This window comes from Mucilaginibacter psychrotolerans (assembly GCF_004519315.1).
GTDB lineage: Bacteria > Bacteroidota > Bacteroidia > Sphingobacteriales > Sphingobacteriaceae > Mucilaginibacter > Mucilaginibacter psychrotolerans.
This window is the reverse complement of sequence record NZ_SOZE01000019.1, coordinates 1-113,296: the sequence shown is the minus strand read 5'-3', so window position 1 is coordinate 113,296 and position 113,296 is coordinate 1. Positions and strand designations below refer to the sequence as shown.

At 45.3% G+C, this 113,296-nt stretch carries 98 protein-coding genes, 1 tRNA gene, 2 pseudogenes and 1 CRISPR repeat array; of the genes and pseudogenes, 54 read left to right on the top strand and 47 right to left on the bottom strand.

What is annotated here, in order from left to right; all coding sequences use genetic code 11:
• Positions 1 to 385 precede the first annotated feature (385 nt).
• Together recF and E2R66_RS18000 are read left to right on the top strand one after the other, a co-directional pair.
• Positions 386 to 1,486: a DNA replication/repair protein RecF gene (recF, locus tag E2R66_RS18005; RefSeq protein ID WP_133233105.1), complete on the top strand. Its 1,101-nt coding sequence runs from the start codon at positions 386 to 388 to the stop codon at positions 1,484 to 1,486.
• On the top strand, positions 1,479 to 1,769 hold the full coding sequence (locus E2R66_RS18000) for a DUF721 domain-containing protein (RefSeq protein WP_133233103.1): 291 nt from the start codon (positions 1,479 to 1,481) through the stop codon (positions 1,767 to 1,769). The genes recF and E2R66_RS18000 overlap by 8 nt, the downstream gene beginning before the upstream one ends.
• On the opposite strand, the gene E2R66_RS17995 is transcribed toward E2R66_RS18000, so the two are convergent.
• Both E2R66_RS17995 and E2R66_RS17990 read right to left on the bottom strand, forming a co-directional pair.
• Entirely contained in the window at positions 1,770 to 1,967 is a 198-nt protein-coding gene (locus tag E2R66_RS17995) for a hypothetical protein (RefSeq protein ID WP_133233101.1), read from the bottom strand.
• Between the two features lie 128 nt (positions 1,968 to 2,095).
• Positions 2,096 to 2,515 (bottom strand): nucleoside-diphosphate kinase, encoded by a 420-nt coding sequence (locus E2R66_RS17990; protein ID WP_133233099.1) that lies wholly within the window; start codon positions 2,513 to 2,515, stop codon positions 2,096 to 2,098.
• A gap of 145 nt (positions 2,516 to 2,660) precedes the next feature.
• On the opposite strand from E2R66_RS17990, the gene E2R66_RS17985 reads away from it, so the two are divergent.
• The 5 genes from E2R66_RS17985 (at position 2,661) to E2R66_RS17965 (ending at position 7,687) form a co-directional block, all read left to right on the top strand.
• On the top strand, positions 2,661 to 3,671 hold the full coding sequence (locus E2R66_RS17985; RefSeq protein ID WP_133233097.1) for a DHH family phosphoesterase: 1,011 nt from the start codon (positions 2,661 to 2,663) through the stop codon (positions 3,669 to 3,671).
• Between the two features lie 8 nt (positions 3,672 to 3,679).
• Entirely contained in the window at positions 3,680 to 4,654 is a 975-nt protein-coding gene (locus E2R66_RS17980) for an FKBP-type peptidyl-prolyl cis-trans isomerase (RefSeq protein ID WP_133233095.1), read from the top strand.
• 107 nt (positions 4,655 to 4,761) lie between these two features.
• Positions 4,762 to 5,757 (top strand): FKBP-type peptidyl-prolyl cis-trans isomerase, encoded by a 996-nt coding sequence (locus E2R66_RS17975; RefSeq protein WP_133233093.1) that lies wholly within the window; start codon positions 4,762 to 4,764, stop codon positions 5,755 to 5,757.
• 114 nt (positions 5,758 to 5,871) lie between these two features.
• A complete protein-coding gene (locus E2R66_RS17970; RefSeq protein ID WP_133233091.1) occupies positions 5,872 to 6,639 on the top strand; it encodes a TatD family hydrolase in 768 nt (255 codons plus the stop codon).
• A 28-nt stretch (positions 6,640 to 6,667) separates the two neighbouring features.
• Positions 6,668 to 7,687, top strand: a complete 1,020-nt coding sequence (locus tag E2R66_RS17965) for an asparaginase (protein WP_133233089.1) — start codon at positions 6,668 to 6,670, stop codon at positions 7,685 to 7,687.
• Positions 7,688 to 7,806: 119 nt separating this feature from the next.
• Here E2R66_RS17965 and E2R66_RS17960 read toward each other — a convergent pair whose 3' ends face one another.
• Together E2R66_RS17960 and E2R66_RS17955 are read right to left on the bottom strand one after the other, a co-directional pair.
• The gene (locus tag E2R66_RS17960) at positions 7,807 to 8,523 is read right to left on the bottom strand and encodes a LytR/AlgR family response regulator transcription factor (RefSeq protein ID WP_133233087.1); all 717 of its coding nucleotides are present in this window, start codon (positions 8,521 to 8,523) and stop codon (positions 7,807 to 7,809) included.
• The gene (locus E2R66_RS17955) at positions 8,520 to 9,539 is read right to left on the bottom strand and encodes a sensor histidine kinase (protein ID WP_133233085.1); all 1,020 of its coding nucleotides are present in this window, start codon (positions 9,537 to 9,539) and stop codon (positions 8,520 to 8,522) included. Before E2R66_RS17955 ends, E2R66_RS17960 begins: the two co-directional genes overlap by 4 nt.
• A gap of 253 nt (positions 9,540 to 9,792) precedes the next feature.
• On the opposite strand from E2R66_RS17955, the gene E2R66_RS17950 reads away from it, so the two are divergent.
• From E2R66_RS17950 to E2R66_RS17935, 4 genes are all read left to right on the top strand, one after another.
• A complete protein-coding gene (locus E2R66_RS17950; RefSeq protein ID WP_133233083.1) occupies positions 9,793 to 10,605 on the top strand; it encodes a DUF3108 domain-containing protein in 813 nt (270 codons plus the stop codon).
• A gap of 377 nt (positions 10,606 to 10,982) precedes the next feature.
• A complete protein-coding gene (locus E2R66_RS17945) occupies positions 10,983 to 11,555 on the top strand; it encodes an RNA polymerase sigma-70 factor (RefSeq protein ID WP_133233081.1) in 573 nt (190 codons plus the stop codon).
• Positions 11,556 to 11,558: 3 nt separating this feature from the next.
• On the top strand, positions 11,559 to 12,545 hold the full coding sequence (locus E2R66_RS17940) for a FecR family protein (RefSeq protein ID WP_133233079.1): 987 nt from the start codon (positions 11,559 to 11,561) through the stop codon (positions 12,543 to 12,545).
• Between the two features lie 21 nt (positions 12,546 to 12,566).
• Complete coding sequence (locus E2R66_RS17935; protein ID WP_133233077.1) at positions 12,567 to 14,300, top strand: peptidase associated/transthyretin-like domain-containing protein; 1,734 nt, start codon at positions 12,567 to 12,569, stop codon at positions 14,298 to 14,300.
• 84 nt (positions 14,301 to 14,384) lie between these two features.
• On the opposite strand, the gene E2R66_RS17930 is transcribed toward E2R66_RS17935, so the two are convergent.
• The 3 genes from E2R66_RS17930 to E2R66_RS17920 are packed head-to-tail and all read right to left on the bottom strand — an operon-like array spanning position 14,385 to position 16,438.
• Entirely contained in the window at positions 14,385 to 14,600 is a 216-nt protein-coding gene (locus E2R66_RS17930) for a hypothetical protein (protein WP_133233075.1), read from the bottom strand.
• Positions 14,601 to 14,659: 59 nt separating this feature from the next.
• On the bottom strand, positions 14,660 to 15,451 hold the full coding sequence (locus E2R66_RS17925; protein ID WP_133233073.1) for an SDR family NAD(P)-dependent oxidoreductase: 792 nt from the start codon (positions 15,449 to 15,451) through the stop codon (positions 14,660 to 14,662).
• A gap of 3 nt (positions 15,452 to 15,454) precedes the next feature.
• Positions 15,455 to 16,438 (bottom strand): NAD-dependent epimerase/dehydratase family protein, encoded by a 984-nt coding sequence (locus E2R66_RS17920; protein WP_158288441.1) that lies wholly within the window; start codon positions 16,436 to 16,438, stop codon positions 15,455 to 15,457.
• Between the two features lie 87 nt (positions 16,439 to 16,525).
• Between E2R66_RS17920 and E2R66_RS17915 the strand changes: the two genes are divergently transcribed.
• From E2R66_RS17915 to E2R66_RS17900, 4 genes are all read left to right on the top strand, one after another.
• Positions 16,526 to 18,046 (top strand): cryptochrome/photolyase family protein, encoded by a 1,521-nt coding sequence (locus E2R66_RS17915; RefSeq protein ID WP_133233069.1) that lies wholly within the window; start codon positions 16,526 to 16,528, stop codon positions 18,044 to 18,046.
• Between the two features lie 622 nt (positions 18,047 to 18,668).
• Positions 18,669 to 20,921: a CRTAC1 family protein gene (locus E2R66_RS17910; RefSeq protein ID WP_133233066.1), complete on the top strand. Its 2,253-nt coding sequence runs from the start codon at positions 18,669 to 18,671 to the stop codon at positions 20,919 to 20,921.
• Between the two features lie 99 nt (positions 20,922 to 21,020).
• A complete protein-coding gene (locus E2R66_RS17905) occupies positions 21,021 to 21,401 on the top strand; it encodes a hypothetical protein (protein WP_133233063.1) in 381 nt (126 codons plus the stop codon).
• A gap of 126 nt (positions 21,402 to 21,527) precedes the next feature.
• Positions 21,528 to 22,034, top strand: coding sequence for a GbsR/MarR family transcriptional regulator (locus E2R66_RS17900; RefSeq protein WP_133233061.1), 507 nt, complete (start codon positions 21,528 to 21,530; stop codon positions 22,032 to 22,034).
• A 567-nt stretch (positions 22,035 to 22,601) separates the two neighbouring features.
• Here the strand turns inward: E2R66_RS17900 and E2R66_RS17895 are convergent.
• On the bottom strand, positions 22,602 to 23,555 hold the full coding sequence (locus tag E2R66_RS17895) for an ATP-binding response regulator (RefSeq protein WP_133233058.1): 954 nt from the start codon (positions 23,553 to 23,555) through the stop codon (positions 22,602 to 22,604).
• A 117-nt stretch (positions 23,556 to 23,672) separates the two neighbouring features.
• Between E2R66_RS17895 and E2R66_RS17890 the strand changes: the two genes are divergently transcribed.
• Complete coding sequence (locus E2R66_RS17890; protein ID WP_133233055.1) at positions 23,673 to 24,458, top strand: helix-turn-helix domain-containing protein; 786 nt, start codon at positions 23,673 to 23,675, stop codon at positions 24,456 to 24,458.
• 132 nt (positions 24,459 to 24,590) lie between these two features.
• Here the strand turns inward: E2R66_RS17890 and E2R66_RS28820 are convergent, their stop codons facing one another.
• Positions 24,591 to 25,274: a diguanylate cyclase gene (locus tag E2R66_RS28820; protein ID WP_204985947.1), complete on the bottom strand. Its 684-nt coding sequence runs from the start codon at positions 25,272 to 25,274 to the stop codon at positions 24,591 to 24,593.
• Positions 25,275 to 25,541: 267 nt separating this feature from the next.
• Here E2R66_RS28820 and E2R66_RS28410 point away from each other — a divergent pair, with 267 nt between their 5' ends.
• The 3 genes from E2R66_RS28410 to E2R66_RS17875 all read left to right on the top strand — a co-directional run bounded on the left by E2R66_RS28410 (position 25,542) and on the right by E2R66_RS17875 (position 26,423).
• Complete coding sequence (locus E2R66_RS28410) at positions 25,542 to 25,706, top strand: hypothetical protein (protein ID WP_158288440.1); 165 nt, start codon at positions 25,542 to 25,544, stop codon at positions 25,704 to 25,706.
• An 86-nt stretch (positions 25,707 to 25,792) separates the two neighbouring features.
• Complete coding sequence (locus E2R66_RS17880) at positions 25,793 to 26,068, top strand: hypothetical protein (RefSeq protein ID WP_133233052.1); 276 nt, start codon at positions 25,793 to 25,795, stop codon at positions 26,066 to 26,068.
• Positions 26,025 to 26,423: a DUF6029 family protein gene (locus tag E2R66_RS17875; protein ID WP_158288439.1), complete on the top strand. Its 399-nt coding sequence runs from the start codon at positions 26,025 to 26,027 to the stop codon at positions 26,421 to 26,423. The genes E2R66_RS17880 and E2R66_RS17875 overlap by 44 nt, the downstream gene beginning before the upstream one ends.
• A 17-nt stretch (positions 26,424 to 26,440) precedes the next feature.
• On the opposite strand, the gene E2R66_RS17870 is transcribed toward E2R66_RS17875, so the two are convergent.
• Positions 26,441 to 27,250, bottom strand: coding sequence for a lysophospholipid acyltransferase family protein (locus tag E2R66_RS17870; RefSeq protein ID WP_133233047.1), 810 nt, complete (start codon positions 27,248 to 27,250; stop codon positions 26,441 to 26,443).
• A 177-nt stretch (positions 27,251 to 27,427) separates the two neighbouring features.
• Between E2R66_RS17870 and E2R66_RS17865 the strand changes: the two genes are divergently transcribed.
• The 7 genes from E2R66_RS17865 (at position 27,428) to E2R66_RS17835 (ending at position 35,478) form a co-directional block, all read left to right on the top strand.
• Positions 27,428 to 28,648 (top strand): hypothetical protein, encoded by a 1,221-nt coding sequence (locus E2R66_RS17865; protein WP_240049344.1) that lies wholly within the window; start codon positions 27,428 to 27,430, stop codon positions 28,646 to 28,648.
• A gap of 99 nt (positions 28,649 to 28,747) precedes the next feature.
• The gene (locus E2R66_RS17860) at positions 28,748 to 29,308 is read left to right on the top strand and encodes a hypothetical protein (protein WP_133233045.1); all 561 of its coding nucleotides are present in this window, start codon (positions 28,748 to 28,750) and stop codon (positions 29,306 to 29,308) included.
• Between the two features lie 134 nt (positions 29,309 to 29,442).
• On the top strand, positions 29,443 to 30,009 hold the full coding sequence (locus E2R66_RS17855; RefSeq protein WP_133233042.1) for a carboxymuconolactone decarboxylase family protein: 567 nt from the start codon (positions 29,443 to 29,445) through the stop codon (positions 30,007 to 30,009).
• A gap of 114 nt (positions 30,010 to 30,123) precedes the next feature.
• Positions 30,124 to 32,892, top strand: a complete 2,769-nt coding sequence (locus tag E2R66_RS17850; protein WP_133233040.1) for a TonB-dependent receptor — start codon at positions 30,124 to 30,126, stop codon at positions 32,890 to 32,892.
• A gap of 7 nt (positions 32,893 to 32,899) precedes the next feature.
• Positions 32,900 to 34,171: an MFS transporter gene (locus E2R66_RS17845; RefSeq protein ID WP_204985946.1), complete on the top strand. Its 1,272-nt coding sequence runs from the start codon at positions 32,900 to 32,902 to the stop codon at positions 34,169 to 34,171.
• Positions 34,172 to 34,188: 17 nt separating this feature from the next.
• Positions 34,189 to 34,740 (top strand): carboxymuconolactone decarboxylase family protein, encoded by a 552-nt coding sequence (locus E2R66_RS17840; RefSeq protein WP_133233037.1) that lies wholly within the window; start codon positions 34,189 to 34,191, stop codon positions 34,738 to 34,740.
• 189 nt (positions 34,741 to 34,929) lie between these two features.
• Complete coding sequence (locus E2R66_RS17835; RefSeq protein WP_133233034.1) at positions 34,930 to 35,478, top strand: carboxymuconolactone decarboxylase family protein; 549 nt, start codon at positions 34,930 to 34,932, stop codon at positions 35,476 to 35,478.
• A gap of 62 nt (positions 35,479 to 35,540) precedes the next feature.
• Here E2R66_RS17835 and E2R66_RS17830 read toward each other — a convergent pair whose 3' ends face one another.
• The 4 genes from E2R66_RS17830 to E2R66_RS17815 all read right to left on the bottom strand — a co-directional run bounded on the left by E2R66_RS17830 (position 35,541) and on the right by E2R66_RS17815 (position 40,824).
• Entirely contained in the window at positions 35,541 to 38,933 is a 3,393-nt protein-coding gene (locus E2R66_RS17830; protein ID WP_133233031.1) for a PAS domain S-box protein, read from the bottom strand.
• Positions 38,934 to 39,116: 183 nt separating this feature from the next.
• Positions 39,117 to 40,001, bottom strand: coding sequence for an alpha/beta fold hydrolase (locus tag E2R66_RS17825; protein WP_133233029.1), 885 nt, complete (start codon positions 39,999 to 40,001; stop codon positions 39,117 to 39,119).
• A gap of 9 nt (positions 40,002 to 40,010) precedes the next feature.
• Positions 40,011 to 40,496, bottom strand: a complete 486-nt coding sequence (locus E2R66_RS17820) for an SRPBCC family protein (protein ID WP_133233026.1) — start codon at positions 40,494 to 40,496, stop codon at positions 40,011 to 40,013.
• Positions 40,483 to 40,824 carry an ArsR/SmtB family transcription factor gene (locus E2R66_RS17815; protein WP_133233024.1) on the bottom strand — a complete coding sequence of 114 codons (342 nt, stop codon included), beginning with the start codon at positions 40,822 to 40,824 and terminating at the stop codon, positions 40,483 to 40,485. Before E2R66_RS17815 ends, E2R66_RS17820 begins: the two co-directional genes overlap by 14 nt.
• Before the next feature lie 134 nt (positions 40,825 to 40,958).
• Between E2R66_RS17815 and E2R66_RS17810 the strand changes: the two genes are divergently transcribed.
• From E2R66_RS17810 to E2R66_RS17800, 3 genes are all read left to right on the top strand, one after another.
• Complete coding sequence (locus E2R66_RS17810) at positions 40,959 to 41,522, top strand: Crp/Fnr family transcriptional regulator (protein ID WP_133233021.1); 564 nt, start codon at positions 40,959 to 40,961, stop codon at positions 41,520 to 41,522.
• 76 nt (positions 41,523 to 41,598) lie between these two features.
• Positions 41,599 to 42,051: a hypothetical protein gene (locus E2R66_RS17805; RefSeq protein ID WP_133233018.1), complete on the top strand. Its 453-nt coding sequence runs from the start codon at positions 41,599 to 41,601 to the stop codon at positions 42,049 to 42,051.
• An 11-nt stretch (positions 42,052 to 42,062) separates the two neighbouring features.
• A complete protein-coding gene (locus tag E2R66_RS17800) occupies positions 42,063 to 42,800 on the top strand; it encodes a DUF4386 domain-containing protein (RefSeq protein WP_133233016.1) in 738 nt (245 codons plus the stop codon).
• A gap of 92 nt (positions 42,801 to 42,892) precedes the next feature.
• On the opposite strand, the gene E2R66_RS17795 is transcribed toward E2R66_RS17800, so the two are convergent.
• Positions 42,893 to 43,669 (bottom strand): hypothetical protein, encoded by a 777-nt coding sequence (locus E2R66_RS17795; protein WP_133233013.1) that lies wholly within the window; start codon positions 43,667 to 43,669, stop codon positions 42,893 to 42,895.
• A 200-nt stretch (positions 43,670 to 43,869) separates the two neighbouring features.
• On the opposite strand from E2R66_RS17795, the gene E2R66_RS17790 reads away from it, so the two are divergent.
• Together E2R66_RS17790 and E2R66_RS17785 are read left to right on the top strand one after the other, a co-directional pair.
• Positions 43,870 to 45,102 (top strand): cytochrome-c peroxidase, encoded by a 1,233-nt coding sequence (locus tag E2R66_RS17790; protein ID WP_133233010.1) that lies wholly within the window; start codon positions 43,870 to 43,872, stop codon positions 45,100 to 45,102.
• Between the two features lie 122 nt (positions 45,103 to 45,224).
• Positions 45,225 to 45,611 carry a DoxX family protein gene (locus E2R66_RS17785; RefSeq protein WP_133233007.1) on the top strand — a complete coding sequence of 129 codons (387 nt, stop codon included), beginning with the start codon at positions 45,225 to 45,227 and terminating at the stop codon, positions 45,609 to 45,611.
• Between the two features lie 61 nt (positions 45,612 to 45,672).
• Here E2R66_RS17785 and E2R66_RS17780 read toward each other — a convergent pair whose 3' ends face one another.
• Complete coding sequence (locus E2R66_RS17780) at positions 45,673 to 47,289, bottom strand: AGE family epimerase/isomerase (protein ID WP_204985945.1); 1,617 nt, start codon at positions 47,287 to 47,289, stop codon at positions 45,673 to 45,675.
• A 4-nt stretch (positions 47,290 to 47,293) separates the two neighbouring features.
• Positions 47,294 to 49,789: a glycoside hydrolase family 9 protein gene (locus tag E2R66_RS17775; RefSeq protein ID WP_133233004.1), complete on the bottom strand. Its 2,496-nt coding sequence runs from the start codon at positions 49,787 to 49,789 to the stop codon at positions 47,294 to 47,296.
• A 221-nt stretch (positions 49,790 to 50,010) separates the two neighbouring features.
• On the opposite strand from E2R66_RS17775, the gene E2R66_RS17770 reads away from it, so the two are divergent.
• Positions 50,011 to 50,098, top strand: a tRNA-Ser gene (locus E2R66_RS17770).
• Positions 50,099 to 50,335: 237 nt separating this feature from the next.
• Here E2R66_RS17770 and E2R66_RS17765 read toward each other — a convergent pair.
• The 17 genes from E2R66_RS17765 to E2R66_RS17685 all read right to left on the bottom strand — a co-directional run bounded on the left by E2R66_RS17765 (position 50,336) and on the right by E2R66_RS17685 (position 74,182).
• A complete protein-coding gene (locus E2R66_RS17765) occupies positions 50,336 to 52,246 on the bottom strand; it encodes an alpha-amylase family glycosyl hydrolase (RefSeq protein WP_133233001.1) in 1,911 nt (636 codons plus the stop codon).
• Between the two features lie 45 nt (positions 52,247 to 52,291).
• Positions 52,292 to 54,271, bottom strand: a complete 1,980-nt coding sequence (gene pulA / locus E2R66_RS17760; RefSeq protein ID WP_133232999.1) for a type I pullulanase — start codon at positions 54,269 to 54,271, stop codon at positions 52,292 to 52,294.
• Between the two features lie 6 nt (positions 54,272 to 54,277).
• The gene (locus E2R66_RS17755) at positions 54,278 to 55,672 is read right to left on the bottom strand and encodes an MFS transporter (RefSeq protein WP_240049343.1); all 1,395 of its coding nucleotides are present in this window, start codon (positions 55,670 to 55,672) and stop codon (positions 54,278 to 54,280) included.
• Entirely contained in the window at positions 55,669 to 57,522 is a 1,854-nt protein-coding gene (locus E2R66_RS17750; RefSeq protein WP_133232993.1) for a glycoside hydrolase family 13 protein, read from the bottom strand. The genes E2R66_RS17755 and E2R66_RS17750 overlap by 4 nt, the downstream gene beginning before the upstream one ends.
• 90 nt (positions 57,523 to 57,612) lie before the next feature.
• Positions 57,613 to 58,674: a SusE domain-containing protein gene (locus E2R66_RS17745; protein WP_133232990.1), complete on the bottom strand. Its 1,062-nt coding sequence runs from the start codon at positions 58,672 to 58,674 to the stop codon at positions 57,613 to 57,615.
• A gap of 74 nt (positions 58,675 to 58,748) precedes the next feature.
• A complete protein-coding gene (locus E2R66_RS17740; RefSeq protein WP_133232988.1) occupies positions 58,749 to 60,329 on the bottom strand; it encodes a RagB/SusD family nutrient uptake outer membrane protein in 1,581 nt (526 codons plus the stop codon).
• 39 nt (positions 60,330 to 60,368) lie between these two features.
• A complete protein-coding gene (locus E2R66_RS17735) occupies positions 60,369 to 63,380 on the bottom strand; it encodes a SusC/RagA family TonB-linked outer membrane protein (RefSeq protein ID WP_133232986.1) in 3,012 nt (1,003 codons plus the stop codon).
• 681 nt (positions 63,381 to 64,061) lie between these two features.
• Positions 64,062 to 65,660 carry a DUF6377 domain-containing protein gene (locus E2R66_RS17730; protein ID WP_133232983.1) on the bottom strand — a complete coding sequence of 533 codons (1,599 nt, stop codon included), beginning with the start codon at positions 65,658 to 65,660 and terminating at the stop codon, positions 64,062 to 64,064.
• A gap of 210 nt (positions 65,661 to 65,870) precedes the next feature.
• Entirely contained in the window at positions 65,871 to 66,554 is a 684-nt protein-coding gene (locus E2R66_RS17725; protein WP_133232981.1) for a MarR family winged helix-turn-helix transcriptional regulator, read from the bottom strand.
• Positions 66,555 to 66,592: 38 nt separating this feature from the next.
• Positions 66,593 to 67,660, bottom strand: coding sequence for an oxygenase MpaB family protein (locus E2R66_RS17720; protein ID WP_133232978.1), 1,068 nt, complete (start codon positions 67,658 to 67,660; stop codon positions 66,593 to 66,595).
• Positions 67,660 to 68,907 (bottom strand): NAD(P)/FAD-dependent oxidoreductase, encoded by a 1,248-nt coding sequence (locus tag E2R66_RS17715; protein WP_133232975.1) that lies wholly within the window; start codon positions 68,905 to 68,907, stop codon positions 67,660 to 67,662. Before E2R66_RS17715 ends, E2R66_RS17720 begins: the two co-directional genes overlap by 1 nt.
• A gap of 9 nt (positions 68,908 to 68,916) precedes the next feature.
• Positions 68,917 to 69,567, bottom strand: coding sequence for a flavin reductase family protein (locus tag E2R66_RS17710; protein WP_133232972.1), 651 nt, complete (start codon positions 69,565 to 69,567; stop codon positions 68,917 to 68,919).
• A gap of 1 nt (position 69,568) precedes the next feature.
• Positions 69,569 to 70,285 carry an SDR family NAD(P)-dependent oxidoreductase gene (locus E2R66_RS17705; protein WP_133232969.1) on the bottom strand — a complete coding sequence of 239 codons (717 nt, stop codon included), beginning with the start codon at positions 70,283 to 70,285 and terminating at the stop codon, positions 69,569 to 69,571.
• Positions 70,285 to 70,965, bottom strand: coding sequence for a GTP cyclohydrolase I FolE (gene folE / locus E2R66_RS17700; protein ID WP_133232966.1), 681 nt, complete (start codon positions 70,963 to 70,965; stop codon positions 70,285 to 70,287). Before folE ends, E2R66_RS17705 begins: the two co-directional genes overlap by 1 nt.
• Before the next feature lie 214 nt (positions 70,966 to 71,179).
• The gene (idi, locus tag E2R66_RS17695) at positions 71,180 to 71,707 is read right to left on the bottom strand and encodes an isopentenyl-diphosphate Delta-isomerase (RefSeq protein WP_158288438.1); all 528 of its coding nucleotides are present in this window, start codon (positions 71,705 to 71,707) and stop codon (positions 71,180 to 71,182) included.
• A 124-nt stretch (positions 71,708 to 71,831) separates the two neighbouring features.
• Positions 71,832 to 72,668: a phytoene/squalene synthase family protein gene (locus E2R66_RS17690; RefSeq protein WP_133232964.1), complete on the bottom strand. Its 837-nt coding sequence runs from the start codon at positions 72,666 to 72,668 to the stop codon at positions 71,832 to 71,834.
• Positions 72,665 to 74,182: a phytoene desaturase family protein gene (locus tag E2R66_RS17685; protein ID WP_133232961.1), complete on the bottom strand. Its 1,518-nt coding sequence runs from the start codon at positions 74,180 to 74,182 to the stop codon at positions 72,665 to 72,667. The genes E2R66_RS17690 and E2R66_RS17685 overlap by 4 nt, the downstream gene beginning before the upstream one ends.
• 413 nt (positions 74,183 to 74,595) lie before the next feature.
• On the opposite strand from E2R66_RS17685, the gene E2R66_RS17680 reads away from it, so the two are divergent.
• On the top strand, positions 74,596 to 77,076 hold the full coding sequence (locus tag E2R66_RS17680; RefSeq protein WP_133232959.1) for a M1 family aminopeptidase: 2,481 nt from the start codon (positions 74,596 to 74,598) through the stop codon (positions 77,074 to 77,076).
• Positions 77,077 to 77,210: 134 nt separating this feature from the next.
• Positions 77,211 to 77,588, top strand: coding sequence for a hypothetical protein (locus E2R66_RS17675; protein ID WP_133232956.1), 378 nt, complete (start codon positions 77,211 to 77,213; stop codon positions 77,586 to 77,588).
• A 110-nt stretch (positions 77,589 to 77,698) separates the two neighbouring features.
• Here E2R66_RS17675 and E2R66_RS17670 read toward each other — a convergent pair whose 3' ends face one another.
• Positions 77,699 to 78,871: an amidohydrolase family protein gene (locus E2R66_RS17670; protein WP_133232954.1), complete on the bottom strand. Its 1,173-nt coding sequence runs from the start codon at positions 78,869 to 78,871 to the stop codon at positions 77,699 to 77,701.
• 144 nt (positions 78,872 to 79,015) lie between these two features.
• Here E2R66_RS17670 and rlmN point away from each other — a divergent pair, with 144 nt between their 5' ends.
• The 8 genes from rlmN (at position 79,016) to E2R66_RS17630 (ending at position 84,502) form a co-directional block, all read left to right on the top strand.
• Positions 79,016 to 80,089 (top strand): 23S rRNA (adenine(2503)-C(2))-methyltransferase RlmN, encoded by a 1,074-nt coding sequence (gene rlmN, locus E2R66_RS17665; RefSeq protein ID WP_133232951.1) that lies wholly within the window; start codon positions 79,016 to 79,018, stop codon positions 80,087 to 80,089.
• A 160-nt stretch (positions 80,090 to 80,249) separates the two neighbouring features.
• A complete protein-coding gene (locus tag E2R66_RS17660; protein ID WP_133232949.1) occupies positions 80,250 to 80,816 on the top strand; it encodes an RNA polymerase sigma factor in 567 nt (188 codons plus the stop codon).
• A complete protein-coding gene (locus E2R66_RS17655; RefSeq protein ID WP_133232947.1) occupies positions 80,813 to 81,124 on the top strand; it encodes a hypothetical protein in 312 nt (103 codons plus the stop codon). Before E2R66_RS17660 ends, E2R66_RS17655 begins: the two co-directional genes overlap by 4 nt.
• A 9-nt stretch (positions 81,125 to 81,133) precedes the next feature.
• Positions 81,134 to 81,670: a Spy/CpxP family protein refolding chaperone gene (locus tag E2R66_RS17650; RefSeq protein ID WP_133232945.1), complete on the top strand. Its 537-nt coding sequence runs from the start codon at positions 81,134 to 81,136 to the stop codon at positions 81,668 to 81,670.
• A gap of 79 nt (positions 81,671 to 81,749) precedes the next feature.
• The gene (locus E2R66_RS17645; protein ID WP_133232943.1) at positions 81,750 to 82,511 is read left to right on the top strand and encodes a YHYH protein; all 762 of its coding nucleotides are present in this window, start codon (positions 81,750 to 81,752) and stop codon (positions 82,509 to 82,511) included.
• Between the two features lie 12 nt (positions 82,512 to 82,523).
• On the top strand, positions 82,524 to 83,120 hold the full coding sequence (locus E2R66_RS17640; protein ID WP_133232941.1) for a toxin-antitoxin system YwqK family antitoxin: 597 nt from the start codon (positions 82,524 to 82,526) through the stop codon (positions 83,118 to 83,120).
• On the top strand, positions 83,110 to 83,766 hold the full coding sequence (locus tag E2R66_RS17635) for an SCO family protein (protein ID WP_240049342.1): 657 nt from the start codon (positions 83,110 to 83,112) through the stop codon (positions 83,764 to 83,766). Before E2R66_RS17640 ends, E2R66_RS17635 begins: the two co-directional genes overlap by 11 nt.
• 37 nt (positions 83,767 to 83,803) lie before the next feature.
• Positions 83,804 to 84,502 carry a ComF family protein gene (locus E2R66_RS17630; protein ID WP_133232940.1) on the top strand — a complete coding sequence of 233 codons (699 nt, stop codon included), beginning with the start codon at positions 83,804 to 83,806 and terminating at the stop codon, positions 84,500 to 84,502.
• Between the two features lie 235 nt (positions 84,503 to 84,737).
• Here the strand turns inward: E2R66_RS17630 and E2R66_RS17625 are convergent, their stop codons facing one another.
• From E2R66_RS17625 to E2R66_RS17610, 4 genes are all read right to left on the bottom strand, one after another.
• On the bottom strand, positions 84,738 to 87,866 hold the full coding sequence (locus E2R66_RS17625) for a PAS domain S-box protein (RefSeq protein ID WP_133232939.1): 3,129 nt from the start codon (positions 87,864 to 87,866) through the stop codon (positions 84,738 to 84,740).
• 3 nt (positions 87,867 to 87,869) lie between these two features.
• Complete coding sequence (locus tag E2R66_RS17620) at positions 87,870 to 89,156, bottom strand: serine hydroxymethyltransferase (protein WP_133232938.1); 1,287 nt, start codon at positions 89,154 to 89,156, stop codon at positions 87,870 to 87,872.
• 224 nt (positions 89,157 to 89,380) lie between these two features.
• Positions 89,381 to 90,031 carry a PepSY-associated TM helix domain-containing protein gene (locus E2R66_RS17615; protein ID WP_133232936.1) on the bottom strand — a complete coding sequence of 217 codons (651 nt, stop codon included), beginning with the start codon at positions 90,029 to 90,031 and terminating at the stop codon, positions 89,381 to 89,383.
• Positions 90,021 to 91,541, bottom strand: a complete 1,521-nt coding sequence (locus E2R66_RS17610; RefSeq protein WP_133232934.1) for a DUF2271 domain-containing protein — start codon at positions 91,539 to 91,541, stop codon at positions 90,021 to 90,023. Before E2R66_RS17610 ends, E2R66_RS17615 begins: the two co-directional genes overlap by 11 nt.
• A gap of 297 nt (positions 91,542 to 91,838) precedes the next feature.
• Between E2R66_RS17610 and E2R66_RS17605 the strand changes: the two genes are divergently transcribed.
• Entirely contained in the window at positions 91,839 to 92,261 is a 423-nt protein-coding gene (locus E2R66_RS17605; RefSeq protein WP_133232932.1) for a DoxX family protein, read from the top strand.
• A 404-nt stretch (positions 92,262 to 92,665) separates the two neighbouring features.
• Positions 92,666 to 92,971 carry a GIY-YIG nuclease family protein gene (locus E2R66_RS17600; RefSeq protein ID WP_133232930.1) on the top strand — a complete coding sequence of 102 codons (306 nt, stop codon included), beginning with the start codon at positions 92,666 to 92,668 and terminating at the stop codon, positions 92,969 to 92,971.
• A 1,079-nt stretch (positions 92,972 to 94,050) separates the two neighbouring features.
• Here the strand turns inward: E2R66_RS17600 and cas9 are convergent.
• The gene (gene cas9 / locus E2R66_RS17595) at positions 94,051 to 98,544 is read right to left on the bottom strand and encodes a type II CRISPR RNA-guided endonuclease Cas9 (RefSeq protein WP_133232928.1); all 4,494 of its coding nucleotides are present in this window, start codon (positions 98,542 to 98,544) and stop codon (positions 94,051 to 94,053) included.
• Between the two features lie 330 nt (positions 98,545 to 98,874).
• On the opposite strand from cas9, the gene cas1 reads away from it, so the two are divergent.
• The 4 genes from cas1 to E2R66_RS17575 all read left to right on the top strand — a co-directional run bounded on the left by cas1 (position 98,875) and on the right by E2R66_RS17575 (position 103,482).
• Complete coding sequence (gene cas1, locus E2R66_RS17590; protein WP_240049341.1) at positions 98,875 to 99,915, top strand: type II CRISPR-associated endonuclease Cas1; 1,041 nt, start codon at positions 98,875 to 98,877, stop codon at positions 99,913 to 99,915.
• A 3-nt stretch (positions 99,916 to 99,918) separates the two neighbouring features.
• Positions 99,919 to 100,248 carry a CRISPR-associated endonuclease Cas2 gene (gene cas2, locus E2R66_RS17585; RefSeq protein WP_133232926.1) on the top strand — a complete coding sequence of 110 codons (330 nt, stop codon included), beginning with the start codon at positions 99,919 to 99,921 and terminating at the stop codon, positions 100,246 to 100,248.
• Between the two features lie 90 nt (positions 100,249 to 100,338).
• Positions 100,339 to 102,206: direct repeats of the CRISPR family, unit length 46 nt; unit sequence GTTGTTCCAAATATCAGTTGTTCAAAGAATGAAAGCAAATCACAAC.
• 299 nt (positions 102,207 to 102,505) lie between these two features.
• On the top strand, positions 102,506 to 102,904 hold the full coding sequence (locus tag E2R66_RS17580) for a CRISPR-associated endonuclease Cas1 (RefSeq protein ID WP_192901993.1): 399 nt from the start codon (positions 102,506 to 102,508) through the stop codon (positions 102,902 to 102,904).
• Positions 102,905 to 103,242: 338 nt separating this feature from the next.
• Positions 103,243 to 103,482 carry a hypothetical protein gene (locus E2R66_RS17575; RefSeq protein WP_133232922.1) on the top strand — a complete coding sequence of 80 codons (240 nt, stop codon included), beginning with the start codon at positions 103,243 to 103,245 and terminating at the stop codon, positions 103,480 to 103,482.
• Between the two features lie 152 nt (positions 103,483 to 103,634).
• Here the strand turns inward: E2R66_RS17575 and E2R66_RS17570 are convergent, their stop codons facing one another.
• Positions 103,635 to 104,804, bottom strand: a complete 1,170-nt coding sequence (locus E2R66_RS17570) for an ATP-binding protein (RefSeq protein WP_133232920.1) — start codon at positions 104,802 to 104,804, stop codon at positions 103,635 to 103,637.
• 154 nt (positions 104,805 to 104,958) lie between these two features.
• Between E2R66_RS17570 and E2R66_RS17565 the strand changes: the two genes are divergently transcribed.
• The 3 genes from E2R66_RS17565 (at position 104,959) to E2R66_RS17555 (ending at position 106,606) form a co-directional block, all read left to right on the top strand.
• Positions 104,959 to 105,240 carry an SNARE-associated domain-containing protein gene (locus E2R66_RS17565; protein ID WP_133232918.1) on the top strand — a complete coding sequence of 94 codons (282 nt, stop codon included), beginning with the start codon at positions 104,959 to 104,961 and terminating at the stop codon, positions 105,238 to 105,240.
• Positions 105,237 to 105,731, top strand: coding sequence for a helix-hairpin-helix domain-containing protein (locus tag E2R66_RS17560; RefSeq protein ID WP_133232916.1), 495 nt, complete (start codon positions 105,237 to 105,239; stop codon positions 105,729 to 105,731). Before E2R66_RS17565 ends, E2R66_RS17560 begins: the two co-directional genes overlap by 4 nt.
• A 296-nt stretch (positions 105,732 to 106,027) precedes the next feature.
• A complete protein-coding gene (locus tag E2R66_RS17555) occupies positions 106,028 to 106,606 on the top strand; it encodes a YdeI/OmpD-associated family protein (protein ID WP_133232914.1) in 579 nt (192 codons plus the stop codon).
• A gap of 88 nt (positions 106,607 to 106,694) precedes the next feature.
• On the opposite strand, the gene E2R66_RS17550 is transcribed toward E2R66_RS17555, so the two are convergent.
• The gene (locus tag E2R66_RS17550; RefSeq protein ID WP_133232912.1) at positions 106,695 to 107,825 is read right to left on the bottom strand and encodes a zinc finger domain-containing protein; all 1,131 of its coding nucleotides are present in this window, start codon (positions 107,823 to 107,825) and stop codon (positions 106,695 to 106,697) included.
• A 24-nt stretch (positions 107,826 to 107,849) separates the two neighbouring features.
• Positions 107,850 to 108,962, bottom strand: a complete 1,113-nt coding sequence (locus E2R66_RS17545; protein ID WP_133232910.1) for an SPFH domain-containing protein — start codon at positions 108,960 to 108,962, stop codon at positions 107,850 to 107,852.
• A gap of 175 nt (positions 108,963 to 109,137) precedes the next feature.
• Here E2R66_RS17545 and E2R66_RS28700 point away from each other — a divergent pair, with 175 nt between their 5' ends.
• Complete coding sequence (locus E2R66_RS28700; protein ID WP_192901992.1) at positions 109,138 to 109,311, top strand: hypothetical protein; 174 nt, start codon at positions 109,138 to 109,140, stop codon at positions 109,309 to 109,311.
• Between the two features lie 108 nt (positions 109,312 to 109,419).
• Positions 109,420 to 109,653, top strand: coding sequence for a hypothetical protein (locus E2R66_RS17540; protein WP_133232908.1), 234 nt, complete (start codon positions 109,420 to 109,422; stop codon positions 109,651 to 109,653).
• Here the strand turns inward: E2R66_RS17540 and E2R66_RS17535 are convergent.
• On the bottom strand, positions 109,650 to 110,417 hold the full coding sequence (locus tag E2R66_RS17535) for a segregation and condensation protein A (RefSeq protein WP_133232906.1): 768 nt from the start codon (positions 110,415 to 110,417) through the stop codon (positions 109,650 to 109,652). The two genes, E2R66_RS17540 and E2R66_RS17535, sit on opposite strands and share 4 nt — an antisense overlap.
• A gap of 135 nt (positions 110,418 to 110,552) precedes the next feature.
• Between E2R66_RS17535 and dxs the strand changes: the two genes are divergently transcribed.
• Positions 110,553 to 112,484, top strand: coding sequence for a 1-deoxy-D-xylulose-5-phosphate synthase (gene dxs / locus E2R66_RS17530; RefSeq protein WP_133233107.1), 1,932 nt, complete (start codon positions 110,553 to 110,555; stop codon positions 112,482 to 112,484).
• Between the two features lie 75 nt (positions 112,485 to 112,559).
• Here dxs and E2R66_RS28695 read toward each other — a convergent pair whose 3' ends face one another.
• The 3 genes and pseudogenes from E2R66_RS28695 to E2R66_RS29390 form a co-directional block, all read right to left on the bottom strand.
• Positions 112,560 to 112,733 (bottom strand): hypothetical protein, encoded by a 174-nt coding sequence (locus E2R66_RS28695; RefSeq protein WP_192901991.1) that lies wholly within the window; start codon positions 112,731 to 112,733, stop codon positions 112,560 to 112,562.
• Positions 112,734 to 112,752: 19 nt separating this feature from the next.
• Positions 112,753 to 113,160: pseudogene (locus tag E2R66_RS29305) on the bottom strand (DUF6934 family protein); the annotation flags it as partial.
• Positions 113,161 to 113,191: 31 nt separating this feature from the next.
• Positions 113,192 to 113,296, bottom strand: a pseudogene (locus tag E2R66_RS29390) (IS982 family transposase); the annotation flags it as partial.

Genomic DNA, 113,296 nt, shown 5'->3' with positions numbered 1-113,296 from the left:
GCGGTTTAAAAGGGTTAGGGCAGCCATTAAATGATGAACTGCCCTAAACAGGCTGACTTAAGCCGCCTTTAATAAATCAAAATTAAAAAATATTTGATTATTAACACAGAATCTCTTGAGCACCTTTAATATCAACAACAGCGAAAAATTCTGATTCAGACAATTATTATGGCGTTGCCTTCGGCCCGCGCTTTCCGTTACAACTCCTCATTCCACAGCGCTGATAGAAGTGCTGCTCCATTCCGGGGTTTCCACTGCAATCGCTAACGCTTTTTTCTATTAACCCTTATTTTCTTTGATTAAAAACATTTAACGAAGAGGCGGATTAACTTAATCAACCATTCACCACTCACCAATCAACCTAAATCCCTAAATTTGCCATCCCATGTACCTGCAGCAGCTCTCCTTTTTAAATTTTAAGAATTATACCGAAGCCGAGCTCACCCTCAGCCCGGGCGTAAATGCTTTTGTAGGAAATAATGGCGCAGGCAAAACCAACCTGCTGGATGCGGTGCACTACCTCAGCCTCTGTAAAAGTTATTTTAACCCCATAGATAGCCAGCAGATAAAGCAAGGAGCCGACTTTTTTATGGTGAACGGCGTGTTCGAGAAAAACGGCAATAAAGAAGTGGTGGCCTGCGGCGTAAAGCGCAATCAAAAAAAACAATTCAAACGCAATAAGAAAGATTACCAGCGCCTGGCCGACCATATAGGGCTGCTGCCGCTGGTAATGGTATCACCGTACGACATCAGTATCATCATTGAGGGCAGCGAAGAACGCCGCAAATTCATAGATAATGTAATATCGCAAACAGATAACCAGTATCTGGATGAACTGATTGCCTACAACAAATTCCTGGCCAACCGCAACGCGATGCTGAAACAGATTGCCGACACCGGCCGGTACGACCCGGAGCTACTGGCCGTAATGGATGAACAGCTCACGGCATCGGGCACCCGTCTGTTTCAAAAGCGCAGGGCATTTATGGAAGCGTTCACCCCCATCTTCAACCAGCACTACAGCTTTATTAGCAACGGTGCCGAGCAGGTAGAATTGGTTTACGAATCGCAATTACTTGCCGATAGCCTGGCAACCCTGCTAAAAAAGAACATCGAGCGAGATCGCATACTGGAGCGTACCACCAGCGGCATTCATAAGGACGACCTGCAATTCAACATACATGGCATGCCCATGAAAAAGTTCGGCTCGCAGGGGCAGCAGAAATCGTTTCTGATTGCTTTGAAGCTGGCGCAGTACACCTTCCTCACGCAAAAAAATGGCTTTAAGCCTTTGTTGTTGCTGGATGATATTTTTGATAAGCTAGATGATGGCCGCGTAACCAAGCTGATGCAGATGGTAAGCAACAACGATTTTGGGCAGGTGTTCATTACCGATACCAGCATAAGCAGGGTACAACAGGTATTTGAGGCAATAAAAGTCGACGTAAAATTATTTAAGGTAACGGAGGGCAATATAGATGCGTAAAGCAAACGATAAATCCATTAAGGAAGCCATTGAGCAGATGCTTAATGTGTACAAAATAAAACGCCGTTTCGATGAAACCCACGTGGTAGCCAATTGGTCTGATATTGTGGGCAAGCCCATGGCCAACCGTACCAAAGAATTATTCATACGGGATAGGAAGCTGTTTTTGCGCATAGAATCGTCGGTAGTGAAAAACGAGCTCGTAAACATGCGCAGCCAAATTATCGCCAAAATAAACGACGAGGCACACACCGTATTGGTAGAAGAAATAGTGTTTTTGTAATTACCGGCGACCTAAGCGTATGCGGGCCGTAATACCTCGAAGGGCATCATCCATAATGTGCGAAAACGCCAACAAAAATATGCCGGGGAAGATAAAAGCAAACTGGGCCTCGGGGTGATAGCGGAAGATATCTAAAGACACCAATAAAATAGTGACGATTATAACAGAATAAACGACGTATTTAAACAGGGCTTTCATGATTCTTATCTGGACTTATTGCAAAGTAATTATAACGTAAAGCTAACAAGCAATATTATAAAATGCAAGAGGAATTTAATAACAAAGGGCCCGCAATTTATTGCAGGCCCTTTGTTGTGTATTGGTTATTAGAACCTTTCGAAAGCAGAGAAAAAGAAGTTGCCTTCTATGTCGGCGTTCTCGTCAGAGTCTGAACCGTGTACCGCGTTTGCTTCTATAGATTTAGCAAAAAGCTGGCGGATAGTGCCCGCTTCGGCTTTAGATGGATCGGTTGCGCCAATCAAAGCACGGAAATCTGCAATGGCATTATCTTTTTCCAAAATAGCAGCTACAATAGGGCCTGATGACATAAAGGCTACCAGGTCGGCATAGAAACCGCGCTCTGCATGCACAGCATAAAATTCGCCTGCTTTTTGTGCACTTAGTGCGGTGTATTTAAGGGCTACTATTTTAAAGCCCGCTTTGGTAATATGGTCTAAAATAGCGCCGATATGGCCGTTTGCTACTGCATCGGGCTTTATCATGGTAAATGTGCGGTTAGTTTTCATTTCTTAGGGTTAATCTTTTTATTATAGATTATTAAAATTGCCGCAAAAGTAGGCTTTTACATCTGAAACATAAAGCTTTTACTATTAAATAACCTATTTGTATTTGATTAATTTATTTAGCTTTGCAACTTCTTTTTAAAAATTGATGTTGGATTTAGCCTCGCTTGCAGAACTTTTAGGTCAGCCCCAAAAAATAGTGATCACCACGCATCATAAACCCGATGGAGATGCTATGGGTTCGTCGTTAGGTTTGTATAATTATTTGATACAGCTTGGCCACCATGCAAAGGTTATAGCCCCTACAGACTACCCCGATTTTTTAGCCTGGCTTCCCGGCAACGAAGAAGTAATTATCTACACCGAACATACCGAAGAAGCCGCCGCACTGATAGCCGATGCTGCTATCATCTTTTGCCTGGATTTTAACCACCTCAGCCGCATCAACCAAATGGGTGAACTGGTGGGTGCCAGCAATGCCGTTAAGGTAATGATAGACCATCACCTGGAGCCGCAGGATTTTGACGACTACCGTTATTGGGATATCAAGGCCTGCGCAACGGCACAATTGGTTTATACCTTCATCGTAAACGAGCTTGGCCGCAAGGATTTAATAGATAAAGACGTGGCCACCTGCCTTTACGCCGGTATCCTTACCGATTCTGCATCCTTCCGCCTACCCAATACCACATCAGATGTGCACCGCATAGCGGCCGAACTGATAGATTGCGGCGCTGTAAACTGGCGCATACACGAACTGATATACAACAGCGCATCTGAAAACCGTTTGCGGTTTTTGGGACACTGCCTGGCCAACCGGCTGGAGATACTGCCCGAATACAATACGGCTCTGATTTCCGTTAGTAAAGCAGATCTGGATAAGTTTGGCGTAAATACCGGCGATACCGAAGGCATCGTAAATTATGCCTTATCAATGGCCAGCATTAAATTAGCCGCCTTTATTGTGGAGCGTACCGATATGGTAAAACTATCGTTGAGGAGCAAAGACGAGTTTCCGGCCAACGAAATATGCAAAAAGTATTTCAATGGTGGCGGGCACCGCAACGCTGCGGGCGGGCAATCTAACGAAAGCTTGGATGCAACGGTGGCAAAATTCAAAACAATATTACCTGAATATAAAAAACTATTAATACAGTAAAAACTAAAATGAGGAAAAATGTAATGTTAATTGCACTTGCAGCTATAGGGTTGGCAAGCTGTAAAGGTGGGTTTAAACAGGCTGAAGGCGGCTTGCTTTATGATATAAACGTAGATAAACCTGGTGAAACCATTAAAACAGGCGATTTCATGAGCCTGAACCTAGTGCTTAAAACCGATGGCGACTCGGTAATTTACAGTACTTATGAACAGGGCCGTCCGGTAATAAATGCTATGCCCAAAGCGCAGCAAAAAGGCGATATCATCAGCGGATTTGCCCTCCTTAGCGAAGGCGATAGCGCTACCTTTAAAATGAATATCGATTCGGTTTTCAAAAAAGGCCAGCCAAAGCCGCCGGGCATTAAAGGCAAATACCTGATTTACAATGTTAAGGTTGAAAAAGTTATACCAAGAGGCAACTTAAGCGAAGTAGTTTTTCAGGGCCGTATATCTGAGTATATGAAAGCCCAGGCCGATGCAGTTGCTAAAGCCGAGCCAGCTAAGCTTAAGAAATACGCAGACGACAATAAACTAAAAACCACCACCACCGCATCGGGACTGGTTTATGAAATTAGCGCACCGGGTAGTGGCGCTAACATCGCCATTGGCGATACGGCAGTAGTAAACTACACAGGTAAATTGATTAATGGCAAAATCTTCGATAGCAGCATCAAAGAAGATGCTGAAAAAGCCGCAAAGGCCAACAAACAACCGATTGATCCACGCCGCCCATTTTCCCCGTTACGCATAGCCGTAGGCCAGGGCAAAGTGATAAAAGGCTGGGACGAAGGCTTATTGCTGTTAAAGAAAGGTTCAAAAGCAACCTTTGTAATCCCCTCAACATTAGGCTGGGGCGAGCAAGGTGCGCCACCGATGATCCCACCATTTGCCATTACCATATTCACGGTTGAGGTAATGGATATTGTTCATCCAAACCCTAATGCACCCAAAGTTGAAGCACCACAGCCACCAACAAGCAGATAATATTTAACCACAATAAAAGCCTTCCGTGTGTAACCGGAGGGCTTTTTTATGACAATTTTTTTCGGATAAAGCCGCTCCCGGTACTAACTGATAATACCTATATACCCATGAAGAAACTCCTCTCCATCATTTTAATCCTAAGCGTTTTTACCGGCTACGCCCAGGTGAAAAAAAAGCCCGCTGCTAAAGGCAAGGCTACAACAGCAAAAAGTCAAACGGCCAAAAAAGGCCCGGCAGTAAAAGGCCCGGTATTGGTTGCCGGCGGTTTTACCAAACTGCCCAATGGCGTACTTTATAAGGTCATCCAGAAAAATACCGGACCGAAAATCAAACTGACTGATGTGGTTACCTTCCACGTCACCCAACGTACCGATAAAGATTCGGTGCTGTTCAGCAGTTATAAAATGGGGCAGCCCGTAAAAGTGCAGGCACAGCCATCGCGCAACATAGGCGATTTGATGGACATTTTGCCCCTGCTGGCCGCAAACGATAGCGCCTTCGTAAAAGTGCCTGTCGATTCTGTTTTTAAAGGAATGGAAGCCCAACGCCCTGCATTTTTGGCCAAAGGCGGCAATATTTTGTGCACCATTAAAATCGTTAAGATACAATCTATCGCTGATGCTATGGCCGAACGTAATGCCGGCCTCCTCAAAATAAAAGCCGCCGAAGCAGCCGATGCCGACGCTTACGTAGCTAAACATGGCCTGGTATTGCAAAGCACCGCCTCGGGCCTGCGTTATGTAATCACCAAACCGGGCACAGGGCCAAACGCCATGCCCGGCGATTCTCTCGTAATACATTATGCCGGCCGCCTCACTAACGAGAGCGTGTTCGATACCAGCATCGAATCTGTAGCCAGGGCAGCAGGCACCTATCAGGAGGGCAATCCTTACCAGCCGCTCATGTTCCGCCTGGGCGTACAGCCACTTATACAGGGCTGGGTAGAAGGCTTGCAATTGCTCAACAAAGGCGCTAAGGCTACCTTTGTAATACCATCTTCACTTGGTTACCGGGAGCAGGGCAATGGCAGCATAGCGCCTTACAGTACCCTAATATTTGATGTAGAGGTGTTAGATGTAGTGCCGGGCAAAGACAAGAAGTAGCTTCCCGGGCTGTTTAATATGGCCAAAACGCCGCCAAAAAGCAGCTAAGGGTAAAAATTGAATTTAATACGCACAAAAGGCCTCCCGCAACGGAGGCTTTTTTATTTTTGCAGCATGGTATTAACAGATACGCACACCCATTTATACTACGAGACCGACGATGCAAAGCGGCAGGCCCTAATGCAGCGTTGCCTGGATAACGGCGTGCAGCGGCTGTTCCTACCCAATGTAGATGCAGCTTCGATGCCCCTGATAGATGCCTTGCTGGATGCTTACCCCGATAATTGCTTTGCCATGCTGGGGCTGCACCCCTGCTCGGTAAAGACTGATTGGGAACACGAACTGATGCTGATGCAGCCAGAATTGCACAAGCACCCCATATACGCTATCGGCGAGATAGGCATAGACCTCTATTGGGACAAAACCTTCCTCACAGAACAAATACAGGCTTTTAAACTCCAGATAAAATGGGCCAAGCAATTAAAGCTGCCCATTGTAATACACTGCCGCGACGCTTTCAACGAGGTTTTTGAGGTATTACAGCAGGAGCATGACGAGCTGCTGCGCGGGATATTCCACTGCTTTAGCGGCACGCTGGAGCAAGCACAAAAAGTAATTGAGCTGGGTTTTTATCTGGGGATAGGCGGCGTGATAACCTACAAAAATTCTGGGTTAGACAAAATCGTACCCCAAATTCCTTTGCAGCATATCGTTTTAGAAACCGATTCTCCGTATCTTACGCCTGTTCCCTACCGTGGTAAACCTAACGAAAGCGCTTATTTAACATACATAGCCCAAAAGGTTGCGGAACTACATCAAATTAGCGTAGAAGAAGTGGCAATCACCACCACCGAAAACTCAAGGAAAGTTTTTGGGGTGTAATTATTTTATTAAAGCATAAATCAAACGCATGAGCCAAATACTGATCATCTATACCGGCGGCACCATAGGTATGATGACTGACCCGGTTACCAAAACACTTGTACCCATCAATTTCGAGCAGATTATGGATAATGTGCCCGAGTTGGAGAAACTGAATTGTAAGATAAAAGTACACTCGTTTGAGCAGATCATCGATTCATCAAACATGAACCCAGCAGTTTGGAGCGAACTTGCTGCGCTGATAGAAGCCAATTACGACGAGGTAGATGGTTACGTGATATTGCACGGCTCTGATACCATGGCCTACACAGCATCGGCACTGAGCTTTATGCTGCAAAATTTAGATAAGCCGGTGATATTCACGGGGTCGCAGTTGCCTATAAGCGCCGTACGTACGGATGCCAAGGAAAATCTGATGACCGCCATAGAAATTGCCAAAGCCAAAAAGAACGATAAAAGTCGCGTGCCGGAGGTTTGTATCTACTTTGACTATAAACTATTCCGCGGTAACCGCGCTTTCAAATACAACTCCTCAAAATTCGAGGCCTTCCGCTCGCCCAATTACCCAATCCTGGCCGAATCGGGCGTGCACCTGCGTTTCAGCGCCAACGACATACGCCAGCCGGGCGAAGGGCCTTTAAAAGTACACAACAACCTCGTCAGCGATGTGGCTGTGCTTAAACTTTACCCCGGCATTGGGCCAAAGGTGGTAGAAACCATCCTGAACGCGGATGTGCGCGGTATCGTAATGGAAACCTTTGGCGCGGGCAATACCACTACCGACCAGTGGTTCACCGATTTACTGAAAAAGGCTATAGAGGCGGGTAAGGTGATTCTGGATATCTCGCAATGTAAGGTGGGTACTGTGGAGCTTGGCCGTTACGAAACCAGCAAAGAGTTAAAAGATATGGGCGTAGCCTGCGGTTATGATATGACCTTTGAGGCCGCTGTTACAAAAATGATGTACCTCCTCGGCGAAATAGACGATCCACTGGAGGTGAAGCGCTGTTTGGAAAAAGATTTAAGGGGTGAATTGACAGAGTCGTAATATTGCCAAAAACACCGCAAAAAACCTTTAAAAATCTTCGAAAAATCGGTGTTTTTCCGCGAAAAATCATTGCGCCGCTACGAAATATCCGGCGCTAATCTTGCGGCAGCATTTCTGGGTCAAAAAATCCTCTGCTTTATCACCTCCATAAACCCATCCCGGAATTTATCGCTCACGGGGATTTGCTTACCGCCGATGTAGATGTGGTTATCCTGAATTTTGTTGAGCTGTTTGGTATTTACGATGTAGGAGTTATGTACCCGCACAAAGGGCGGCGGCAACTGCTCCTCGATATCTTTTAGGCGGCGATATATCAGCAATTCTTCGGCACCTGTTAACAGGCGCACGTACTCTTTTTCACCTTCAAAGTATAGTATATCATCCAACAATATCTTTCGCAGGGTTTTGCCGCTTTTAAAAAAGAAGTAGTCGGGCTCCGGCTTTATCGCCGCTATTTCTGCAGGCTGCGCTGCCGTTTTTCCAAAACTAGCCTCTATTTTCTGGGTGGCAGCCAAAAAGCGTTTCAGGGTAATAGGTTTCAGCAGGTAATCTATCGTTTGGTAAGCGTAGCTTTCGGCGGCATGCTCGGCGTAGGCCGTTGTGAATACGATTTTGGTATCCTTGGGCAGCAGCCCGGCCAGCTCCATACCGGTAAGGTGCGGCATGTTGATATCCAGGAAGATAAAATCTACCTTATGGCCTTTCAGAAATGCTATCGCTTCCAGCGCATTATAGCACTTGCCCACTAGCTGCCATTGCGTGGTTTGGCCAATAAGCACCTCCAGCAAGTTTACGGCGTTAGGTTCATCGTCTATAATCAAGCAGCGTAAATTCATATCAGCGGTATATTTAAGCGGGCAAGGTAAATATCGCCATTATTTTGAGTCGATAATTCAAAATCATCCTTGTACAACAATTCCAGCCGTTTGCGCAGGTTGGCAAGGCCAAAGCCTGTAGAAGCAGCATGTTGCGGCACCTGGGGAACGGTGTTTTCGGTAGCGAATACCAGCCGACCATCGTCCTGCAATAGCGAGATATTAATTTTGTTGTCGGTGCTGCTTTTATCGATGCCGTGCTTAAATATATTCTCCACGAAAGTCATCAACAACATCGGCGGGATGCTTAGGCTGATATCACATCGCTTGTCGAACATAATACCTATATCGTAGCGGATACGGATCTTTTCCAGTTCGATATAGTTTTCTATGAATTGTATCTCGGTACCTATTGCTACCACCTGCTTTGGACTCTCATCTACAAAATAGCGCATGATGTTGGATAATTGTTCGATGAGTCCGGCCGTTCTTGGGGCTTCCAGGTAGGCCTCGTAATAAATATTGTTGAGCGTATTGAAGAGGAAGTGCGGCTGCACCTGCGATTTGAGCAGGTTGAGCTCGGCCTGTGTTTTTTTGGCGATGATTTCATCCGACTGCCTTTTCAGCTCGAAATAAGCAATAGCAATGCGGAAGATAAAGCTGAGCAGGAAAATAACCAGGCTACTTACCACAAAACTACTCATGGCCTTCATGCTCATCGTTTCGGGCTTTTGGGCAAATAAGGCATTGTATATGCTCATGGTAATGTAACCGCGTACCACGCCAATCCCGCCTAAAAAAACGATTACCGCCAATACGTATAATACCACCTTGCCTCGTTGGTAAAGGCGTGGAAACAACCAAAGTATATTACCATAAATAATTACTGCGTAAAAACTGCTGTTTAGAAAAGCATAGGTAAGCGCCTGTAAAAAGCCGTCGTTCTGCATCAGCGATAGTATAATGATGATAAAGAAGAACACCCATACCAACCATTGGAGCTGCACAATACTGAGCTTGCCGCTAAATAATTTCATCCTTAAAAATACGAAGCTTTTTAAGGATGCGCCACGCTATTCAACAGATGCCTGCATTTTTTCAATCAATCGTATATAAAATTCAATAATTGAAGGCACCGGGTATTATAAGCGTCTTTGGGCTTGTTATTGAAGCATCGGCGCTAGTTGCTAAATATTTATGGGTAGTAGTTGAACCGATTTTGGAAGCGTTGCCCTGGGGTTCAATTTTACGCCAGTTAATAAAAGCAAAATCCAAACAATTTCTAAAAACATGAAAGTAAATATCCCAGTCACAACAATTATTGCGGCATTTGCCGCGTTGGTACTCTCGGTACAGCCCAAGGCTGCTTCAGCGCAAAAAATCGATACTATCCGGCTTAGCGATAAACGCCTTAATACTTCGGCACTAAAACCCGGCATGCGCCAATACCTGGTGTATTTTCAGATGCCAAAATCGCCAAAACAATTGCGCCTATCGCTTTGGATGCGCAACACGGAAATTATTGACCGTAACGGCCAGCAGGTTTTTGCTACCAGCCAGCATTGGTACACCGGCGATACTACCGGGTACAGAACGGCTTACTCGCTTAACCGTGTAAGCGATTTTGCGCCCGTTTACCATTCAGAAACCGTCAACGGAAAAAACAAATCGTTCAACTGGTCGGCCCAGGAGGTAGTAAGTGCCGATACTGTTGCCGCAAACACTTTAAAAGGCTTTAAAGCAAGCCCTGCCGAACCGTATTTTAACTGGAACCTGGATATAGAAACCTTTGAAATGCTCCCTTTAGCAGCAGGCAAACAGTTTGCTATTAACTTTTACGATGCCGTAAGCAATACGCCCGAGTATGCGCTTTACAAGGTTACAGGCAGCGAGATAGTTGGCACCCTTAACCAGGAAAAGATTGATTGCTGGAAATTGGTTAACGAAAGTGACCACAAAGGAACACATGCTACGCAGATTTTTTGGATAAGTAAAAAGGGCCACGAGTTTATTAAAGAAGAGGATAGCTTTAATGGGATGCACCGATATAAAGTAAAACTACCTGCAGCCGCGCCCGATATTTTGCTTGCGCTGAAACAATAAGCACCACACCTGCCGATACCTATCTGAAAAATAATCACAGGCTGCCCTTGGGTGGCCTTTTTTGTTATCCGTGCCACCTTTTATGCAACCGCTCTTGTAGGGAAAAAATTGCTCTTACACCTTGCCAATGCCTAAAAATATACACCATATAGCTATGCCAAATACAGAAATTACTTTTACGCAGAATGTGTCCAACAACAAAATCTAAGTATCAAGAGAATTTGCTGCGTCCCTTAAACTTTTTGCTCTGCGCCTGAATTTACAGAAGTCAGCGTGTTCGCGAAAGTAATTCTGTAAAATTCGTTAATTCCTTAAAATTCGAGTTCAGACAATCCGCACAACTCCTATCTTTAGCGCAAAATAATAAGCCGCTAAGGGTGGAATACAGCGACAGCACGGTTATAGCTTTATTAAAGGAAGGCAGCGAAAAGGTGTTTGAATGGGTGTTTAAAACCCATTTTAAAAGCCTGCACGCTTATGCTTATACTTTTTTGAAGGATGACGAACTGGCCGAGGAGGTGGTGCAGAACATATTTTGCCGCGTATGGGAAAAACGGGATCAGCTGAAAACTGATGGCTCTATAAAGGCATACCTATATAGGGCCGTACATAACGAAAGCCTCAACTACCTCAAACACCAAAAGGTTAAGGTGAATTTCGAGACCTATTATAGCGGGCAGATGGACGAGCAAAACGATTATGCATCAGACAAAGTTATGGCCGGCGAACTGGAAACCCGTATAAGGCAGGCCATGCTGGAGCTACCGCAGCAATGCCGCATTATTTTCCAGATGAGCAGGTTCGAGGCTTTGAAATACCAGCAGATAGCCGATCAGATGGGCCTCTCGGTAAAAACCATCGAAAACCAAATGGGCAAAGCCCTTAAACTGATGCGCCTTAAGCTGGCCGAATTTTTAACGCTGCTATTTTTTATATGGATAAACCGATAGCAAATGAGTGAGCAAAAAAGCCCTATAAACGACGATTTGCTGGTGAAATACCTGGTTGGCGAAGCCACGCCCGGTGAAACGGCTGAAGTAGACGCCTGGCTGGCGGCCGATGCTGCAAACGCCCTGTACTACGCTCAACTAAAACGCGTGTGGGACGAGAGCCTTAACCTTGCAGCCAACAGCAGCGTAGATGAAGATGCCGCTTACAACCGCCTGCAAAAGCGCATCAAAAATATGACTGTAGACGGCGAGGCGCAGGTTGTTACCCTTCAGCCAAAAAAAACCAACTGGCTGGCCATTGCAGCATCCATAATAGTGCTTTGTTCCATTGGTTACATTGCGCTTAATTATCTTAACGATGGTTCGAAACTGGTAACGGTTGCCAGCAACAACCAGGTGCTGGCAGATACCCTGTCTGAAGGAACGGTGGTTACCCTGAACAAGTCGTCGCAGCTATCGTATCCAAAAAAATTCAGCGGCGGGCAGCGTACCGTAAGCTTGCAGGGCGAGGCCTTTTTTAACGTTACGCCCGATAAAACCAAGCCATTTATAATTAAGGTAAACGATGTAACGATTAGGGTTGTTGGTACGTCTTTCAATATAAAAAGCAGGGATGGCAAAACCGAAGTAATCGTAGCTACGGGTATAGTCAATGTGGCCAGGAGCCGCGACAGCATTAACCTTAATCCCGGAGAGAAAACGGAAGTTGCGGGCAGCAGGGGCATTTTGAGCAAGCAAAGCATCAAAGGGAATCTATACAGCTATTATGTGAACCATGAGCTGGTATGCGACCAAACGCCGCTTGCCGAGTTGGTGCCTGTGCTTAATACTGTCTACAACGTCCATATCATCATCGGGAATAAGGCACTGGCGCAATTGCCTATCACTACGGTGTTCAGGGATCAATCGCTGGAGCAGGTACTGATGGTGGTGCAGGAAACATTCAAGATAAAGGTAGAGCGTACAAACGGGCAGATCATCCTCAAATAAATATCATCTATCACCTTATACATGCTGCTACAAAAGCGTTTGCTGTTGTTTATTTCCTTTGCATTATCCATGGCCCTGAGCCAGCGGCTCTGCGCACAATCATTGCTGGGGCGTAGCATCTCCATCCATATCAAAAACAGGCCCGTTGGTTTGATGCTGAAAACCATCGAAGAAAAGGGAAAATTCTACTTTTCTTACAATAGCAACCTGCTCAAAGCCGATAGCCTGGTGAGCCTGGATGCGGATAACTGGACGATAAAGGAAGTGCTGGACAAGTTGTTGATGCGCCGATTCGAATACAAAGAAGCAACGGACTTCATTATATTGCGCTATGCGCCATTACAGCTTAACCTGCTCACGGAAAAAACTGCAACCGAGGGTGAAGAATTTGTGATCAATGGTTTTATAGTCGACGAGCATAGCGGCAAAAAGCTACCTAACGCCAGCGTGTACGAGCGCAACCTATTACAGAGTACCCTTACCGATGCCAATGGTTTTTTTGAATTGAAGTTACGGGATGCAGGAAGCCAGGTGCAGGTCACTATAAGCAAGGAACTGTATAAAGATACCACCATTACTTTCCTGCGCGATGTAGACATACACCGCGTTACCGGCAAAAGCGTATTGTATTATGCTTTGAATGATGACCCCGATGGGATAGAGACCACCTCACTTGGTAAGCTGTTCCTATCTACCAAACAAAAGATACAGGCTGCCAATTTAAAAGGGCTCATCGCCAATGCACCGTTCCAGGCATCGGCCATACCCAACGTAAGTACGCACGGTGCCATGAATGGCCAGATAGTGAACACGGTATCTCTAAATGCCGTAGGCGGTTACAACGCCGGCGTAAACGGTGCCGAGATAGGCATCATATTTAATTTGGATCAGGGTAATGTACGCAGCTTTCAGTTTGCAGGCGCATTTAATGTAGTTGGCGGCAACGTGGGCGGCGTACAAATAGCGGGACTATACAATAACGTATTGGGCAGCGTAAACGCGGTGCAGTTAGCCATAATTCGCAACCGTGTAAAGCAAAATTTAAATGGCGTGCAGGTAAGTTTGTTAAACAGCGTACGCGGCAGGGTATCGGGCGTGCAGGTGGCGCCGTTAGGCAATATCGCCATTAAAAACGTAAATGGCATACAGGTGGCTGCTATAGGCAATGTGGCGGGTAGCAAATTCGAGGGCATACAATTGGGCGGTTTGTTCAATTACGCCAAAAACCTGCGCGGCTTACAGTTGGGGCTAATCAACATTGCCGATACCTCCCGCGGTTTCAGTGTAGGCCTCCTCAACATTGTGCGTAACGGGTACCACAAAGTTACCCTTAGCACCAACGAAACGCTGGATGCCAACCTCACTTTAAAATCGGGCAGCGAGAAATTCTATACCCTTTACACAGGTGGCGCAAGGCTGCGACAAAATGCTAAGATATACGGCATGGGAATGGGCTTCGGAACGGTGCTAGGCCTAAGCAAATGGCTTAATTTTAACCCAGAGCTTAGCAGCCGCTACCTTTACCAGGGCACCTGGCATTATACCAACCTGCTTAACCGTTTTGATGCTAACCTCAATATCAGGCTGGGCAAAGGCATCACGCTCATAGGCGGGCCTTCGGCAAACTTATACTACACGGGTCAGCATAATGCTATCCCGGGCTATGCCCTGCTACAAGATCTGCACCCAAAATTCAATCCCGGTAAAAATGCCAATTGGTTTATGGGATGGAATGTGGGGTTGAATATCTTTTAAATTGACCGTAGAGGCGCAATATTTTGCGTCTCCCTATTAATGAGCATCCGCGCTTGTGGAGAAGCAAATATTGCATCTAAACCGTTAAATATCCCAATACACATCCTTCATAATCCGTTGATTTACCAGCGCACTAATCAATGCTTCTGCGGTGAAATCTCCTGCAATATCGAAACAGGTGCTGCAATAACCATAGCTAACGCTGCAACAGCCCGGTTCAAAATCGAACCTTAACCCACCGAAGCGGCCCGATGTTACCACAATGGTGTCACCATCCAACACCTCGAAAGTTGTGCGCATGATACGCAAAAAACTACACAGGCCTTTGATATGCCGGTGAGCGTGCATTGATCTTATCATCAGCTTTTTAGTATTAACTTTAAGCGACTACGGATGATGGCTTCTTTTGCAAATGCGGGGAGCAGGCCGTTCAATACCACCAAAAAGCGGTTCATCAGGCCGGGGATGATTTCTTTTTTTCCTTTCAGTAACCCATCAATAGCAATCCGGGCCACATCTTCGGCCTCCATAATGGTAGCTTTCGATAGACCTTTGAGGCGGTTGTTCATCACCAGCAATTCGGGTTTGGTGTTGATGCCGCCCGGGCTCAATAAGCTGATGCGCACCTTGCTTCCCGAAAGTTCCAGCTGCAGGCATTTGGTGAAATAACGTATAAACGATTTGGTGGCCCCGTAAACCTGTTTTTTAGGCACCACAAATAAGCCACCAAGGCTGCCTACGTTGAGGATATAAGATGTTGTATCGGTATTGGCCTGCTCTAAAAATAAACGGGTAAGCAGCACAGGTGTAATCACGTTAAGTTCTATCTGCTTTTTATAAAATGCAGTACCCTTATCCTCAAACCACGACCAATTGCCCAGCCCTGCATTGTTGATAAGCATATGCGCCGTAATGCTCTTCAACCCCAGGTGATTGAATATCCCGGGGTAACTTTCGGCGTTGGTAAGATCAGTTTCTATCTCATCAACCCGGATATTGAAATTCTTACGGAGGTAGCTTGCCAACTGCGGCAGTCCCGACCCGGGCAACGAAATCAATACTAAGTTATAATTGCGGCGTGCCAGTTCAATAGCAAATGATTTACCCAGCCCCTCGCTGGCACCGGTTACAATGGCGGTTAATTGTGGCATATATCAGGCTTGTTTTAGGTAGTCTACAGTTTTTTGCATGGCTTGGTCAAATGGGGTAATGCGGTAACCCAACTGGTCGGCCGCTTTTTGGCTACTGTATTTCTGGTTGAAATTGAGGCGGTCGGCAAATTCGGGTAAAAAGAATGGCGGCAGGCCGGTGAGTCTGGTTTTCAGCCATTCTACGCGGCTGTAAAACTTAATCGCTTTTTGCGGCACCCGCAGCATACCATGCTTTATGCCCGATGCCTTGCCAAGGGTGTCGAAGAACTGGTTGAAGCTGATATCTTCGCCGCCGAGGATGTACCGGTTGCCACTTATGCCTTTATCCATGGCGGCAAGGTGCCCGGCCACAACATCGTGCAGGTAGGCATAATTGGAAATTTGCCCGCCATCACCGGGGATGATACGCCATTTACCCCTCAGGTAACCACTCACCATTTTGCCTACCGTATTGCTATCGGTTACCGGCCCCTCGCCAAATACACGCGAGGGGTTCACGGTAACAACATCCAGCCCGCAGGCCACAAATTGTTGCACCTCCAGCTCGGCCAGGTACTTGGTGCGTTCGTAGGCTATGGGGAAACCTACTATACGCGGCTCATCCTCGGTTAGGGGGAAGTTTAAAGTGGGGCCCCAAACCCCGCAGGTACTGGTATAAACAATCTTTTGCACGCCGGCATCCGCCGCTGCTGCAAGCACATTACGGGTGCCGGTAACATTGGCATCATAAAAAGCATCGGGGTTGCGGCTCCACATTTTGGCCAGGGCAGCGGTATGGTACACCTGTGTACAACCCTTTATAGCCTGTTTAAGGGTATCAGGGTACAAAATATCGCCCGTAACGGGTTCTATATTTTTATGCTTTATCAAATAAGGGTGGGCGGTGTTGCGGCAAAGTGCCATTACCCGGTAACCTTTATTGGCCAGGGCCAGGCTAAGCTCGCGCCCTATAAAACCCGTAGCGCCGGTAATTAATATCTTCGTCATACAGCTAATACAATAACCGTAGTGGGTACCCCTATGCCCATACCACAAATTTTTATACGACATTAGCAACCTATCTTTTTTTAAGGCATGCAGGTTACGCTCATATTTCCGCACCAGCTATTCAAACAACACCCCGCTGTTAAGCAGCAGCAGACCGTTTACCTTGTAGAAGAATGGCTGTTTTTTAATCAGTACAGCTTCCATAAAAAAAAGCTGGTACTGCACAGGGCATCTATGCAACAGTATGCTAATTACCTGGACGGCGAGGGTATTACGGTGAATTATATCGAAGCAACCAATCCACTGTGCGACATCCGCAAGCTTATCCCTCACCTGGCGCAGCAGGGCGTAGAAACTGTCCATTACGCCCATGTGGCCGACGACTGGCTGGAAAAACGGCTCAATAGCAGTTGTGGAGAGCATGGCATTCAACCGGTAATATACCGCAGCCCTAACTGGCTCAACCAGGCAGAGGATGTTGCCGATTATTTTGATGGCCGGAAAACGTACTTCCAAACCGATTTTTATGTGGCCCAGCGAAAGCAACGCAACATATTGCTGGAAGGTAACGGCAAACCTATAGGTGGTAAGTGGACCTACGATAGCGACAACCGCCAAAAGTTTCCGAAAGGCGAAACGGCACCCTTGCTAAAGGTACCCGCGGAAAATAAATACGTTACTGATGCTGCCGCGTGGGTAAATAAACATTACCCTGATAATTATGGCAACACAGCATCGCCCTTTGGTAACCTGGGCGGCTTTTACCCGATTGATTTTAACGAGGCAGAAGAGTGGTTGGATAACTTTTTGATGCAGCGGTTCGCCGGCTTTGGCATTTACGAGGATGCCATGGTATCGGGCGAATGCTTCCTGTACCATTCGGTACTTACGCCCATGCTCAATATCGGTTTACTGAACCCGCAGCAAGTAATAGATAAGGCCTTGCAGGCCGCAGTGGAATACGATGTTCCGCTGAATTCGCTCGAAGGTTTCATCAGGCAAATAATGGGCTGGCGCGAATTTATCCATATCGTTTACCAACGCGAGCATGTAAAGCAGCGCACGCGCAATTATTGGGGTTTTACGCGCAAAATACCCGAGGCTTTCTGGAAAGGCGAAACGGGTATTGCCCCGGTTGATACTGTTATCAAACGCGTGCTCCATACGGGGTATTCACATCATATCGAAAGGTTGATGGTGATGGGCAATTTTATGCTGCTTTGCGAGTTCGACCCAAACCACGTTTACCGCTGGTTTATGGAAATGTATATAGATGCCTACGATTGGGTAATGGTACCCAATACCTACGGCATGACCCAATTTGCCGACGGCGGACTGATGACCACCAAGCCCTATATTAGCGGGAGCAACTACCTGCTAAAAATGGGCAATTGGCCTAAAGGGCCATGGCAAGATACCTGGGACGGCCTTTTCTGGCGTTTTATGCACAAGCACCGCAACTTTTTCCTGGCCAACCCCAGGCTGGGCATGCTGGTGAAAATGTTTGATAAGATGCCGGAAGAGAAAAAACAAACTCACCTTGACAATGCCGAAGCTTTTCTGACTAAACTGGATAAAATGAATGGATTAAAAACAGACGATATTTAACAGTCCTTTTATCGCACATTCAGTTCCTCAAAGGCAACGCGGCAAGCCCTACGGATATCATTGGCACACGCATCAATATTTAACCCTTGCTAAACTTTTCGGCGGTTTTTAATTGCGAGTTAGGTATTTTTTGCTTTTTATTTTGAAATGCCGTAAATAAGTCCCACTTTTATAATTACTAACTGTAAACCAAAGCTTTGGCAAACTCTTTTACTATATTCCTTTTGCTTACCGCTGCCTTATTGATGGGCGAGCGGTTGTTTGCCGCTGTGGGTAGTGGGCCTTTTGTTGCCTGCTCAATTGTTCCGCAAAAATTTGTACATGTTGATGTACAGTCAAATATATTAACCCACCCAATTAAAGGCCTTATGCATCCATCGGTTGCATTTACCAGCCTTACCCAATCCAATTTTCTTGCCCGGGGGGCGCCTGTAAGGGGCTATTTCCTATTATGCTGAATAAATAAAGCATTTGATGTATCCCTTTTTTCATGGTAGTCCTGCGTGGCGGTAACTTAAACATACCTCCGTGCTTTGCTTTGGCATATCCGTAATATGTTACAGATAAACCTTAAGCTGTTTGCTGCTATCTATCAGCCGGCAGCTTAGCAACATTACCCAACATGAAAAACATTATAAAATGTGCCGTAGCGGCTGTGCTTTTAATAGGCGTAGCCATAGGCATGATATCCTTTAGCCGAAAATCGGGCTCGCACCAGGAGATGGTGAATTTACTGAGCCAACTATCTAAAGAGAACTATAACCAAAAAAATTCGTTTTGCCCCGAGGTGAAATACGCCGCGCTTGATTCCATACTGAAAGCCGGAGGACTTGACAGGAACCTTGACGTACTGTACTCCAAAGCCGAGCTGGCTTTAGAAGTAGGCAAGGAACAGGAATCCGTAGATGCCTACAATTATTTGGTAAACCACGTAGATTACATGGCGCTTAACCAGATTATGCCCGATGTGGGCATCGCTTTTATGCGCCTGGGAGAGCGGACCAACTGCATGCTCAACCACACGGGCTCATCGTGCATATTTCCCATTAAGGGCGATGGTGTGCACATACAGCAAACCGGGTCCAAAAAAGCCATCGATACCTACCAGGCCGTGCTGAAAGCCAACCCAAGCGACCTGCAATCGCGCTGGCTGCTCAACATCGCTTACATGACGCTGGGGCAATACCCACAAGCAGTGCCCAAACAGTTCCTGATATCTGGGCTTGATGCTGACGAGGGCCAACGCCTGAAACCTTTTGTCGACGTGGCAAGTGGGCTCGATCTTAATATCAATGGCCGGGCCGGCGGTGTTATTGCCGACGACTTCAACAACGATGGCTATATCGATATCGTAACCTCTGGTTGGGATTTGCAGGACCCGATGCATTATTTCCAAAATAATAAAGACGGGACTTTTAGCAACCTTACCGAGAGCAGCGGGCTCACCGGCATTACCGGCGGCCTCAACATTCAGCAAACCGATTACAATAACGACGGCAAGCTGGATATTTTCGTACTACGCGGGGCCTGGCTTACCAACGGTTTCGGCAATCAACCATCATCGCTGCTGCGCAATAATGGCGATGGCACCTTTACCGATGTTACCACCGAAGCCGGGCTGCTTTACTTCCACCCTACCCAAACCGCAACCTGGGCCGATTTCAACAACGATGGCTGGGTAGATGTGTTCATCGGTGCAGAAAACCTGCCCACGGCTATCGAAGGCGGCCAGCATCGGTGCATGCTATACATCAACAACCAAAACGGCACGTTTACCAATATTGCCGCCAAAGCACATTGCGATGTCGCCGAGTTTGTAAAAGGCGTTACGTCTGCCGATTATGACCATGACGGGCTGCCGGACGTGTTCCTGTCTACCATGAACGGCAACAAGCACCTGTTAAAAAATATAACTAAGCCCGGAGGCATGGTAGATTTTAAGGATGTTAGCGCCGAAGCAGGCCTCGCCGATAACCACGAACGCAGCTTTACCACCTGGTTTTTCGATTACGATAACGATGGCTGGCAGGATATTGTGGTAAGCGATTATAATTTCACCACCAGCCTGGGCTATTATTCCGCAGCTGCTGCTATGGGTAAACCTGTGCCGCATGCGGGTAACGTGTTCCTATACCATAACAACCACAATGGTAAGTTTACTGATGTTACAGTTGAGGCTGGTTTAGATAAGGTAGTGTTTAGCATGGGCGGCAATTTTGGCGACATTGATAACGATGGCTACCCGGATATGTACTTCGGCACCGGTAACCCCGATTTTAAATCGCTCGTACCCAATAAGCTGTTCAGGAATGTAGGCGGCAAGCGTTTTGCCGACGTAACTACCTCCTCGCGCCTGGGCAACCTGCAAAAAGGGCATGGCATCGCCTTTGCCGATTTCCGCAACACCGGCATACAGGATATTTATGCCGAAATGGGCGGGGCCTACAAAGGCGACTCGTACACCAGTTCGTTATACATGAACCCCGGCCAGAGCGACAATAACTGGATAAGTCTGAAGTTGGAGGGCGTAAAAGCCAACAAAGCGGCTATCGGCAGCCACATTAAACTAACCTTTACCGAAAACGGCATCAAACGCCGTGTTTACCGCGATGTAAACTCGGGAGGCAGCTTCGGATCATCGCCCCTACAACAGGAAATCGGCATAGGCCAGGCCACCGTTATAGACGAATTGGAGATAACCTGGGCAGGCAGCAAAACCGTGCAGCGTTTTAAGAACATTAACCCTAACCAGTTTTTGGATATAACCGAGGGGATAGACCTGTTAAAGCCTAAACAACTTACAAAACTCACTTATAAAAACAAGAAAGGAGTGGCCGTATGCATGCCTGCCATGGCGGGCTCAAAACAAGACTAACACATTAATAGCAAGATTGTTAAAGTAACAGTCTGCTATTTTTTTTCAAAAAACAATCTTAATTTTATAAAATTATAAACCTGCAAAATCCATAATATCATGAAAAAAATTATGTTAATCTGCTGCCTGTTTTTAGGCGTAAGCATCGCGGCAAGCGCACAGAGCCGCCCGGGAACATCCGACCCTGTTGAAAAAGCGAAAGAATTGCAACAGCAGTTGAAGCTTACCGATAAGCAAACCGCTCAGATTGCCGCTATCTACACCGATTCGGCAGAGAAATTCGATAAGATAAAAACCGAGCAAAAAGGCAACAATGATAAAATGCTGGTGGCTATACGCCCGCTGCGCGCTGCTACTGTTAAAAAAATAAAAGCAGTATTAACAACCGCCCAGGCTGCCAAATACGAAAAAATGGTAAGCGGCAAGGATAAAGCCAGCACCGGCTGGAGCGACGGCTGGAGCTCTACCGCTTCTAACTAAGCTTTACCTAAAGCATAAGCAACAAGCCGCCATCGTTCCAAACGGGGCGGCTTTTCTATTGTTACCCGGCGGCGAAATAAACTTTCATGAAATTTTGAAAGTTAAAAAACATGTTTATATTTGTATATGCAATTACCTGAGGCAAAAGGCAAATTTATTGAAGCATGGGGCAAGTTAGGTTCTGAATGGGGCATTAACCGTACCATGGCGCAAGTACATGCCTTGCTGCTGGTTAGCCCCGCCGCGCTCACTACGGAAGAGATTATGGAGGAGTTGAAGATATCGCGCGGCAACGCCAACATGACCCTACGCGATCTGATCAATTGGGGCCTGGTAGAGAAACAGCACAAAGCAGGCGAACGCAAAGAATACTTTTTTGCTGACAAAGACACCTGGAACATAGCCCGCCAGGTAGCCAAAGAACGCCGCAAACGCGAGCTGGATCCCATTATTAAAATACTGGATGAACTGAGCAAAGTAGAAGGCGACAGCAAAGATGAGGCCTTTAAAACCTTCAATAAATCGGTTACGGATATCAATAAGCTAGCCAAAAACGTAGATAAAACTTTGGAAACGATGCTAAAGGCCGAAGAGAACTGGTTTTGGAAATCTATCTTTAAAATGTTTAAGTAGGTTTTAATAAAAATTTGAAATCTACTTAAACCTGGGCTCATATCCTTTTTAGCGACTTATGGCTCTTCAATCATTGCCAGCCCCCCAGGAAACTGGGAACTATGATCATTTTATCGCTCAATGAGTAGCTTGTAATAGCTCATTAGGTTTTACAGATCCATCGCCTCACCGCAGTTATAATCCCCAATACTTTAATATCCTTCTAACAAGCTCGAAAATAATAGCAGCAAGCATAATAGCGCCAAAAAAAAATTGGAGCGCATTTTCGTATTTTCTGTTTCTAACGGGCATTGAAGGAAAGGAATTCTATGTTAAAATGCGAACACTTCTATCGCTGTAGCGTCCTTGTAAATCAATCAGCACTTCATTTTTCAAGTCGGTAAAATCGCTTATTGCATTTATAACAAATAAAACGCTTTAAAGGCAGCCAAAACAAAACAGACCTGACAATACCGCCTCGCGGAGTACGGTCTACATCTGCTGATTGACAATAAGTACATTTTCCGGTTAATTCTCTGATTCTACGAGTTTTTATATTCGATTGTTGTACAATTTCCATTATGTAGATCAAAACAGGGATTTAAGTTTATCCCAAGTAAGGGGTTTAGTAACAAATTCTTTTACGAATGGATGCGCCCGCGCTTTATTCTTTTCATTTGTATCTATGGAGGAAGAAACAATAATAACACTTGAATCAAATGGATATGTTTCCAACTCCCTGAGAAACGACCAGGCATCAATTTCGGGCATATTAATATCAAGAAATATTAAATCAGGCTTATTTAAATAGATATAATCCAAAGCCTTTTGCGGATCATGAAAATCATAAATAGCCGCATTTTTTTTATACCTTGACAGCATCATTTTATGTAACTTATTGACAATTAAATCATCATCAACTATTACGATATGCTCTGCGGTAACTTTTTTATAAATAAAAGCTTCATCCAAATCTATTTTTGGACTAATCATGCCATTAAGTAACAGGATAATATTATTTAATTTCTCTGCTTCTGAATAAATATTACCTAATAACTCTTTTATGTTAAGTTCAGATTTAGAATTTAAGCCCGCGTGATTCTCAAAATTTGCTAAACTGAGAATGTTGCTGATAGGGGCCCTTAATTCGTGCGATGTGAATTTGGAATAGCTTTTGAGGTATTCATTTTGAGGTGAAATTAAATCTGATGAGATCATGAAAACCACGTAGCAAATTTCTTCGTTTGTATAAATCGGAGAAAGCAGTACACTGATTTTTGACGAGTTTACGAGATTTTTGTTAACAACAATTGTGTCAGTATTATCTATATTGCTGATTAACCATTTATCTATTACTTCCGAAACATATAAGGCTAACACAGGTGAAAATATTTCTACGATATTTTGCCCAATTTGTGGAATGTCCTTCATAAAGTACGAAAAGCGACTTGGGGTGTTGAAGTGAAAAGAAACAATATTTTTAAGCTTATTAACTACAAAATATGATACATTATCACTATTACCTTTAACGTAATCCTGCATAAACGCTGGTTTCGGTATTCTTATTGAATAATTAATTTAATTAACACTTTAGTGGTATCAGCTTACGAAATCAGCTTTCGTTTTAACACACGTAAAATAAGTAATAGTTTATTGCAAATGCAAGAAATACTGTCAAAAAAAGAAATTGGGTTGCGCATTAAATCACTAAGGGAAAAAGAATCTCATTCTCAGGAATTTATGGCAGAAAAGCTCGGCATATCACGAAGTAACTACTCCCAGATTGAGATTGGAAATCAGTATCCCACGTTTCAATCACTAAGTATAATTGCCAGTTTTTATAGCAAAAGTTTCGATTGGTTTATTCACGGAATAGATAGCAACCAATCTGCGACCACTTCTTTCGCCCCAAAAGAAGCATATACTATTTCTCAGCCGCTATCAACTAAAACCGTGTTGGTAGATGAAAATACTATTTATATAAAGAATTGCCGGTCGTTGCAGTATTTGGAAAATCTATCACCTTTTGAAAGGCCATCAACTATGGCCGGGAATGACGGACTTTATAGGGCATTCTCTTTTAAAAAGCAAATGCTTAACTATGTTTTTCCTGATGATATTATAGTTGGGCGGGCAGTTGAAAATTATGATGAGATAGCACCCGATCAGATCTATATCATTGTAACACATGTTGATATATTACTCTGCTATATCAACGATATATCCGCAGAAGCTTCGATGCTCAATTGCAGAACTGACCAACTATTGCGCCCTAAATTTCAATTACACACAAGTGATATACAAGAAATTTGGGTTGCTGTAGAAAAATATTCAACTAAAATTCAGCCAATTAGTACTAATTGGGCAGGTGCACATAATTCCATAGAGGCATTAATTCAGAGTCTCAAAAAAGAGGTGGCAATGCTCAAAAAATTAAAAAAGTAGTAATTAGGTACGCACCAGTTAAAAGTATGTTAACGTTACAGAAGACTGAAAGGATAGCCCCTAATTTTCATTGTCCTTGATTGTTGATTAGTTCTTCAGCTTTTTATATTGATACATGTCTGTTAACACAGATCAGGGGGCTTTCCTTTTTTCTTCCTTGTCGTTTATAAATTCGGTTAGTTCATGTATAAATTCGTCCAGTGAGGTTGCCGACCGCTTAAGATAAATAATCATCTCGCGCAGCTGCACAGGCGAATTAAGAAATCCGCCGATAATACTGGTTATACCCAATATATTGGCCACCGGCAAGCGCACCTTATGCGAAGTGATGAACATCATCTCCTCCATGCTTTTTACATACTGCTGTAAGTATTCTTCGGTATTCTTTAACTCCCGGTAAGCGGCCACCAGTTCACCTGCCCGTTTTTCCTTTTCCTTGTTTTGAAAGGCCAACTCCTTATTGGCAACAATTAATTCTGCTGCCCTTGCTTCTTTCTCATCATTCTGAAAAATAAGTTCTTTGTTTGCAAGAATGAGTTCTTCAGCCCGTTTGCTTTTTTCATCACGCTGATAGGCGAGTTCTTTATTAGCTATAACGAGCTCGGCGGCGCGGGCTTCTTTTTCATCGTTTTGGTAAGCAAGTTCTTTGTTGGCTATGGCCAACTCTGCCGCGCGTGCGTCCTTCTCGTTGTTCTGAAAAGCCAACTCTTTATTTGCGGCAAGCAATTCTGCTGCGCGCTTTTTTTTCTCTTTGTTTTGAAAGGCCAGTTCTTTGGTTGCTATCAATAATTCATAAGTCGCTTTTTTGATATCCATTTTTGTATCGGCTGAAAATTAAGATGAACAAATGCACAGGGGGACGGGCATTTCAATAAAATGTAAAGGCAATATTGCTGCGGGGGCTACGGCGTATATAGTTACCTTTTATTTAGGAGTAAAGTAAATAACTAATGCGTATAGCAATACCACACATTCTTCGTTCCCGTGAGCACTCTTCGGCTCAAAATTCATATTGTAAAAATTAAAACCCAACAACTTGTAAGGTTTTGGTGCAATGCCGACAAACAGCTCAAACACCAATTAATGATGAAAGAGATAATAGTAGGCTGCCTGGTTTTGTGCGCCATCATTGTTTTGGCTTCCTGCGGAAAATACAACAGTTCTAACGACGCGGTAAGCACGTCAGGTTCAGTACCTCAATCGCTCACCATTTCGGTAGATAAAACCGCATTACCGCCGACGGCGTAGACCATGTAACATTTACCGTAAAGGATGCCAATAACGTTGATGTTACCTCGTTCACCAGCTTCCTTATCAACGGAGAAGAAATACTGGTGAATGTTTTTGCAACCAACTTACCTGGCAGCTACCAGGTTAAAGCCCAAAACGGCAATTTTGTTTCGGCAACCATTAACATTATTGCCGAAAATGGCGCAAAATCGGTATTCACGCAAAAAACAATAGCCGAGTTTTTTACGGGAACCTGGTGCGGCATCTGCCCGGGCACACTCATCCCGCTGGATAACTACACAGCGGCCAACACATCAACTATAATGGTTGGTATCCATGGTCCGGTACAAAAGTGTTGTGGAAGGAGGCCTGCACGATAATGTGAAAGCAAATATTGTGGTGCTGAGCGCGCAATATAAATATTCTAAAAGGAACTCCATCCGGTACGAAATACAAAACCTATTCACCAAACAAGATGATGGCAATTGGTTTGCATCGGTGGTAGAATTTGGCTTTGCGCCTAAATATGCTTTTTACCTAAGCGACCTTTACAACTACGGCGTAACTAAAATACATTACCCAAATTTTGGCGGCAGCTACCGCAAAGGTGGTAGCAGGTTTTCGCTTAGCTACGGGCGGCAGCGGGCGGGGCTATTTTGCGTAGGGGGTATTTGCCGTTTTGTACCGGCAGCAACGGGTATTACCGCTACGCTCACGACAACGCTGGGCAAATAAAATACTGGGCTGCCGGTTTATCTTAAGCCGGCAGCCATTTCATAGGTTTTCTCGCGCAGGTAGGGTAGCATATTGCATTTATCGCCTTGCTGCGGCACATCGCCGGGCATTATCGGCTGGCCTATCTTTACATATAATTTGTGCCCGCGTTTATTGAACAATTGCGAGAAAAGCATAATAGTTTGCAACGACGGGTGTATATACCTGGCAAGGCTAAAAAGCAGGCCATTGTTACCGTGAAAATAAACCGGCACTATGGGTTGATTAGCTTTGGCGATGATCTTACCCACCACCGGGTGCCATTCCTTATCTGTTATCTGCCGCCTTTTAAGGCAAAATGAAGACACCTCCCCAGCCGGGAAAATAGCCACGGGCACCCCATCCTTCAAAACTTTGAGCGTCGTCTTTAAGCCGCTGATGCTGGATGCGTCCTTTATATTTTCGAAGGGGTTTACGGCGATGATATGATCTGCCAGGTTAGGCACTTTCTTCAACAGAAAGTTGCCCATAAACATGGTCTCGGGCCGCTTTTTCACAAGGATACTCAACAAAGCCAATGATTCTATGGCCCCATAGGGATGGTTGGCCACGGTAATAAATGCACCATTGGCCGGTATGTTGCCCAGGCTTTCCTGGTCTATAACCAGCGTTACACCTAATGTTTTAAACAAATGGTCGGCAAAGGCTACACCCTTTAAAGCTTCTGCGTTTTCCATCATTGTGTTAAAGGCATCTATCTTCAACACGTTCATTAAAAATGACACGAGTAACGGCTGGCCATTGATGCCTGCTGCTTTAGAAAAATCTGCTTTGGAAATAGCCGGCATTTGATTTGAGATAAAACGTAAAGGTATGTAACGGGTATTAACCGAAGGTATCGGTACTATTAAGTCGGCCTACAACTATTGCAGAAATCTTGATAAGCCGCATAATTATTTGGTTAATTAATTGTTACCATTAAGTTAATTATTTGTAAATTTATCCCACCAATTATAAATCTATAAGTGTTCCGTTTTGTTAAAACATATTCAATTTGCTTGCTGGGGCTATTGCTATCGTTTACGTGGGCAAAGGCACAGGAGAAGAGGATATGTATCGATTTTTATAACGGCACCTTCAACAGCCAGATAAATCAGTCTTTGGTACTCGATGTGCCCATTCAGCTTTCGCAGGCATCGGTACAAGGCTTTTATGATAAAATAAATGCAGGCAATTACCAGCCGGTTATAGACTCACTTACGGCTTACAAAAACCGCTATCAACTTAACGACTGGCTATATTACCAGCTCGTTCGCAAAACGGCGCAGCAGATAAGCCCCAAGGCTGATAACTATGGCCGCTATACCCTATACAAATGGTTCCTGATGGCCAAAAGCGGCTACGATGTACGCCTGGCCCTTACACGAAGCAAGGTGATATTTTACGTGTTGAATGATGAGGATATATCAGACATCCCGGCTTTTACGGTGAATTCAAAAAAATACATGTGCCTAAACTATCACGATTATGCCAGGGCCGACCTCAATCTCGATCCGCCCATACCCGTAGTTGTCGCTATCCCCGAAGCCAAAAAGGCGTTCTCCTACAAGGTTACGCGCATGCCTGATTTTAAAGCTGCCGACTACCAGGAAAAGGACCTACAGTTCACCTACCATCATAAAGCGTATTACTTTAACATTAAACTTAACCCCAACGTAGAAACCATCTTCATGAACTACCCTGGGGTAGATTTCGAAACCTATTTCAATATCCCGCTCAGCAAAGAAACCTACGGTTCGCTCATCCCGCTGCTTAAACAAAATATAAAAGGCATGAGCCAAAAAAAGGGCGTAGACTACCTGATGCACTTTACCCGCTATGCCTTTTTATATGAGGACGACGAAGAGAATTATGGCCGCGAAAAACGCCTATCGCCAGAAGAAACACTTTTTGCCCGTTACAGCGATTGCGACGACCGCGCCGCGCTGTTCTTTTACCTGGTAAAAGAAATTTACAACCTGCCCATGATAGCGCTGCTGTACCCAACGCATATTACCATGGCGGTGCAGTTTAGCAAGCCGGGAGGTAGCCCCATTTTGTACAAAGGCAACGCCTATACTGTTTGCGAGCCCACGCCTCAGCTGGATGATCTGCGTATGGGGCAGCTACCCAAAAAGCTTAAGAGCCAACCCTACGAGGTGGTTTATCAATATGTACCTGCGGCAAACGGGCAAAAAGGCTTATAATTTTGCCGTTTAGCAAAAAATACCTGCCAAAACGGAAATAATATTTGCAATTGTATTTTTTTTGATACTTTTATCCAAACCTCATTATAAACCTGCTTCTTGAAAAAGGTATTTGCAATAGTAATGCTTGCCGTGCTTATGTTCAACATGGGCGGTTACATGCTATTGTTCCAATATTTCATCAAACACTCCGACGATTTTGCCAACGAGCAGATAAGCAAAGGCCTTTATAAACCCGATGAACTGGTAGAAATAAAGATACCTGTGCACGTGCCTACAGCACAGGTTCAAGAAGATTTCCAGGCCATATCAGGCCAGGTAAAGCTAGCCGAGAATGACTACAACTACGTAGCCATGAAGATGACCCGCGATACCATGTATCTGATGTGCATTCCCAACTACGAAAAAACCAGGCTCATCGGCCAAAATATCATCACCGCCAAGAACATAAGTGATTTGCCGCTGGCCAAAAAAAATCACCTGCCGGTAGAGAAGAAATCAGGCACTGATGGTAACTACAATTATCCGCTTGCCTTGTACAACCTTGCAGTAGATACATCTACCCAAATGCCTGCTTTTACTGATCTTGTCCAAATTATTCCAAGTACCAGCCTGCCTACCCCTGCCCAACCACCCGAGCTTCAAGGCCTATTAGCATAAACAGATTTTTAATTGGGGATTGATATGCCTGCGGCTTACTGCACCTGCATGTTTCCCGGCGTAACCATACTTATGCTATTGCTGCGGTATGGTGCCCATTCCCTGTTCAGTTTATTTTTAATACGGATATTTTTATGCCTTACATAGCACTCGAAGACCACCTGCCCGGTATTACCGGCCTGCTGGAATACAGCAAGGGTACAGCACAACCTATACGCGAGCTTACCCAATTTTTACTGCGCGGCCCATCAACCCTTACCGAGGCCGAACGCGAACTAATAGCCACCGTAGTATCCTACGGCAACCAATGCGCCTTTTGCACCACAGCCCACACCGCCGCTGCCGACTTGCTGGCCGGAGAAACTGAAACTGCCGCAAGCGTAAAACAAAACATTGAAACCGCCCCCGTGAGCGAGAAGATGAAAGCGCTTTTAACCATTGCATCGCAAACGCGCGAAAGCGGCAGGGCCGTAACTACCGAAGCCGTAGAACGCGCCAAAGCTGCCGGAGCAAGCGATGTAGAGATACACGATACCGTGCTAATCGCAGCCCTGTTTTGCTTGTACAACCGCTATGTGGATGGCCTCGCAACATCATTACCAGCCGAAGCCGGTTATTACGATGTGCTGGCCGGGCGATTGGTAAACCATGGCTACACCCGGCTTCCGCAAGGTTATGACCACTTAAAAAAGGCAGTTTAATTATCCAACAAACCAAAATCAAATGGAACGTTATGGGCTAGCCATCTTCGGGAGAGGGTGTGCTATGCTCATGGTTTGTCCATAAAAACCTAACCCCTTAAACTATTACCATCAATGAAAAAGTTTTTACTCATCATATTCCTGTTATCGTCTGTTCGCGTGTTTGCGCAGGATGTAAAAATATCGGGCACCGTAACGGCCGCCGGAAGCAACGAACCGCTTAGCGGCGCCACCATCAACGTAAAAGAAAAGATTTTGGGTACCACCACCAATTCAAAAGGACAGTTCACACTATCGGCAGGCAAAATAAAATTGCCTTTCACCATCGTAATTACGGCAATAGGGTACGATCAGCAGGAAATTTCGATCACCTCGGCCAACCAAACGGTAAGTACCCAACTAGCTGTACGTACCACCCAGCTTAACGAGGTGGTAACATCGGCTACGCGCGTGAACCAAAGCATATTGCAATCGCCGGTGAGTATAGAGAAGCTTACCACCAAAGCTATCAAAGAGAACCCATCGTTCACTTTTTATGATGCTTTGGTAAACCTGAAAGGCGTAGAAGCCGTTACCAGCAGCATCACCTACAAGCAGGTAAATACCCGCGGTTTCAACACCACCGGCAACTCGCGTTTTTTGCAATTGGTAGATGGTGTAGATAACCAAACGCCGGGCCTTAACTTCTCGGTAGGTAACCAATTCGGTGCTTCGGATCTGGATGTAGAATCGGTGGAGATCATCCCCGGCGCGGCTTCGGCATTATACGGCCCGGTGGCGTTCAACGGCTTGTTGTCTATCAAAACCAAAGACCCCTTTAGATACCAGGGACTTGCAGTATCGGTAAAATCGGGCATCAATCACGTTGGCGAAACTTTTTCCGACACCAAGGGGCTGTATGATTTCGCCCTGCGCTTCGCAAAATCATTCAACGATAAATTTGCCTTTAAGTTGAACGCATCTTACCTAACCGGTTCTGATTGGATTGCTAATGACTATACCGACATCAATGCCTCCATACCCGCAGCAAACCGCGGCCCTAACAACCCCGCCCGCGATGCCTTGAATATCTACGGCGACGAGATAACCAAGAATATTACCGGCGTTGGTGTGGTAAACCGTACCGGTTACGAAGAACGCGACCTGATGAACTACGGCGTTTATAGCCTTAAGCTGAATGGCGCGCTGCAATACCGCATCAGCAATAACCTGGAAGCCATTTACCAATACAACTATGGCAGGGGCACTGCCAGCTACACCGGCAGCAGCCGTTTCGATCTGAACAACTTCGTGCTGCAAACGCACCGGCTGGAACTGAAAGGCAGCAACTTCTTTATCCGTGGTTACTCCGTTGTAGAGAACTCGCACGACTCGTACAACACCCGCTCCCTCGGTCAATTCATCAACCGCGATTGGGTGCAGGATTTGAGTGGCCAGGTGGTAAGCCCGGCCGATGCTGATAATATGTGGTTTACCCGTTACGAAGCCGCCTACAAGGGCAACGTAAGCGGTGTTAGTGCAAACGACCACACTACAGCCCGCACATTTGCAGATAAGGGCAGGTTTTTACCCGGCACGGCAGCGTTCGATGCCGCTAAGGATGCTTCTATACACAACTATGGACTAAGCGGCGCAGGCGTATTCAGCAATAGCAAATTTTACCATACCGATGGCCAATACGATTTTAGCAAGTATATCAAAGTGTTCGAATTGCTTGCAGGTGGCAGCATCCGCGAGTACAAAATGTTCACCAATGGCAGTTTATTCGATGACAAAACCAACCGCATCAGTATCAACGAGTGGGGCAGTTTTTTACAAGCCGGCAAAAAATTATTCGACGATAAACTTAAACTGACAGCTTCTATCCGTTACGATAAGAACGAGAACTTTAAGGGCAGCTTTACGCCGCGTTTCTCGGGCGTGTATTCGGTAACGCCAATGCATAACTTCAGGGCATCGTACCAAACCGGTTTCCGTAACCCAACCCCGGTAGATCAGTTTATCCACCTTAATGTTGGCCCTATTACCATACTGGGTGGCGCGCCAAATAACAGCAAAGGCTTAAACGTTTACGAAAATACATACACTTCGGCATCGGCAAACGCATTCGGTGCAGCAGTTGGTGCTGCTATTGGTGCAGGAACGCCGCCGGCGACAGCAATTGCCAAAAATAAAGATTTGCTGGTAAAATCGAATGTGGCTTACATCAAACCCGAGCAGCAAAAAGCTTTTGAAATTGGCTACAAAGGCGTAGTGAACGAAAAGCTTTTGGTTGACTTAAACTACTACCATAGCTCTTATACCGATTTCATCCTGAACACCGTAGTTATCCAGCCAACCAGCCCTGTACTGGGCGCCGATGGCAAGCCAAACATGGCAGCAGCCGGCGAGGTAGCTAACCGCGCGGTAAAAGCGTTCCAGCTTTATACCAACGCATCAGATAAGGTATCGGCACATGGTGTTAGCCTTGGCTTAACCTACCTGTTGGATAGAGGCTATGTGCTGGGCGGTAACGTAACCAAATCAAACTTTAACCTGGGCAGCGCAAATGCCAACAACATTGCGCAATACAATACACCCGAGTACAGCACCAACATGAACTTTGGCAACCCCAACGTAAACAATGGTTTTGGTTTCAACATCAACTGGCACTGGCAAAGCCAGTTTGATTGGTACGGCACCTTCAATGGTAACCGCCCGGGCCGTATAGCGGCTTATTCGCTGTTTGATGCGCAGATAAACAAAAAGCTGCCTAAGCAAAATACCATCGTCAAACTGGGAGCAAGCAATATCTTCAACAAACATATCTCGCAATCGTATGGCTCGCCGGCAATTGGCGGTATCTATTACGTAGCGCTGGTATTTGATAGCCCTTTAAAATAATCATCACATGAATGCGATAACGATAGAAATGGAAAGCGCACAAACAAAAAAAAGCACGGCATACCTGGCCATTGTATTTGTACTCTGCTTCGTAAGCAGCGTGCTGGGCGGCTCGGTATCTACCCTGATGTCGGTTTATCTCCCTGTAGTTGTAAAAGACTTACAGGGAGGTGTTGCCGCAGGCCAGTTAGACAGCATAAGCGGGTTTATCAACGCCATGTTCATCTTCGGCTGGGCCATAGGTGGCTTTACCTGGGGCATGGTAAGCGATAAAATCGGGCGTAAAAAGGCGCTTATTTATTCGATAGCCTGCTACGGCATATTCACTATTTTAACGGGCTTGATGCCCAAGTGGGAGGGCCTGGTGCTTTGCCGCTTCTTGAGTGGTTTTGGCGTTGGCGGCGAGATGGTTATCGCCATGACTTTTATCAGCGAGATATGGCCACATAAAAGCAAGGCCGTATTTATCGGTATCCTTTCCATTGCATTCCCTATTGGCATCTTTGCCGCAGGGGCCATCAATACCAAAATACCCGAATGGCGGCAGGGCTTTTTCATAGGTGCCGTGCCTTTGGCAATGGGCCTCATAGGCCTTTTTGTGATGAAAGAATCTGAGCAATGGCTCAACCACAAGCAAAAACCTTCAACCCTCGCATCAAACGCGCTTTTTTCTCCGGCAAACCGCAGGGAGGTAATAGTAGGTTCGCTGCTGTTCGGCACCATGCTTATAGGGCTTTGGGCTATCTTCTCCTGGTTGCCCACCTGGATACAAAGCCTAATTGCTACCGATGCGCCAAAACAACGCGGCATGAGCATGATGTTTTTAGGCATGGGCGGCTTAACCGGCGGCTTCTTCTCGGGCTGGCTGGTGAACCTGTTGGGCCTGCGCAAATCTATGCTGCTTTGTTTCACGGTTTGCACGGTATTATCCTTCGTGCTGTTTAAAACCAACAGCTCGGTAACAGGTGCAGTTTATGCCGAGATTGCCGTAATGGCCCTCTTCTTTGGCGCGAGCCAGGGTGTGTTATCGGCTTATATCCCTCAGCTTTTCCATACCGGTATACGGGCTACGGCAACGGGCTTTTGCTTTAATGTGGGCAGGTTGTTTACCGCCACTGCGGTGTTGTTCATCGGTGTCCTGGTATCCAGCTTGGGTGGTTATGGTAATGCTATCTTCATCTTCTCGCTGGTATTTGTAGTAGGGCTGATTATAACGCTGTTTGTGGTGAAGGATAAAGCCAAAGAGGCGCAGGTGGTAGAAATGAATATTAACAGATAATAATAAAAGACAAAATTATGGCACACATACAAGTCCCCGAGGGCGTTCCGGGCATCAGGTCGCTGGTCATGTTCAGGCCCGAAACCGGCAAATATTTATATGATTTAGCGGAGGTTTTGCTTCGCGGAGAATCGCCCATAGCGCAGGCCGACCGCGAGTTGATAGCTGCCTACGTATCGCGACGCAACGAATGCGTGTTTTGCAGCAGCAGCCACGCCGCCGCCGCAAGATGCCTTTACGGCGAAGACGACACTACAGTAGATGTTGTTTTGAAAGATATGAATGCGGCCAACATCAGTCCAAAACTAAAAACTCTGCTGAACATTGCCGGCAAGGTGCAGATATTAGGCAAGGAGGTAAAGCAGGAAGACATAGACGCTGCGAAAGCGTTAGATGCTACCGACAAGGAAATACACGATGCGGTACTGATCGCAGCTGCCTTCAGTATGTTCAACCGTTATGTAGATGGCCTTGCGAGCCTAACCCCTACCGACCCGGAAGCCTACAAGGAAATGGGCAAGCGGATGGTGCAGGGCTATGCGCTGCCACAGAAACCGGTGGATAGTTAAAGTATCGCGGCACGATTGACTCACCCCGACATCGCTACCGCTTGTCGACCCTCTCTACCTGCGGTAAAGGGGGTGAAAAAATGGAGCTACCCTCTTTCCGCTTGCGGAGAGAGGGTGGTCGAGCGAAGCAAAGACCGGGTGAGTCCAATCGGGAAGCAGGTGCGTTTAACGATAAATTAAATTACACCTATGGCACACATCAATTTAGAAAACGAACTACCCGGCATACGCGGCCTGATGGCCTACAGCCCCAAAACCGAAGCTCCCCTGAATGCGCTTGCCGAAGTTTTGCTGCGCGATGACGATAACACCCTAACTCGCGGCGACCGCGAGCTGATTGGCGCCTACGTATCGTATCTTAACGATTGCTTTTTTTGCCAGAACGTGCATGGCGCTTTGGCCGGGCATTACCTGGGCTGCAATATCCACGAGATTGATGCCATCAAAAGCGATTTTACTTCGGCAGCTATTACGCCCAAGATGAAAGCCTTATTGGCCATTGCGGCCAGCGTGCAAAAAGGCGGCAAAGCCGTAACCGAAGAGCAGGTTGCTGCGGCCCGCGCCGAAAATGCAACCGACAAGGAGATACATGATACTGTGCTGATTGCCGCAGCCTTCTGCATGTTTAACCGTTATGTAGATGGCCTGGCTACCTGGGCTCCGCAAGACAGGCAATTTTACGTGAACCGCGCCCCGCAACGCGCGTTAGACGGTTACCAAAGCAGCATTTACAAATAATATTTACCTAAACTTTTTCTAAAAAAGCTCCTCTGCGAAAGTGGAGGAGCTATTAGCATCGTCTAAACAGGAAGTTGCACCACGAATTTTGCGCCATTGCCGGGTTCGCTTTCAACACTTATCGTTCCGCCCAGGCTTTCTACTTGCTTTTTAACCATAAAAAGCCCCATGCCCTTACCCTCTACGTTGAAACTAAATCGCTTATAAAGCCCAAATAATTCGGTTCCATAACGCTTGGTGTCTATGCCGATGCAGTTGTCGGTAAAACTGATGGTGATTTGGTTATCGGCTATAAAAGATACGATTTGGATTTGAGGGGCGATATCAATCTTACGGTATTTAATACTATTGGTAATCAGGTTTTGGAAGATGCTGTATAAATAGCTCCTCACCGTGAAAAGCCCGGGTGCATTGTTAAAGCCGCAGGTAATCACAGCATGGTATTTTTGTATATCTAAGGTCAGTTCTTCTTTTATTTCGTCAACCAGGCTGGTCAAATTAATTAGCTCCTTGTTTTCGCCAAGCTGTTTGTTAACCTCCATGATCTGGTTAAGATCCAGGATAACCTTATCCAAATGATCTACCGATGAAGATAGGGCATGCAAGGTTTCGGTATCCTGCCCGGGAACCGTTTCCGTATCAAGCAAAGCAGATAGCCCCATAATGTTGGCAACAGGTGCTCTTAAGTTATGTGATATAATATAGGTAAACTGTTCCAGTTCCTGGTTGCGGCGTATCAGGTCGGCAGTCATCTTTTCGCGTTCCAGCTCTGCATGCTTCCGATCGTTTATGTCTTTCAATGTAAGTATAATGCCAACCACTTGTTTCTGTTTGTTGGTTACCCCAAACCATCTGGCCTCAACCCATGCCTGTCCGCCTTTGGGTAGATCGTATGCCACTTCGTAACAAACGGTTTCGTGGGCCATTACCCGTGCTATAATCTGTTTAACCTCGGGCCAGCGCTTTTTGGGGAAATAGTCGAACGTATTTTTGCCTAACTTGGGTACTTTTCCTAGTATATAGCGGGTTTGCCCGGCAGCTATTTTATTATACGAAACAATGCGGAGGTTCTGATCGTACAGGATAATGCCCAGATCGGTATTTTCAAAAACCGAGCGGAGGTTGGCTTCAGATTGCACCAGGGCCAGTTCATCGGCCTTTTGGCGGGTAATGTCTCGCGAAAAACACGATAAACCGATAACTTCGCCGCTTTCCCAAATGGGGTTTACTGAATAACTTAGGTAAACTTTTTCTGTGCCGGCAGGGTACTCGTTAACAAATTGCTGGGGTATGCCATCCAGTGCTTTATTGTATATCACTTTCCATTTTTCTGCTACCTGGGCGTCAAATCCGGCCAATAGCTCAAGGGAATTACTACCCTGCGTAACCTGTATACCGTACACCTGCTTTATAGTTTGACTGAACTGTTGGTTAAAGGTGATGAAGTTGAGCTCCCTATCCAGTGAGTAAACCAGGTCGCTAGTGTTTTCTATAATTGCCAGCAGGTTAGCCTCCGATTTTTTCAGCGCGTCCTGTTGCGCTTTATACTCGGTTATATCTGTTACCATTCCAAGCGTGGCTTTATAACATCCGTGCTGATCGAAAACCCCATTGATAGATACCCTGCAGATGATGCGTTTGCCGCTTTTGGTAATAAATACCGACTCATGCGTTTGTACAACGCCGGGTGCGCGACTTCTTATCCTTTTTATAGTCGCTTCCCTTTCGTTTTTTTCTTTAAAATCGTAATTGTGCCTTCCTAATATTTCTTCGGGGCTATACCCTATCATGTCGCACATTTTCTTATTCACAAAAACAGTAACCATGTTTTCGTCAATCATCCAAATGCCTTCCTGCGCTGTTTCTACAATATTGCGATAGCGTTGTTCGCTTAAAACAAGTTTCTCGTCGGCAGCTTTATGCCCGGTAACATCCCTGTAATTGGCAACAATTCCGTTTATGGGTGGCAGGTGCAGCAGATTGGTTACTTTGCCTGCAACCCAAACCCAGTGGCCGTCGGCATGCATTACCCGCCAGGTGAAGGGTTGTATTTCACCCGGGCTGGCTTTGGTTTTAGCAACAATTTCATCATGCATCTGCTGATCTGCCGGGTGAATATAGCCTTGTGTAAACCTTCGCAGTTTAAATTCATTGGCTGTGTACCCCAAAATCCTGCTCACATTGTCGCTTATAAAAAGCACTTTATCATCCACGCTGGCTACGCTTATGATTTCGTTGCTGTTTTCAATTAAAAGCCGAAGACGCAGCTCACTTGCCTTCAGATCTTCTTCTATTTTTATTTGCCCGGTAATGTCGCGCGTTACCCCGTCAACGCGCGCCAGTATTCCCTGGCTGTTCAGCGTAGGCACTACCCTTGTTTCCACCCACCGGCTACCAAGATGTTTGTGCATAATTTTGTATCGTACGCTCACCGCTTTACCTTGCAGCAGCTCAACAAAATTATCAGCCCTCATAGTTGCATTGTCTGGGTGCAGTATGCTATGCCAAAGCGTTGGGTCGGCCATAAACGCTTCTGGTTTGTAACCAAATATTTTTTCGCAAGCAGCAGATATATGTATTTGTCTGCTGTTGATTATATCACGGGCAAAAATCACCTCGTCTATAGTGCCAAGTATCCGGTTCAGCTCGTAGTTGGCCTGCGTTAGCTGTTGCTGCGATAGCTCAAGCTTGGATATATCCTGTATAAAACCGGTCACCATTTGCGGCGACCCGCCTTCATCCCTGGTTACTATTATTTTGGAATACAGGTATTTTACAGTGCCGTCTACCGCTACTATTCTGAATTTAAATTCAACGTTATCCTGCGTCCCGATGGCATCATCAAACATTTTTGGGAGTATACCGACATCTTCCGGGTGTAAATGGCGCGTAAACAATTCCAATGAAGCTGTTACCTGACCGGGTGAGTAGCCCAGAATACGATACATCCCCGCCGACCATCTCCGTTCCTGAGTTACAAGGTCTATCTGCAGACTGCCTGTTCCCGCTATCAATTCTGCAGTACCTATAAACGATTCTATTGAATTTACTTTTTGGGTAAGTTGCGCATTACAGGCTTCGAGCTTTGCTTTTTGAAGGGCATTGGCAATAGCATGTGGCAGGCGGCCAAGCGAGCCCTTAAGCAGGTAGTCTGCAACACCTTGCTGCAAAGCATCTATCGCCAATTGCTCCTGGGCAGGCTGCACTAATAAAATCATCGGCACACCGGGCGCTGCCTGCTTTAGTAAATTTAAACCTTCCAGGCAGTTGATATCGCAGCTGGAGTAAGCAGCGAGGACAATGTCGGGCGAAAAATTTGCTAACTGATGGATATAAGCATCCCGGTTACATACACCTGCCTTATCGAAATCTAGTCCGGCTTCGCTAAGTGCAAAACGTACCGCTGCTGCATCAGCAGCTACGCTTTCCAGATGTAGTATTTTTAATCGGGGCATCTAAGTTTAATCAGGGGCATTATACGGCTTGTAATACCCGTTATAATTGTCAGCTATTGTACGCATGGGGAGTGCGTTTTGTTGCCGTTATAATATTAACGATTAAACATTGATTTACAGCAAAATACACCCTAAATAAAAGTGATACTTGTCACATTTATTTAGGGTTCAATAATGGCGGTGTTACTCGCCTAAAAACTCATCAACCAAAGCTGCTACAAGCTCTGGCATTCTGCTGTTTTTTTTGCCAGTTAGCAATTCGCCCAGATACTCGCCATGGCCGCCCGGGAAGATAGCCAGTTTGGAATTGGTGATGTAGTGCGTTATTTCCACGGCATGTTCTGGCGGAGCAACGTCGGCATCGCCTGTTATGATAAGGGCGGGCACTTTTATGGTTTGGATTTCGTCGTCGGTCCAGCCCTCAAAATGCTGCATGCGGTAGAGTGATTTATCGTGCATGGCCTGCAAGCCTTGCTGCGTATTGCCCGGTATAGACAGGAACTCGTCTTTATATTGCTGGGGCATATCTTTAAAGCTGGCTTTGCTCATAAAATCCCAAAACCAGGGCTGTGCGCCACTGCGTTTGGTAAACGCCGATGCTACTATTATTTTACGCGTAAGTTGGGGGTAGCTCATAGCAATTTGCAAGGTAGTTTGCCCACCGTTACTGAAACCCATAAAATCGGCATTACTTATGCCCAGTTGGCGCAATAATTCAGCTACATCGGCGGCATCCTGTTTAAAGGTAAAGGGTGCATTGCGGTCGCTGGTGTGGCCATTGCCTTGCAGTTCTACGGCTATTACCTGCCGGTGCTGTGCCAGGAATGGGAGGATGCGCCCAAAGCTGGTGCGGATGGTAGAGCCGCCGCCATGAATCAATACCAGCGGCATGCCCTTGCCGTGTATTTCGTAATACATTTTTATGCCGTTCACTTGCTTGTATCCGCTGATGCTATCGGGTTTCATGGCTGTGTTGGTTTGAGTTAATATCTTATGGTTTGCTGAGCAAGCCTGTACAAACAAGGCCATACAGATAAGGGTAATTGCCTGCCAAAGTTGTTTTCTCATTTTATGGGTTTAAGCTATGGTTTTATCCAGGTTGGCAAACATCTGCAGCCAGCTTTGGTAGGCACCGGTTTGCTTGGCCAGTTCTTCGGCCACGGTTTGGTGCAGCGTAAAGCTACACTTATCCCCTAGCGTTTTAAACACAACGGTAGTGATGATGATACCCGGCCATTTATCATCTTTGCCGCTGTCGGCAAGGCGATTGCCTTGTGGGTCGGTAATATAAATGGAAAACACCAGCCGTTCGGGCGCAAGCACTTCCAGATACTCGCCTTTGCACCAGCAATCGCCATAAACGGGGTTATGTATACAGGTTTGGAAGCTGCCGCCGGGCCGCACGTCCATCCACAGGATATCAATGGTGCAGCCATCGGGCGCGTACCAATGCCTCAGTTGTTCAGGGTCAGTCCAGGCTTTGAATACCACCTCGCGCGGTGCATCGCACAGGTGGCTCATCCAAACTTCTTTTTCCTTGGCGTCGGTTTTATTGGTTTCCATTTTCTGCTGGTTTTGCTTGTATTTCTGCTAAAAAATTATCCAATGCGTTGAACCTGCCTGCCCATAACTTTTTCGATTCTTCCACCCAATCCGTCACCTCTGCAAGCTGGTCAAGTTTAGCCTCGCAGAAGCGCTCGCGGCCCTGCTGCCTTATGGTTACCAGTCCGCATTCGGTCAGTATTTTAATGTGGTTAGCTACCGCCTGCCGGCTCATATCGAAGGAATCGGCCACAGCGTTCAGGTTCATGGCACCGCCGGCAATGCGACTGATGATCCGACGGCGGGTAGGATCGGCAATGGCCTGGAAAACGTCTCTTCTGACAATCATATGCAAGTATATGCTTGCATTTTTTAATATGCAAGTATTTAATTGCGCAAATGCATTTTATTTTGGCCGCCTTGGCTTATTTTCCATACTGTGCTTATATTTATACTGTAGCTGATTTTTAAAAAAGCTTAACATTGGAAAAACTATTGTCCCATTTTCTTGGCAAAGGCATCCCGGAGGCAGAGGCCGCGCAGATTGTGGCTGCCTTTAAAGTGAAGAAATTTGCCAAAGGTGAACATTTTATAGAGGAGGGCAGAACCAGCAAGCACCTGGCATTCATTAACGAGGGTATTTTCCAGTATTATCATTTAAGGGATGGCAAGGAAGTGACCACCTACGTAACGGGCGAAAAAACCTTCCTGGCATCTATTGCCAGCTTTTTTTCGCAAAAGCCCAGTAAAGAATACGTGCGGGCCCTTGCCGATTCGGAAGTATTGCAGGTAAGCTATACCGAACTGGCCAAACTAAAAACAGAGAACCAGGCTTTCCGCAGCTTTTATATTTCGGCGCTGGAGAACCTCGCCATCGGTATCGACGAAAGCAAAACCAACCTCATTATGCTCACCGCCGACGAGCGCTACGCCGAATTATTAAAAAACGAACCCAAATTGCTACAGCAAATTCCCCTGCAATACCTTGCTTCCATATTGGGTATTACCCCGCGCCATTTAAGCCGTATTCGTAACAATATCAGCTAACTGCATTTATAGACAAATGTCCGGCGTAGCCGGTTTTGTATCCCGCAACTTTGTATCGTTAAAACAAACAAACGATATGAAACATTTAATTTCTGCATTCCTGCTATTAGCATCGGGCACCGCTTTCGCGCAGAGCGATTTAAAACAAAATGAATTAAGCATCAACGGTTTCCGTAACCCATCCATCGGTTTTGAATACCGCCACAATCAGTATTCGGCAAATGTCGGCTATTACACCACTGCCTTTAAAAGGGGCGAGTTCAGCAATTTTGTAAAAGTGGGTTATACCTTTTGGTTCTTCCCATCGGGTAATGGCCCTATCCCATCATCTTTTTATGCAGGCTCATCTTATATGCGCGGCTTAAACCGCAACTACGAAGGCAAGAACGCGCTGGGCACGGAAGTGGGCTACCGCTGGGTGGTATGGAAAGGCCTCAATTTGCGCATAGGCGCTATAGGCGTATCGGCCAAGGGGCAAAGCTTTAAAGTGAACCCAACCCCGGGCATCAGTTATTCGATTACCCTTTAAGCTGAATCCGCATGAATACCGAAAAATTGATAGGCATATTGTTGATTAGTGGTGCGATAGCCTTATTTATCCCTTACACTATCCTAACCGTAATCTTCGATTACCCCAGCATCCTGAGGCAAGAAACGGCCATCATTCTCACCAAATTTAAGCAAGGTGGCAGCCCGTTGATATGGACATGGTTCGCCTTCGGCGTAACAGGCGTACCGCTGATACCCGCCTACGTTTTCATCGGGCAGAAGCTGGAGAACCGTATTAGAGTAGTGCGCCTGGCCACCACCGTAGGGCTTATAGGGTTGACACTGCAAATGGTGGGTCTTCTCCGCTGGACCTTCGTGGTGCCTGTGTTGGCCAACGCCTTCGCTAACGCTGCCGACGAGGTCACCAAGGCCGCCGCCATCATGAGCTTCAAAACCATTCACCAGTTTGCGGGCGTTATTTTGGGCGAACACCTGGGCCAGTTGTGCACCATCGTGTGGACGGTATTGATATCCTACGCATTCGCCAAATTGATGTTGGTACCTAAATGGCTAACCTGGATGGGGTACATCAGCTCGGCCATTTACCTGCTGGCACAGGCGGATCTGTTTGCCACAGTTATGCCAAACTTTCTGGTTTCGAGCCCCGCAGGCTTTATTGGCAGCACGCTTTGGTTGATCTGGCTACTGATAGTAGGCGTCAAATTCCTGACGATAGAGATAAAAACCGGTGCGGAACAGAGCAATTGCAGGTATTCGGCATGGTTATAAGAGGCACCCTTTCGATATATTGATTTAAGTAGGCGAAGCGTACCGCCCGGTTTGGCAAACTGGTAAGTTTAACATCGCGAAAACGCTATTTATTATTGGGGGGCTGAGGTTTCTATTTTAACCTGGTCGAGGTTAACTATTTTGAAAACGTTAGTAAGGTATAAGTAAAAAAAGGCTAAAGAGATGGTTAATATTATAACACCTAAAACAGAGGATGAAACCTCCACGCCAGTTAAGGAGGCTTTGAATGTTGCCTGGTCGAAACCTGAATTTGATAGCAATTTATCTTCGGGGGCTGGTTCTGCATTGCTTTCCCCCTTCAACCGGCGTTTTACTGCCGCTCTTTCTTTTACACTTTTTAGCGTAATGTAAAATTGTATGGCCGAGAACACCAGGCCGCTCGATACCAAAATTAACACCAGTACAAAAATCACCACCCCATTACTTTGTTGCCTGTTCATCACCGCCTGTCGGTTGCTTAGTGCCCAAAGGTAATGTGCGCTAACAGCATCATAAGTCCTTTGATTATCAATATTTCTTTTTTCCATAGCAAGGTAGTATGCTACCTGGGCTTTACGATACGCCGCCAATATTACGGAGTCCTCTAATGAGTTATCATCATCATCCGTAATAACCTGGCTTTTTTTATCGGTTGTTGAGTATTGCAAGCGCTTGCGTGCCTTCCCTGATACATGCTTCGTGCCTTGAGTTATCCCACTTATAGGGGGCTTCACTCGTGCAGGCGCAGGGCTTGGAATTGGCTTGGCTATTGTCCCATCTATTGCTGCCGACGTATCTGAGCCCGTTTGCGCCGATGCTTTTGCACAAAAGATCAACAAAGATAAAATGATGAAATATTTAAGTTTCATGTAGATTATGGTGAAGGATTGTATAATCTGGCAGGGCGGCAGACCGTATGAATTCAAATTTAAATATTATTTTACATATAGACATAATTAATACCTTAAAAAAACAGGCTTTCATCGGCACATAAAGGTCATTGGTCGGCACAACCGGGTAGCGGGCGTAAAGTATAAACATCTTTACATCACCAATAAACCCTGCAACAATGAGTCCCCAAAAAATACTAATGCTGATCGCTGGTGCTGCGGTCTGCATTAGCCTTATCGATGCCTGCAAAAAAAGCGATACCGCAGAACCCTCAACCGCTACAACAAACACCACAACTACCACCATGTCCACCGGGACTGCTAACACCGCGGTAGAGCTAGTCTTTGGGACCAACATTAACCTGGCCAGCCTGGAGAATTACGCCGCTCAAAACATCCCGGCTTACATCACTAAAGATAACTGCGGCCCAAACCCCATTACCAATACTGCGGCTACTTTGGGCAGGGTTTTGTTTTACGATAAGGCCTTATCGGTTAATAACAGCGTAGCTTGTAGCAGTTGCCACAAACAAAGCCTGGCCTTTGGCGATGATGCCTTGCTGAGCCTGGGCGTAAACGGCGCAACCACCCGCCACTCTATGCGTTTGGCCAACAGCCGCTTTACGCAGGAGGTACGTTTCTTTTGGGATAAACGCGCCGCAACGCTGGAAGACCAAACCGTGCAGCCTATACAAAACCACAACGAGATGGGTTTTAGCGGCACCAACGGCGACCCTGGTATTGCAGCGCTCATTACCAAATTACAGGCCATTGGTTATTATCAGGAGCTTTTCAAATTTGTATATGGCGATGCAACCGTTACGCAGGCAAGGATGCAAACGGCGCTCTCTGCTTTTATCCGCAGCATACAATCGTTCGATTCTAAATTCGATGCGGGGTTAGCCGCCACACGCAACCTCAACCAGGATTTCCCCAACTTTACGGCGCAGGAAAACTTGGGAAAATCCTTGTTCATCAATCCACCTTCGCCTCCCGGCACCGTGGTTAACGGCGCAGGTTGCCAGGGCTGCCACCGCGCGCCGGAATTCGATATCGACCCGAAAGCCCTCAATAATGGCATCATCGGCGTGGCAGGCAGCACGGCCATAGATATCAGCAATACCAAGGCGCCAAGCCTGCGCAATGTGCTTAACGCAACCGGGGCCGCAAATGGCATGTTTATGCACAATGGTAGCCTTACTACCTTGCAGGCGGTAGTGGCGCACTACAACCAAATTACGGTAAACCCGGCAAACACCAACCTCGATCCGCGCCTTAATGGCGGTGGCCGCGGACAAAACCTACGCCTGAGCGCCGATCAGCAAACAGCCATTGTGGCTTTTTTAGCTACGCTTAGCGGCAAGGATGTTTATACCAATAAAAAATGGGGCAATCCGTTCCAAAATAATTAGTGTTTGGCTGGAATGGGGAATAAGGATGTAGGATTTGCATTCTACACCCTTATTATGTCGCAATGATACCTTTGCTATGTGGTTTTAGGTTGGTAATTTTAAGCAACAAAAAACTTAAAAACATGACCGAAACAAAACCAAGCTCCAAAGGAGCCTTAATTGCTGGCTGGATTATCAGCGGACTGATTACAGCCTTTTACCTGTTTGATGCCATTAGCAAAATAGTTAAAGAAAAGCATTCGGTAGACGCCAGCGTTGCACTTGGCTGGCCGGCAGAACATATCCCCACCATTGGGATTATACTTTTGGCCTGCACCATTCTTTACGCTATACCACGCACCTCCGTTTTAGGCGCAGTATTAATTACAGGATACCTGGGCGGCGCGGTTGCTGTTATGATGCGTACATCAGGACAGCCTTATTTGTTCCCATTTATATTTGGCGCGCTAACCTGGGCGGGAATCTATTTGCGCAATACAAAATTGCAAAAGCTGGTAAAGGGCGACTAATTGTTGTGCAGGTATGCAAATTACATATATGCGGATGAATCGTAAAGATGGGGTGCTCCAACTACCGTTTTACGATTGCAGCGGTCGATTCATTCTCCTCTAAATCAACAGCCCTAACGGTCAATCTGACCTTAGGCCAGGCTTGCCCCTCAATGGGTTGCCAGGTGGTTAGAGGCGTAAAAGCTATGCGCTGCCCTTTGCAATAGATATCGTAGCCCAGGATGTTTTTGTTATCGTGGGCGGCAATCCAGCTTAAATGCTTTTTATTGCCGCTACCGGTCAGCTTCAGGCTTTTCGGTCCAGTGGGCGGCTGCTTATCCGGGTTGAGTCGATTAGTGCAGTTGATGAACGCACGCAGTACATGGTAGGTACCTTTCCAAATCTGCCCCTTGAGGGCAAGCTTGTATTCCGGTTGTTTATCCAGGCCGCCCTGGTACCAGTCGCCGTGCTCGTGGTCTATCAGGTAGGTTTGGGTGTAGGTCCAAAGCTTGTAGAATTTCTGACCGTATTGCAGGCTATCCTTCGGGTACAGGTCATCGAACATCAGTAAAGTATTCAGCCCCTCGGCTTGTGCCCACCAGTTTTTGGTATCGGCTATGATGGTGATGCCAGGCTTATCCTTAAAATTGTAGCTCTCATCGTAAAAACCGCCTACGCTATCGTCCCAGCCGTTTTTCAGGGCATGGTCAACCATACGCTTGGCCACGGCCATGGTCGTTTGGTCGTTTTTAAGGCCGAGGAGGTGCGATGCTTCCAGCATGAGATAGGCCGTTTCCACATCGTGGCCGAAGGAAACATGGTCAAGCCCGCGGTGGCTTAGGATATAAGCTTCCGATGAATCGCGGTTGTTTACGGGTGTCCAGTCGGGTAGGAAGAAAAGCGTAAGGTTGCCTTTTGGGGTTACAATCTTGTCGCGAATCAATAGCAACATCTCCTGTAAACGTACCCTAAGCAATCTGTCGGGCCATACCCGGTAAAGCTCGCTGAACGATTCGAGCAGATGGATAGACGTATTCTGATCCTTGTACCCTGTTTCGGCCCGCGATGGGGTTGCTGCCGTGCGGACGATTGGCGTACCATCGCGTTCCATATGCTGGTAGTAGCCCTTATATATTGGGTCGTGGCTATGCTGCTCCAACCAATGGAACTGCTTTATGGCGAGGTTTAATGCACTGGTATCGCCGCTTTGGCGATAGTAAGCGGCAATAGCATAGAGCGCGAAGGAGTTGCCATACGCCTCCTTAGGTGCAAAGCTGCCGGGCTTGGGCTTCCCTTGCCTATCGGTATAAGTGTAAAAGCCGCCGTACTGCTTATCCCACAAAACATCCCGCAGGAATTTATAGCCTTGCGCCGCGCCTTCATGGTAGTATTTTACCGATGGATATAGCTCTGCCGCCCTGGCGTTGCTCCATACATGGCGGGCCTGGGTTACTATCATTTTATCCTGGTTGCCCGTCGGTTTAAAATCATAAGTAAAGCTACTCAGGAAGCCGCCGTAAAGTGTATCGATAGCGGCAGGGTACCATGGCTTCAGCAGTTCGTTTACCATCGACTTTTTCATCTCGCGGTAAACCTGCGGGCGACTAGTGCCGGCAGTGGTTTGTGCGTTGGCAACCTTGCCTATCAGCATCAAGCCAAGTGTGGCGCAGGCGATTTTTTTAAAATTAACAGATGCCATACGCTTATTTCTTGTTCAGCAGATGGTCGGCAGCCAGTACCAGGAATAAATAATCAGAGGTGCCGCCGCCCAACACGTATTCGCCCTGTTGCCACAAGTAGGGCCATTTCAGCAATTCCGGGAAATCGGGGCGGATAAGGGCGGTGCCCGATGCACTGCCGCCTGGTATGTACGACCAATCTGCCCGATTGAAGCCATACGCCGTAGTCATAGATCTTGCGCCTACACCCGAAATGAACGACGAGGTGTTGGAGCCCGGGTGGCAGCCTAAAATAAAGTTGATGGAATTGAGCATGTATTCGTCGCTGAACACCGACGGGAAATTGGCGCAAAGGAAATATTGCCTGTATCCAAAGTTTTGGATGCCCCAGCCTGCGCCCCAGATATTGGGTTCGTAAGGCACGCCATAAGGTGTCTTCTTGCCTTGCAGCTGTATATCGGCATACATTTTTTTAACGGCAGCGGTAATGGCTTCGGTGTAGCCGGCGTTGTTAACGGCCTTTAGCGTACGACCCACCATCCAGCCGGTGTTGCCGATTCGCTGCGTGATCATGTCTTTATTCTTCACCAAAAAGTCGGCATATTTCCGGTCGCCGGTGGTCAGTAATAGCTCCACTGCCAGGGGTACAAAGCGGCCAATGTTTTTATCCTCGGTTTTGTTCCAAACCTCGGTTGCAATTTGCAGGCATTGAGTTGCCAGGGTATCATTATAGCCTTTCATTACGCGGCTGGCTGCTGCCAATGCAACGGCGGTTTGCAACGTGCGGCCGGTATTTTCTTCGGTGAAAACCCAGCGGTCATCTGCCGGGGCCGGCTTGTTCAATATGGCATTCGTGTTGGTGCCATTGGTTTTGTAGGCAACGTTATCGGTAAGGCTGGCTGCATCGCCCAGCAAAACGTACTGGCGGATGGTGGGCTCTATAATGCCGCGGTAAAACCTGCCCATGGCCTTGTAGCCGCCGGTAATACTCAGCAGGCCATGCTCAATTTGCTGCAGAACGTCGGGCTTGCCATCGGGCTGCTGTATCTCTACGATATGGTTGTTTTGGTCGATCGTAGTGTTATCGTAATCAACGTGAAACTCCTCGTAAGCCAGCGTAAGCCCGTGCACGGTTTCGGCTTGCGATTCTACGCGGATATCGAAGTCGCCGGCATCATGCCAGGCACCTTGGTTAAGAAACGGCACGTTATCGCCCGGCTTGAATTTGGTAAGGGTAGAGTGCCCCTGTATGTAGCCATCGAAATGGTTAGAATCGATTGGCGCCATGCGGGCATCATCCATATGGCACAGGCCATGCCACACGCGGTATTTATCGTTCACACGCATATGGCACATCTGGGCTGGCAAAAAATACTCCAGCGTAGGCTGCCAAACATCATTGGTGAAAACCGTGCTGCTTATCTGGAAAGGCTCGCTTTGGTAATTGCCATACTTCACCACATACATACCCGGATTTTTTACCGAACTGAAATCGAAACGGAGGTAGTGGTAGCGTAAAAAGTTGCCCCACTCGGTGGCCGACTGCTTAAGCACGGCCACCAGACCACCGTTTTCGCTTACGCGAAGCAGCGATACGGGTTGTTTTTGGGTATCGTGCTTATCCAATTCTATCACCGCAATTTTCTGCTGATTGGGATGGTAGCCCACCTGTGATACCTGCACCACCGGAGGCGAAAGCCAGTTTTTGATGGCATTCGGCGTAACCAGCCACTCTATAGCGCCTTTAGTGGCACCTTTAGCTATGAGCGACCGCACCACAAACCAGCCGTTGTTGTGCTTGCTGCGGCCATCCAACAGTTGCAGTTTATCGCCGTTAAGGCTTTGGATCACCATACGCTGGGCATCCGCCTCAGGCGCTATGATGAGTTTTTTGCCGCTGGCGATGGGCGCCGTTTGATAATCGCCATCATTATCTTTCACCATCTGGCTGTTCGATTGCAGCGGGAAAATGCCGAACTGGCTATCGGCATAGTACGATTTGCCGAACAATATCCCCGGGAACAACTCGATATTGAAACCCACCTTGCCAATCCAGGCATCGGGCAGGGGTTTATCCAGGTCTACGATTATCTTGAAGGCATTACCCACAGGCAGCACGCGAATGTTGTAAGCGAAGTTAAGGTCGGGATAGATGATGGGATTGAACCCTTTGCGGTTAATATCGTTGTTGGGGTATTCCATGCGCACGCTAATTTCCTGCGTGGCTTTATTGATTACCCGCTTGCCCACTTTGGGCGTAGGCGACCATTGGCCCGGCGTAGGTTCAAGCCGCAAATCGCCGTTGGTGGCCACGCGCTGCCCGTTCTGGATAATGCCGACGCCGCCTTGATGCCCTTCGGGGTAAAAATCGTGCGCCAGCATTACGTTTACGCTGCCGTACTCCAGGTATTCCTGATTGTTGAGTACCATGCCGACTTTTTTTGCGGTTTGCGCGTTAGCAATAGGGTTGAAGGCAACGCAAAAGATGCCCGCCGCGAGGAGTACAAACTTGATTTTCATAATAACCTGGGATGGGCGGGATATGGTCATTAGCCGCCACCGTAAAATTAGCGCATGAGCCGATGCGCCAATGGCAGTATTTGATTGTTTTATACAAATAATGTTAAAAAACAGGCAGTGTTACCGCTTTCAGCACGATTTAGCAGCGTAAATAATCCCACGTAAATATATTTAGCGGTTTGCGCAGAAGTTTACTACTTTTGCAATCCTAAAAAAGATACGGAGAGGTGTCTGAGTGGTCGAAAGAGCACGCCTGGAAAGTGTGTATACGCCAAAAGTGTATCGAGGGTTCGAATCCCTCCCTCTCCGCGAATTCATACGAAAAACGCCTTAAATGATGCATTTAAGGCGTTTTTGTTTCTTGGAACATCCAAAATATTCAATAAATTACATTCTTCTGGTGACCTATTAAACATCAATTGTGACAAGTCACCCAAAATACTAAGCCCATTCGCTCCGAAAGTTTTTTGTTCGACAACTAACAAACCAGCTGCTATACCCGCTTGAAAGGATCTCAAATATTTTTCCGAGTTTTAATAAACCGCGTTAATTTAACACGGCATTACTATAAATATGGTACTCGCCCGGGGCCATGTCTATTGTATAAGGCAAAGTAACATTGATGGTGGCTCCTGTCATATAATCATACCAGGTACCTGCACTGGGGAACGCCAATGTAGCTGACTGGGTGTTTACATCGAAATTTCCGGCTACAACTACATTAAGGCCGCCTGTGCCCGTTAAATAGGCCGTTTTAACAGAGCCTGCGGCATTATAGCTGATGGTGGAAGTGGCGAATACGGAATTTTTGATCTTCATTTTAATCAGCTTTGCAAATGTTGCATACAGTTTATGGCGCAAAGGATCATTGTTATATTCCCAATGAATGGGCTTTTCACCGGTGCGACCGTTTTGATCGATACTGACATCGTAGCCCACCTCGCCAAATTGCCAAACCATTTTTGGACCCGGAGCAGTAAATAAAAAGGCAGCAGCGGCTTCCTGCCGAGCTAAGGCTGTTGCTAAGTTTTTTACATTATAACTTCCCGATGAATTACCATACTGCAGGTTTTTGTACATCAGGCGTTCTTCATCGTGGCTTTCCATGTAGCTCACTATATTATCCGGTTGGGTAAAGCCGGTATGGTTACTATAATATAACCTTGCAAAGTTAGAGGTTGGTACATACCCCATTGTAGCTTCGTTGAAGTTATAATTGAGATTGCTCCAAAACATCATGCCGTTATCGGCTAACTCTTTCTCCTCGCGGTCGCTTCCAAAAAATTCCAGAATATTATAAAAGTTATTGTTGTCGATGCTTTTAATGTAGTTGTTGTATTCGTTCCAGATGGCAACGCGCGAAGCATCGTAAGCCGCAAATGAAGCATCATCGCTGCTTACCCTTTCGGTAAAACCTTTCGCCAGGTCAAAGCGGTAGCCATCAATCTTATATTGCTGCATGTAAAACTTAATTACATTTTTAGCGAAGTATTTTGTGGCAGCACTTTCATGGTTAAAATCGTACCCAACATTGTAGGGGTGGGTTGGGTTCACATTGAACCATGGGCTGTTGCTTGTTGGCTTATTTGTTGCTTTATCAAAGTAAAGCTGCACCATTGGCGACTGCCCGAAGGAATGGTTGAGCACCATATCCAAAATAACGGCCATACCGCGCGAGTGGCATTCGTCTATCAATGCCTTAAGGTCATTTTTAGTGCCGTAATATTTGTCGACAGCAAAATAAAACGAGGGATTATATCCCCAGGATAAATTGCCTTCAAACTCGTTCACCGGCATCAACTCAATTGCGTTTACGCCCAGGTTGCTCAAGTAATTCAACGTATCTTTTATGGTTTTATAGCTATGGGTGCCCACAAAATCGCGCACGTGTAATTCATAAATTACCAGTTTGTTTTTGTCGGGGCGGGTGAAAGTGTTGTTTTTCCAGGTATAAGACGGCTGGTTGGCTTGCATTACACTCACTATGCCGGTTTGCCCTGCCGGATAGGCCTTTAAACCGGGATATACTGTTGCAGGGATGTACTTGTCATTATCCGGATCCAATACTTTCTCACAATATGGGTCGGCTACTTTAAGGTTGCCATCAACCAGGTACTGGTAAGCATATTCCTTGCTGGCATCCAGGTTATCAATTTGTACCCACCAGTTGTTACCATCGGGGGTAACAGACATGGTTGTGGGAGCCCAATTATTAAACTCACCTATTACCGCCATTGATGTTTTGCCGGGTGCATAAATATTAAATATGGCCGATGTGCCCGAATTGATGTAGGTTACTCCATCGCCTGCGCCTGCGGGCAAGTCTTTGCCGTTTGTAACCGGCGGGTTAACCACGCCCCCACCGCCCGGCGGAGTAGGGCCTACATTTTTCTTACTGCAACTTACGGTGCTAAATAGCAACCCAATAATCCCCGTTAATAAAATAATCCTTCTCATAGTTATGTGTTTTTGCCAACCGCTTAGCCGGGTAGTAAATGTTTATTATTGCCTGTATAAAATATATGCTGTAGTTGCCGGAATGCTAACGGAACCGGACGCCTTACCCAGTCCGCGCTCGTTCACCCGCTCGCCGTTGGCAACTATTACCCAGTTACCGGCGGGCAAGGTTAATACTTGTTCGGTTGCACCTCCATTAAGTGCTACCAGGATAGATCTCCAACTATCACCATTGGCATTATCATTTAAGGTGTAGGCGATCAAGCTCTCGTTAGAAGTGCTTTCGAAATTCAAATGCTTGCGTATCATTTGCGCCGTTGGCATCCGAAAAGCCGGGTGACTTTTTCGCAGCGCCACCAAGCCGCTGTAATAGTTGAAAACAGATTTATATATAGCTTTTCGGTGCCAGTCTATCCGGTTAATACTGTCGGGCGATTTATAGGAGTTGGCTACGCCATATTTTGTGCGCAAAAATTCCGCTCCGGAATGAAGGAAAGTTACCGCTTGCGCAGTTAATACGGCGGTATTGCTAAGTTTGTCCATTTTAATGAGCTGTGCTTCGCTGCTACCCGGATTGCCAATCTTCAACCGGTCAAATAATGTATTATCATCATGGCAGGATGCATAACTGATTGCTTGCCCGGGTTGCGCCGCCCATGGTGATTTGGAATAATTTACCGCCTGGTAATTGAGCTGAGGGTGTTGTACTGCCCCTGCAATGCCAAATTTAACACTCTCGGCGGTACCTGCCTGGCCACTCACAAAACCCTTGGCTTTTACATCGCTGAAACCGCCTTTCAACCCGTCGCGCATATCGTCGCCAAAGGCGGCAATCTGGTGCAGCTGCGCCGTATGGGCCTTGGTTGCACGCAGGCTGTCGGGCAAAACGCTGTCGCCAGCAGTCCAGCCTTCGCCATAAATAAATATTGATGGATCGTATTTGTGCAGCGCATCGCTTAATTCATTCATCGTCGCAATATCATGCACGCCCATAAGATCGAACCTGAAACCATCCAGATGGTATTCTTTGGCCCAGTATAACACAGATTCGATCATGAATTTACGCATCATGGGCCGCTCGGATGCGGTTTCGTTACCACAGCCGGTGCCGTTAGAATATTGGCCAGATGCTGTTTTGCGATAGTAGTAGCCAGGAGCAAACTGGTTAAAAACCGAGTGTTCGGTATCGTTGGTATGATTGTACACCACATCCAACACCACCCGCAGGCCGTTCGCGTGCATAGCTTTCACCATTTGCTTAAACTCGCGGATACGTACATTGCCGTTATAAGGGTCAGTAGCGTAACTTCCTTCGGGCACGTTATAATTTTGCGGATCGTATCCCCAATTGTACTGGGCACTGGCTGGCTTAGTTTCATCTACCGTAGCAAAATCAAAAGAAGGCAGCAAATGCACATGGGTTACGCCCAATTCCTTCATATGGCTAAGCCCGGTAGCTAATCCATCGGGGCTTTTAGTACCAACCTCCGCAAGGCCTAAAAACTTGCCTTTATTCTTGATGCCCGAGTTAGGGTCGACTGAAATATCGCGTACGTGTGTTTCGTAAAGTATAATGTCGGTAAAGTTCTTCAATGGGGGCCGCTTATCGTTTGCCCAGTCGGCGGGGTTGGTCTCACGTAAATCAACAACCATGCCTCGCTTACCGTTAACACCTACCGCTTTGGCATACATATCCGGAACTTCTAACAGCCAGTGGCCATCCTGCATAACCTGGAAGGTATAGTAGCGGTTCCTGATATCTTTTGTTATGCTTGTAGCCCAGGTGCCATTACCTTTTTTTTCCAGGTTTATGGTTTGCAGAACTTCACCGCCTTGCCCATGGGCATATAAACGCAATTTTACAGCTGTAGCTTGTGGAGCCCAAACTTTAAAAGTGGTTTTTGCGGGCGAGTAGATAACGCCCAGATCGGTACCGTTGTAAACCGGATAAACAGGGTCGGGATCTTTAAATGCAGTGGTAAAAATCAGCAATGCAAACGCGCCATAAAACTTCAATTGCTTCATCTGTTATTACTTTTTAGCGTACTTAATGTCTTTCCCGTCCTGCACGTAAATAACCGAAATTGCTGCGCAAAGCATAATAATGCCGGCCAGCACCAGTGCGTAGATAGATTGTCCACCGAAAAGGTTTTTAACGATCCATCCGCCAAAAAAACCGTTTATTATCTGCGGGAAAGTGATAAAAAAGTTAAAGATGCCCATATAAACCCCCATCTTTTTAGCCGGAATAGAGCCGGAAAGTATGGCATACGGCATTGCTAAAATACTTGCCCATGCCAGGCCTATACCTACCATACTAATGATGAGCATGTATTGATTTTGTACAAAAAAAATGGAGATAAGCCCCAGCCCCCCAGCCGTAAGCGACAGGGAATGTGCCAATTTGCGGCTTGTTGCACGTGCAATAGCCGGAAGGCACAAAGCGTATAGCGCAGAAACGCCGTTATAAACGCCGAACATCAGGGTTACCCAATCGCCGGCTTTGGCTGCATTTACAGAAGTGGTGTCTTTCAGGTCGACGTGGAAAACGTGCGAGGCGATAGCCGGTGAGGCAAACACCCACATGGAGAACAAAGCAAACCACGAGAAGAACTGCACCAATCCTAATTGGCGCATGGCAACGGGCATATTTTTAAAATCTTTGACGATTTCGCCCAGGCCCTGCTTTTGTTCTACTTCTGTCCCTTCCGGATGGAATTTGGCATACTCGGCGGGTGAGTATTCTTTTGTGCGAAGTACTGTCCAAAGCAGGCAAACGATCATTACCACAGCACCAACGTAAAAAGAATAGATTACGTTTGGCTGTACATGACCGGCAGCTGCCGTTTGAGTGCCCATGAAATGGCTGATTGCCCATGGAAGTACAGAGCCGGTAACGGCACCCAAGCCAATTAAAAAAGTTTGGATAGAAAAGCCTAAACTGCGCTGATTATCGGGCAAGTTATCGCCTATAAGTGCTCTGAAAGGCTCCATGGCAACGTTAAAAGAAGCATCCATGATCATCAGGATGCCCGCTCCCACCATTACCGGCGGAAGAAACATCAGCAGCGCGGCGTTGGGCATAAATAGCAGGGCAAGTGCCGATAGGATACCGCCGGTTAAAAAATACGGTTTACGCCGGCCCAGGCGGTTCCAGGTACGATCGCTATAATGGCCAATAATGGGCTGTACAATCATGCCCGTAACAGGCGCTGCCAGCCAAAAAAGCGATAAGTGCTCTACGTTGGCACCAAAGCTTTGTAATATACGCGATGCGTTACCGTTTTGAAGCGCAAAACCAAACTGGATCCCCAAAAAACCGAAGCTCATATTGAAGATTTGCCAGAAAGATAATTGCGGGCGTTCTACAGCCTTTTGCGCATTTACAATTGGCTGTTCCATAATAGTTTCTTTTAAAGCTGTCATTTGCTTAGTTCGATAATTAGTGTGGTTTTAGCCGGTATAGATAACTGCTTTAAAGTGGCTATTTCCTCGTTAGTTATGACATTGATGCCGGTATTGAACCCGGCCATGCGTTCTGTAAAATAATCGGTGTTCAGCACAGCCTCCTTTTCGTTGCCGTTGTAGGCAATCATTACGGTTTTCTGTGCATCGTACCTAAAATACGTGTAGATACCGTTACGCGGGATGTACTGCTGGAGTTTACCGGTTTGCAGGGCTGCGGTATTTTTGCGATAGTTAGCCAGCGTGCGCACGTAGTTAAAAGCTTCGTTCTCTTGTGCGTTACGACCCTCTGCGGTAAATTTATCTTTCTTGTCACCAGCCCAACCACCCGGGAAATCCTCGCGCACCAAACCATCCGGGTTTGAGTAACCCTTCATCAATATTTCGTCGCCATAATACATTTGCGGCACGCCGCGCATGGTGAGCAACATGGCAATGCCAGATTTAAACTTTGTGAAGTCTTCGCCAACCACCGAGTAAAAACGGCTCATATCGTGGTTGTCTAAAAAGATAGTATTGCGGGTAGCGTCCTGGTACATAAAATCCTGCGCTACGATATTGTAAAGCCGGTTTACACCATCTGTCCAACCCTCTTTACCGTTCAGTGCCTCCGTAATCGCATCTTTTATTTGTGCATCAGTAATGCCCGGCAGTTGTGTGTCAAAACCGCGGTTTACCGTATTGCCTTGTGTAAAATATGCCTGATTAGCTACCGACCATACCAGTGTTTCGCCAAATATGGAAAGGTGCGGAAACTCAGATTTTAATTTTTTCGCCCAATCCGCCATGTAAACCGGGTCGTTATATGGGTATGTATCTAAACGAAGCCCATCTATTCCGGCATATTCTACCCACCAGATATGGTTTTGGGTAAGGTAATTTTGCACATAAGGATTTGTTTGGTTTACATCGGCCATCCGCTTATCAAACCAGCCATCCAGCATTTGCTTTCTGTCTGCAGCGGAACCATGCGGGTCCATCACGGCAGCATCTCTGAAGTTTGAGTTGGTATATTTTGGCCATTGATGCACCCAGCTTTTCATCGGCATATCCTGTATCAGCCAGCTTTCTGTGCCAATATGATTGTGCACCAGGTCCTTTATAACCTTTAAGCCCAATTGATGGCTTTTTGCCACATAGGTTTTAAACAAATCGTTTGTACCGAAGCGGCGGTCGATATGGTAATAATCGGTTACGGCATAACCATGGTATGATGCATGCGGTTCGTCGTTCTCTATTTCCGGAGTCATCCAAAGGGCTGTTACACCCAAATCTTTCAGATAGCCCAAGTGGTTAATTAATCCCTGTATATCTCCGCCGTGCCTGGAATACATCGAATCGCGATGCAGGCCTGTCTCCAGCATTCCGGGTACCACATCGTTTGTTTGGTCGCCATTAGAAAAACGATCTGGCATCAACAGGTATATCAGGTCTTTATTGGTTACGCCCTGCGCCCAATCGGTACCTTTATTACGTTGTTTAAGCTCGTAGGTATAAACGAGATCTTTTTTCCCTGCTTGTTTAAACACGATCGGAAATTTACCAGGCCTGGTAGCCGCGTTAACTGAAAGGTCGAGAAACAGGTAATTGGCATTCTCTACTTTATGCACGGCTGATAGCTTCACGCCCGGATAATTCAAACTGACCGTTTTACCGGATATCTGATTACCATGCACAATAAGCTGTACTTTAGGGTTTTTAAAACCTACCCACCAAAAAGCGGGCTCCACCCTTTCCAGAGCCGGAATTTGCGCGAGCAGGCTGCCCGACAGCAGTGAAAATGCCAGTGTTATTTGTAACCTTAATTTCATATATCGACTAATTATATACCCGGGTAAACCCAAAAAATTGTTAAAAAACAAAATGGCCGGTGCTTATTTGTACACCGGCCATTGTATTTTTTATTGTTTCACTAAGGTGTACGCGGCAGTTTTGTTATCTGTGCCAATTGGCGTAAAAGTAAATTTATACGTTCCGGTTGCCGCAACGGGGATATCATTTGAATCGCTTGATGCTAAGGTTGCACCGTCTGCGCCTACTTTTGGCACACCGTAGCTGGTACCCCAGTCGTGGTTTTTCCTCACTTTAAAATGCCCTGTAGACACCAGCGGGATAAGAATCTCCCAGGTATTGGTGCCGTTGTTGTATTTCATGTCGGTATCGGTACCCCAGCCGCCGGCTGTAGCATCGCCAATAACACTATAGTAAGCCGCCACCGGTTCAATGGTGATGGTGTTTGCATTTAAATCAACGGTCAACTGGTACTGGCCGGCACCCGGTGCTGCAAAGTCGCTGCCGCTGGTGCTTATTTTGTTGCCGCCCGCTGTGCCGTATGCTACGTCCCATTTCTTTTGAGGCGTAACCTTAAAGCCCAAATTACCCGGTGTGAAATTGATGATACCGGTATAAATGCCGTTACCTGTTGGCGACTGCAAGCTGTCTGCTGTTGGTGGGTTCCAGCCTTGGTATGCGCCGGGTACATAAATGTAAGAAACCAGTGCAAATGGCGTAGCAGTAACGGTAACAACATTTGAGTAAGCCAATCCTTCGGTTGCTGTTGAACTAAGAGCTGATTTGACACGCATCTCTAATTGCGCCGGTGTACCGGTTGGTAAATTGAAAGATAGCAATAAATTATTGAAATCCTTAACTGTATAACTCTTGCTAAGCGCTCCTGTCGGCAGAGCTACCTCAGTAGGTGAAGCGAAGGCCGTGCCTTTAACGGCTATTTGCAGGGAATTAGTGGCCGCCGAATTATAGCCATACTTTTGCGCAGTAGCGGTAATGGTAATAGCCGTAGCCGTTAAATTAGATTTTGACAATACCGGCGTTGTTGTAGAAGCGGTTAAAGCACCGCCTGTTGCAGGCTGAGCTACGGTGCGCACTTCGTCTTTTTTGCAGGAAGCCAGTACCAAAATGGCCATGCAGCTAAAAGCTAAAAATCTGGTAATTAATGTTTTCATTTTTTTATACTTATTTAAATGTATTTATAAATAACAGTAGCGCAGGCCCGGTATAGCCGGGCCTGAGTAAGCCCTTAATAGCCCGGGTTTTGTTTTAATGTAGGGTTGGCTGTAATATCGTCTGTAGGGATAGGGTAAATATTCCTGAAATCCTCAACACTTTTACCACCGGCAACACCACCCTTAAATGGCCACAGATAAGATGCGGTTGTAAACCTGCCGTAACGAACCAAATCTGTACGGCGGAAGCCTTCCCAGTAAAGCTCACGTGCCCTTTCGTCTAAGATAAAATCAAGCGAGATAGTTGTAACATTGCCGCTGGTATTGCCATAGGCACGGGTACGGATTTTGTTTACGTAGTTTACTGCGGTAACCAAATCACCACCAGCACCACCCCTTAGTACTGCTTCTGCATAAATTAAGTACATTTCTGATAGCCTGAATAAAGGGAAATCCACATCAGAGAAATCGAGGCTCTGACCTGCTGCACCTGAGCGGTTTACATTGCGGTATTTGGTAACGGCAAATCCATCAGTAAATGCACTTTGATCTTTAATCTCGAGGTTTTGGCCATTGGTATAAAACTGGGCGCGCTTATCTGCGGCACCTGTATAATCGGGGAACAAGTTTGGCAGGTTTTTAGTAGTGCGCGCACCGCCCCATCCGCCACTGATACCAAAATTACTTGCAGACTCTGACCCGCCGACAGGGGCGTGCGTTAAAAACGTAGTGCCTCCATAGCTTTGTGTGCGTAAACCATCGTAGTTTATGGTAAAGATATTTTCGCTAGTGTTTTGATTGTTGTCGGCAAGCATTATCCATTGATAATTGCTGATTAATGAGTAGCCAGCATTAATTACTTTGCTTGAATACGTAATTGCATCATCATAGTGCTTGGTGCCGGTGTACACTTCGGCATTTAAGTATAAGCGCGCTAACAGGGCCCAGGCTGCTGCCTGATCGGCGCGACCGTACTCATTAGCTTTTGGCGGTGCCAAAGTAGGTTCGATTGCTTTTAATTCCGATTCAACATAGTTGAACAGTGCTTTGCGGTCGGCTTGTTTTGGTACTGTTACACCAATAAGGTCAGTTTCGGTAACCAATGGTGTGCTTCCGTAAATATCCATCATCACCCAGTACTGAAAAGCCCTTAAAAAACGAGCCTCTGCGCGATACTGGCGAATTTTATCTGCATCTGCGCCCGAAATACCACGACTGCTCAACTGATCATCTGCAGACTGCCTGATGAAATCATTGGCCAGCGTAACCTGGTATAAACTGCGGTAGTACAAGCCTTTTAAAAAAGGGTTAGCGGCAGACCAGTTCATGTTGTGAAAATCCTGAATACCTACATCTCCCCAGGCAATAACGGCCTCATCTGTACTCAACTCCTGCGCTTTCCAAAAAAGGCGTAAAAAATCAGATGTGCCTTCATCAATGCCTTGTACGTCGCCATTGCCCGCAGGGCCCTGGTTGCCTGTTAAGGCAAAAGAACCATAAACTTTGGCAAATGCTTGTTTGTAACCCGCAGGCGTAGCATAAACGGTGGCTGATGTAATTTCGTTAGTTGGCAGCAGATCGAGTTTATTTGTACACGAAAACATGCTGCCGGTTAGTATTGCAATGGCAAATACTTTTAAAAATTTCTTTTTCATATTGCTTATTATTAGCGGTATAGCTTACTATACTAATGATTAAAACTTAAGATTCAAGCCTAACACGTAGGTGCGCGGGCGGGGATAAATATTGTTATCAATACCGCCATTCACTTCGGGGTCAACACCTTTATATTTGGTAATGGTAAATACGTTTTGCACGTTACCGCTCAGGCTAAGCTGCGTTGAACCGCCCAACACTTTACCAAAGTTATAGCCAAGGCTTGCGTTATCCATTTTTAGGAAAGAGGCGTTTTGAATATAGTAGTCAGATAAAACATTTTTATCATTGCCACCTATCAAGCCACTTTCCAATAAATTGGTTGAACCATTGTTCAAATAACCAAGCGGGTTAAGTATACTGCGCTGTACACCGGTGCTGGAAAACACATTGTTGTATGCATAATTCCCCACGTTAGCACGCATCACTACGCTAAGGTTGAAGTTTTTATAGCTAACGTTACTGGAGAAACCGAATATGTATTTTGGATCGGGCTGTTTGTACAGGTAAAGGTCTTTATCGTTAACAGAGCCATCGCCGTTACGGTCAACGTAAACGTTATCCAAAGGCTTGCCATCGGTACCATAAACCTGCTGGTACACATAATAAGTACCGCGCGGTTGGCCAACAATAAAACGTTGCACACTTGAGCCCGTTCCGCCGGATACGCCGCCGGTTGCTATACCTATACCATTAGGATCATCTACAAATGTTAATTTAGTAACCTTGTTTTGATTGTACGTAGCATTTACGGCAACTTCCCAGTTCACGTCTTTGCTTCTGATTACCTGTGCGCTTAATGATAACTCGATACCTTTATTAGTCATAGTGCCTACATTGGTAACAAATGTGTTTGAGAAACCTGCACCGGCTGCTTGGTTAACAGGTGCCAAAAGGTCTTTAGTTTCTTTATAGTAAGCATCAATACTACCGGTTAAGCGCCCGTTAAGAAAACCGAAATCGATACCTGCGTTAGTGGTTGCGCTTTGCTCCCATTTACGTTTAGGGTCATAAGCAGCAGGGCGGTACAACTGGTAAAAAGTGTTACCGAACTGGTAGGATGCTGTTTGCGAACTTAGCGCATAATACGAGGTATAACCATAGTTAGATAAGCCATCCTGCTGGCCAGTTAACCCGTAACCAACACGCAATTTCAAATCTGATAATACGGTATTATCTTTCAGGAACGATTCTTCTTTTATCTTCCATGCAAATGCACCTGAAGGGAACACGGCAAAACGGTTAAGCGGGCTAAACCTTGATGAGCCATCGCGACGGATAGTTCCCGTTAACAGATATTTGTTTGATACGGTTAAATTTAAACGACCGTAGTAAGACAATAACCTGTTGCGCGGAATATCAAACGGATAGGTAGGGCTGGATACTACAGTGCCGTCTGTTGTAAGGTCGGGGAAATTAGTTACCGTTGTTTTGTAATCGTAATAAGCATAACCTGCAACCGCATCAATACGGGTATCAATGGCGGTAACTTCTTTAACGTAGTTTAAATAACCTTCGAACGTGGTGTTTAGCACCTTGGAGTTGTACTGGTTGTTAACGCCACTATGCAAAACATTGTTGGCATCTTTATATCTCCTGAAACTTGATGCAGCGTAATCCGGCTGAACAATGGTACCCTTACCCTGTGATGCATCGTAACCGAAGTTAACGTTGGCATGCAAATCTGGCAGGAAATGGAGTTTATAATCGAGTTGCAGGTTACCGATACTTCTTTTCACATCGCTTTTATCCTCGCGCTCTTCCAACAAACCCACCGGGTTACGCGGGGCAAGTTGTTTAAGGCCGGTTGCCGATGATGGGTCGCTATCCAGGTATTCAAAATAGCCGCCATAATTGCTGTTGCCAGACAAAACCGGCTTTGTGGGATCGAAACTGATGGCGGCCCCGATGGCTCCCTGATTGGCAAAACGTGCTTTGCTTGCCGAGCCCCTAACGTTCAGATCGATCTTTAAATGGTTATCAAACAACTTAGGAGATATGTTAATCGATGCCGACGCCCTGTTGAGATAACCGGTGCGAAGAATACCTTTTTGATCTAAATAACCAACCGAAACGCGGTAAGGCATGTTTTTTAACCCGCCCGACACGCTTAAGTTGTTATCGTTACTGATAGCCGTTTGATAAATCTCTTTTTGCCAATCGGTATTCTCGGTGCCTAAAAGCCCCTGATAGGTAGCATTTCCGTTAGCTTTTACATACGCACGCAACTGATCTGCAGACAATACGCTAACTTCTTTGGTAAGCGTTGAAGAGGATACCTGGGTATTTACATTGATTACCGGTTTGCCACTTACTCCCCTCTTAGTAGTAATGATAATTACACCATTAGAAGCTCTTGAACCATAGATAGCGGTTGCCGAAGCATCCTTCAATACTGTAAAAGTTTCAATATCGTTAGGGTTGATCAGGGTAAGTGCATTTGGTGCGCCGGCTATGCCATCGTTGCTTAACTGCACGCCATCAACTACTATAAGTGGGTCGTTACTGGCACTTATTGATGCACCGCCACGCACGCGAATGGTACTACCAGCACCCGGGGCACCGCCGTTTGGCGTGATAGACACACCCGCAACCTTACCCGCAATTAGTTGCTCTGGCGAAGTAATGTTACCTGTTTGAAAATCTTTTGAACTTACTGTAGTAACAGAACCGGTAAGATCTTTCTTTTTAACGGTACCGTATCCAATCACCACAACCTCGTTAAGCGATTTTGATGATGGCTGTAACTTGAAATTAACGGTTACCATTGCTGCGCCAACAGAAACGGTTTGGGGGTCTGCCGTGTAGCCAATAAAGCTAGCGGTGAGGGTATAATTCCCGGCTTTTAAACCGCTGATTTTGTAAACTCCCGTGGCATCAGCAGCACCTGCAATAGTGGTGCCCGATACTAAAACGGTTGCGCCAGGTAGGGGTTGATTATTCTCATCTACCACTTTACCGGTGATGCCTCCTGTTTGTGCAAATACCGCATGCGATATTATCAGCACAGTAAAAAGGAGCATAAACTTCTTTAGGTAATTGTTTCTCATTTAATTTAATTGGTTAATAGTTTGAATTCAGTGGTTGGTTTCTAAAGTTCTTCTGTTCATTAGCCTTTCCTAACATTGGTTTCGGGCTCGTTTAAGTTTAAATATTGATTAATCATCAGTAACAATTAGCGCTTAAAAATTTTCAAAAACAGCATATAGCAACGTATCGCGATTACGTGTCGGTTCAGGTTTTGAATTGTGGTTGGGGACATTTCCAGCCAGCAACACAAACGCATAAATATTTGCTAATACGAAGTTATAATTGGTAAAACAGCAAGACCCTACCATGACAGACAGGCTCGGGGCATTGCAACAACACAAAGTAAGGGAGGTAAATTTCGAGTAGCTATTTATTTACAAAAAATTTAATGGAATAGCTTTTTGTTTAAAATTTAATAACTGATAATCAGCTTATTAAAATAATTTAAAATCGAAAAATTTAACGGGTGTAGCACGTTTTTGACAAGAGTCAGGCCAGTTATTATAGCTTCTGACAACAAAAAAAGACCATAAAAACAGCCTTTCGGATTGGCCCTGTTGTTAACCAGCCAAACGTGTAGGGCAATGCAGTAGAATACGGTGCTCATGAACACGATACACGCACTCGCTACATTACGATAAGCTCAGGAGAGGAAGTAGTATAATACTGACTGTAGCTGCGAAGACAGTACAGTTTAAATGTTAGGGCCTGGCATTGATATCAACCGCTTTAATAGCCATGATGCGCTGGTCGAATTCGTCACCATGAATAATTGCTTTCGCTTTGATGCGCATCTTGTAAACGTAGATGGTTTTTTCAGAATACTCCAGTATCTTGGCAATGGCTTCGGTATCGGTTATACCCATACGCATTAATGCAAATATGCGGAGGTCTGTAGTTAGCACCTCATGCTCTTTGGGCCAAATTTGATTCTCTTTCTTAAACAGGGTGTTAAATTCTTCCACAAAGTTTGGGAATATCTTCAGGAACACCTGGTCGAAAGTATTAAACAGCGTTTGCCGCTCTTTTTTAATATTAATGTTGTTGGCCATTAATTGAATGTCATCATACTTGCGCGCCGGGATTTTGGTATCAATAGATCTCTTGATTCGCTCCAGCTGAAGTATGTATCCGGATATCACATTGAAAAAATAACCAATGTAATCTTCCTTGATCTTAGTCCCTTCAATTAGCCTTTGGTTTACCTTTTCAATAATTTTTTCCTTCGCTTTTAGCTTTTTGTTGCGCTTAAAAAGTAAAATCGAGACCCCTATTACCGCTGCTGCTAACACTGTAATGAGGCTTAAGCTTCGGATATAGAGCTTTTCTTCTCGTTCAATAAACAGCAGTTTTTCCGAGGCTACAACGGGTAACAGCGAACCAATCTGTACTTTACGCTGCCTTGCACCATAAAACTCTGCATCGGCCAGGGCATGTTCCAGCGCAACGTATGCATTTTTGATATCGCCTTGCTTGTATAAAATCTCGGCCAGCCAAAATAGTGCAATGGTTTCTTTTGTTGATGAGCGGATATCGCTGATTGTTGCCCTGATAAGCAGCTCAATACTCTTTTCCGGCTGTTGAATATTTTGGTATACATTGCTCAGCGTTGATTCTACGATAGCGTTTTGATGCTCGGTTAGCGTTTTTGAATTAAGCAACCTTTTAAAAATTACTGCAGCTGTGTCGTTTAAGCCGTTTTTGAAATCCTTGTACCCCGATAGATATAGATTGTCGTAAGAATTGGGCTTAGTAAGTGCTATGGCAGAATCTATGTATTTGTTTGCCGTAGCGGTATAAACCGGTGTGTAATGGCGGTCGTTGTTATAGGTAGCGAGATCATAATACGCCCGCATTTTTATGGAATAATATTCCATCCTTACCGTTGAATCCAGAGTTTGCACATGGATTCCCTGCATACTATCAAACGTTTCTTTAAACATGCCCGATGAAAGCAAGATAAAGCCCATTTTTATCTTGCTAAAATCTTCTTTAGACTTATCGTGAAGGGTTTGACTGATCGTCAGCAGCTTGGTAGCATAAACATAAGCCGAATCGTACTGATAGGATTTATATTCATCATAAAGCTTATTGGAAATATTGAACTGGCCCTGCATATCTGCAACAGCCGATTGTTTAAGCTGCTTCTTCAAAGCAGCAATACGTACTTCCTTTTGATGGTCGTAGACATTTTTCTTGCCAAATTCCTTTACCAAATCTCCAAACGAATCGCTTGTATTGGTAGCAGCGAATAATATTGACGGTAATAAAACAAAGGCGAAGAACAAAGTTGCTCTCATAACAGGTTCATGAAGTAATCGTCTTCTGGTAAGATGAATTTTAAACGAAGTTAAACATTTTAAAATTACAAACCAGCCATAACCAACTTGATGAAACAACAACGAATGACATTTTTAGCATTTACAGTAATTATGTTTTTATTCTGTATTTAGTCAACCATGCCATGTTTAAATACCAACCCAAATTAGTCAAATGAAACGAAAATTCACCTATAAGTAGCGTTCTTCTGCAAGCTTTTTCAGGTCAGCTTTATGGAGAATGGTCTTTTTCTCATAATGTTCCAGGTGAAAGGCCTCCAGCTTTTGCAACAGGTATTGCAGGGTAAATTTTTCAGCTGTTGTTAGTCTGCCCGTGATAATCTTACCAACATAACTGGTGTGCTCAAATACCTGGAATAATAGCTGTTTCCCGTCATCGGTAATGGCGATATGTTTACTCCTTTTATCCTTTTCATCGTCCCATTGCCGCACCAGTCCCGAGGCAATCAAACGCCTGATCACTTCTGTACCAGATGTTTTCTCCTGTAAATTATGGCTGATCAATTCACTTTTTGACAAATGGTGGTGCGTTAACAAAATTGCCAATGCCGAAAAATCCTCGGCAGTTTGCAGGGGGGTACCTTCCAGCGCTTTTTTGATGTATGATTTTGCGTAGCGGCTCATGAAAACAAACAAGCGCCCGATATTATTATCCAACTGGTAGGCAATATCTAAAGCGGCACTATCGCTATCGCCGAACCGTACTTCATTGCTATGATGATTACTGGTGGGGTCACCAACTTTATTCAGCAGAAAACCTGTAAAATCCTGAATAGACGCTTCACGGCCCTGGTTTTCTTCTTCCAGCTCTGCTACAAGGTTTATTAATTGATGAATGAGTTGGTATGATTTCATAGTTTGCGAAATTACAAGTAACAGCTAACGGTTCAAATTTAGTTTCTTTTAGAGAGTTCGGGGTTTTGTGTTTTGAATGTGGCGTAAGCAGTACGGTAATTTTGCTTTGGGTCACCCTGCGGTTTAAAGCTTTTCAGCAAGTTTAGCGTTTTTATCAACGTGAGCTTATAAGCAGGCAATTCAGGGGCCTCAATCGCCAGCATATCCGCAATTTCCTTTCCCAGCAGGTAACGCATCAAGCCCAGAATATCGTTGGCTGTTGCCTTGCTTTTATTAACGGAAAGGATATGAGCAGTCAAAGATTTAGTCAATTCTTGCCCATGTGCAGATACAGAAAATTGCCGTTGCTTAATTATGATATCGAGTTGCTGTGCTTTTTTAGAATTTTCGGGGATAAGGTCTTCGTCTAAACCAGATAAACAGCCCACTACTGCCCATATATGCATAAATGCAGCCTGGTCTTCCTGGCTAACGTTATAGCCAAGCATCCTCAACCCACGAATAACAATCAATGAAAATGACAGGTTGGTGCCGGCCATATCTTCCTGATTGATGGGCAATCCCCAACTATCATTCCACTTGCCGCTCTGAAGCGTATAATATCGGACCGCCGCGTGCATGATGCGCACTTTTAAAATTTCTTCAAAAGCGTTTCCATCCTTGCCAAAGGCATCGGGCCCCATAACTTCCCAAACAAAAACAGCTGTATCATAAAGCCTTTTGGTGGTTTGCTTACGGATGAGTTCAGACAGGTATAAAACCATCGCCCCGTTTGCTGCATTATAGCAGTAGGGCAACGATAACAGGCCGAGCAAGCTCATGATGATCTCTGAGTGCCGGGCATAGAAAATAGCCCCCGCTTTCATCAACCGCAGTTGAGCCCAATCAGGCAAGTCTGTGGCTTTGTCTATAAAAGCAAAGCCGGGAAAGGCATCCTGCAATATCTTTAAATGTGCTGCACCAGATACACCAGCCATCCATTGCTGTAATAGCTGTCTCCTTGCCGGGTCACCAAAAACATAATGTATAAATTCGTCAGCCTGTGGGTCGCCAGAAAGCCGTTTTTGGTCTAACAATTGGTTGCTATATAAATTATGATCCGTCATTACCGCATGGTATTAATAATAGCTTCCGCAGCCAGCCTTCCGCTTTTCATGGCTGCATTAATCGAGCCATTCATTAAATAATCGCCGCAAACAAAACATTGTGCATTTAACCTTATGGCGTTAGGCTCCGGCTCATTGCTTACATGATCATCATTGGGCAACGCATAATTAATATGATAAGTTTTCAAATGCTTCCAGTTAACCGCATCGGGATACCAGAATTTCAATTCGGCAATTACCTCCTCCTGTAAGTCTTTTTCATTGGCTTCGGAATGATCACCGATGAGGGATAGGGATATTAAAGCATCCCCATTTTTTGAATACGCCGAGGATATGCTATCCATCACCGCAACGTTGTTTACTAACTTTCCTGCTAAAGCGTTTAAAGCAATCAATCGCTCTTCAAAAGGCCGTTGCTTTGCTGTAAAATACATATTGCTGACAGAATGAAACTTGACGGCAGTGTTTCCATACCTTATAGGTGAACGTAAAGGATCGGTTGCAATTAACACAAAATCGGCCTGATAGGTGGCCCCGGAAGCCGTTGTTACCAAACCCTCATCAACTGCGGATACATTTTGATAAAACAAGAGTTCATTAGCAGAAAGGCATTCTGCCAATTGCTTTGGAATCATGCCCATTCCTTTAGCAGGTATAGCTGCATCACCTTCGCTAAACATTTTAAATACAAATTCAAACATCCGGCTGGATGTGCTTAACTGCTCTTCCAAAAATATACCCGTCATAAAAGGCCGGAAGAACCGGTTCATAATGGTTCCGCTGAAACCCGCTCTTTTCAAATACTCGGTGGTCGTAATTTCCTCGTCCCTAAAAATCTCCTCGATGCTTTTTTTGCCTAGCTTTAGCTTTAAACGCAGCATCCTCATTTTATCGGAGAATGTAGCAGCAGATGAAAATAAAGTGCTTAACAGTGTAGCTGGCTGCCTAAGCGGGTCGCCCAATTTTGTAATCCCGTCCCTGCTCATGATCAAGGCACCGGGATCAAAGGTTCTGAGGTCGAGTGCAGCATAATCCAGCAGGTTTTTAGCTTCAGGATAAGCCGTCAAAAAAACCTGAAAGCCCCGGTCGAGCAGAAAGCCATCTTTCTCATCTGTGCGTACCCTGCCCCCCACTCCATCAGAAGCTTCTAATACCAAAACAGATTTTCCGGCCGCCTTCAATAATTTGGCAGCCGTTAAGCCGGCTAAACCCGCCCCAATGATAATTACGTCTGCATCTTTCTTCATAATTTACGCCTAAGCCTTAATATCATTTTCTTGTAAATGAGGTTCAACGCCCGGCTTGGCATACGCCATTTGCCCTATTGGATAAGGCAGATAGTAAGTATCCAACCCCGCCACCGTCAACGTTTTTGCTGCACTGTGTTTTATTGTGCCATCCGTATCTATCAAATGATCTTCGGTTAAAATGTGAACAATCTCGCCGACGACGATGGTGGTGCCATTAATTTCCATATCAATAACTTCCCTAAGCTCTAAACCGACATGCACATTAGCTTCTTTAACAAATGGTGCTTTAAAATCTTTAACATAGTGTTTATGAAAACCGCAGGCGTCGAACTCAGAAACCCCCGAAGGATAACTTGCACTGGTTTGATGCGCCTGCATGTACCATTCGGGCAATACATTATTAAGGGTGTACTGACCCGTAGCTTTAATATTGCGTAGCGTATCGTTATGCTCGCGCTCGGGCCTTATCACCAAGCCTATTAATGGCGGGTTTGCACCCAAATGAAATACCGAACTGATGATGCACAAGTTGGTAACGCCATCATTACTTATTGTACCTAACAAATTCAACGCCCGATAGCCAATCAAACTATTGATCAGGCTGATGCGGTAATGTTTTTCCAGTTGAGAAATCTGGTCACTGTTGATGTTTATCATCTTAGCTTGTTTTTAATTTACCTAAACCTCCATCTATGCCAATCACCTGCCCGGTCATCCAGCTGCTTTCGGCTGATAATAGAAAAGCAATCATCTGGCTGATATCTTCAGGTCGGCCTATTTTACCTAAGGGATGGCGTTTGGCCGAAGCTTCCCGTTTTTCTGGCGAACTTAGCAGGTTTTGCGCCAAAGGCGTATCGGTTAAAGATGGTGCCACAACGTTTACCCGTATTTGCTGGGCAGCTAATTCGGCTGCTAAAGAAAGGGCCATTCCCTCCACTGCGCTCTTAGCAGCGGCTACACTGGCATGATAAGGCATCCCTGTTTTGGCAGCAACCGAACTAATTAAAACGATGGACGATCCGGCGGCGTTTTTGATGGGTTTAATGGCCTGCTGTATTATAAGCGCTGCGCCTAAAACATTCAGCTGAAAATCGTTCAGGAAGTCTTCGGCTGTTAACCGCGTAAACGGTTTGAGATTAATGCTGCCTACAGCATAAACCAGCCCGTGCAACTGCTGCGGCAGGAACGTTTCAACAGCATCCAGACTACCGGTTACATCAGCCTTTAAATAATGCACATCCTCAGGCCATTCGTCAGAAACGGACCTTGACACCACATAAACATTGGCATGCTGCCCGTGAAGCAATTTAACCAGCGACAATCCAATGCCTGAACTGCCACCAACCACCATTATATTTTTTCCACTAAAATCCATTAGCTGATATATTTTAAAAATTCATTCTTTGTTTCAGCGTTTAAAAATTGCCCGCTGTATTCGGCGGTAAGTGTAGTGCTACCCGCATCCCTGATGCCGCGGCTGGATACACAATGGTGGTGGGCATCTATAACAACGGCCACATCATCTGTACCTAGTGCCTCTTTAAGCATATTGGCTATTTGCATAGTAAGCCTTTCCTGCACCTGCGGCCGTTGCGAACAATATTGAACGATCCTGTTCAACTTAGATAAGCCGATAACCTGCCCATTGCTGATGTAAGCCACGTGGGCCTTACCCACTATTGGCACAAAATGATGCTCACAGTTGCTAAACACTGCAATATTACGTTCCACCAGCATTTGGTTATAGTTGAACGGATTTTTGAACAAAGTGGGTTTTGGTTTATTCGCCGGATTTAATCCGCTGAATATTTCTTTCACATACATTTTAGCAACCCGTTTTGGCGTGTCTTTTAAACTGTCGTCTTCCAGATCCATCCCCAAAGTTTCCATTATCGCGGTGAAGTGCTTAGTAATACGCTCTATTTTGGTATCGTCGTCCAGTTCAAATGCGTCGGGCCTTAGCGGCGTATCAAAAGCAGAATTGTAATGATCCTGCTCCAGTTCAGTCACCACTTGCTCCAGGGTTAAGGCATTATTAGCGTTGTTCTTTATCATGAAATTGTGTTAGCATAAATTAAGTTGGGTTTACTTTAAATCACATGGCGTTTACTGTATATCGCCCTTGGTTGATTTTTACGGCAGCGATAAACCCTTGCGCTTAAAGCCGTTTAGATCATCATATCGTGCAATATCTCCCCATCTCATTAAAAGCCCCCCGGATAGGCGTCGTTCAAATGCAACTGATACGATAGTAATATTCGATAGTAAATTATTTTAAACAGTTTTGATAATATATTTCCAATACCTGCTCAAGGCATATTTTAAACCATGGCGTGTATTTATCCGGTTGCTCTATTAAGTCAAAAAGCAACAAATCGGTATCCATATACCTAATGCCGGCAACTTCGGCTTCATTTGGTACGGGTAAGTCATCACTTATTCCCATAAAAACATGGTCGTATTCGTTCTCGATCAATCCATTCTCAAATTCATGGCGGTAACTGAATTGAAATAACTCGGTAAGTTCACAATCCATTCCCATTTCTTCCTGCAAACGGCGGTGGGCAGCATTAGGCGTAGATTCGCCTAAACGCGGATGGCTGCAGCAGGTATTTGTCCACAACCCGCCGGAATGGTATTTATCTAGTGCCCTTTGCTGAAGCAGTAACTGCCCTTTGCTGTTAAATATAAACACAGAGAACGCGCGGTGCATCGTTCCGGTACGGTGAGCGGCCATCTTTTCCATTGTGCCTCTGGTTTGACCATCAGCATCTACTATCATTACACTATCGTTCAATTTTGGTATTGTTTTGTTCGTCCGGTTCAATAATCGTTAAGCCGGAAAAATTGTTAAAATGTATTTCTTGTAATTTAGTGTCTTTACTTGTATTAGTGTTGTTTGGTAAAGCCCTAATCGTATTTTATAGAACATTCAGTTTGTACCTGATCAGTGAATCGAACATTAAGTAAAATTTATGGCCGTTAGACACCCTGATCCGTTCTGACATTACTCTTTCCGCAGGCACCTTTGTAATCTTCCGGAATAACTGCTTATAGTACACATAAGCCAGGTAAACCCCTTTGCGGCAGGAGCGCGGCAACTGCCTGATACCGCTTAAGGCTTCATTAAGTTCCGAAAGGATATCCTCTTCGATAACCCGTTTGTTTTCATCAGAGAAAGCAGACAAGTTTACGTTGGGGAAGTAAGTGCGGTTCAGTTCCTGGTAGTCTGCATTAACATCCCGAAGGAAATTCACCTTTTGAAAAGCCGAACCCAACTTCATAGCCGGTTTCCTTAACCGCTCAAATTCAGCTTCGTTGCCATTGGTGAACACGTGCAAACACATTAATCCCACTACCTGTGCAGAACCCATAATGTATTGCTCATATTTTTCCGCATCGTAGGATTGTTCGCCCAGGTCCATTTCCATACTATTCAGAAACTGCGTAATCAGGTCATGCTGTATACCGTATTGGTTAACCACCTGCTGAAATGAATTAATTACCGGGTTAATACTGATGCCGCGCTCGATAGCCCTAAAGGTATCTGCCTTTAATTCGGCCAGCATCACCGATTTAGGGTAATTATGAAAGCTATCCACAATCTCGTCGGCCAACCTCACAAAACCATATATCGCATGTATAGGGCGGCGGACTTCCTTATTGAAAAACAATATCCCAAGGGAAAAGCTGGTACTGTATAATCGGGTTGTCTCCTTGCTGCATGTTGCAGATAAGGTATCAAAGCGTTCTTTCATTTATGATTGAGGTATTGAATAAGTAGTTCAGCAGAAACCTTACCGGATATAATGGAAGGTGGAACTCCCGGCCCGGGTACCGTAAGCTGTCCCGCATAAAAGAGGTTCTTTATTTTTTTGTTTTTGATGGATGGCTTAAGATGGGCGGTTTGCATGAGCGTATTGGCAAGACCATAGGCATTCCCTTTAAAAGAATTGTAATCTGCCTTAAAATCCTTTGCACAATAACTTTCATTAAAGTCGAGCGCGGTCCTGATCGGTACGCCGGTATAATCTTCCAGCCGATCCATAATTAAATTAAAGTATTCCTTCCTTAATGCTTCCGTATCTTCAATACCAGGTGCCAGCGGCATTAGTATGAATAGGTTTTCGTGACCGAGCGGTGCTACGGTATTATCGGATTTTGAGGGACAACACACATAAAACAGAGGTTTTGTTGGCCATTTAGGATTTTTATATATTTCTGAAGCGTGCAGCTTTAAGTCTGCATCAAAAAACAAGGTATGATGTTCCAGCTTTTCAATTCTACTGGTTACACCTAAATAAAATATCAGGCTCGAAGGTGCCATGACGCGTTTGGTCCAATATGCTGTATCGTAATTTCTGTAAGCCTCATCAAGCAATTGTTCCTCTACGTGGTGATAATCAGCCGACGCAATGACCCCATCGCACTTACTTTCGCTATATTTTGTACCAATCGTCTTTACGTGTTTACCCGTCACCCTGAAACTGCTAACCGCTGAATTGGTATGAAAAACAACACCTTGCGCTTCGCATACTTTTTGCATGCCTTCTATCACTTTACCAAAGCCCCCTTTTGGGTACCAGGTGCCTAGTTTTAATCCGGCATAGTTCATCAGGCTGTACAAGGCAGGGGTATCCTCGGGCATGGCACCCAAAAAAAGCACCGGAAATTCCATCAGGGTTATTAAGCGTTCATCCTTAAAAAAACGCCTTACATGTTTGCTAAACGAAGTAAACACCTGGAGCTTGAATGCACCTCTGATCAAATCCCAATCTGCAAACTCAAGTAATGATAAACCCGGCTTGTGAACCAGTTTGTTCATGCCTGTTCGGTATTTAAAGGCTGCTTCTTCTAAAAATAGTGTTAGCTGCCTCGCACTTCCCGGTTCAATGGATTCGAACAGGGCCTCCAGCGCAGCATAATCTGCCGGGATGTGTAACACATCCTTCTTACCGAAAACCACCGTAAAACCGGGATCAAGCTGCTCCAGTTCATAAAAATCCGATGCTTTGTAACCAAAATCATTGAAAAAGTTTTCAAATACCTCAGGCATCCAGTACCAGCTTGGTCCCATATCAAAAGTGTAACCATTGCCAACCAGTTGACGTGAACGGCCACCTATTTCATTATTTTTTTCGTAAACATGAACACTGCACCCGGCTTTGGCTAAATACGCAGCTGCACTTAAACCGGAGAATCCAGATCCGATAACCGCAACGGTAGTTTTTTCATCGTGAAGAATATGCTCAACAGTATCTGACTTTAACATTTGGGGTTGGAGTGAAATCGGATTATTTAAATTCCCGAAACAAACATAGTACAATCATGTACCATAATTGTATAATTGATGTAAAATTGTATCAATTATAACAAATAACACCCAACCAATAGTTTCGCAGTGTAGCGCTTGAAGATAAGCTTAAAAAGCGACCAGGACGTGAAAGGGACCGGGAACTATAGAGATTTTGTTGATGCACATCGTTTCAGTCCTTTTGGGTTTGCTTTAAACAGTCTATCACCCTCAAAGCTTATCCGGCGCTAGCTGCCATTGCCATGTTTATTTAGCGCATGCCTCACTTCGTGCTGTAACATAAACCTAAAAAAAGCGTCATAACTTACAGCAAAAACTAATACTTTAGCTTTTATTATGCTTGCATATTAATCAAACCCTTAACTGAATATATGAAAACAATCTACGCTGCCCTACTGGCTGGCAGCATCAGCGTTTGCGCCATCAGCACCGTCAAGGCACAGGCACCCCAAACCGAAACTCCCGCCTACAAATTGTACCGGGCTACCACAACCAAGATCAACGATCTGGTACACACCAAGCTCGATGTTAGGTTCGACTACAAAAAACGCTATATGTATGGCAAAGAGTGGGTAACTTTAAAACCCCACATGTATCCAACAGATAGCCTTCGCCTTGATGCGAAAGGCATGGACCTGAAAACCATCGCCATCGTTAAAAATGGCAAAACTACTCCACTTACCTTTACCTACGATAGCCTTACCGTAGCCATAAAGCTGGATAAAACCTATACCAACACCGAAAGCTACACCATCTATATAGATTATACAGCCAAGCCGAACGAACTGCATGTTAAGGGCAGCGCGGCCATCAACGACGCAAAGGGTCTGTATTTTATCAACCCCGATGGTACTGAAAAAGACAAGCCTATTCAGATATGGACACAAGGCGAAACCGAAGGTTCGTCGTGCTGGTTCCCTACCATTGATAAGCCGAACCAGAAAACTACCGAAGAAATTATCATGACCGTGCCGAAACAGTATGTTACGCTGAGTAACGGCCGGTTGGCATTATCCAAAGTAAACAAGGATGGTACCCGCACCGATACCTGGAAACAGGAATTGCCGCACTCACCATACTTGTTTATGATGGCCGTGGGCGATTTTAAGATCTACAAAGATAAATGGCGCAACAAAGAAGTAAGTTATTACCTGGAACCAAAGTATGCACCGTATGCCAAAGATATCTTCGGCTTTACGCCCGAAGTAATGGAGTTTTACTCCAAAACGCTGGGTGTTGATTACCCATGGTACAAATACTCGCAGATAGTAGTGCGCGATTACGTGAGCGGCGCTATGGAAAACACCTCGGCCACCCTGCACGGCGTGTATGTACAAGGCACCAAGCGCGAACTTGACGACCGTTATTACGATGGCGGCCGTAGCACCATCGTACATGAATTGTTCCACCAATGGTTTGGCGATTACGTAACCGCCGAAAGCTGGAGCAACCTTACGGTTAACGAATCGTTTGCCGATTTCAGCGAAAGCATTTGGGCCGAATACAAATACGGCAAGGATGCAGGCGACGCGCACAGTTTCGATGCCATGCAAAGCTACCTTAACCAGCCGGATGCTAAAAAGAAAGATTTGGTACGTTTCCATTACAACGATAAGGAAGATGTATTTGATTTGGTTACCTACCAAAAAGGCGGCCGCATATTGTACATGCTGCGAAACTACCTGGGCAACGCGGCTTTCTACAAAGGCCTCAACATTTACCTTAAAACCAATGCCTTTAAAAATGGCGAAGCGCAGCAATTGCGTTTAGCTATGGAAGAAGCCAGCGGCCGCGATCTTAACTGGTTCTTTAACCAATGGTACTACGGTGCCGGTCACCCGGTGCTTAACATCAGCTACAAATGGGATAGTGCCACCAAAAAACAAACCGTTTACCTGCAGCAAACCCAGGATGGTAATGTATTCACGCTACCTATAGCTATAGATATTTATGCCGGTGGCAAAAAAGAACGCCACACCATCTGGATGCGCGATAAAGCCGATACACTCACCTTCGATGTAGCATCTAAGCCTGATCTGGTAAATGTTGATGGCGACAAAATCTTATTAACCAAGAAAACCGACAGCAAAACGCTGGATGAATTCGCGTTCCAATACTTCAACGCCCCGTTGTTCCTGGATCGTTATGAGGCCATTGAATTCGCCAAAACACGCCAGAGCGACAAGGCAGCGCAGAAGATTATCATTGCCGCGCTTACCGATAAATTCTACCAGTTGCGTATCAAAGCCATCAATGCAGCGGCCTTAACCAGCTACGACGACGTGCGCAATGCAGGCGTGCCTATCATAGCCAGGCTTGCCCAAACAGATGATAATAACCTGGTGCGTGCAGCCGCCATCAATGCTTTAGGCAAGCTTAAGGCATCGGGCAATATGAACCTGTTTAAACAGGCCCTGGCCAGCCAGAGCTACGCTATACAGGGCGCAGCCTTAAACGCCATAGGCATGCTTAACCCTGCTGACGCTATTGCCTTGGCAAAACAATATGAAAAAGAAAGCAATGGCGCATTAGCGCAAGCTATCCTTAGCTTATATGCTACCAGCGGAACTGATGCCGAATGGCCATACGTGCTTAAGGCTATTAGCGAAGGCGACCCGCAAACCCAGTTTGGCTTGCTGCGTAAATTTGCAGACTTTACCGGCAGGGTAAAAAGCCCTGACGATGCGCAGGCAGGCATTAAATTCATTGGCGATTTCGGCCTTAAATACAAGCAATACGGCGTAGCGCCACAAATAGCTACCCTGCTTACCAACGTTAAAGATGCCCGCACCAAACTGGGCGATACAGCATCTGCCGCAGCTGCCGACAAAGCTGCTGAGGCGTTGAAATAATAGCGTATCAAAAATCGTTACCGTAAGCCGCCCTGCAATTGTGGGGCGGCTTTTTATTTTAACACTTTTTAACCACTTTTAACATTTACTTAAAAAGCAATTTCGCTATCTTAGTATCATTAAACCAAACCGATATGAAAAAGGCATTTTTACTTGCTCTACTACTGGCTGGCGCAGGCCGCTTAATGGCTCAAAACGATTTGAAACTGCCCGGCGCAACAGCCCTGCCCTTGTTATCCATAACGGTTGATACTACTTTGCAATCGCCCACGCTCAAGCAACTCACCCAAAAACCGGATGCCGGTATGCTGAGGAAATTGGCCACCTTGGATAAATTTAACCAAACCCCGCTAACTGAAACTAAACTGATAAGACAGATGGATGAGTATCTCATGCCAGTGGCAGTACTTAGCGGAAAATCGAACATGCCCATAAAAAAGATAGGCGGGTTTTACACCATGCCGGTTTATGGCACCGAGGCTAAGAAGAAGCTAATTACTGTAGCTCCGTAATTTGCGGGATTGGGCTGCGGAGCTTTACGCATTTTACGGCAGCTTGTTTATCAATATTGAATTTCTCCTGACTGGCGTACGCCCCCATTGCTTCTACGGCTCAATAATCACTAAACCAGCTTCCTCACGGCGGTTTCCGGCGTAATGGTGCTGCCATTAAGCCCGGTAAGCAGGTTTAGTCCGGGCGTTTTGCCTACTTCTATACTACCCTTGGTGCTATCTATTCCCATAAACTTTGCGCCATTAATGGTACCCCATTCCAGCAGGGTATCCAGGCTGAGGGACGGCAAATGCTGTTGCAGGGTACGCATCTCGCTAAGTATGCACAATTTATTATTCGAGGCCAGGCTATCGGTTCCGAGGGTGATGTTGAGCCCCTGGTTCACAAACAGTTCTACCTTTGGCAGGCGTTTTTCTATGTACAGATTAGCGTTGGGGCAAAAGCACCAGTTAATATTGCGGTCGAAGCGTTTGATGAAGTAGATATCCTTAAGGTTAGTACAAGTGTTGTGTACCATCAGTATTTTTTGCCGGTTGGTAAGCAGCGGGATGACAGACTGCAACGAATTACGCGCCTGCGGGCGGAAATAATCGATATCAATACCCAGGTGTTTGTACAGATCAACAAAACCACCTAATTTATAGCGGTAAAACTTGTTTTCATCTTCGCACTCCTGGTTATGAATGCTCAAGGGATTATTGCCTGAATCGCTGTAGCGTTTGATCAGCTTGAATAAATCTTTAGATACCGAATACGGGGCATGCGCTGTAATTGATACCGATTGTGGCCTGAATTCATCCGCCAGCGCAAGGGCGTTGGCAAAAATAACTTCGGCACTTTCGGGCAAGAAACCGAATACTTCTACAAAGGTGTGGTAATATAATTTACTTTGGGCTTTTAACCCTATTGTAAAATTACTGTTACTTATATCAGCAACCGCGACGATGCCATTTTCCTGCATTTCTGCGTCGGCCTTTTCTGCGGCAGCAGTAATTTCTCCTATATCGGCGTGCCGCACGCCTTGCACACTTTTTATAAAATCTACAAGGCCTTTGCCTGGCTCAATTTTATCCCTTAAGTGCGAAAGTTCGGTATGACAATGCGTGTTTATAAAGCCCGGTACAATAATGCCGCTAAGCCTTTCGATAGGAATATTTTGAAAATCAGATTGTTGAACATCGGAGATTGCAATTATCTTTCCGGCATCGTCAACAGTTACTATTCCATTTTTTATTGGATCGGCATGAACGGGGTAAATGTAATCGGCTCTAAAACTTTTCATTAAAGTAAAAATGGCATCTTCTAAAAAATTTAAACCCAATCCAATTTAGTAAAATACAATTAACTTTTAGTTATTGTTTTATATGCTACAAAAGAATGACTTTAAAAAAGCATCGGAAATTTTAAAAATAAGTACTTTTGCAACGTGAACTCAAAAAAAGATAAGATAGACATCCGCAGCCTAAGCCCAGAGGTTCTGCAACAGCATTTTATCCAAATGGATGAAAAGGCTTTCAGAGCTAAACAGGTATACGAATGGCTATGGAAAAAATCTTCCACATCTTTTGATGACATGAGCAACATTTCAAAAGAACTACGCGCTAAACTGGAAGAGAAATTTATTATCAATAATGTTAAAATAAACACCTCACAGGTTAGTGCTGATAAAACTATAAAAAATTCTTTTATTTTACACGATACTCATTTAATTGAGGGTGTTTTAATACCAACTCCTGAGCGGATGACAGCTTGCGTATCGTCGCAAGTGGGCTGTAGCTTGACCTGTAAATTCTGCGCAACCGGGTACATGGAGCGCAAACGCAACCTTAATCCCGACGAGATATACGATCAGGTTGTGCTGATAGATAAGCAAGCACGCGAAAATTACGGCATCCCGCTATCAAACGTAGTTTACATGGGTATGGGCGAGCCTTTGCTCAACTATGCTAATGTGCTTAAATCTATAGAAAAACTTACCGCCCCCGATGGATTGAATATGGCTGCGCGCCGCATTACGGTTTCTACTGCCGGCATTGCCAAAATGATACGCAAACTTGGCGACGATGAGGTGAAATTTAAACTGGCACTTTCGTTGCACGCCGCTAATGACGAGAAGCGCAACGCCATTATGCCCATAAACGAGCAAAACTCGTTAAAGGCCCTTGCTGATGCATTGAAATACTACTTCGCCAAAACCAAGAACCCCGTAACGTACGAATACATTATTTTCGATGGCGTAAACGATGGCATACAAGATGCCAAAGAACTTGCTGCATTTTGCAAGCACGTGCCCTGCAAAGTAAACATCATTGAATATAACCCTATTGCCTTTGCCAGCTACATCAACGCCGGCGAGGATAAAGTAGCTGCCTTTGCCGAATATCTGCACAGCCAGGGTGTTAACACCTACCTGCGACGTAGCCGTGGTAAGGATATTGATGCCGCATGCGGCCAACTGGCTATAAAAGAAAAGGACAAGGCTGTTGCCGCAGAGGCCTAAATATCTGCTCCCGCCCGGTTAATATTTCTTCATCCAATTTCGTATTTAACAAACGCTACATGCACTTACCTGCGCGGTTGTTTCTTTGTGCCCCTGAATTTATTTTATTTAGCAGGAAATTCATTGTGCCGTCGTCTTAAGCATCATTAACACCTCAAACTTGAACGAAAACGACCTTATAACCGCTTTGCGCCATAACAACGAAAATGCTTTCAGGTTTCTGGTTGATCGTTATCAAAAAAGCGTTTTCAATATCGCCTTAGGTTTTGTGCAGCAAAAGGAAAACGCCGAAGAAGTTACGCAGGAGGTATTTATAAAAGTTTTTGAGACCATTGCAGGTTTTAAACAGGATGCAAAATTAAGCACTTGGGTGTACCGTATTGCGGTGAACCAATCGCTCGATTTTATAAGACATACTAAACGAAAAAAACGCTTTGCCATCATTACATCAATGTTTAATAAAGCCGATGAACTTATACACCAACCACCGGATTTTTGCCACCCCGGCGTGGTGTTAGAAAACAAAGAGCAAGCTACCGTGCTATTCAAAGCTATTGCGCAATTGCCGCAAAGCCAGAAAACCGCGTTTCTGCTGCAAAAAATAGATGGTTGCAGTCAGCAAAAAATAGCCGCTATTATGCAGCTTACCGAGGGGGCCGTTGAATCGCATTTATTTAGGGCGAAAGCCACACTTAAAAAACTTTTGATTAATTATTATCAGGCATGAAAAACGCAAAAGAAACAGAACGATTAGCAGAAGAAACGCTGAACAGTTTGGATAACCTGCAAACAATTGAGCCTGAGCCTTTTTTATTTACGCGCATACAAAGCCGAATAGCACGAAAAAACGAAGCTGCGATCATACAAAACCGTGTATCCATGTATCGCCTTGCGGCAGTATTGATTTGTATCCTGTTCATCAATATCATTAGCTATCAGGCTGCGCTTAAAGCACCGGGTAGTAAACCTGGCAGCGACGTGAAAGCTGCTTTCGCCAACGAATACCATTTAGAAGACAACTTTTACGCTTATTAATTCAAAGCCATGAAAAAAATAACCCCCTGGACCATCGCCGTTTTTGTGTTACTGTTACTTAACCTTGGTACGCTGGCACTCATGTGGCGCCAGGGCAACTTTGGCCCTTTGATGGGGCCACCCTTGCAACCCAAAGATTTCCTGATTAAAAAACTGGCACTTACCGCCCCCCAGCAAAGCAAATTTGATGGCCTGCGCCAAGTGCACCGACGGGCAATTGACAGCCTGAATAAACGCAGCCACGAACTAAAAGACAGCCTTTTTACCCTCCTGCGCAACCCTAGCACAGATAACAGAACGATTGACGCTTTAACGGTAAAAATAGGCAACGCTTCGGCAGCGGCAGACAAAGCTACATTTACGCATTTTTCGCAATTCCGGGCAATGCTAAACCCCGGACAGCAATCCATTTTTGACAATATTATTGGCGATGTACTCAAGATGATGTCGCGGCAAGCACCGCGATGGCCGCAAGGGCCACAGCACGATGGGCCTATGCCACCTGCCAGCCCAAACGGGCCGCCACCACCGCCGCCCGGAGTGTAAAAATAGATATGAATGCATAGCAGGAAGTTGCGCGCAAGGGCGTCTAATCACTCATAAACAAATTAAACCCCTCATGATTATGAAACCTCGTAATTTAGCCGTAACTATTTTTGTGGCCACAAGTGTATTGATCTATTGCTGTGCCTGTAAAAAAGACAGCAACAGCACCACGGCTACCAGCGAAACAGTACCCGATATTTATAAGAAAATATACGGAGCCAGTAGCATCACATCTGATGGCACCTATCTAACCATAAAAACCACCAACCTGCCCGATCATAAAAGCGCCTACTGGACAACCTCAAATGCATTGTACGAAGCTTTTACTGGCACTACCTATACCGGTGTTACTTTTTCGAAAAACCCAAACACCATACAAAGCCAATCGCTTACTTTTAAAATACCGCTCAACCCAAAAGTAGCGGCATCGCATCAATCTACACCTATGGGGCCTATTGGCATCGCCTTAAACGGCGTAACCTTTTTTAACCAGTATGCAGCTATGCAGGCGCCTTTAACAAACGAAATACAGGGCCTCGATCAATACTGGGGGCATCCGCAGCAAAGCGGGCAGTACCATTATCATGTTGAACCGAAGTTCCTCACCCAAACCAAATTAAGCAAATCGGCCTTACTGGGCTTCCTGTTAGATGGCTTCCCTGTTTACGGCCCCGAGGAGAACGGCAAAACATTAACCAGTGCAGATCTGGACACTTACCACGGCCATACCGCCGCCACAGCCGACTATCCAGGCGGTATTTATCATTACCATTTTACGCTGGATGCCCCCTATTTAAACGGCGCAGGTTTTTATGGTACAGCAGGTACCATATCGCAATAAGCAACCGGCATTATGAAATACGGTTATAAAACAGTTTGGGTGCCCGTTTTATTTTTAACCCTGGGGATAACGCTAAGCCAACTCAACCTGAGTTGGCTTAGCGCCAAACATGCTGCTGCAATTCCGGCAAGGTATATTAACGGCACTAACCCCGCTTTAAGTTTTCGACAAGACACCCTATTGTTTAAAGGCCAGCGGTACACCGGTTATGTATTTACTCTGTTTGCAAATAACGATACCGCTGCCATATTGGGCTACACCAATGGCTTGCAGGAAGGCATCAGCCGGCTATGGTACCCCAATAAGCAAAAGCGCGAGGAGCGCCTTTACATTGCCGGCAAAAAAGAAGGTATTCACAAAGGCTGGTGGCCCAATGGCAAGCTGCAATTTATGTTTGAGGTAAGCCATGATGAGAACACCGGCTACTTTAAAACCTGGCACCCCGATGGTAAGCCCGAGAGAATTTTTCATTACCAAAATGGCAAGGAGCAAGGCAGCCAAAAAATGTGGTGGCCCGATGGGCGGATACGGGCAAATTATGTAATTAAAGATGGTGAGAAATTTGGCATGCTTGGCCAAAAAATATGTATCAATAAAGATGTTAACTAAACAAAAAAAGGGCATGCTGCTGGGCTTGCTGTTTTTAACGATAAACGGCTGTTCTAACAGACGGCCTCAAAATACATTGCCTTACTTCAACACTGCAGATTTTACCCCAGAGTGGCTAGTAAAAACGGATGCCGGGTACAGCAAGTTGCATCAAGTGCCTCCGTTTTGTTTTGAAGATCAAAACGGAAAATTGGTAACAGGCCAAACAACCAAAGGCAGCATATGCGTGGTTAACTTTTTCTTTACCCGCTGCAGCATTATTTGCCCCAAAACAATGGGAAATATGAACCGCGTTGCACAGGCATTCCGGAATGACCAACGCGTGCAAATTTTATCGCACAGCGTAACGCCCTCCTATGATAATACCGCAGTTTTAAAGCGATATGCCCTTGAAAAAGGCATCAGCAATCCTAACTGGCACCTACTTACCGGCGACAAAGCAACTATTTACGCCATTGCACGCACCGGATACTTTGCCGATACAGAGGCAAAAGCCAAACCCACGGGTGCCTTTGATTTTCTGCATACCGAAAACTTCATATTAGTTGATCAGCATAAGCACATACGGGGCATATACAATGGCAGTATAGCGTTTGAGGCAGATAACCTTATCAGGCATATTAAAATACTGGAGCAGGAAGAATAGTTTTTTGAATTAGCGGGCATTCTGGTATCTTCATGGCATGGGCCTTATCCGCACCTACCTTTCAGACTTTATCTCGCTGATATTCCCGCAGCTGTGCGCGGCTTGCCATGCCAGCCTGGTTTTGGGCGAGGATACGATATGTACCGATTGCCTGTACAACCTGCCTTACACCAACTTTCACCAGCAGCCGGATAATATTGTAGCACAACAGTTTTGGGGCAAATTACCTGTAGAAGCGGCATACGCACTTTATTTATTCAACAAGGGCGGCAAGGTGCAACAAATGATGCACCATTTTAAGTATGATGGCATGCATCGAATAGGCAATATAATGGGCAAAATTGCAGGCAGCCAGCTGGCAGAGAACGAAACATTCAAAACGGTAGATTATATTATCCCAGTACCGCTGCACAAAAAACGGCTAAAAGAGCGTGGCTACAATCAAAGTGCCTGCTTTGCCGAGGGATTGGCCGAAAAGCTGAACGCCAAAGTAGAATTGGATAACCTTATCCGTACGGTGGCCACCAAAACGCAAACGCACAAATCGCGCTTTGCCAGGTTCGAGAACATGCAGGAGGTTTTCGCTATCGCCAACCCGGGGAGATTAGCAAACAAGCATATCCTGTTGGTAGATGACATTGTTACCACCGGCTCTACGCTGGAAGCCTGCGGCATAGAATTGCTTAAAGTACCGGGGCTGAAGCTGAGTATCGCTACTATCGCTTATGCGGTATAGGATTACACCGATTTGGAAGATTGATTTCACCGATTGATTTGCATGTCTATTAGTGCCAGTGTGCTTCTGAATAAACGCCCAGGTGCCATCGACACATCTCAAGGATAGCAAAATCTGCATAAACAAAAAAGCGTCCCTTTGGAACGCCTGGTGTTATTTTGAACCGCAGCCAAACTTCAGCATCGAGTGTTCGATATTCCAACCGCTCACCACGCCCTATTCACTGCTCACCAACCTACTGTTTCTGATACTTACTCAGTTTCATGTGCAGAGTTGTCGGGTCAAAGGGTTTCAGGATATAATCATTCATTCCCGCGCCTTCTATCTCACCCATCTGATTGTTCAGCATAGAAGCAGTAAGTGCAATGATGGGCAAGTTCTGGAAATATGGTTCAGTTTTCGAGCGGATAACGCCGGTTGCTTCCAGGCCGCCCATAATAGGCATGTGAATATCCATCAGTACTACATCAAAGTTCTTGTGCTGCTCCAGCTTGTCTATGGCTTCCTGACCGTTCTCTGCAAAATCGGCAGTTGCGCCCCATTTTTTGAGTACTTTGTTTATCAGCAACCTGTTTATCTGGTTATCATCAACCACCAGCACATTGATATTTAGCCCTGTTTCCACTTTATTATCGTTGTTTTTAATATGGTCTTCTATCTTTTTGAAAGTTATTGTAAACCAAAATGTAGAACCCTGCCCCGGCGTGCTTTCAACATTTATCCGCGAGTCGTGCAGCTCTATCAGGCGTTTGCTGATTGCCAACCCCAGACCTGTGCCGCCATATTCTCGGGTGGTATTATCTTCAGCTTGCTTAAAGGATTCAAAGATGGTATTTAATTTGTTTTTTGCAATACCAATTCCGGTATCAGATACGGCAAAACGCAGCCTTACAGATTTATTATTTTCCTCAATAACCTTTAAATCGATAGTTACGCCGCCTGTGGAGGTAAATTTAACGGCATTGCTCACCAGGTTCAGTAAAATCTGCACCAAACGGGCCCTGTCGCCAAGCACCAGTTCAGGTATAGCCTCTTCCACTTCGCTCTTCAGGTAAATACCTTTTTCCAGCACTTTGTATTGCATAGAGGCGGTAACACCCTGTATCATGTCGCGTATGTCTACCCGGGCAAGTTCCAGCACTACGTTGCCTGTTTCTATCTTGGTAAAATCAAGCACGTCGTTTATCAGGGTCATCAGGTTCTCTGCCGAGAATTTGAGGATGTTCAGGTTCTCCTTTTGTGAATCCAGCGGGTTATCATCCAGCAGCAAATGGCTCATGCCTATCACGGCATTCAGTGGCGTGCGTATCTCATGGCTCATTACGCCTATGAACATGTCCTTAGCGCGACTTAATTGCAGGGCCTCTTCTTTGGCGGCTATCAGTTCCTGCTCGGCTTTCTTTTTGGCGGTGATATCAATAATTACTTCAATGTACTTATCAACCTTCCCTGCATCATCAGTAATAACCGAATTGATGACCGATATCCACACCGGCCTGCCATCCTTACGGTAAATAAGCAGATCCACCTCGAAAGATTGCTTCTTTTCTGATAATTCGCGCGCCTTGGTTATGATCGCTACATCGGTAAGCTCACCCTTCAACGAATCGCCCAGGTGCTTATCTTTTACATCATCCAGTGTATAGCCCGTAATATACTCAAAGGCATCGTTCACCCACTCCACTTTCCCCTCGCTGTTGTTGATGACTACGCCACTGGTAGTTTTGCTGGCCACCAACGATAGCATGGTAAGTTCTTCTTCGGCCTTTTTGCGGCTGCTGATATCCACCATTACGCCTATCTGCCGCTCCACGCTGCCCACCTCGTTAAATAAGGGACTGTTGGATATGAACACCCAGGCGGTACTGCCATCTTTCTTGTATATTTTTATCTCAATCTCGTAAGGCTTGTTTTCTTTTACTTTCTGCACCGCCTCCTGAAAAACCGTTTGGTCGGTTTCTTCGCCTACCAGCTTAGTGCCTACGGTTTGCCCTTTCAATTCGTCCAGCGTGTAGCCAATAATGCGCTCCTGCGATTCGTTCATCCAGATGATCTTCCCTTTGGCATCGCGTATCATGATACCGCTTGGCGATTTACGTGCCGCGAACGAAAGTATCTCCACATCCTGCTCGGCCCGTTTGCGCAAGGTTATATCAATAATAATGCGGATAGATTTCTCTATCGAGCCATCGTTGGCGAAGATGATGGTGTTGGTTACCGATATCCAAATGGGTGTCCCTTCCTTAGTGAACATTGATAACTCCACCTCATACGACCTCCGGTTGTTTACCGCATCCAGCAGTTCCAACTCGGCCGCCTCATCCTTAGGCTTGCCCTTTAAAACTTCGCCCAAAAACTTGCCCTCCACATCGTGCTGGCTGTAACCGGTAATTTTTTCGAAAGCGGCGTTGGTCCAAACAACATTATCGTTGGCATCGCTTATCACTACGCCGTTCTTTATTTTGCTGGCCACCAGCGATAGCTGCTCCGTTTCCGTTACCAGTTGTTTCTGCAGGGTCATATCGCGACCGCTGCAATACCATTTGCCGGCTTTGTGTACGGCTGTCCAGCTTAACCATTTAATTTCGCCCGTACGGGTTACCGTTTGGGTTTCTATTTCGAAGGGTTTTTCTGTAGCAATTGCTTTTTCAATAACAGGCACATACTGCTCGCGGTTTTGCCCGGCCACAAAGCTCCATAAACTGCGGCCAACCGCTTCTTCCTGTGTATAGCCCAAAATATCCAGGATACAGTTGTTGATGAGCTCGATATTAGAATCGGCCCCGGCAATCATATGTATCTCTGATGAATTATTAAAAAGCGTATAAAAATCTTTGTGTACCTGCAGGCTTTGCTCCAGCGCTTTCTTTTGCTTGCGCAGCACCAGGTGACTTATTACCTCGCTGGCCAATACTTTAAGGGCATCCTGCTGCTCGTCGGTTATATCATGGGGGTTTTTATCCAGCACGCAGAGGGTACCTATGCGGTATCCGTCGGGGTCTATCAGCGGAGCGCTGGCGTAAAAACGTAGCCCAAACTCGCCGGTAACCATCTCATGATCGCGAAAAACTTCTTCTTTTGAAACATCCGGAATGGCAACCAGTTCGCCCTGTCTAAGGGTGTACTGGCAAAAGGTATCCTCAATGGCCATTTCAGAAATATCCAGCCCGATGGACGATTTCATCCACTGCCGCGAATCGTCGATAAAAGAAATAAAGGCGATGGGTACCTGGCAAATATAGGAAGCCAGGCGTGTAATAGCATCATACTCCTTCTCGGGCAGGGTATCTAAGATATCATAAGAAAGCAAAGCGCTTACACGCCTGCTTTCCAGCTCCGAAGGGGTATGATGCTCGGTATTCATTTATTACGCCAGGTGTTTATCCCGGTATAGAGGGTGGTCTTCCATTAGCTTGTGCACCCTTTTACGCACTTTCTTTAAAGTTGTTTCGTTTTCGGGGTCGTTAATTACCATATCTATTAGTTCAACAATGGTATCCATGTGTTTCTCTTTTAAACCACGGGTAGTGATAGCCGCAGTACCCACACGGATGCCCGAGGTTACAAATGGCGATTTATCATCATAAGGAACCATGTTTTTGTTGGCCGTGATATCGGCACTTACCAGTGCTTTTTCGGCAGCTTTACCGCTGATGTTCTTGTTGCGCAGATCAATCAGCATCAGGTGGTTATCGGTACCGCCCGAAATGATATCATACCCTCTGTCTACAAACGCCTTTGCCATAGCCGCAGCGTTCTGTTTCACCTGCACAATGTATTTCATGTAGCTATCGCTTAAAGCCTCGCCAAAAGCAATGGCCTTAGCGGCGATGATATGCTCCAGCGGACCACCCTGCGTACCCGGAAAAACAGCCATATCCAACAAGGCCGACATCATCCGTACCTCGCCCTTTGGTGTTTTTAAGCCCCATGGGTTCTCAAAATCTTTACCCAACAGGATCAGACCACCACGCGGACCACGCAGCGTTTTGTGCGTAGTAGTAGTAACAATATGGCAATGCGGCAGCGGATCGGTAAGTAAACCGCGGGCAATTAAGCCTGCCGGGTGCGAAATATCGGCCAGCACCAAGGCGCCAACCTCATCGGCAACGGCGCGGATAAACTCGTAGTCCCAATCGCGCGAATAAGCCGAAGCACCGCAGATGATCAGTTTCGGTTTTTCGCGCAGGGCAACTTCTTTCAGCTGCTCGTAATCTACATAACCGGTATCTTTTTTTACCCCATAAAAATGAGGCTCGTATAATTTGCCCGAAAAGTTTACAGCCGAACCATGTGTTAAGTGGCCGCCATGTGAAAGATCGAACCCTAATATTTTATCGCCCGGATTTAAAACAGCCAGCATAACCGCTGCGTTGGCCTGCGCGCCGCTATGCGGCTGCACGTTTGCCCACTCGGCATTAAACAATTGCTTGGCACGCTCAATGGCTATAGTCTCAATCTCGTCAACCACCTCGCAGCCGCCGTAGTAGCGTTTGCCCGGCAGGCCTTCGGCATATTTATTGGTTGCCACAGAGCCTGCAGCTTCCATTACCTGCTTGCTTACAAAGTTTTCTGATGCGATCAGCTCTATGCCTTCTTCCTGGCGTTGCTGTTCCTCGTCCAGTAATTTAAATATTAATTTATCTCTTTTCATTGTTATGTGTAATGTGCGCTAAGTTAGCTATAAAATTAGAATTGAGATATTTGGATTTGCATTTGACGCAAAACATTACTCCCGCGAAATAATATTGCGTGTAGATATGCAGCTGAGGAGAACATAGATTTGAGATATGAGATTTGAGACAGCAGAAAGAAAGCTTTTCTTGCAGCGCTACGCGCAAGCGCAATGCCACAGGGCCGGTTAAAATCAATAACGCATTAAGGCACCCAAATGCAGTAAATAATATAGGCAGCAACACCGCCGATAATAAGCACCAGCAGGCCGCTTAACCGCCTTTTTTTAAGAAAAAACAACATCACCAGCCCGGTTAAGGATACCAGGGTTAAAAACCCCGCCGATGCGTCTATAAACCAGCTCCAGCCTTTGCCGGTGTCGCGGCCTTTGTGCAGATCGTTTAGTACGGCCACTAGCCCAAGCTTGAGTTCGGTGAGTTTAAATTTGCCGTCGTTACGATCAATAAAAACATCAGCGCTATAGCCGGGGCCTTTAAACGAAAGTGAACAGCGGTTATCCTCTATCAGGAAATCGCTTACGTAGCCTTTTACACTGTACTTTTTACGCAGCAACTCCACAATCTCCATTTTCCTGATGAGCGTAGTATCGGGCGTATTTACCCATGCAAGGGGCACAGTGCCTGTTAGCTTATTTTCTACCTCTTTACCGTCGAACCATTCTGCATGGTTTAAGGTGATACCAGTTACCGCAAAAAACAACACCACGATAAAACAAAGCATCGAAAGATAAATGTGCAGCCAGCGCGATACCGAAGCCGTTTGTTTTTCCCAGGCCGGCTTTGGTTTCTTTGGCTGTTTTGCCGGTTTTTGCTGAGGCGCTGTATTAATTGTCATTCGTTTTTTTACGGTAGTCTAAAGATGCGGAAGCAACTTCGGTATTGGCCGGAAGTTCGATGTGTTGTGCTGATTTGAAGGTAAGCTCCTGGTTTATGAGCTGGTAGGTACCGTGTTCGCGCGCCACCTCTATATAAACCGTATAAGTGCCTAGCTTTACCAAATTGCCTTTATCATCTTTACCATCCCATTTAAGCGTGTACTTGCCCGGCGACCGCGTTGCGCTGGTGGTTGAGCTGATATTACCCTCAGCGGCAGCGAAACTATCGTAATAGGTATCATACCATGAACGCATATCGTGCAGATAGCGTGGCTTATTGTACCACAAGGCTATTTGCCTCACAGGCTTTTTATTGGCATCAACTACCCAAACAGCCACAAAAGGGCGGTGCACCCGCATACCTTCAATAGTGGCCAGTTCTATATTGATGGCCAACTCGTAGTTTACATCCCATAATTTATCCTTTACATTAACCGCTGGTATAACAGCCTGCGTTTTTGGCAGGGCAACTTCCATATCCTTCCAGCCATCGCTTTTTAATTGCCTGCCATCGGCAGTTACCAGCATAAATTCGGCACCGGGTACCGATGCAACCAACTGCCTCCCTTCTTCGGGACTCAGTACATTCAACGCAGTGGCCAAGGCACCTGCATCTGTAGCATTATCCGCAACAACTGTGGCGCTTATTACGCCGCCTGCGGGCTGCCCGGTGCGCGGGTCAACAATATGCGAGTACCATTTACCGGCTATCAATTCGCCCCGGCGGTAATTGCCGCTGGTGGCAATGGTTTTGTTAGTGATCTGCACGCGGGCTATCGGCGCATCATTTTCGGCGTCGGCTTTGGGGTTACTCACCAGTATTTGCTCGGTATGTTGGCCGCGGGCCAATATATCGCCGCCAATGTTTACCAATACACCGCTTACTCCCGGCGCTTTTAGCGCAGCCGTGGCAGCCTTATCCATAATATAGCTTTTAGCGAATGAGTTGAGTATTAAAGGTGCATTGCTAATGCGCTGCGCGGTGTGGTTTTGCGCGTTCAAAATATAATGTTGCTGGTGTACCAGATTGAGCGCAGCTGCAATTTCGGTTGTTGAGGGCAGCCTGTTTTGCCCCGCAGCACTGCGCCATACTTTATTGATCGTTTCTGCCGAAGCATCCAGCGCGCCATTACTTTTACTGCGCCATTGCTCAAAAAGCGATAGCACTTCAAAAAGTTGGGGCGATACTACGGTGGCTTTATTGCCCGCTTTCATCCATTGGCTAAACTCGCTGCCGGCATCATAACCGCTCAATATTTTGTTCAGCCGGTCTATCTCTGCCAGTGCAGCATCTTCTGCTTTACCGGCATTGGTGTTATTGGTAGCTGCAATTTTAATTTCTAAGGATGTACCCAGTACATTTTCATAATTGCCAACATATACCTTATTGGCTTTGGGTGGCGTATTGGCCGCGGTGCTTAATACCAGCAGTAATAACAATGCGGAAGGAAGTATTTTCAGGAATTTCATATAATATGTAGCGAAGTTAAAGTAAAGACGTTTGCTTTTGGTTAATTATTGTTTGTACGGCAAACTGCTTTCAAATACGTTTGTTATGCAGAAGCCGACAATACAAATTAAAAGCAAATTTAAACACAGAAAAAAAACCGATAGACGGGCATCAATAACTAATCGACCTGCGGGCTAATCTCACCGACGGAGAACACCCTGCAAGCCGCTCGCAATCAAAAAGAAGACGTACCTTACCACCCGAAGCCCAAATTATCCATACGGTTTGGATTTAAGCTGCCAGTAAATTTTATTACCATGACACCACACAACCAAACAAATCTGCTCCAAAAAATCCTGAGAATACTTTTAGGTACGTTTATGGTACTGGCTGCTATTGGGCATGTTACCTTCCAGCGGGAGGCTTTCCAGGCGCAGGTACCTAACTGGCTACCCATGAATAAGGACCTGGTGGTGATCCTATCCGGCATTGTAGAACTGGCACTGGGCCTGAGCATGATTTTTTGGAAACAACAACGCATACGGGTTGGCCTGGTGCTGGCCATATTTTATGTATTGATCTTCCCCGGCAACATAGCGCAATACCTCAATCATACCTCGGCATTCGGGCTCGATACCGATAAAGCCAGGTTAACCCGGCTGTTTTTCCAACCCGTACTCATCCTATGGGCCCTCTGGAGTACCGGGGCGTTAGCGTATTTATTCAAACGTTCCAGGTAATTCAAATAAAAAATTTGACCTATCGAACGAGCGATAGCGAGGAGATATCTTGTTGTTGATGCAAAGTTCGCGACTATGCATGCCGGCCTTGCATGACCGCTTTGCACATCTAACAAGATTCCTCGTCGCTGCGCTTCCCTCGGAATGACATACTAAAAAACTTGACCTATCGAACGAGCGATAGCGAGGAGATATCTTGTTATTGATGTAATGCTCGCCACTATGCACATCTGCTTTGCATGACTGCTTTGCATGACTGCTTTGCACATCTAACAAGGTTCCTCGTCGCTTCGCTTCCCTCGGAATGACAAAGTGGTTAATGCTTCTTTCTGACTATATTCTGGATTGCTTATGTTCTAAAAGTATGCTATTTTGCAGAAAGGAATCTAAACCAAAAACGCAACATGTGGAATTATAATTTTTACGTGTACATAACCACAAATCGTGATAAAAGCGTACTATACGTTGGGGTCACTAATGATTTAACAAGAAGGCTTGACGAGCATCGCCATAATACAGACGCTAAATCTTCATTTACCGGAAAATACCATTGCTATTATTTAGTTTATTATGAACACTACACTCATATAGAACATGCAATAGAACGGGAGAAGCAAATAAAAAAGTGGCGAAGAGAAAAGAAAGATGCGCTCATAGCATCAACAAACCCCGAGTGGCGATTCCTGAATAAAGAAATCAACGACGATTAACAAAAATAAAAACTTGTCATATCGAACAAGCGATAGCGAGGAGATATCTTGTTGTTGATGCAACGGTCTACACTAAAAACTTGTCATATCGAACGAGCGATAGCGAGGAGATATCTTGTTGGTGATGCAAAGTTCGCGACTATGCATGACCGCTTTGCACAACTAACAAGATTCCTCGTCGCTGCGCTTCCCTCGGAATGACATACTAAAAAAATTGACCTATCGAACGAGCGATAGCGAGGAGATACCTTGTTGTTGATGCAAAGTTCGCGACTATGCATACCGGCCTTGCATGACCGCTTTGCACATCTAACAAGATTCCTCGTCGCTGCGCTTCCCTCGGAATGACATACTAAAAAAATTGTCATATCGAACGAGCGATAGCGAGGAGATATCTTGTTATTGATGCAAGGCTCACCACTATGCATGCCGGCCTTGCATGACCGCTTTGCACAACTAACAAGATTCCTCGTCGCTGCGCTTCCCTCGGAATGACATACTAAAAAAATTGTCATATCGAACGAGCGATAGCGAGGAGATACCTTGTTGTTGATGCAAAGTTCGCGACTATGCATACCGGCCTTGCATGACCGCTTTGCACATCTAACAAGATCCTTCGCTATCGCTCAGGATGACAAAGGGAAAAAATAAAAACTTGACCTATCGAACGAGCGATAGCGAGGAGATATCTTGTTGTTGATGCAAAGTTCGCGACTATGCATGCCCGCTGCCGTAAGCGTCCGCAGACTTGTGGCTCGCATGCAAAGTAGCCAATATTATGGGCGTTGCCTTCGGCCCGCGCTTTACGCTACAAATCCTCGCCCTTGCCGCCCCACATCCTCGCCCGCGGCTGTGGGTTTTCCGCTGCAATCGCTAACGCGAAGAAGGTGGAATGCGATTTTTTTTTAATCGCTGCCGCATCGCGTCCCCGCTTGTAGCCGGGTGATGCTTTTGAATGGGTGAAAAATGCGAAGTTAACCAGACATGCATGAACGCTACCTTGCCTACGGGCGGTTTTGTGATAATACCAACCGCAGGCTCAAGCTAAAGAAGCCGTTAATGAATTGGCATCTATTCCCTTATAAGGTCGCCAAACTAACATTTCCCAATCTATCCACTTTAAGCTTAATACAACAGTCTTTTATCATTTTCCCGTCGATAGATCTTTCCATTTTGTTCAATGCGGAAAACTCTACTTTATTTACAATCGGAGTGGCGATATCCTGCCTTATAAAAAAGCATCTGTTGGTTGTACAGCTAACCATTTTATATATTTTTTCACCCCTGTTTGTAAAACTTATAGCACCCTCAATATTACCGTCATCCTCAAAAGCGGGAATAAACACCAAATCATTTGGCGACAAATACATTAACAAATCATGCCCGGCCCCATTAATTTCCGGCACTGGAACAACCCCTTGCTTCTGCCGTTCAATAACGATATTTAGCGGAATCGTTTCATAGCTACGCTTGCCTTTAGGATCGGCATAAACTGCAAAAAAAAGATTTGTGCCTGTATCGGCTTCAACCCATTTATGCTTTGTAGTATGTTTTTGCCCAACGACAAACCGCCCTGTGCCACTTTCGGCAATTGGTAATTTATACACAGGCATTTCCCTTTTTTGGTTAAAGGTTTCAATTGCTTCGGCGCTAAATGCTTTGTCTATGTCGTTTTGATTGTCCTTTAAGTGAGTGAATAAATCCTGCTGAAGTTTGTAATCAGCAACCTTATTAATAAATTTAGTCACATCATCAATTGTTTTTAGGCCGCCCTGTCCTCGGTTTGACAATTTCGTTATCGGTTGACGCCTTCTAAATTTTTCTATGTTAATTTTAAAAGCGGTATCAAGAACGTCGTTACCGTGTCGATCTTTTATTGGATTAGATTTTATAAACTTTTGGGCATCTGATATTTTATTATTGAACTGGTTTAATATTTTTTTAACGACTTCTTTAATATTATCATCAATGATCAAATGGGCCTTCCCTAAACTTTCTGATAATTTCAAAACTTCAAATTCGTAATCTTTCTTTCCGTAAGGCATAGGCGTATGTAGTGATTTTCGAATTGCCCAGCTTTCCCCCTTTTCTTGTTTAAAAAGCACCTTTTTCCCATCTCGGAAAATACTATGCTGGTTTACCGTTTTATTAATTACACGCAGGTTTTGTTTAAAACTCACTACCACTCGCTGTAGTTTCTCTTTGGCATCCGGTACAAAAGTTGCCCAAGGCTGTTTAAATATCCACTCATAGTGCTCACTTGAGCCATCGTTGTACTTTTTATCACATAATTTTGCTTTCAGATCAAAACGCTCCTTTTTCTTTTCATCCGCCGACTTGTTTTTGTCCAATGCATGCCTGTTGTTCATGTAATTAATATGGCTGCGCGTAGCACAAGCAATTATCAACGCGTCCATAGCGTGATGGCGATGATCGATGCGTTTCTTTTGATACCCTTTTTGCAGTTCTAATGGTACAACCGGCAAATGCTTCTGATACCTCTCGTTATAAGCTGTGAAGTTTGTACTGTTAGTTATTTGATTCAACCTTTCAAAACGTGGCAACACTAATTCATTCCAAATGGCATCCATTCCCCAATCCTGCTTTAAATCAGATGTGATCTTACCGTTGCTTGCCAATACATTTTTTGAATTAGCACCATCGTCATCTTTTTCAGCACGAACAATGTTTGATAAGGCTTGCATGATAAACTTACTGATGTACCTCGTATCATTCAACTGCCGCTCAATCATTTTTTCAGGTACATCTAAGGCCATTAGATTATTTCTCTTCGAATAGCTTTTAGCGTAGTGTTGTTTTACAAAATCCGTGTACTCTACTTCAGTGAATATTCTTGCGGTCATACCCATCCCCAATTCAACAATTTGGCCATAATGATTACGGATAAATTCTAACCCGGTCTGATTGTCTTTTAATTTATTTACCGCTGCTTCGCAAATAACTTTATTATTAAAGCTATCGTCGTAATAGCGGCTTTGCGGAATGATATGCTCAATTTCATAAGCCGGCGTAAAAAGCTTATTCAGCGGAATGACAGCTCCGGTATATGGCGACCTGTACTTTTGATCCAGCCACATTTTATAGCGTTGTAATTGGGAATTTGTCGGCAGGGCGAGTTTGCTTATCTTTTCAATATCTTCCGGTATTTCAATACTACCATTCAAAACCGCGTCTTCGTATATTTTCAATATATCCTGTTGCATGGGCGAGTGAGGACGTACATTTTCTACACCATTATTTAGCAATTCCATCAACATGGCCTTTATACGCAAATTGGTATTCTCATTCTTTGTTATTTGCTCAGTAAGGCTTTTCCTTTTATCTGCCGGATTTTTCATTTCCCGCCCCAGTTCTATATGTATCTCGTCAAAAAAATTCTCCGCACCGTTTCCATAGCATTGCCATATATCCTTAACGGTTCTAAGCGTTTCGGTCATCACCTGCTCTACTATGGGGTTTTTTAAAGAATGTTGCCTAAAAGATTGCAGATATCCTTCAAGATCAGCAACAGTATTCCATTTGCCTGTTTCGCTTCGCTCTGAATGACGATCGTAAACCACATACTTTGCCAGCCATTCAGGCAAGCCCTGGTAATCATTTTCGTTCGTGAATGCTTGCTTCCCTATTTTCTCGCGAACTTTTTCTTTTATTTCTTCGTCAAATTCAGCGTTGATAAATTTCCCTATCCTATCTTTTGTTTTGGCATCAATGCTATCCCAGTCCCAATATTTTCCTATTCGCATTAACGGCAATAACTTTTTGATTGCTTTTTCTGAATATGAACCATAGTTAGCCGGGAACGGCGGGAATTTCTTGAACGCGTCATAAAAACTTTCGATATTGAGATTGTTTTTTGCAGCAAAAGACCGCAGTGCTTTTTCATACTCTATTTTATCAGTTACCGAGTAAATGATGTGCCACAGTTTTTCTTCCTTTTCTTTTGTCAAAAATCCCTGTGATATATCTGTTACTTTTGCCAAACGCCCCGCAATCTGTACATGCGTTTCATTGCATGGATAGCTTTTATCTTCCACATAGTTCCATCGATAAGTGCTTTCTTTTAGCTTAAAATGTTTAAGTAAAGCTTTCTGGTCGATTTCCTTTCGCTGGCTCAAAAAATCAAACAGCGCTTCTACACCTTCGGTTAACTGAAGGTTTTTCACTGTTTCGTCGATATCCTTCTCTTTATTAATGATACGCAGGTTACTTATCCATTGCCATAACCTAAATTCTTGATAAAGGGGATGTGATTTTGAAATGCACTTTAATGGCTCAGTTTTTTTAATGCCGTTTACCATAAAAGAGCGAGATTCCAAAGGGCAATTACTGATGGTGCCTTTCTGGCTGCGTAAAGGACGTTGATAGTATAAAATATCGTCAACAAAAAGATGCAAGAATCCTTTTCCAAGCAGGGTAGCCTGATGCTGCAAATTGTGCGGGTATAACTCTTCTACACATTTTTCATACATGTTATTATCCTGCAAACTTGTATTTAACTCAATTTGCTTTGCTAAAAGGCGTATTAATTCTTCCTTATAAAACTTCCTTTCAATCGTACGCACCAGTTTTCCTCTTATCTTCTGATCCGGTTTTTGTAAAAGTGCATCATATATAAATTCGCCAACAGTTTTATCTGACTTCTCTATTTCGCTCTCTGTCTTTTTCTTGAGTAATTTCCAGTCATCTTCTTTGGGAGAACGGAAACTCCTTTTCTCATTACCCTCCTTATCTTTTCTTACGCTGCCATCATCGTTCAAATCTGAAGTTACAATGAAATCGCGCACTTTACCTTTCCAATCAAACAATGGTTGTTTACTTTCCCTGCGGTAAATCCAGCCATTTTCTAAAATCAGGTTGTACCATATTTTGTCGCTGCCACGCTGCGGTTCGTCCGCAGTAACTTCAGCTATTCTTAGCGAATAGAATTCTTCCAGTTTGTTTGGTTTTTCTTCAGCTTCTTCGCCACGCAATTGGTAGTATCCCCGCTTTTGATTGAAGTGCAAAAGCAACCAGGCCAATTCTTCATTTTCTATCTTTTCTGTTAACGCTTTTTTCCGCAAATAGTAAACTGTCCAGTCATATGGTATTTTGGCATCGTCGCCTTTTCTGTTCTTCCGGTTTAGCAATTCGGGCTGATGGCTTTTAAAATCAGCCAACATTTCTTCAAACGATTTTTTAAAAATGAAAGCTCCGTTATCATCGTAAACAAATTTCGTTTCTGTTTCTGGCAAAAATTTACCTAAACGTTTGCTAAAGTCAATTTTGGCTGCGTAATGCTGCGGTAACAAACCAAGCACATTTATTACCCTGTGTAACCTTTCCCTGCGCAGCAAATGGCGCTCCCGTAATCTCCTAACGCTTCTTAGGCGGGTGCGTTCTTTAGTTTGAGAAACAGATACCCCTTTATCAAAATCGCCTAAAATATCCTGCGACATTGGGATGATACGGCTTCCCAAACCCAATATTTTTCCTTGTTTATTTTCAAAATCCTGCTGAATAAGCGCCCAGCCAATAGAATTTGTGCCAAGATCGAGGCCAAGAATTGTTTTCATTTGTGATTGGTTAAAATTAGGAAATGTAATATTAAAGTTTTTACTTTGGAATAATGAAAGCAAATCACAATAAGGATTATTCCGTTGTGAAAACATTTAAGGCGGGGGGCAACTCTCGTCTTTTTTTATGCAAGCGCCTTTTCGTCCTTATAGCCAAACAAGGTACAATTATTCCCCTCCCAAAAAATACCGTGTTTTCACCCCTTTTTTCTTGTTGCTCCCAGGCATATATTTGGTTAAGTAACTAAATACCAATTACAACCAATTTGGCGGCGCGGTATCCCCCAACCGCCCGTAGCCATTTGCCTATCACGATTAAACTGGGCCAGTATGATAAAACGCACGCTTCACTTTAGTAACCCGGCTTACCTAAGCTTAAAGGAAGGCCAGTTACTGATAGACCTTCCGCACCTGAAAGTGCTGGGCGAAAAAGAAAGTAAGAAATCGGTACCTATTGAGGATATAGGGATTGTTGTGCTGGATCATCAGCAAATTACCATTACCCACGGCTGCATAGCCGCGCTGTTGTATAACAATTCGGCCATTATCACCTGCGATCATACCCACCACCCCACCGGCATGATGCTGCCTATAGACGGGCACCATACTCAAAGCGAACGCTTTAGGCACCAGATAGATGCCTCGCAACCTTTAAAAAAGCAGCTTTGGCAGCAAACCATACAAACTAAAATATTAAACCAGGCCGCTGTACTGGCAGACAGGGGTGTTGCTTATGACAATATGCTGCATTGGGCAAAGTCCGTACGGTCTGGCGACCCTGATAATTACGAGGGGCGGGCAGCGGCTTACTATTGGAAAAATGTTTTCCCAAAAAAGGTAGCGTTCTTTCGGGGCCGGGAGGGCGACCCGCCTAACAACCTGCTGAATTACGGCTACGCCATATTGAGGGCCATAGTGGCACGCGGGCTGGTTTGCTCGGGCCTCATCCCCACTTTGGGCATCCACCACCGGAATAAATATAATGCTTATTGCCTGGCTGATGACATTATGGAGCCTTACCGCCCGTATGTAGATCTGATTGTTTTGCGGATAATTGATAACGGCGAGAATTTTTTAGAACTGGGTGCTTCCATCAAGTCGCAATTATTGGCTATTGCCACGGTAGACGTGCAGTTTGAAAAAAGCAGGAGCCCTTTAATGGTTGGGGTACAAAATACTACCGCTTCTTTAGCGCGGTGTTATGAAGGCAAAATAAGGAAGATTACGTACCCGATAATGAAAGACTTCAGCACTAAGCGTGGAATACTGTATAAAATTGATGAAGAGGGGCCTATAAGCTTAGTAGCCGAGGATGAGGGAGTTTATAATATGACAAGCAGTGAGGATGAAGACGAAGAATTACCTTTTTAATGGATGCGCTTAAATGAATACCGCATTTTGTGGGTATTAGTATTTTTTGACCTGCCTACAGAAACCAAAAAGGACAGGCAGATCGCCAGCCGCTTTCGTAAGGATATTATGAAAGATGGCTTCGGCATGTTCCAATTTTCCATTTACCTGCGGCATTGCAGCAGCCGCGAAAACGCCGATGTACACATTAAACGCGTAAAAAAAATACTCCCGCCTAAAGGGCATGTAGGCATCATGACCATTACCGATAAGCAGTTTGGCATGATGGAATTATTTTATGGCAAGGAAGAAAAAGAGCTGCCCAACACACCGCAGCAATTGGAATTGTTTTAAAATTAAAAAACCGGAAGCCAAAGCAACCGGTTTTTTTAATCCTGGTTTTGAACGCAATGAACTGATATTTAGACAATTAATACAGGGTATGTTGTTCCAAATATCAGTTGTTCAAAGAATGAAAGCAAATCACAACACAAATCAGGTATAGCCCATGCTCGTAGAGGTTGTTCCAAATATCAGTTGTTCAAAGAATGAAAGCAAATCACAACGTAGATATCATCGCCCTGGCGCACACCCTCGTTGTTCCAAATATCAGTTGTTCAAAGAATGAAAGCAAATCACAACACCTTGGTAACGGCGTTGCTGCTGGTGATGTTGTTCCAAATATCAGTTGTTCAAAGAATGAAAGCAAATCACAACAACCTCATCATCGATAACGGCCTCGTTGCCGTTGTTCCAAATATCAGTTGTTCAAAGAATGAAAGCAAATCACAACACCGATTTACCGAGGATGAGCTACCGTTTGGTTGTTCCAAATATCAGTTGTTCAAAGAATGAAAGCAAATCACAACTCCCAATAATAGCGGCATTGCGGGAAAGCCGTTGTTCCAAATATCAGTTGTTCAAAGAATGAAAGCAAATCACAACACATTCTCGCTCACATCGGTAACGTGGTCTGTTGTTCCAAATATCAGTTGTTCAAAGAATGAAAGCAAATCACAACAATACGCCATAATGCGTTAAAGCCTCTGCTGTTGTTCCAAATATCAGTTGTTCAAAGAATGAAAGCAAATCACAACTATCTTACTACTATGGCAACACGAATTACAGTTGTTCCAAATATCAGTTGTTCAAAGAATGAAAGCAAATCACAACATTGAATGGGACCGCCCGGCGAAGTACGGCGTTGTTCCAAATATCAGTTGTTCAAAGAATGAAAGCAAATCACAACTTCATAAATCGGCTTATCCGTGAAAGTATCGTTGTTCCAAATATCAGTTGTTCAAAGAATGAAAGCAAATCACAACGGTAAACCACGCATCTAAATCGCATACACCGTTGTTCCAAATATCAGTTGTTCAAAGAATGAAAGCAAATCACAACTAGCGCGGGTAGCGGCGGCAAATAATTACAGTTGTTCCAAATATCAGTTGTTCAAAGAATGAAAGCAAATCACAACTAAGGACTTCGCGTAGTTGTTCTATTTTTTGTTGTTCCAAATATCAGTTGTTCAAAGAATGAAAGCAAATCACAACCACTTCCCATGGTCATTTTACCTGCATTTAGTTGTTCCAAATATCAGTTGTTCAAAGAATGAAAGCAAATCACAACTGTACCATAAACTGCAATGTTCCTTTCAGCGTTGTTCCAAATATCAGTTGTTCAAAGAATGAAAGCAAATCACAACATGTCGCAGTCTAGGTCTATTTCGAATGTGGTTGTTCCAAATATCAGTTGTTCAAAGAATGAAAGCAAATCACAACTGCTGTTACTTCGCTTATACTTCCATTACCGTTGTTCCAAATATCAGTTGTTCAAAGAATGAAAGCAAATCACAACAATATGGTTCTGCCCCTTTATACTTAATTGTTGTTCCAAATATCAGTTGTTCAAAGAATGAAAGCAAATCACAACGAGTATCGAGCGATACTTTAAGCTTTTCAGGTTGTTCCAAATATCAGTTGTTCAAAGAATGAAAGCAAATCACAACACTCCCGTGTTGATGTATGCGCCCATGAAGGTTGTTCCAAATATCAGTTGTTCAAAGAATGAAAGCAAATCACAACAACCTGCTTAACGAATGATATTACCTTCCCGTTGTTCCAAATATCAGTTGTTCAAAGAATGAAAGCAAATCACAACTCCACCTTTGATGCTTTCGTTGCGCCACTTGTTGTTCCAAATATCAGTTGTTCAAAGAATGAAAGCAAATCACAACAACGTGCCGGGCGGTGTATCTATACCAATAGTTGTTCCAAATATCAGTTGTTCAAAGAATGAAAGCAAATCACAACTAAATTGTATCTCTTTACATCGAAAGCAAATCGCAATAAGGATTATTCCGTTGTGAAAACATTTAAGGCGGGGGGAACTCTCGTCTTTTTTTATGCAGGCACATTTTCGTCCCTATAGCCAAACAAGGTACAATTATTTTCAAATCAAAAAATACCGTGTTTTCACCCCTTTTTTCCTGTTGCGCCCAAGTATATATTTGTGTAAGTAATTAAACGTCAATTACCGGCCTTTTGGTAGGTTGGTGAAGTCTCAAAACACCAGCCTATTGCTAAACCCATCACCATTTAAATGAGGCAATATGATAAAACGCACGCTTCACTTTAGTAACCCGGCTTACCTAAGTTTAAAGGAAGGCCAGTTGCTGATAGATCTCCCGCAACTGAAAGTGTTAGGCGAAATGGAAAGTAAAAAATCGGTACCGATTGAAGACACAGGCATCGTAGTGCTCAATCATCAGCAAATTACCATTACCCATGGCTGTATAGCCGCGCTGTTATATAACAATTCGGCCATTATTACTTGCAACCATACCCGCCACATCACTGGCATGATGCTGCCTATAGACGGGCACCATACTATATCTGCTTTGTTGCTATACGGCGAATCCGTTGTTTCAAATATCACTTGTTCAAAAAATGAAAGCAAATCACAACATCTGCATGGCCTGCTTTTTTGTGGCGATACGATGTGCAGCTAAGGGCCATTTGGTGACTGCTTCTAAAAAAACACTGGCAGGCCGCATGATGGAAGTGATTGAAGGAAAAATAGATGCCTTATTTAAACACATCGATATCAGCGATGCCTTCGGCCATTTGGCGCATTGAAATACAGTGGTTTTATTCTTTATACCATAGCGAGAACACGGGGGGAATTTAGGTGGGTTAGCCACGCCGGTATTGCCTGTTTAGACTAACGGTTTAATGAGAGATTCGATTTCTCCCTCCGGGCAGGTGATTATTGTGATAAGGTTTATGTTGAAGTACCCGACAGGCGAGGGTGAGGAGGCTTTTTGAAAAGAAAATTAACAACTACCATATGAAAAAATTATCTATCATCCTACTACTGGCCATGCTGGCCGGTTGCTATGACGACCAGGTACCGCACTGCGCACGCTGCGATCGCCGGTACGCCGTCAACCGCCCGGGGCGCGATACTAGCTATATAGTGTGCGATAAAACTTATGACGAGTTCCGCGCCTTTGAGGCCCGCGAAAACAACGCGCACCCCGGATCAGAAACCGATTGCCGGTTTAGGGATACCACAAAGAAGAATTAAGAACCCGCGAAATACAGGTTGATTAGTGGTAGCGGAGCTGTAGAGCGACGCGCTGACCTGTAGATAACAGGCACGTAGCTAAGCTTGTAGAAGGGGGGTGTAAGATCCTTCGCTATCGCTCAGGATGGCAAAGGGGGAAAATACCGTTTAGATTATATCTGCGTCAACAAATCCATCATCTCTATAAGAGAGATGGCATAAACGCCTTTGCTTAACAGGAATTTTTCACCGCCCGGATAAACCACAAAACGATGCGTTGCCGCTATATCCTCGCACGCCAGGTAAAAGCCCTTGGATACTGTTGGGGTTAACGAACGTTTTATTTCTATGGCGAATTTGTTGGTGTTGCTTTTCTCTACTACCAAATCAATTTCGGCACCGGCCGATGTACGATAAAACCAGTAGGTTACGCCCTGCGGCAGGCATGAGATGATATTCTCTATTACAAAACCCTCCCAGCTGGCACCAATTACGGGATGGCTCAGCACCTCGTCTAATGTTTTCAGGTTGAGCAGGGCATGCACCAGCCCGCTATCGCGGATGTAAACCTTTGGCGCTTTCACCAGGCGCTTGCCAACATTACCGAACCATGGGCGGATAGAGCGGATGAGCAATAGATCTTCCAATAGCTCGATATACCGTTTTACGGTAGGGCCCGACAAATCGAGGTTAGCCCCAAGCTGGGCAATATTAAGTTGGCCGCCGTGGTTATGTGCCAGCATCGTCCACAGCCTTCTTAGTGTAACCGAAGGTATCCTCGGCCCGAATTGAGGCACATCGCGTTCCAGGTAAGTGGTGATGAAATTCAACCGCCAGCGTAAACTCGCATCATCGCTATTTGCCAACAGGCTGTCCGGGAAACCTCCGCGCAACCATAATTGGTGTTGCGGAATGGTTGTTGCTAAAAGCTCTTTTACGTTTATCCCGGCAAGGTTTATATAAGCAATGCGCCCAGCTAGCGTTTCAGATTGCTTTAAAAGTTCGAGCGATGCAGAACCTAATATCACAAACTGGGCCTTTTTTAAACCATCCTTTCGCCGCCTGTCGATTACTCCCCGCAATATCCCGAACAATTCAGGCACCCGCTGTACTTCATCCAGTATAATCAACTTGCCTTTATGCCGTTCAAAATAATCTTCCGGCTCGCTTAACTTGGCCAGGTCGGCCGGGCTTTCTAAATCTAAATAGAGCGACGAATCAAAATTAAGCGCAATATGCTCCGCCAGGGTAGCTTTACCAATTTGGCGCGGGCCCAATAAGCCCACGGCAGGAAACTCCTGCATCAATAATGCTATTTCGACTTCTGCAAATCTTGTCATCATCCTTGCAATCATAACATTAAATATTCAATTTGCAAGGACAATTTCACTGGCGGAAACCGTCCGGCAGAACCATCAGTCATTTTTTTTTGATATTTCGGGCGGGTTTTATACTAAAAATATTAGCTTTTCATTTATCTTTGAAAAAAAGCTTTGAATGATGCAGCAGCTCAAGTCGAAAATATTTCTGCGGGATGAGGCGAAAGCCTGGCTTAACCGGCATAACGGTGGCAGTGAGGTAATCAGGGTAGTGCCATCTTATGCACCTGTTGGGCACCAGTGTTACGAACTATATACCGCTTATGATCAAACCGGCGAAAACCTGGGCAGGGTTTTATTTGATTCGGATGGTTATTGGATATACGATGGCGACGACCTAAATGTTATTGAGCAGGAACAGGTAGCGAAATTCATTATCAACTATGTGGAGGTGCTATGAAAAAGAATATCAATTACCGGTTAACCGAAACAGAAAAGCAAACGCTGAAAGCCCAAAAAATCAGCCAAAAGATGTTACAGGATCATGCTCCGGATGAAGTTGCTGTACTACTGAATGCATCGCCGCATCGCGCCAAAGAATTACAAGCGCTTGCGGAGTTTCAAAGTATCCCCTCGTTGGGCATCAATTTCGCAGAAGAACTTATCGGCCAGGGGTATTATTCCTTAGCCCAGCTTAAAGGGAAAGACGCGGTAGAACTCTTTGATGCCTTTGAAAATCATTGTGGTACCTGGGCCGACCCCTGTGTGGAAGATTCCTACAGACTGCTGGTGCATTACATCGAAACCCGTGACGATAGCAAACGCTGGTGGCATTTTACAGCCGAACGTAAGGCCTACCGCGAACAACATGGCTTTGCTGCCAACCGGCCGCAAAAGCCTTGGTACGAAGATGAAAAATACCCCAAAATGAATGCCTATAAAAGGGATTAGGCTATCAAACAGATCAATTAGCGGCGGACTTTAATAAAACTTGTCCTATCGAACGAGCGATAGCGAGGAGATATCTTGTTGTTGAGGCAAAGCCCGCCGCTATGCATGCCCGCTTTGCGCATCTATTTTCCAAATTTCTATAAAACAAAATCTGCACAAAACTGGCTGGTATTGGCGGGGGTTCAGGTGGTCTGTCACCAAGACAAACCAGGACGGTATTACACTGTGTAAAGTTTTCCGGGTATGTATTATGGTGTGGATAGGTTTTGTAACTTAGTCATATCAAAACCGATATCATGAACCCCAAAGTAGATTTTTATTTCGCCAAGCCCGGCAAATGGCAGCAGGAGATTGCCTTACTCAGGCGTATCGCACTGGATTGCGGATTGGAGGAAGAGTTAAAGTGGGGATGCCCCTGCTATACCTACAAGCAAAGTAATATTGTATTGATACATGTATTTAAAGAATATTGCGCTTACCTGTTCTTCAAAGGTGCGTTATTGAATGATGCGAATGGCATCCTTATCCAACAGACTGAGAATGTGCAGGCCGCACGGCAGATAAGGTTTACGGGTACTACGGCAATAGCCGAGCTCGAACCGGCATTAAAAGCTTACATCCACGAAGCCATAGAAGTGGAACAAGCCGACTTGAAGGTAGAGTTGAAAAAGACAAAGGAATTTGAAATGGCAGAAGAATTTCAGCTTAAATTAGAGGAACTTCCTGCCCTTAAAACCGCCTTTGAGGCACTAACGCCCGGTAGGCAACGTGGCTACCTACTGCATATTGCGCAGCCTAAGCAAGCCAAAACACGTGAGGCAAGGGTGGAGAAATGCATACCCCGGATACTGGCAGGCAAAGGGCTAGACGACTAACAATTACCGCAAAAAAGCCAGCGACGGGTTTGCGCAAACGGCAGGAAGATTGGAGGCTTATTTAACTAATATTTAACTGTAACCATTCCTATCTGTTCGCATTCTGCATATACAGGAACCCAGCCAAGGCAATCAAAGCCAAACCCAATAATATCGCCAGCGTAATCTTGATAGCGCTTAGCGGCCGTTCGCCAATAACTTCGCCAGTGCTGGCGTTTACGGTAAACTGGTAAACTTTATTGTTGTAATTGTAAGCACTCACCCACACCGGTAGCATAATGTATTTGATGGCCTTGTTTTGGTAATCGGTGTCCCTGTTGTCGATGCGCTGCTCATCGCCGCCAATATCATCGCGAATAGCCGATTCAATTTCCGAAACGGTCTGTTCCTGGGCTTTTAGCAAACCCAGTTCCGGGCTCAGCTGGTAGGTTTCTGATCGGAAACCGCTGGTATAACGCTCATCAAACCGGGCCAGCATCTGCAGTTTCCAGGGCGTAAGTTTGTTCAGTGTTTTCTCCGGGAGCGATTTACTGGCGGCCACCAAAAGGTCGCGGAAGCTGCATTCAACCGTACCCGAAGCATACGACCAGCGGGTGTGCCTCACCTGCCGGGTACGGGTTTGGGTTTTGCCGTCCACCGTTTCGGTGTAAGTTTCGGTGGTGTAGTAATAGTCGCCGCGCTCGCCGGTATAATCGGTTACAGTATCGGTATCGTAGGCCCAATAAGGCAGGTACACGCCATTTAAAGTTGATGTGCTACCCCCGGCCTTTTGCGCCAGATCGTTAGGTGACCACCACAATCCCTTAAGCCATTTCCTAAAAAACTCTACGCCTTCCTTTTGGCTAACCTCGAAGGGTAAAATATAATGCGGCGGCAAATATTCCTTGCCTGCCTGCAGGTTCAACACTAATGGCGCTGTGCAAAAAGGGCATTTGTCGGCTGTTACCGATGCATCAAGCACCGTTTGCGAGCCGCAGTTCTTGCAGTCGACTACCTTGATGTCGTCGATTTGCTTATTAACATCGATGCCTGCAACAAATTCATCATAGTCAACAGGCTCAATCACATCATTGTCCCCCGCATCGGCTATGGTATTACTTTCGCCGCAATAACTGCATTTAAGGGTACGTGTGCCGGGTACAAAGTGCAACAGGGCTCCGCATCCCCCGCATTTTAATGATTTGCTGATGCTATCGGCCGGCTTTGCTGGTCCGCTCATTTATTAATGGTTTTAGGGTGATACTTAAGGTAATGGTGGCGGTTCGTTGTCAAAGAAACCGGCAAGTTCGGCAACGGTGCCTGCGGCGGCCCATCCGGCCATACCTTTCTTCCAAACCACAGTATCTTTAGTAATGGCTTTGGATGCCACCATCGCGCCGATATTTGCGAGGCTGTGCGGCCCGTCAGATTTACCGTCAATAGCAATATGGTATTGCGTAGATGGCAATGGCGGCGGTCCATCCGCCCCGGATGGGTTGTTGCCATCGAAGTTGCCGGGCTTAAAAACGTTGCCTACCTGGCCCATCATAGCAGCGCCTACGCCCAAGCCCATGCCTGCGGCGCCAAGGTTGCCGCCTATGGTATTCTCTGCGGCTTTCTCCATAGCGTTTGCTGCCTGGAACTGCGCATAAGCACCAAGGTTGCCCAATATGCCCATCGAGCTGCGTTTATCAAGCACCTCTTCTACCTCGGGTGGTAATGAGATATTCTCCACCAGTATTTTGGTAAGGTTAAGGCCAAGCTCGGCAAAATCGGGCTGTATGGTTTGGGCTATTAGCTGGCCCATCTCGTTGTAGCTGGCAGCAAGGTCTAATACCGGTATTTTTGATTGGGCTACTGCATCCATGCCCCGCGACACGATGGTATTACGTAATTGCTCTTCAATATACTCTATCACAAAATCGGGGTTGGTTGCCGATACCTCGGTAAGGAAAACCTTCGGATCCTGAACCTTAAAGTTAAACGAACCAAAAGCTCGCAGCCTTACGGGGCCAAACTCAGCATCGCGCAGCATAACCGGGTTTTTGGTGCCCCATTTCTGGTTTACAAACTGGCGCATGCTCACAAAATATACATCGGCTTTAAACGGACTGTTAAAACCGTACTTCCAGCTTTGCAGGGTGGTGAGTATGGGCATATTTTCGGTATGCAGTTCGTACATGCCGGGCAAAAACACGTCGGCAATGCGGCCCTCGTTCATAAAGACGGCAGCCTGCGATTCGCGCACGGTAAGCTTCGCACCCATTTTTATGGCGTTATCGTTGCGCGGAAACTTCCATACCAACGTATCCTGGGTGGTATCTACCCACTCTATTACATCTATCAACTCGTTGAGCAGTTTGCTGAATAGGCCCATATGTTTTTTAGGTTTATTTGAAAATCTAAATATGCAAAAAAACGATAGGAGAAGTATAAGTCTGGGTAAAAATTTGCGCCAACGAGCTATATCGGTTGTTGAAGCCATCTTTCCATAAATCAGTACGCCGTCAAACCATACAGCACGAACGTTGTTTATCTACAAAAAAAATCAAATGAATAATTTCTTTAGGGGGCTTATCGCCGCATGGGGCGCAAAAAAACTGGGAGGCGGGTGCTTCTCTACCATTATCATATTCATCATTATTTGGGTGCTATTAGGCAAATGCAACCAACAATCGCAAGCCGGTGTGCAGCCCGTCCGTACAAAAGTTGCGCATAGCCAATAATAGCTTGTCACGAGGTAACAGCCTGTCGATATCAATCCTTTACGCGTTTTTTTAACATTGCTAAGAACTAAAAGGCTCATCGGTGCGTTGTCTAAAAAAAACAATACCATGAAAAATCCATTCAAAAAACACGATAACAGCAAATTACTGGTAGCCGGCCTAACTTTAGGGGCAATTTTTGCAGGTGCAATTACTTACCTGTATATCAAACGCAAAACCGATATAGACGCGGCGGCCGCGGAACTGAAAGAACATGCCAAAGATTACCTGAAAAGGCAGGAGAAAAAAGCCAGAAAATTAAAAACGGATGTGAGCGAACTGGCCGGGATAGTTAACCACTAATCTCCATCAGGGGCTAACATCTCTCCTCTTGGCGCTATCCAAAAGTTATTGAAGCCCAGGCCAATTTGTATATCGATCATTTCCTGCTGCAGCATTTCCAGCACGGCTAAAAAGTTGTAAACAAAGTGTACTTTGTTTTCGCTGCCGGCGGCAATGCTGCCAAAGTCTAGCCGTTTGTTTATCTGCAGCAGGTTTTGTATCGCCTGTTTTTGCTTTTCTATGGTGTAGGGGTATTGCACCACCGTGTGTGTAACGGTTTCGGTGCGGGTGAGGTATTGCTTCATCAGGCGGTTATAAACCACCATTAGCTTATACAGGTTAAGTTCAGATAGTTCTTCGCCGGGTAGGGAAACTTTCTCTACCTGTTCCAGATCCTGCTTAATGTTGCCTCGCTTTTCCTGTTTAAAACGCTCATCTTCATAAGGGCGTATCTCTTCGCAAAGCTCTTTAAATTTCTTGTATTCAATAAGCTTGCGTATCAAGCCTTCTTTGGTATCCAGTTCGTTCTCTTCCTCGCCGCTATTATAGCGGGGTAGCAACATTTTAGCTTTGATGCGCATAAGGGTGGCGGCTATAAATATAAATTCGCTCGCCAGTTCCATGTTCAGCACCGTCATGTGGTGAATGTATTGCAGGAAATCGTCGGTAATTTTAGCAATAGGGATATCGTGTATATCCAGTTCGTCGCGCTCTATAAAAAACAAGAGCAAATCGAACGGTCCCTCAAACTGGGGAAGCCTTATCGCGAAGCTATCATCGGTCATAAGTTCAAAAATACAGTTAAAACGCGGTAAACAATTATAAATGTTTTTCGCAAACTATTATTTACCTTTATACTATTCTAATTTTATCGCATAATATCGCTTACTTTGTAAGTTAAATACTTCTAAAGAATGTCCATGCAGGTACCCGCCGGTGATTTGTTAAAAAGGATTATCAATCCATCTGATTTAAAGCAATTTAAGGAAGACGAACTTAAACAGGTGTGCGATGAGCTGCGCCACTATATTATCGATGTAGTATCGGTAAACGGGGGGCACTTTGCTGCCAGTTTGGGTACGGTAGAGCTCACCGTTGCCCTGCAATATGTATTAAACACCCCATACGATCAACTGGTTTGGGACGTAGGTCACCAGGCATATGGCCATAAGATACTCACCGGCCGCCGCGAGCAATTCCACACCAACCGTTTGTACCATGGCATTAGCGGTTTCCCAAAACGCAGCGAAAGCGTTTACGATACCTTTGGCGTTGGGCACTCTTCTACCTCTATTTCGGCAGCATTGGGTATGGCGGTAGCTTCACAATACAAAGGCGAAACCGACAGGCAGCACGTGGCCGTAATAGGCGATGGTGCTATGACAGCCGGGCTTGCCTTTGAGGCGCTAAACCATGCAGGTATAGAAAACAGCAACTTGCTGGTGATACTGAACGATAATAACATGGCGATTGACCCCAACGTGGGCGCGCTGAAAGAATATCTTACCGATATTACTACCTCTAAACCCTACAACAGGTTTAGGGACGATATAGCGACCGTGCTTTCCAAGTTATCGGCCATTGGCCCGGATGCATTTAAAATTGCCAAGAAGATTGAGAAAAGCATCAAAGGCACCTTGCTCAAACGCAGCAACTTCTTCGAGGCGCTCAAGTTCCGCTATTTCGGCCCTATCGACGGTCACGATGTGGAGCATTTGGTAAAAGTACTTAAAGATCTGCGCGATATTCCCGGACCTAAGCTATTACATTGCATTACTGTAAAGGGTAAAGGCTATGCTCTGGCCGAAAAAGACCAAACCAAATGGCACGCACCGGGCTTGTTTGATAAGATAACCGGCGAAATAAAAAAGACAAAATACGATAAGCCGCAACCGCCTAAATATCAGGATGTGTTTGGCCATACCATAATAGAACTGGCCGAGGCAAACCCGAAGATAATGGGCATCACCCCGGCTATGCCATCGGGCAGTTCTCTTAACCTGATGATGAAGGCCATGCCTAACCGTGCGTTTGACGTAGGTATTGCCGAGCAGCACGCGGTTACGTTTTCTGCCGGATTGGCTACTCAAGGCCTGGTGCCTTTCTGCAACATCTACAGCAGCTTTATGCAGCGCGCTTACGATCAGGTGATACATGACGTAGCGATACAAAAACTCAATGTAATATTCTGCCTGGATCGTGCAGGTATTGCAGGTGCCGATGGGCCAACCCATCATGGCGCTTACGACCTTGCCTACATGCGTTGCATCCCCAATATGACTGTATCTGCGCCCATGAACGAGGAGGAACTGCGCAACCTGATGTACACCGCACAGCAGGAAAATATGGGGCCTTTTAGTATCCGCTACCCGCGTGGTAACGGCGTGATGGTAGACTGGCGCAAACCATTCAAAGCTATCCCTGTTGGCAAGGGCCGCAAAATATCTGATGGCGAGGATGTAGCAATCGTGTCCATAGGCACCATTGGCAACGAAGTGGTGAAAGCTACCACCCGGCTAAACGAATTAGGTTATTACCCTGCGCATTACGACCTCCGTTTCGTAAAGCCGCTTGATGCAGCCATGCTACACGAGGTTTTCAGAAAGTTCCGCTGTGTAATTACGGTGGAAGATGGCTGTATAGAAGGCGGAATGGGCACGGCGCTGTTAGAGTTTATGGCCGATAATAATTACCAGGCCACCCAAGTTATCCGCCTGGGTATCCCCGATAGGTATATCGAACACGGCGAACAGCCCGAACTTTGGGCCGAATGCGGTTACGATGCCGCAGCCATTGTTACCAAAGTACAAAGCCTGGATATCAAATGCAATAAACATACGATAGCTTCGTAAAAAAGCTGTAAAATGGATATTTTAGCAAAAAAGCGATTGGAGTTACCAATCGCTTTTTGTGTATACGTGACTCTACTACTTTAAATATTCGGGCAGTTTTAACTTGCTGAGGGTTTCCCTTGCTTCTTCTACTTTCTTCAAAACAAAGGGGTCGTTCGCATGACTCTTAATATTAGGATCAATCGTCATTTTGCCGTATCCTTTTTCTGCTTTTGTCTTTTTTGCTGCTGGCATCCTAACTCCTTTCATTTATATCAAATATATTGGTTTATTTTCTCTTAATCAAAAAAGCATCATAGTTAACGTTGATTTGAAACGCGTACACTTGATCCCCTATTATACCAAGCACCTCAAAATCAGTACAAATTTCGTGATATAACCGACCAATGCTGATTTGATATAGCCTTGTCCGGGATGGCGTGCTTCCTCTGGCGTAAATGAGATGATTACCATAATAGTCACAAAAATTGCTAATTGTCTTCGCGACAGTGGCCAGAACAATATCCCTATCATTGTTATCAGTTACAACCTTATCGTTAACACCTCCGTTGACCGAACATTCATCACCAAAAGCCAAATTATAAATTGTAGGATAGTCTTGGATTTTAGAGTATATAACAATCTTTTTTATCCTTCCCTTAGGCCCTTCGCTGTAAAACGAAAAGTCCTGGAAATTATCGCCGACCTTATAACCTGAGTTCGATTAATCAAAAGGCGGCCATCTGATTAGAATAGGTCGATTGATAAGAGATGGACGGTTTTTTAGGAAAAAATGAGTATGCGATTAATCCAGCCACGATATTAGCGATAAA

Coding starts and splice junctions, on each gene's coding strand:
- recF (WP_133233105.1), top strand. CDS start 386: ATGTACCTGCAGCAGCTCTCCTTTTTAAATTTTAAGAATTATACCGAA.
- E2R66_RS18000 (WP_133233103.1), top strand. CDS start 1,479: ATGCGTAAAGCAAACGATAAATCCATTAAGGAAGCCATTGAGCAGATG.
- E2R66_RS17995 (WP_133233101.1), bottom strand. CDS start 1,967: ATGAAAGCCCTGTTTAAATACGTCGTTTATTCTGTTATAATCGTCACT.
- E2R66_RS17990 (WP_133233099.1), bottom strand. CDS start 2,515: ATGAAAACTAACCGCACATTTACCATGATAAAGCCCGATGCAGTAGCA.
- E2R66_RS17985 (WP_133233097.1), top strand. CDS start 2,661: ATGTTGGATTTAGCCTCGCTTGCAGAACTTTTAGGTCAGCCCCAAAAA.
- E2R66_RS17980 (WP_133233095.1), top strand. CDS start 3,680: ATGAGGAAAAATGTAATGTTAATTGCACTTGCAGCTATAGGGTTGGCA.
- E2R66_RS17975 (WP_133233093.1), top strand. CDS start 4,762: ATGAAGAAACTCCTCTCCATCATTTTAATCCTAAGCGTTTTTACCGGC.
- E2R66_RS17970 (WP_133233091.1), top strand. CDS start 5,872: ATGGTATTAACAGATACGCACACCCATTTATACTACGAGACCGACGAT.
- E2R66_RS17965 (WP_133233089.1), top strand. CDS start 6,668: ATGAGCCAAATACTGATCATCTATACCGGCGGCACCATAGGTATGATG.
- E2R66_RS17960 (WP_133233087.1), bottom strand. CDS start 8,523: ATGAATTTACGCTGCTTGATTATAGACGATGAACCTAACGCCGTAAAC.
- E2R66_RS17955 (WP_133233085.1), bottom strand. CDS start 9,539: ATGAAATTATTTAGCGGCAAGCTCAGTATTGTGCAGCTCCAATGGTTG.
- E2R66_RS17950 (WP_133233083.1), top strand. CDS start 9,793: ATGAAAGTAAATATCCCAGTCACAACAATTATTGCGGCATTTGCCGCG.
- E2R66_RS17940 (WP_133233079.1), top strand. CDS start 11,559: ATGAGTGAGCAAAAAAGCCCTATAAACGACGATTTGCTGGTGAAATAC.
- E2R66_RS17935 (WP_133233077.1), top strand. CDS start 12,567: ATGCTGCTACAAAAGCGTTTGCTGTTGTTTATTTCCTTTGCATTATCC.
- E2R66_RS17930 (WP_133233075.1), bottom strand. CDS start 14,600: ATGCGCACAACTTTCGAGGTGTTGGATGGTGACACCATTGTGGTAACA.
- E2R66_RS17925 (WP_133233073.1), bottom strand. CDS start 15,451: ATGCCACAATTAACCGCCATTGTAACCGGTGCCAGCGAGGGGCTGGGT.
- E2R66_RS17920 (WP_158288441.1), bottom strand. CDS start 16,438: ATGACGAAGATATTAATTACCGGCGCTACGGGTTTTATAGGGCGCGAG.
- E2R66_RS17915 (WP_133233069.1), top strand. CDS start 16,526: ATGCAGGTTACGCTCATATTTCCGCACCAGCTATTCAAACAACACCCC.
- E2R66_RS17910 (WP_133233066.1), top strand. CDS start 18,669: ATGAAAAACATTATAAAATGTGCCGTAGCGGCTGTGCTTTTAATAGGC.
- E2R66_RS17905 (WP_133233063.1), top strand. CDS start 21,021: ATGAAAAAAATTATGTTAATCTGCTGCCTGTTTTTAGGCGTAAGCATC.
- E2R66_RS17900 (WP_133233061.1), top strand. CDS start 21,528: ATGCAATTACCTGAGGCAAAAGGCAAATTTATTGAAGCATGGGGCAAG.
- E2R66_RS17895 (WP_133233058.1), bottom strand. CDS start 23,555: ATGCAGGATTACGTTAAAGGTAATAGTGATAATGTATCATATTTTGTA.
- E2R66_RS17890 (WP_133233055.1), top strand. CDS start 23,673: ATGCAAGAAATACTGTCAAAAAAAGAAATTGGGTTGCGCATTAAATCA.
- E2R66_RS28820 (WP_204985947.1), bottom strand. CDS start 25,274: ATGGATATCAAAAAAGCGACTTATGAATTATTGATAGCAACCAAAGAA.
- E2R66_RS28410 (WP_158288440.1), top strand. CDS start 25,542: ATGATGAAAGAGATAATAGTAGGCTGCCTGGTTTTGTGCGCCATCATT.
- E2R66_RS17875 (WP_158288439.1), top strand. CDS start 26,025: ATGGTCCGGTACAAAAGTGTTGTGGAAGGAGGCCTGCACGATAATGTG.
- E2R66_RS17870 (WP_133233047.1), bottom strand. CDS start 27,250: ATGCCGGCTATTTCCAAAGCAGATTTTTCTAAAGCAGCAGGCATCAAT.
- E2R66_RS17855 (WP_133233042.1), top strand. CDS start 29,443: ATGCCTTACATAGCACTCGAAGACCACCTGCCCGGTATTACCGGCCTG.
- E2R66_RS17850 (WP_133233040.1), top strand. CDS start 30,124: ATGAAAAAGTTTTTACTCATCATATTCCTGTTATCGTCTGTTCGCGTG.
- E2R66_RS17845 (WP_204985946.1), top strand. CDS start 32,900: ATGAATGCGATAACGATAGAAATGGAAAGCGCACAAACAAAAAAAAGC.
- E2R66_RS17840 (WP_133233037.1), top strand. CDS start 34,189: ATGGCACACATACAAGTCCCCGAGGGCGTTCCGGGCATCAGGTCGCTG.
- E2R66_RS17835 (WP_133233034.1), top strand. CDS start 34,930: ATGGCACACATCAATTTAGAAAACGAACTACCCGGCATACGCGGCCTG.
- E2R66_RS17830 (WP_133233031.1), bottom strand. CDS start 38,933: ATGCCCCGATTAAAAATACTACATCTGGAAAGCGTAGCTGCTGATGCA.
- E2R66_RS17825 (WP_133233029.1), bottom strand. CDS start 40,001: ATGAGAAAACAACTTTGGCAGGCAATTACCCTTATCTGTATGGCCTTG.
- E2R66_RS17820 (WP_133233026.1), bottom strand. CDS start 40,496: ATGGAAACCAATAAAACCGACGCCAAGGAAAAAGAAGTTTGGATGAGC.
- E2R66_RS17815 (WP_133233024.1), bottom strand. CDS start 40,824: ATGATTGTCAGAAGAGACGTTTTCCAGGCCATTGCCGATCCTACCCGC.
- E2R66_RS17805 (WP_133233018.1), top strand. CDS start 41,599: ATGAAACATTTAATTTCTGCATTCCTGCTATTAGCATCGGGCACCGCT.
- E2R66_RS17800 (WP_133233016.1), top strand. CDS start 42,063: ATGAATACCGAAAAATTGATAGGCATATTGTTGATTAGTGGTGCGATA.
- E2R66_RS17795 (WP_133233013.1), bottom strand. CDS start 43,669: ATGAAACTTAAATATTTCATCATTTTATCTTTGTTGATCTTTTGTGCA.
- E2R66_RS17790 (WP_133233010.1), top strand. CDS start 43,870: ATGAGTCCCCAAAAAATACTAATGCTGATCGCTGGTGCTGCGGTCTGC.
- E2R66_RS17785 (WP_133233007.1), top strand. CDS start 45,225: ATGACCGAAACAAAACCAAGCTCCAAAGGAGCCTTAATTGCTGGCTGG.
- E2R66_RS17780 (WP_204985945.1), bottom strand. CDS start 47,289: ATGGCATCTGTTAATTTTAAAAAAATCGCCTGCGCCACACTTGGCTTG.
- E2R66_RS17775 (WP_133233004.1), bottom strand. CDS start 49,789: ATGAAAATCAAGTTTGTACTCCTCGCGGCGGGCATCTTTTGCGTTGCC.
- E2R66_RS17765 (WP_133233001.1), bottom strand. CDS start 52,246: ATGAGAAGGATTATTTTATTAACGGGGATTATTGGGTTGCTATTTAGC.
- pulA (WP_133232999.1), bottom strand. CDS start 54,271: ATGAAGCAATTGAAGTTTTATGGCGCGTTTGCATTGCTGATTTTTACC.
- E2R66_RS17755 (WP_240049343.1), bottom strand. CDS start 55,672: ATGACAGCTTTAAAAGAAACTATTATGGAACAGCCAATTGTAAATGCG.
- E2R66_RS17750 (WP_133232993.1), bottom strand. CDS start 57,522: ATGAAATTAAGGTTACAAATAACACTGGCATTTTCACTGCTGTCGGGC.
- E2R66_RS17745 (WP_133232990.1), bottom strand. CDS start 58,674: ATGAAAACATTAATTACCAGATTTTTAGCTTTTAGCTGCATGGCCATT.
- E2R66_RS17740 (WP_133232988.1), bottom strand. CDS start 60,329: ATGAAAAAGAAATTTTTAAAAGTATTTGCCATTGCAATACTAACCGGC.
- E2R66_RS17735 (WP_133232986.1), bottom strand. CDS start 63,380: ATGAGAAACAATTACCTAAAGAAGTTTATGCTCCTTTTTACTGTGCTG.
- E2R66_RS17730 (WP_133232983.1), bottom strand. CDS start 65,660: ATGAGAGCAACTTTGTTCTTCGCCTTTGTTTTATTACCGTCAATATTA.
- E2R66_RS17725 (WP_133232981.1), bottom strand. CDS start 66,554: ATGAAATCATACCAACTCATTCATCAATTAATAAACCTTGTAGCAGAG.
- E2R66_RS17720 (WP_133232978.1), bottom strand. CDS start 67,660: ATGACGGATCATAATTTATATAGCAACCAATTGTTAGACCAAAAACGG.
- E2R66_RS17715 (WP_133232975.1), bottom strand. CDS start 68,907: ATGAAGAAAGATGCAGACGTAATTATCATTGGGGCGGGTTTAGCCGGC.
- E2R66_RS17710 (WP_133232972.1), bottom strand. CDS start 69,567: ATGATAAACATCAACAGTGACCAGATTTCTCAACTGGAAAAACATTAC.
- E2R66_RS17705 (WP_133232969.1), bottom strand. CDS start 70,285: ATGGATTTTAGTGGAAAAAATATAATGGTGGTTGGTGGCAGTTCAGGC.
- folE (WP_133232966.1), bottom strand. CDS start 70,965: ATGATAAAGAACAACGCTAATAATGCCTTAACCCTGGAGCAAGTGGTG.
- E2R66_RS17690 (WP_133232964.1), bottom strand. CDS start 72,668: ATGAAAGAACGCTTTGATACCTTATCTGCAACATGCAGCAAGGAGACA.
- E2R66_RS17685 (WP_133232961.1), bottom strand. CDS start 74,182: ATGTTAAAGTCAGATACTGTTGAGCATATTCTTCACGATGAAAAAACT.
- E2R66_RS17680 (WP_133232959.1), top strand. CDS start 74,596: ATGAAAACAATCTACGCTGCCCTACTGGCTGGCAGCATCAGCGTTTGC.
- E2R66_RS17675 (WP_133232956.1), top strand. CDS start 77,211: ATGAAAAAGGCATTTTTACTTGCTCTACTACTGGCTGGCGCAGGCCGC.
- E2R66_RS17670 (WP_133232954.1), bottom strand. CDS start 78,871: ATGAAAAGTTTTAGAGCCGATTACATTTACCCCGTTCATGCCGATCCA.
- E2R66_RS17655 (WP_133232947.1), top strand. CDS start 80,813: ATGAAAAACGCAAAAGAAACAGAACGATTAGCAGAAGAAACGCTGAAC.
- E2R66_RS17650 (WP_133232945.1), top strand. CDS start 81,134: ATGAAAAAAATAACCCCCTGGACCATCGCCGTTTTTGTGTTACTGTTA.
- E2R66_RS17645 (WP_133232943.1), top strand. CDS start 81,750: ATGAAACCTCGTAATTTAGCCGTAACTATTTTTGTGGCCACAAGTGTA.
- E2R66_RS17640 (WP_133232941.1), top strand. CDS start 82,524: ATGAAATACGGTTATAAAACAGTTTGGGTGCCCGTTTTATTTTTAACC.
- E2R66_RS17635 (WP_240049342.1), top strand. CDS start 83,110: ATGTTAACTAAACAAAAAAAGGGCATGCTGCTGGGCTTGCTGTTTTTA.
- E2R66_RS17630 (WP_133232940.1), top strand. CDS start 83,804: ATGGGCCTTATCCGCACCTACCTTTCAGACTTTATCTCGCTGATATTC.
- E2R66_RS17625 (WP_133232939.1), bottom strand. CDS start 87,866: ATGAATACCGAGCATCATACCCCTTCGGAGCTGGAAAGCAGGCGTGTA.
- E2R66_RS17620 (WP_133232938.1), bottom strand. CDS start 89,156: ATGAAAAGAGATAAATTAATATTTAAATTACTGGACGAGGAACAGCAA.
- E2R66_RS17615 (WP_133232936.1), bottom strand. CDS start 90,031: ATGACAATTAATACAGCGCCTCAGCAAAAACCGGCAAAACAGCCAAAG.
- E2R66_RS17610 (WP_133232934.1), bottom strand. CDS start 91,541: ATGAAATTCCTGAAAATACTTCCTTCCGCATTGTTATTACTGCTGGTA.
- E2R66_RS17605 (WP_133232932.1), top strand. CDS start 91,839: ATGACACCACACAACCAAACAAATCTGCTCCAAAAAATCCTGAGAATA.
- E2R66_RS17600 (WP_133232930.1), top strand. CDS start 92,666: ATGTGGAATTATAATTTTTACGTGTACATAACCACAAATCGTGATAAA.
- cas9 (WP_133232928.1), bottom strand. CDS start 98,544: ATGAAAACAATTCTTGGCCTCGATCTTGGCACAAATTCTATTGGCTGG.
- cas1 (WP_240049341.1), top strand. CDS start 98,875: ATGATAAAACGCACGCTTCACTTTAGTAACCCGGCTTACCTAAGCTTA.
- cas2 (WP_133232926.1), top strand. CDS start 99,919: ATGCGCTTAAATGAATACCGCATTTTGTGGGTATTAGTATTTTTTGAC.
- E2R66_RS17580 (WP_192901993.1), top strand. CDS start 102,506: ATGATAAAACGCACGCTTCACTTTAGTAACCCGGCTTACCTAAGTTTA.
- E2R66_RS17575 (WP_133232922.1), top strand. CDS start 103,243: ATGAAAAAATTATCTATCATCCTACTACTGGCCATGCTGGCCGGTTGC.
- E2R66_RS17570 (WP_133232920.1), bottom strand. CDS start 104,804: ATGATGACAAGATTTGCAGAAGTCGAAATAGCATTATTGATGCAGGAG.
- E2R66_RS17565 (WP_133232918.1), top strand. CDS start 104,959: ATGATGCAGCAGCTCAAGTCGAAAATATTTCTGCGGGATGAGGCGAAA.
- E2R66_RS17560 (WP_133232916.1), top strand. CDS start 105,237: ATGAAAAAGAATATCAATTACCGGTTAACCGAAACAGAAAAGCAAACG.
- E2R66_RS17555 (WP_133232914.1), top strand. CDS start 106,028: ATGAACCCCAAAGTAGATTTTTATTTCGCCAAGCCCGGCAAATGGCAG.
- E2R66_RS17550 (WP_133232912.1), bottom strand. CDS start 107,825: ATGAGCGGACCAGCAAAGCCGGCCGATAGCATCAGCAAATCATTAAAA.
- E2R66_RS17545 (WP_133232910.1), bottom strand. CDS start 108,962: ATGGGCCTATTCAGCAAACTGCTCAACGAGTTGATAGATGTAATAGAG.
- E2R66_RS28700 (WP_192901992.1), top strand. CDS start 109,138: ATGAATAATTTCTTTAGGGGGCTTATCGCCGCATGGGGCGCAAAAAAA.
- E2R66_RS17540 (WP_133232908.1), top strand. CDS start 109,420: ATGAAAAATCCATTCAAAAAACACGATAACAGCAAATTACTGGTAGCC.
- E2R66_RS17535 (WP_133232906.1), bottom strand. CDS start 110,417: ATGACCGATGATAGCTTCGCGATAAGGCTTCCCCAGTTTGAGGGACCG.
- dxs (WP_133233107.1), top strand. CDS start 110,553: ATGCAGGTACCCGCCGGTGATTTGTTAAAAAGGATTATCAATCCATCT.
- E2R66_RS28695 (WP_192901991.1), bottom strand. CDS start 112,733: ATGAAAGGAGTTAGGATGCCAGCAGCAAAAAAGACAAAAGCAGAAAAA.